Origin of the sequence: Microbacterium neungamense (genome assembly GCF_024971095.1) — a bacterium.
GTDB lineage: Bacteria > Actinomycetota > Actinomycetes > Actinomycetales > Microbacteriaceae > Microbacterium > Microbacterium neungamense.
Genome location: NZ_CP069717.1, coordinates 739783 through 852982, shown reverse-complemented (window position 1 = coordinate 852982; position 113200 = coordinate 739783). Strand labels below are relative to the sequence as shown.

Below are 113200 nucleotides of genomic sequence, written 5' to 3'. Positions count from 1 at the left end.
TCCGGGTAGCACATCTCCTCGACCGGCGCGGCGAAGCCGGGCACGTACTGGCGGATGCTGTCGCCCTCCGCCAGCCCCTCGACGACCTCCACCTGCCGACCGTCGTTGATGCCGAGCCGCACCGCGCGCTCCTCGGGTTCGGAGCCGTCGCCGGCGTCGACCCACACGGTGCCGGTGCCGGCGCCGCCCTTGACCGCGGTCACCGGGATCACCAGCGCGTCGTCCACCTTGCCGAGAGCGAGGTCGAGGGTCGCCGGGAGTCCGGCGAACACGGTCTGTTCGGCGGGTACGGCGCAGCGCACGCTGGCGGTGCCGTCCTCGGCGATCTGCACGCGGACGCCGGTACAGGCGAACGGGGCGGGCCCGCCGGCGATCGTGACGGTGGCTTCGCCGGGGGCGTGCACCAGCCGGTACAGCTGTTCCGGCTCGACCGTGGCGAGCACGTGATGCCGGGCGGGCGCGAGACGGTACAGGTCGGCGCCGATCGTGAGGGTCTGCCCCTTCACGACAGCGAGCTCGCTGACCTCTCCGGCCTCCGGGGCGACGATGTCGAGGGTCCGCTTCTTCGGATGCTCCTGGCTGACCGTGAACAGCACCTGGCCGGCGGCGACCGTCGCCCCCTCGCCGACGTGCACGGCGGTGACGGTGCCGTCGATCTCGCTGCGGACGGGGTAGGTCTCGTCGCGGGCGATGCTGCCCTGCAGGCTCAGCTCGTTGACGATCGACCCACGGGCGACCGGGATGACCGGATCGGTGACGGCGCCGGCCGGAGCGGGCGCGGCGGCCTCGACCGCGCCCGGGAAGAAGGCGATCTTCACCAGCGCGGCGGCGCAGGCTCCGAGGACGATGAGCAGGATGACCGGGAGCACGACCCGACGCCAGACCAGCATGGCTGCCTTTCCGGGCGGCACCCCCCTGGGCCTCCCGGGGTCAGCCTATCCGCACGCCCCGCTGCGGCATCCGGTGCGACACGCTGCGGTCACGCGGCGGGAGCGCCTCAGGCGCGGAGGGCCTCGTGCCGGACCACCAGCCAGCCGGCGGGGACGGACAGCCGATCCGCGTGCGGTGCGCAGAGGTCGTGCGCGTGGGGATGCCCGGCCGGGCCGAGCGGGCCGAGGGCCGCCATCTGGTCGCCGTAGTCGTAGGTCAAGGTGGCGACGGCCTCGCGCGCGCAGCCGACCTTCGAGCAGAGTCGTTCGTCCATCGCGCTCCAGCGTAGGCCCGCCCCCGCCGGCCGAGCGGATGCCGCGCGGCAGCGCCTAGACTTTCGGCATGCCCCGCCGTCGCCCCGCCCGACCCGCAGCGCCTCGCGGCGCGCGGCACGGCCGGCACGGCCGGCTCGGCCGCAGCGAGGTGGTGCGTCCGCCGCTGCCGCCGCTGGACGGGCGGATCGACCGGTTCGAGGTGACGGTCGGCGGTGCGGTGGAGTTCCTGCGCAGCACGTGGCCGGAGCTGCGCGACGTGCGCTTCGAGGTGGCCGCGATGCCGACGCACGACCGCGGCGACGGCATCCCCCGCTGGCGGGTCGAGCCGAACGAGCAGCGGATCTCGCTGTACCGCGTGCCCATCGAGCGGCTGCTGCCGAAGGGCCACGACGACGCGGCCCATCGGCGCGTCGCGATCGAGAGCGCCGTGTTCCATGCCGCGGCGGAGTACGTCGGGCGCGAGCCGTGGGAGCTGGGCCCGGACATCGACGGGTACTGAGCGGGACGGGCGTTTCGTCTCGGTCGCGCTGCGCGCGTCCTGCTCAACGACCGCGAAGGAACGCGACCGGGGGCTCAGGGGCGGACGGCGATCGGCTGCTGGCTGAGCGCGGGCGCCCAGACCGGCCAGCCCGCGATGTCAGGCGAATCCGCTCCGCCGGTCATGGTGACCGCCGCGTGCACCGGGGCCGACGGGACCAGCAGGTACCCGGCATCCGTCCGCAGCGGCACGCTCGTCGACCCGCCCGCGGGAACCGTCACCTCAGCATCCGACCCCCGGCCGGTGTCGCGCAGGGTCACGACGGCATCCTCCGCCCCGCCGTTGCGCAGCGTCAGCGCCGCGCTCTCCCCGTCGGGCACAGCGACCATCGTCTCCGCCGCGATCTCCGGGGCCGCCGGCATCCACGCGAAGTCCGCGGCGGTCCCCGCCCGCAGCGTCTGGCGCGCCGCGGCGACGACCGGAGCCGTCCCCTCCACCTCGATGTCGTACACGCCCGGGGCGAGGCCGGGCAGCGCGACCTCCGTCGGGATGCCGCGGTGCAGATCGACCTCGAACGCGTCGCCCTGTGCGGACGCGCCGCCGACCGGGCGCGCGCGCACGGTGGCGTGACCGTCCTGCTCCGGGGCGAGCATCCGCACCACGAGTCCGGTCGGGTCGTCGCCGGCGCCCTGAGCGGCCTGGACCCCGGTGATCACGACGTGGTTCTGCGGCCCGCTCATGCCGTCCTGCACGTCGATGCCGATCGGATCGAGGGTGCGGATCAGCGAGGACTGCAGCGAGGCGCGGATCGGCGAGCGCGACGTCACCGCGATCACGGGCTGCGGCTCGGCGGCCGCGACGGATGCCAGCGGCACGCCGATCTGCGTCGACGGCGGGACCACGACGTCGGAGGCGTTCGGGCGCTCGCCGTACACCCGGAGCTGCACCGTGGTGGCGACGTCGCCGGGGTTGGAGAGCACGATCACATCCGCGGCGCCGGTGGACACGTCCCCGCCGATCAGCCAGGTCCCGGTGGACGGCTCGCGGCAGGGCGCCGCGGCGAACCCGCGCATGTCGGGAGCGTCGACGCGCAGCGACTCCGCGGCCGCGATCCTCGGGGCGGTGCGGCCGGTCACGGCACCGGTGAGGGAGCTCGCGCCGTCCCCGCCCTCGAGGTCGGGCTGCTGCAGCGGCCGTTCGGCCGGCTCCGCCTCGGAGCGGTCGACGGTGAGCGCCGGGACGCCGGCGGAGAGCATGGCATCCGCTCGGGTGGTGTCGCGGCCGAGCGCGCGGAACGATCCGTTGCAGACCAGGATCGCGTCGCCCGGGACGGGCCGGACGGTCGTCGCGGGCGGCTCGTGCTCGATCACCGGCCAGGGCGCGGCCACGGCCGCCGACACGCCGAGCACGCAGGCGGCGGCGACCGCCGCCCCGGTGAGCACGCGGGCGCCGGTGGCCGCCACGCGGAAGGCCCTGCCTCTGGGTGTCGCGCTCATCGTCCGGCCTCGACTTCCTCGTTTTCGTCGGCGTCGCGGGCGCCGGACGGCGCGGACGGCCCGTCGCCGGTCGCGCCGCGGGCCGCGCCCGCCGCGCCGTCCGCGCTGGACGCCTCCTCGGCCGGCTGAGCCGTCACCGCATCCGCCGTCCCGGCCGCTCCCCCGGTCGTGCGTCGGCGCGGCAGCACCATCGGCTCGTCAGGAGCCCGACCGACGATGCGCGAGCGGGAGCGCGCCGCCCGCCGGGACGCCCGGGTCGGCACCGACAGCAGCAGCGCGGCGAAGACGATCACCAGCTGCACGGTCGCGATCGTGCGGGCCACGGCGGCCTGCCCGGCGGTCAGGCCCGGGCGCGGCGCGGCCTCGACGTCCAGGCGCCACAGCACGCCGCGGGCGGTCTCCCCGGCGGGGATGAACCCCGGCCGCTGGTCGATGGCGGTCACCGCCGAGCCGCGCAGGGCGCGCGCGCGGTCCTCCTCGCCCGGAGCCTGCGCGAGCAGCACGAAGCTGACGCCGTCCTCGGCGAGCGCCGCGGCGGCGTCGAAGTCACGCGCGGAGATGAGGTCGACGGCGTCCTCGGCGAGTCCGCGTTCGGGCGTGCGCGCCGCGGTGCTGCGCAGGGTGCTCTGCGCCCCGAGCGTCTCGCTCGATCCCCACACCAGCTCCGCCGACAGGGATCCGTCGTTCAGCGGGGTCAGCACGAGCGTCCCCAGGTCGCGGTCGCCGCGCGCCTGCGCGCTGACGAAGGCCGGCAGCGTGCTCTGCGGCCCCTCGCGGAGCACGGAGTGACCGGTGTGCACGGCGAGCAGCGCGGGAACCGCGCACACGGCGAGCGCGCCGGCCGCGGCGAGACCGGCCACCGCGCGCAGCGGGCCCAGGGTGAGCGCCGTGTCCAGCGCGACCAGTGCGGCGCCGACGATGCCGATCCAGGCCAGGCTCAGCCCGGTGCCGGGCCAGATCGGCACCCCCTCGCCGTTCGCGAACGACACCACGACCCCGACCGCGAAGAACGCCGTCGCGAGCCCGGTCACCGCCACGACGAGAAGCGTGATGCCCGCCCGCCAACGCGGGGAGACCGTCGAGATCAGCGCCAGCAGTCCGAGCGGGACGAGCAGCAGCGGGACCCACGCCGCGATCCCGGGGCCGGCGAACCACTCCCAGCCGCCGCGATCCGGCGAGGGGAAGCCCGTGGCCAGGACGGCGCGGCCTTCGGCATCCGCACCGAGAGACGTGCCGGAGCGCACGAACCCGGGGTCCGCGAGCAGCGACCACACGCCGCCCCGCTGGAACTGCGCGTACGCCAGCGGCGCGGACAGCGCGATCGCCGGCACGAGCACCCAGATCAGGCGCACCGCCCCGCGGAGGCGTCGCCCGCCCAGCGCGATCCCCACCGCCACGAGCCACAGCACCAGCAGAGCGGGGGCGAGCACGGGCGCGCAGGCGACGGTCGCGGCGGTGAGCAGGGATGCCGCACCCGCGGCGCCCCAGGACCGGTGCGCGACCACGGCGGTGTGGAACAGCCAGGGCAGCAGCAGGTGCAGGATCACCGCGGCCGGGCGGCCCTCCACGAGCGCGGTGAGGAACGTCGGCGCCAGCGCCCACAGCACCCCGCCGAGGATGCGCAGTCCCGCCCGGTCGGTGACCCGGGTGGCCGCGAACCATCCGCCGAGCACCGCCAGGGGCAGCGCGAGCAACCAGATCACGAGCAGGACGTACGACGGCCAGCCTGGCCACAGAGTGCCGGCCAGGGCGATGACGGCGGCGAACGGGTCGGCGGGGCCGACGATCCCGAGGCCGAGGCCGCGACGCCCCCAGGCGGCATCCGCCCACAGCGCACCGACGGTGTCGCGCAGCGGGAGCAGCGCTCCGCCGCCGAGCGCCTCCCAGGCCAGGAGGGGCGTGAAGCACGCGATGCTGACGACGAGAGCGGCCAGCACGGCCCACGCGCCGCCGCCGGAGAAGAAGTGCAGCTCGCTCACCGCGCCGCGCTCGCTGCCGTGGCCGTCGTCGAGGCGCAGCCGCAGGTGCTCCCGCGACACCCGCAGGGGCGCGATGCTCGCCCACGAGGCGCGCCGGAACGAGCGGATCGCGCGGCGGGCGCGGCCGACGGCGGCGAGCTGGACCATCGCGGCCAGCGCGGCCCCCCATTCTGGGGCGACCGCGGCGGGCCGTTTGCCGACGAGGTGCACGACCGAGCGCCACAGCGCCAGCGGGAGCAGGCTCAGCCAGTGCAGCGGCACCGCCGGCGCGGGGGCGTACGCGAGCCGGCGATGCAGCTGGGCGCGGCGCACCGCCCACGCCCGTGCGGACGCGCGACGGGGCGGCGCGGCCGGGCCGTCCGGCGCGACCGCGACCCGTGCTGCGGGCACGAGCACGACCCGCCCGCCGCCGAGCCGGGCCCGGACACCGAGGTCGAGGCCTTCGTCCGCGCCGCCGAGAGCGGGGTCGGGACGCAGTGCGTCGCGCGCCTCGGCGCGGATCAGCATGCCCCGGATGTCCGCCGCGAGGGCGTCCTCCGCGGCATCGTGCTGGCCCTGGTCGAGTTCGTCGGCCGCGAGCTCGGCCGCCCGTCCGAACCGGGTCATGCTCACGCCGAGGGAGACGATCTCACGGTCGTCGTCCTGCCGGACCAGCTTCGGGGCGGCGATGAGCGCCGACGGGGAGCGCTCCAGTGCGCCGGCGAGCTGCTGCAGCGCATCCGGGGCGGGCTCGGTGTCCTGCGCGAGCAGCCAGACCGCGCTGCCCTCGGCGACGCGCGCGGAGGCGAGGCGGACCGCTTCGGCGAAGGAGGTGCTGGCGCGCGCCTCGATCACGCCCTCGACCAGCCCGTCCAGTCCGTCGCGGCGCAGGGCCGCGGCGCTGCCGGTGACGACGACGGTCACCGCCGTGGGCGGGGTGCTCTGCCGTCGCAGGGCGTCGAGCGTTCGGGTGAGCTGCGCACGGGCGGGATCACCGGGACGCGCGACGAGGATGGCATGGACTCGGGCTGGCATGACGAGGCAAGCCTAGGCAGGTGCGGCACCCGCCGTCGTCAGGCCGTGCGGCGCGCCCGCCAAGCGGTCAGCCGGCGCGGCGCTTGAGCTTGCGGCGCTCGCGTTCGCTGAGCCCGCCCCAGATGCCGAAGCGCTCGTCGTTGTTCAGCGCGTACTCGAGGCATTCGCCGCGGACGTCGCAGGAGCTGCAGATGCGCTTGGCGTCGCGGGTCGACCCGCCCTTCTCCGGGAAGAAGGCCTCCGGATCGGTCTGGGCGCACAGCGCATCCGCCTGCCAGGCGAGGGCGTTGTCGTCCTCCGGCGTGCTGCGTCGAACGCCCGGGACTCCGAGATGGACCGGATCCACGAACCAGTTCTCGGGAACGTCTGAGCGGTAACCCGTCATCTCGATCTCCCTACCCTGTCTCTGCCCCCCGCGGGCCGTTCCCCCTAATTACACTCGTGTGATTCGCTCCGGTCAAGTCGCGGATCGTAAACCCTAAAGCGGCCATTGAAGGTTCATTGACGCGCTTCCGGCGTGTCACGCCTCGGGCGGCGGCGTGTTCGCAGCGGGGACGGATGCTGAGACGCGGGCTCACGGGCGCCGGGACGGGGGATCGCCGACGCCGGGGAGCCGGGCCCGCGGATGCCGGTCGGCCGGCGGCAGGAGGATCAGGCGCCGGGCTGGGCGACGAAGACCTCCCCGCGGCCACGCACGGTCAGCGCGCGCTCGTCGGCGGAGGCGAACACGGCGGTGCCCACCGGGACGGGCACCGGATGCGCGACGCTGTCGGCCGCGACCTCGATCGAGCCCGCCGTGGCGAGGACCATGGCCGGGCCGCCGATGCGGACCCGCTCCTCGCCGTCCACCTCGACGCGGCGCAGCGCGAAGTCGTGCACGGGCGCCGGGTACTCGGCGACCGCGCCGTGCGCGGCCGGGCGCAGCACCGGCACCGGCCCGGGGGCGGTGTCCAGGACGCGGAGCAGCTCGGGGACGTCGATGTGCTTGGAGGTCAGGCCGCCGCGCAGCACGTTGTCGCTGGCCGCCATGATCTCCACGCCCAGCCCGGACACGTAGGCGTGCAGCAGGCCGGCACGCAGGAACAGCCCCTCGCCGCGGCGCAGCACGACGAAGTTCATCAGCAGGGCCACCACCACGCCCGGGTCGCCCGGGTAGCGGCGGGCGATGCCGCGCGCCGCCTCGAGCTCGGCAGCGAACTCCTCCGAGTGCGCCGTGCCGAGACCGGCGATCAGCCCGTCGACGACCGCCTGCGCCTGGCCGGAGAGCAGCCAGCCGATCACGTCGCGCAGCACGTCGCCGCCGGCGGTGAGCCTGCGGCGAAGCTCCGCGACCGCGGGGAGGTCGCCGAAGGCGTCGAGCAGGCGGAGCGTCGCCGGCACCGGACGCAGTCCGCACAGTGCCTCGAACCGTTCGCTGAGTGCCACGATCAGCTCGGGCTTGTGGTTGTCGTCCTTGTAGTTGCGGGCCGGGTCGTCCAGGTCCAGGCCGGCCTCACGGGCGTAACCCTCCAGCGCCTGCTCCTCGGTGGGGTGCACCTGGATCGACAGCGGCGAGCCGGCGGCGAGGAGCTTCAGCAGGTACGGCAGGGAGCCGCCGGTGACGTCGTGCAGCGTGCCGCCGCCGGCGACGTCGGCCGGGTCGCCGAGATGATCCCCGAACCACACCTCCGCCTCGGGGGCGCCGGTCGGGGCGCGCCCTTCCAGCTCGGCCAGCAGCGTCGTCGAGCCCCAGGCGTAGTCGCGCGGGACGTTGGTCAGCGGAAGCAGCATGGTCCCAGCGTACGAGGCCGCGGCGCGTTCGGCGGGCGCCATGACGGGCGCGGTAGCCTGAACGCGATGGCGCTCTACACGAAGCATCCGGTGGCTCCCCGGCCGTCCGCGCCTCCGCGTGAGACGACCGGGCACCTGCTGGTGCGCGGGGTGAGCGTCCTGGCCCTGTTCGGCGTGTTCGCGCACACCGCCGTGTACAACCTGCTCGGGGTCGCCGGAGCGGCCGTCGTGCTCGGCGTGATGACGGCCGGGGTGGTCGCGCTCTGGGTGGTGGCCATCGTCCGCCGCATGCCGACCCGGCTGCCCTGGCGGCGGCTGCCGTGGGCGGCCCTCGGCTACGTCGCCTTCGCGCTGCTGTCGCTGCTGTGGTCGCGGTGGCCGGCGGCGACGGCGCTGACCTGGGTGCTGCTGGCGGCGGTGACCGTGAGCGCGCTGTTCATCGCGACCATGCTCACCTGGCAGGAGGTCGTCCGAGCGCTGGCGACCACGCTGAAGCTCATCCTCGGCCTCTCCCTCGCGATCGAGCTGTGGGTGGCGCTGGTGCTGCGGCATCCGCTGCTGCCGAACTTCGTCGAGAGGCCGGAGGGGCGCATCGACCCGCATCTGTACTGGGTGCGCGGGAACCTGTTCGACGGCGGGCAGATCCAGGGCGTGGTGGGCAACGCGCACACGCTCGCGATGATGTGCCTGTTCGCCCTGCTCGTGTTCGGCGTGCTGCTGGCCGACCGCTTCCGCGGCACCGCGAAGGGACGCCGACGCGTGCCGCTCATGGCGTGGATGCTGCTCGCCGCGGTGCTGATGGTGCGCGCGGATTCCGCGACGGTGTACGTCAGCGCCGTGGTCGCGGTCGCGGTGCTGGCCGCCGCGCTCGCCATGCGCGCCGCGACGGGCCCGGGGCAGCGGCGCACGGTGTACCTCGTGGTCGCGGCGGTCGGCGCCGCCGGCATCCTCGCCGCCTGGCTGCTGCGGGATCGGCTGCTCGCGATCCTCGGCAAGGGGTCGGATCTGACCGGACGCCTCGAGATCTGGCAGCGGGTGTGGCAGCGCGCGCAGGAGCGCCCGGTGGCCGGGCACGGGTTCTCCTCCCCGTGGGTTCCCTGGGATCCGGCGTTCGACGGGTGGATCGAGGACCACGGGCTGAGCGTCTTCCACGCCCACGACATGTGGCTGGACGTGTTCCTGCAGCTCGGTGCGATCGGGGTGGTGCTGATGGCGGTCGCCTGGCTCGCCCTGGCCTGGCGGGCGTGGTTCTTCGCCGTGGACCGCCCGCGCTGGGACCTCGACGACCAGCGCCCGTACGCCACCGTCTCGCTGCTGCCCACCCTGCTCGTGGCGGTGCTGCTCGTGGAGGGCATCGCGGAGTCCGCGCCGATCATGCTCTGGGGCTGGATGCTGCTGGTGCTGCTCTCGTTCAAGATCAAGACCGTGCCGCTGGTCGGCGTCGGTCTCAGCGAGCGGACCCCGCTCATCGGCGACGGGACGCTGCGCCCTCACGGGGCGCCGCCGCGGCGGGTGCCATGACGCGGATGCGGCAGCTGAGCGAGACGCTCGCCTCGGCCGAGCTGGCCCGGGCCTACACGCTCACCGCGCTGGCTGCCGCGTTCTCCTCGTTCGCGATCGAGCGGCTCACCTCGACCGTCACCCTGGCGACGATCATCGGCCTGCTCGCCGTGACCGGCGCCGCGATCCTGTTCGTGCGCCGCGAGGAGCTGACCCTGCTGCGGTTCGCGCCGTCCTCGCTGCTGGCGTTCCTCGCGCTCGCCCTGGTGAGCGGGCTGTGGAGCGGCAGCCGCAGCGAGACGCTTGCGGGATGGCTGACGCTGTGGGGCTACGCGATCATCGCGATCACGATCGGCCACGTCCGCGACACCCTGCAGACGGTGCGCGCGCTGGGCGACACCCTGCGCTGGCTGCTGGGCATCTCGCTGGGCGCCGAGGTGCTCGCCGGCATCCTCCTCGACATGCCGATCCCGCTGCTCGGCATCCAGGGCAACCTCGCCCTCGGCGGGCCGGTCCAGGGCCTGTTCGGCACCCGCAACATGCTCGGCTTCGTGGCCGTGATCGCGCTGGTGACGTTCGCGGTGGAGTGGCGCACCCGGTCCGTGCCGCGGACGGCCGGGGTCGCCTCGGTCTCCCTCGCGGCGCTGCTGGCCTTCCTGTCCTCCTCCCCGTCGGTGGTCGTGCTGGCCACGGCGATCGGCATCGCCAGCAGCGCCCTCGCCGTGGTGCGGCACGCGCCGCCGCAGCGCCGGCCGATGGTGCAGTGGGCGCTCGGCGCGCTCGTGCTGGCCGGACTCGTGCTCGCCTTCGCGCTGCGCCACCAGATCATCCGCTTCCTGGACGCCGGCTCGGACCTCTCCACCCGGGCCGACCTGTGGAACACCATCCTCGACTTCGTCGCCCAGCAGCCGGTGCTCGGCTGGGGCTGGGTGGGTCCGTGGCCGCGCGGCGAGTACCCGTACACGTACATCAACTTCCTGCTTGACGACGCCCACGGCACGGCGCTGAACGCCTACTTCGACGTCCTGCTGCAGCTGGGCTCCGCCGGCCTCGTGCTCCTCCTGGTGCTGGGCGGGGTGGCTGTGGTGCGCTCGTGGCTGGTCGCGAGCGCGCGCCGCTCCGTCGTCTACGCGTGGACGCCGCTGATCCTGGCGACCCTTGCGGTCGAGTCGATGTTCGAGAGCTTCACGCTCACCGGCGCGGGGTGGATGCTGTTCGTGCTGTGTGCGCTGCGGGCAGGACAGAGCAGGTCGTGGCGGGAGACCATCGACGCCGCGCACACCGGGACGATCACGGCCCTCAGGCACGAGGAGCCGTAGGCGTGGCCCCAGACTTCTGACGGCGCGGGCGGGTAGGCTTCTGCTTCGTGCCCCAGGACTCCACGTTCGATCCGACCACCGCCTCGATCGTCATCGTCACGTTCAACCGCTCGCATCTGCTGTCGGGGCTGCTGACCAGCATCCGTGAGATGGATCCCAAGCCGGGCCGCGTCGTGATCATCGACAACGCCTCCTCCGACGACACGGCCGAGGTCGTGGAGGGCTTCCGCGACGGGTTCGGCAGCGAGATCGTCTACCGGCGGCTGGAGACGAACACCGGCGGCTCCGGCGGGTTCAGCGAGGGCATGCGCACGGCGTACGAACTCGGCTCGGAGTGGATCTGGCTGATGGACGACGACGTCGAGGTGCTCCCCGACGGCCTGGCCAAGATGGGCAAGTGGTCGGCGCGTTTCAAGAGCATCCAGGGGCGCCGCTACGACTACGACGGCAGCGCGTTCTACTGGCAGTACCGGATCGCGGAGCGGATGGGCATCCCCATCCCGTTCGCGCCGAGCGAGTTCGACGCGTCCGGGTTCAAGGAGATGAACAGCGGATGCTTCGAGGGCATGTTCATCCACCGGTCGATCGTGCAGCGGATCGGCCTGCCGGATCCCCGCTTCTTCATCTACTGGGACGACCAGGTGTACGGGTGGCTCGCGTCGCGGATCACCACCGCCGTGATCGTGAACGAGTTCGTGCTGCGCCGCACGCGCGAGATCAAGCAGTGGGACATGGGCATCCGTCACATGAACGCCTCGAGCAACGCGTACCGCTACTACATCATGCGCAACCGGGCATACATCAAGCACTACTACCGGGTGCACGGGGTGTACAACCCGGTGCTGTTCGGTCTGGGCACGACGGCGACGTTCTTCAAGGAGATCATCCGCCTGTTCTTCGTCGAGCGCACGGTCCGCGGCACCAGCAACCTGTTCCGCGGGCTGCGCGACGGCGGCCGGATCGGCCGTGACCGCACGTGGCGGCCGATGCCGGCGCTGGAGGCGTGATGAGCGAGCAGCAGCAGCCTGTCTACGAGTGGGTCTTCCCGCCGGACCGCCGTCGCAGTCGGCGGCGGCTGTGGCTGATCGTGCTGCTGTCGCTGCTCGCGGTGGTGATCGCGGGCGCGCTGTTCTGGATGTTCCTGCCCAAGGGCGAGCCCGCGGCCGACCCGTCGCCCTCGCCGTCCTCGACCGCGACGCCGACGAGCAGCCCCTCGCCGACCGCGACCGCGGCGCCCACGCCGTCCGCCACGCCGGCCCCCGAGCCGGAGCCGACGGCCGTGCCGAGCCCGCCGCCTCCGGCGGACCCCGACATGGCGACGTTCCGCGAGCACGTGCGCCCGCGCCTGGATGACGCCCTCACCGGTCTGGACCTCGCTGCCGGCTCGAGCGGGCAGGAGACGGCCGCCATCGTCGACACCCTGCAGAACGATGCGCAGTGGCTGTTCGAGGCCGTCGCACCCGCCGCCCTCGGCGACAGCTGGCGGGAGGAGGTCGCCGCGTACTCCGCACGTCTGGAGGATGTGCGGGCGGCTGCGAACGAGGGCGGCGACGTGTCGGGAGCCGTCCGCGCCGCGCGCGACGCCGTCCACGGACTGCGGGAGATGGTGGGCCTGTAGCGCGGGCGCTGGTTCCAGCCGTCAGCGACCCGGGTACAGCCGACGCGCCACCAGTTCCTTCTGGGCGCCCAACGCCCGCGCCTTCGCGGGAAATGCCGGATCGCCGGTCGCATCCGCCGGCACCGGGGGCCTCCCCTCGGACGGATCCCACATCCGCCACCCTGTACCGAGATCCAGCAGAAGCCGATGCTTGATGTCGTAATAGCCGGGACGTGCGTTGAGCACCACCCCTCGAGCGCCGGCCGCTGCTGCGAGAAGATGTGCGTGGAAGCGCGACGTCAGCCACGTCTGCCCTGATCGAGCAGGAAATCCCTCATCCCAGGACCGCATGAACGGATAGAACGTCGCGCCGGCATCGACGTAATCCGCCGCGAATCGTGCGTCATCGGGAGGTATGGCCTCGACGAACCCGACAGTCGTCGCATCGGTGGAGCCTTCGACGAAGCCGCGAACGTCAGCGCGCAGCGCCTCTTCGCGATCGTGTGCGTACATATCGCCTTGCACGAGCGTCATGACTTCGGGCAGCGGAATCCCATCGTCCGTGTAGATCCTCCGCGGGTTGACGAAGGCCAGGAACGCATCGTCGGTGCCTGCTTCGACACCGAATTGCTGGGCGCCCTCGGCATCGCGCGACTCCACGACATCGAACTGTGCGAGCTGTTCGCGCATCCACTCGTGGGAGTCGAGACGGTGCGGAAGGAGACCCTGGCCAGTGGCGAAGATCGGCTTGCCGTAATGCCGCTTGACCGCCGTCAGTGCGGCGACGATCGCGAGGTTCTCCGGCCAGATGGTATTCAGGTAGCCGCCGCCGAGCAGATGCAGCGACGCCATCTCACGAAGGTCGCGAAGGCCGAAGTCCGTGCGGGGCGAGCCAAGGCCCGTGACCAGCCGCTCCATGCGCTCCGCCGCCAGCGCAACGTCGCCGGGCGGGTCGGTGTGCGCCGTCTGCCAGAGGGTGTTCGTCGTCTTCAGTCGCGGATGCGTGTCCCGGAACAGGTGTGCCGCGCGTCCGGGTTCGAGGCAGTCCAGCCAGACCTCTCGGTGCGGAAAGTGGGCACCCAGCCAGTCGAGCCACGAGCGGGCGATGAACTCATCCCCGAAGTTCGGGTGCCCCGCTGCGGAGACGAGGTAGATCGGCGCCTGGGATCGCGAATCCCCTCGGAGAATCGGCGCGAGCGTCCGTTGCACAATCCTGTGCAGGTCAGCAGGCATGAGACCGCCCTTTCTTCACTGCGGAGGGTCGGGCCCCTCCTCGCGTTGTACACCGCACCGGTCAGCGCGTGGCGTAGTCCGCGTTGTATCGGTCGAGTACCTCGGCGATCGGCGCGTCGAGCACGAGCGATCCCTTGTCGAGGTACAGGCCGCGCCGGCAGAAGCGACGCAGGTCGCGCTCGTTGTGACTGACGAAGAACAGGGTGCGCCCCTCGGCGAGGAGTTCGTCGATGCGGCGATAGCACTTCTCGCGGAACGCCTTGTCCCCCACCGCGAGCACCTCGTCCACGAGCAGGATCGGCTCCTCCAGCTGCGACACGACCGCGAAGGCCAGTCGCACCTTCATGCCGTTCGAGAGGTGCTTGTACGGGGTCTCCTCGAAGCCGGCGAGCTCGGCGAACGCGATGATGTCGTCGTAGCGCCGGTTCACCTCGGCCCGCGTCATGCCGTGCAGACCCGCGGTGAGCCGCACGTTCTCCCGCACGGTCAGGTCGCCGACGAAACCGCCGGTGAGCTCGATCAGCGGCGCGACGCCGCCGTGCACCGCCACGCTGCCCTCGTCGGGCAGGAGCACGCCCGCCACCAGCCGCAGAAGGGTCGACTTGCCCTGGCCGTTCCGGCCGACGACACCGATGGACTCGCCCGCCTGCACCGTGAAGGACACGTCGCGCAGCGCCCAGAACTCCCCCGGACGGGACCGCCGCTGCGCCCCGGCGAACAGGTCCTTGAAGCTGCGCCGCCCACGGCGGTTCCGCCGGAAGTGCACGCCGAGGTCCCGGACTTCGATCGCCGCCGTCATCACAGCTCCTTCAGCACCGGGCGTTCGAGGGATCGGAACACCCACAGACCGAGGACGAGGAACCCGAGGCTCATCACGACGCTGACGAGCACCGGCAGCGGCTGCCACTGGTCGGGGAAGAACGCCATCCGGTACAGCGTGAAGATCCCCGACAGCGGATTGAACGCCGCGATCGTGTGGAACGGCTCCGGCAGGTCGCGGACGCTGTAGATGACCGGTGAGGCATAGAACAGCGCGCGCAGGATGAGCGCCGTGGTCCGCTCGAGATCGGTGAACAGCACGCACAGCGGCGCCACCAGCAGCCCGAGGCCGATGAGCAGGATGGTCTGCAGCAGGATGGCGACCGGGAACCAGAGCACGCCCCAGCCGACCGGTGCCGGAAAGAGGATCGCGAAGAGGGCGAGCACCGGGATCGAGCAGAGGAACTCGACCCCCTTGCTCAGCACGATCCGGTTGATCCAGATCGAGCGCGGGATCGCGGTGGAGCGCACCAGCTTCGCATCCCTGCGGAACGCCCTGGTGAAGTCCGAGGTAGCGGTGTTGAACCACACCCACGGCAGCAGGGCCGTGATGAGGAACACGATGTACGGCTCCTCCCCCACACCGCGGTCGAACACCTGCGTGAAGACGAACCAGTAGATCGCGCTCATCACCAGGGGGTCGAGCACCGACCACAGGTATCCCAGGAAGCTGGTGGCGTAGCGGACGCGGAGGTCGCGCGCCGAGAGCAGCCACAGCGAATGCAGGTAGCGCCGCGGCGTGCCGGGCGCGCCCACCGTGGTCGTGCTCATATCCGGGATCAGTCGCCTTCGCCGAGGAACTCGTTCCGCCACATCGACAGCGCCGAACCGATCGCCATGTGCATGTCGAGGTACTGGTAGGTGCCGAGTCGGCCGCCGAAGTGGACGTCCTTCTCCCCCTTCGCCAGCTCGCGATACGCCAGCAGGCCCTCACGATCCGCGGGCGTGTTGACCGGGTAGTACGGCTCGTCGTCGCGGTCCGCGAAGCGCGAGAACTCGCGCATGATGACCGTCTTGTCCTGCGCGAAGATCTCCTTGCGCTCCGGGTGGAAGTGCTTGAACTCGTGGATGCGGGTGTAGGGGACGTCCAGGTCGGGGTAGTTCATGACGCTGGTGCCCTGGAAGTCGCTGACGTTCAGCACCTCCTGCTCGAAGTCGAGCGTGCGCCAGCTCAGCGCGCCCTCGGCGTAGTCGAAGTAGCGGTCCACCGGGCCGGTGTACACGATGGGGAGCTGACCGACCGTCGCCTTCTTGTTCAGCGGCTGCGACTCGTCGAAGAAGTCGACATCGAGCTTCACCTCGATGTTCGGGTGATCGGCCATCCGCTCGAGCCAGGCGGTGTACCCGTCGGTGGGCAGCCCTTCCCAGGTGTCGTTGAAGTAGCGGTTGTCGTAGGTGTAGCGGACCGGCAGGCGGCTGATGATGTCGCCGGAGAGCTTGTGCGGATCGGTCTGCCACTGCTTGGCGGTGTAGTCGCGGAAGAAGGCCTCGAACAGGGGGCGGCCGACGAGCGCGATGCCCTTCTCCTCGAAGTTCCGGGCCGTCTTGACGTCGAACTCGCCCGCCTGTTCCTTCACCAGAGCACGGGCCTGGTCGGGCGTGTAGGCGGCCTGGAAGAACTGGTTGATCGTCCCCAGGTTCACCGGCATCGGGTAGACGACGCCGTTGTGGGTCGTGTAGACGCGGTGCACGTAGTTCGTGAACGTGGTGAAGCGGTTCACGTACTCCCACACGGTCGGGGTCGACGTGTGGAACAGGTGCGCGCCGTAGCGGTGCACCTCGATGCCGGTCTCCGGCTCGGCCTCGCTGTACGCGTTCCCGCCGATGTGCGAGCGCCGCTCGATGACCGTGACCTTGCGGCCCGCTTCGGCGGCGCGTTCGGCGATGGTGAGGCCGAAGAAACCCGACCCGACGACGAGGAGATCCATGGAGGAGACTGCTTTCTGTCGAACGCAAGGAGGCCCGGCTGCGGTACCGCGCACGCAGGGCGTACGAGGTCAAGTCTATCCTCGCGCCCTCAGCCAACCCTGCACGCAGGCCCGGCGAACCTCACCGCTGCATCAAGTCATCCACAGCGCGCTCGATCGGTCCTCGCAGTAGACGCACGTACTCCAGGTTGAGATGGTCGGCGTCATAGTAGACGGGAAGGCCCCCGATGGCGGCATAGCATCGGTCGGCATCGCAGAAGCGGTCGGTGAGGTCGAGGAGCGCGACGGAAGCGTCCCCTTACGCTTCGGCAGCCTTCGCGACAGGATCCGGCGGTTGCGCCTCCGCGCGCGGCCGGGCACAGGCCAGTGGGTCATCGGAGTGGAGTGTGAGACAGTCGGCTTCCCGGACCTCGGCGTTGTAGGGCGGATCAGCCAGCGCAAGCACTCGGGTCCCACTCGTCGTCCAGGTATCCCAGTAACGGTGCAGGCCGTCGATGAACTGCTGGTCGTGCCCGCGGCCGGAGCCATCGTCTAGGAGCTGCTGGCGACTCGCCATCGCCGTGATCACGAGATCGGGGGCCTCCTCTGCGATCCGCTCCGCGACGTCCTTCGACCAGGTACGGCAGCGTTCCACGAGATCGGCGGCCCATTCCCCGCGGAATCCGCGGAATCCAACGTCGGCAGGCGGACAGCCGCCCAGGTAGCTGGTCGTGACCCGCCACCCTCGCTCTCGAGCGATATCGAACACCACGCCCTGCCACTGCTGAGCATGCGAATCACCGAGGAGCCAAACCGTGGTGGCATCCGGATCATCCCCGGAATAGTCGCAGATCCGGGTCGTTCGGGTGTCGCCGTAGGACAGGTCCTTCAGCATCTCGCTGCACGCCGGAGGTGTGTAGAAGTACTCGTTCTTGGCGGTCATCACCGTCGAGCCGAGGGAGGTGAGGGCGCCCGGGCAGTTCGCCGCCGGCTCCATCGCGGCGGGGCCGAGACACGCCATCGGCTTGACCTCTGCGGGGGCTGGTCCGCTGCCGTCCGGACGCTGTGGACGAGGAGGACGGCGGCGGCGGCGAGCAGGACAGCGGCCATACCCGCGGCCGTCAGCGAAAATGTCCGCCGCGTCGAGCCTGTCCACCATTTCCAACGCAGCGCCGGCACCTCCACCCACCGCCGGGTAGCCCAGGCCAGCAGCAACGCGAGAAACAGCAGGCCCGCCCTGCTGGCGAATGTGAGCTCCGTGGCGAGCAGGAACGGCGTGACGACGATGAGCGGCCAGTGCCAGAGGTAGAGCGAGTACGACACGTCGCCCAGCCACTGCACCGGTCCGCGCCGCGTCACGAAGTCGTGGAGCTGCCTCGCGTCGGTCGAGCCGCCCAGGATCACGGCGACTGTCCCCAGGACCGGTAGCAGCGCCGCGACCCCCGGGAAAGGCGTGACGCTGCCGAACGAGAGGGCGGCGGCGAAGATCGCCGTGAATCCGCCGAGGCCGAGAGCGTTCGCCACAACTGCGTTCATGCGCACCGTGACTGGCACCAGAGCGACCAGCGCGCCCGCCGCGAACTCCCACGCCCGGGTGAAGGTGACGAAATAGGCCTGCGCCGGCGCGGTCGCGGTGTAGAACACACTCGCGGAGAAGGACAGCACTCCCACGGCACCGACGGCGGCGACCAGAGACCGGCGGGACCTATAACTGCTCCTGCGACCGCCGAGAACGAACGCGGCCAGCAGCAGTACCGGCCAGATCAGGTAGAACTGCTCCTCGACCGACAACGACCAGTAGTGCTGCACGGCGCTGGCGGCGTCATTCAGGGCTGAGTAGTTCACAGACTGCGTCGCGAGGTACCAGTTCTCGACGTAGAGAGCGCTCGAGATCACCTCCCACGCGTTGCGACTCCAGCGTGGATAAGGCAAGGCGATCACGACGAGGGCGAGAGCCCCGAGCAGCACCACCAGGGCGGCCGGCAGCAGGCGCCGCACACGCCGAGCGTAGAACGGACCGAGGCGCAGCCTTCCGGTCTGCGCCAGTTCCGCCGTCAGATGGCTTGTGATGAGGAAGCCGGATATGACGAAGAACACGTCGACGCCGACGTACCCGCCGCCCAGGCGGGTCGGCCACAGGTGGTTGATCACCACCAGACCGATGGCGATGGCCCGCAGGGCCTGGATGTCGGTCCGGAACGGCCGGCGCGTCGCCCCCTGCTGCTGCGGCCGTGAGAGCGTCGTCGTGGTCACGGACGGAGGTATCCCTCCAGGCTCTTCGAAACAAGGTTCGGCGTGAATCCGACGGCCGTGACCCGCACGAGGTCGAGAATGCTGTTATGCGGGCGCGGCGCGACCGGACCCTCGGCAGTCGAGAAGTACTCCTGCGTGGAGACACCGGTGACACGCGCAGGATCGTGGCCGGTGATCCGGTAGACCTCCCGGGCGATCTCCGCCCAGGTCTGCGGCGGCCCGTCGCCGGTCACGTTGTAGACCCCGTACGGTGCTCCGGTCTCCAGCAGGTGCACGATCGCGCCGGCGATGTCCTCGGTGAAGGTCAGCCGGCCGACCTGATCGTCGACGACGTTCGGGTCCACGCCGCGCTCGGCCAGGGACGCCATGGTGCGGACGAAGTTCTTCCCGTCGCCGATCACCCACGAGGTGCGGATGATGTAGTGCCGGGGCGCCGTGGCCACCGCGACGTCCCCCGCCGCCTTCGACTGTCCGTACACGCCGAGCGGGCTGAGCGGGTCGTCCTCGGTGTACGCACCGTCCTTGGTGCCATCGAAGACGTAATCGCTGGAGACGTGGACGAGGGTGATGCCGTGTTCCGCGGCGATCCGGGCGAGGCGTGCCGGGGCATCCGCGTTGGCCCGCCACGCGTCCCGGCGGCCGTCCGGCGTCTCGGCGAGGTCGACGGCCGTGTAGGCGGCGGCGTTGACGATCGTGCCGTAGTCGCGCCAGCGACGGGCGCCGGGCAGGGACGGGTCGGTGAGGTCGAGGTCGGCACGAGCGGCGTACTCGATGTGCGGCTGGTCCCCGAGCCGCTGCCGCAGGGCGCGTCCCAGCTGCCCGTCGGCCCCGGTGACGAGGATCTTACGCGGCGCGATCGGCGCGACCTCCGCCAGCCGCGGGTGCGCCTTGTCCTTCGCGGACACCTCCACCTGGTCGAGCGGGATCGGCCACTCGATCGCCACCGTCTCGTCCGCGAGGTTGAGGAAGGCGTAGTCCGCATCCGGCGACCAGTGGTCGTTCACGAGATAGGTGTAGGCGGTGTCGGGCTCGAGCGTCTGATAGGAGTTGCCGACCCCGCGCGGGACGAAGATCGCCCGCGACGGGTCGAGCTCGGTCGTGAAGACGGTGCCGAAGGTCGGTCCCTCACGCAGATCCACCCACGCGCCGAAGATGCGCCCGGTCGCGACGGAGACCCACTTGTCCCACGGCTCGGCGTGGATGCCCCTCGTCGTGCCCACCGCGTCGTTGAACGAGATGTTGTTCTGCACCGGCCCGAAGTCGGGCAGGCCGAGCGCGGTCATCTTCTCGCGCTGCCAGTTCTCCTTGAACCATCCACGGTTGTCGCCGTGCACCGGGAGGTCGAAGACGACCAGCCCCGGAATCGGCGTGCGAGTCACCGACAGCTGCTTGCCGAACTCCAGCTCCGCCACCCGTCACTGCCCCTTCGACGCGTAGAACGCCTCGGTCGCGTCCTTGGACGGTGCCCACCACGCTTCGTTGTCGCGGTACCAGTCGATCGTGGCCGCGAGCCCCTCCTCGAAGTTCTGGTAGGCCGGCTTCCAGCCGAGTTCGGTGCGCAGCTTCGTCGAGTCGATCGCGTAGCGCAGGTCGTGCCCGGCGCGGTCGGTCACATGGTCGTACGCATCGGCCGGCTGTCCCATCAGCGTGAGGATCAGCTCGACGACCTCCTTGTTGTTCCGTTCGCCGTCGGCGCCGATCAGGTACGTCTCCCCGATGCGTCCCTTCTCGAGGATGGTGAGCACGGCGGACGAGTGGTCGTTGGCGTGGATCCAGTCCCGCACGTTCTGTCCGGCTCCGTAGAGCTTGGGCCGGATGCCGCGTAGCACGTTGGTGATCTGGCGCGGGATGAACTTCTCCACGTGCTGATACGGCCCGTAGTTGTTGGAGCAGTTCGAGATCGTGGCCCGCACGCCGAAGGAACGCACCCATGCGCGCACGAGCAGATCGCTGCCCGCCTTCGTCGAGGAGTAGGGCGACGACGGGTTGTAGGGCGTGTTCTCGGTGAACCGCTCAGGATCGTCGAGCTCGAGATCGCCGTACACCTCATCGGTCGAGATGTGATGGAAGCGGGTGTCGTGCTTCCGCGCTGCCTCCAGCAGCGTGTAGGTGCCGATGATGTTCGTGTCCAGGAACGGCCGCGGGCTGTGCAGCGAGTTGTCGTTGTGCGATTCGGCGGCGTAGTGCACCACCGCATCCGCCTCGCCGACCAGCTCGTCCACCAGCTCGGCGTCGGTGATGTCGCCGTGCACGAACCGCACCCGGTCCTCGGGCAGCCCGTCCAGGGAGGCGCGGTTGCCGGCGTAGGTCAGGGCGTCGAGCACGGTCACGTGGTCGTCCGTGTTCTCCACGACGTGGTGGACGAAGTTCGAGCCGATGAAGCCGGCCCCGCCGGTCACCAGGAGCTCAGCCATCAGCGTCCCCTTTCCAGGACCTCGAGGAGGTAGGTGCCGTATCCCGACTTCACGAGCTTCTCCGCCCGCTCGCGCAGTTCGTCGTCGGAGAGGAACCCCTGCCGCCAGGCGACCTCCTCGGGCACCCCGATGCGCAGACCGGTGCGTCGCTCCATCGTGCGCACATAGTCCCCGGCATCCGACATCTGATCGAAGGTGCCGGTGTCGAGCCAGGCGGTGCCTCGCGGCAGCACCTCCACGTGAAGCTTCTCCCGCTCCAGGTACGCGCGGTTGATGTCGGTGATCTCGTACTCGCCGCGTGCACTCGGCTGCAGTCCGCGCGCGATCTCCACGACGTCGTTGTCATAGAAGTAGAGGCCGGGAACGGCGTAGTTGCTCTTGGGGTTCGCGGGCTTCTCCTCCAGCGAGATCGCGCGGCCGTCCCCGTCGAACTCGACCACGCCGTAGGCGCTGGGCTCGGCCACCCAGTAGGCGAACACCGCCCCGCCGTCGACGTCTGCGTAGCGCTTCAGCTGCGTCCCGAGGCCCGGCCCGTAGAGGAGATTGTCGCCGAGGACGAGGGCGACCTTGTCCTCGCCGATGAAGTCCGCGCCGATCGTGAAGGCCTGGGCGAGGCCGTCCGGCGAGGGCTGCTGCGCGAAGCTGATGTCGACGCCGAACTGCGAGCCGTCGCCGAGCAGTCGCTCGAAATGCTGCGCGTCGTGAGGCGTCGTGATCACGAGGATGTCTCGGATGCCGGCGAGCATGAGCGTCGACAGCGGGTAGTACACCATCGGCTTGTCGTAGACCGGGATCAGCTGCTTCGAGACGCCAAGAGTGATGGGATGCAGCCGCGTGCCTGAGCCGCCGGCGAGGATGATGCCTTTCACCACACCATCGTGCCATAGCGACTCCGGCGTGTCCTCCAGGCATCACGGGAACCACCCGTCACAATGGCCACACTGGCATCATTGTGCCCATTAGGACACAATGGGCACGTGAGTCGAGCGCGCATGTCCCCCCTGATCGCCTGTTTTGTCGTGGTGATCACCGCCCTCTCAGCCGTCGTCGCGCCCCCCGCCGTTGCCGCGTCCACCGTCCCCGTGGCGACGGTCGGCGCCCCAGCGAAGGCACTCGTCACCGACGGGTTCGCCGCCGGCAACATCATCTCCGATGCGGTGTTCTTCAACAGCGGAAGCATGTCTGCGGGGGAGATCGACTCCTTCCTCCGCAGCAAGGTGCCGACCTGCCAGTCCGGTTACACGTGTCTGAAGGACTACCGCCAGAACACGCCGGACCGGCCGGCGGACCAGTACTGCAAGGGTTATTCCGGAGCGACCAACGAGTCCGCGGCCACCATCATCTACCGCGTCGCACAGTCCTGCGGGATCAACCCCCAGGTGTTCATCGTGATGCTGCAGAAAGAGCAGAGCCTGGTGACCCACACCTGGCCCAGTGACTGGCGTTACACCATGGCATTGGGCCAAGGCTGCCCGGACACGGCGCCCTGCGATCCTCAGTTCGCCGGCTTCTTCTACCAGATCTACGGCGCCGGACGTCAGATGAAGATCTACACCGAAGGCCGCTACTTCACCTGGTATGCGCCGGGCCGCACCTGGAACATCCTCTACAACCCGAACCGCGACTGCGGCGCCGCGCCCGTTTACGTGGAGAACTCCGCGACTGCGGCGCTCTACTACTACACGCCCTATCAGCCGAACGCCGCCGCGCTGCACGCCGGGTACGGCATCGGGGACTCCTGCTCGGCGTACGGCAACCGCAACTTCTACAACTACTTCAAAGATTGGTTCGGCAACCCGCGCGGCATCCCGGTCGACGGGGCCATCCGCGACGCGTGGCTCGCCAACGGCGGCGCAGCCGGCTGGATCGGCGCTGCGACGAACACCATGCGCAGCTGGAACGGGGGCTGGTCGCAGCGGTTCCAGAACGCGGACATCTTCGTCCGCGCGGGCCACCCCGCCCAGATCGTCGCCGGGGCGATGCGAGCTGAGTACAGGCTGGTGGGCGAGGTCGCAAGCGGACTGGGCTGGCCGACCACGAACCGCGTCGCGATCTCCGGAGGCGCTTACCAGGACTTCGCCGGCGGCCGGATCTACGAGCGCGGCGACGGGCGCGCGTTCGCGATCGCCGCCCCGATGTTCGCGAAGCACGAGACCGTCGGCAACATCTTCGGCGCCTACGGCTGGCCGACCAATCGCGCCGTCCCGGTGCCCGGGGGCGCGACCCAGACGTTCGACGGCGGCGCGTTCTTCGAGACGTCGTCCGGCGTCGCGGCGCTGGACCGGACCTGGACGTCGTGGCTGGCGGCGTCCGGTGGTACCGGGGGGCCTTTCGGGATCCCGGTGACCGGCCCGACGGATGCCGGAGGGCAGGTCCGGGTCGGTCTCTCCAAAGCGGTCGCGTTCCGCAGCGGGACCACGGTCCGCGTCGTCTCCGGACCGCACTTCGCCCCGTATGCCGCGCAGGGCTACGAGAAGGGCCAGCTGGGACGACCGACGGGAGCGGCGACGAACGTGACAGGAGGCTCGACGCAGCCATTCGAGGGCGGCGCCACCTACGCCTCGTCCGCCGGCGCCTTCGCCGTGAGCGAGTTCGCGGCGGCATTGAAGAACGCGGGCGGGATCGGCGCGGCGGGCTTCCCGCTGGAGAATGCGCGCAGCACCGCGACCGCATCATCGCAGCGCTTCCGCGAGCTCACCTTCACGCGCGGTGCCGCAGGTGACCTTGTGGTCCGGGGGCTATCAAGCGGCTGTACGACTCCCTCGAGGGTGCTTCGGCCTGGCTCGGCGCGGCGCGATCCGCCGAGCGCAAGGACCGTGACGGGTTCGTGCAGGACTTCGATGGCGGCCGCATCGTCTGCACGCCGGCGATCTTGACCGCGATGCCTAGCGCGATAACCAGCGTGTGGGATGCGCTGGGCGGCTCGGGCGGCCGGCTCGGTTGGCCCACTTCCGCGGCGACGCCGATCGGGACTGCCACGCAGCAGAGTTTCAGCGGCGGGCTCGTCGTGCGCGGCGCGAACGGTCGGGCCTACCCCATCGTCGGCATGACGCTCGCGGCGTTCCGCACAGCGGGCGGCGTGGCGGTGCTCGGAGCTCCCCTCGAAGCGGAGAAGGAGTCCGCTGACGGGTACTCGCAGCGGTTCGAGCGCGGCGTGGTCTTCGTGCCGCGCGATGGCGGCGCCTCCGCTGTCGCCGGGGCGACCTTCACCGAGTACACGCGCGTCGGTGGGATGAACGTGATGGGATTCGCCGTCGGCCCCGCCGTCCCTGTCGGGGCGGGCACCGTACAGCCGTTCCGGAGGGGATCCATCGCGGTTCTGGGCGGCAAGGCGCACACCGTCCGTGGGACGATGGCCGCCGTCTTCCAGAACGCGGGAGGGTACACGGGCCCGCTGGGGTACCCGCTCGAGTCGGAGCGCGCGCTCAAGGACGGTTTCGTGCAGGGCTTCCAGGGCGGAACCGCCTATGTGTCGCCTGCGGCCCTGGCCGTCACGCGCGGCGTCCTGCACCGCGAGTACATGGGCCGTGGCGGCCCCGCAGGCCCACTGGGCTGGCCGCTCGGCAACGAGACAAGCGGCGACGGCGTCTGGCAGCAGTCGTTCCAGAACGGCACGATCCTCCTGTACGCGGACGGCCGCGTGGTGGTCCGCTGACACGAGACGCTGTGCACCGTCCCGCTAGACTGGGTGACACTATGACGCAGACGCCCGACGCGGTGCTGGTGATCGTGCCGGCGTGGAATGAGGACCGGAACGTCGGGAACACCGTCCGCGAGATCCTCGCCGTCGATCCCCGCTATCACGTCGCGGTGATCGACGACGGATCGGTCGATGACACGGCCCGGGTGGCGCGCGAGGCAGGCGCCACAGTGCTGACGCTTCCGTTCAACCTCGGCGTCGGCGGCGCGATGCGCACCGGTTTCACGTACGCCCAGCGCAAGGGCTACCGGCGGGCGATCCAGGTCGACGCCGACGGGCAGCACAACCCTGCCGACATCGAGAAGGTACTAGGCGGACTTGAGCGCGCAGACATCTCGATCGGCGCGCGGTTCAGTGATGTGGGCGACTACAAGGTGCGCGGGCCGCGCCGGTGGGCCATGGTCGTTCTCGCCGCCATCGTCTCCCGTGTCGCCAAGACCCCGCTGACCGACGTCACCAGCGGCTTCCGAGCGGCCAATGAGAGGGCGATCTCCCAGTACGTCGCGTACTACCCGGCGGAGTATCTCGGCGACACCCTCGACTCCCTGGTCGTCGCCTGCCACGCAGGCCTGACCGTCACCCAGGTGCCGGTGGCGATGCGCCCGCGCGCCCACGGCACGCCCAGCCAGGGCCCGATCGGATCGACGATCTATCTCGCGCGGTCGATGCTCGCGCTCGCGCTCGCGCTGATGCGGCGACCGCGCCGCCCGCGCAGATCCGAGGAGGCCGCATGATCGCCATCACGGGCGTGGTCCTCGCCCTCGTCATGTTGAGCATCGTGTTCGCGATGCTGCTCACCCGAAGGCTGCGCGAGAAGTACGCGGCGCTCTGGATCGTCATCAGCCTCGCGATGCTGGTGATCGGCACCTTCCCACAACTCCTCCTGAACCTCACGTCCTTCTTCGGGGTCGTGCTGCCGGCGAACCTGCTGTTCGCCATGGCGATCCTGCTGCTGCTCGGTGTCACCCTTCATCTGTCCTGGGAGCAATCCCAGGCCGAGGACGAGATCCGACGGGCCGCCGAAGAAATCGCCATCCTCCGCGCCGACCATGAGGAGCTGGGGCTGCGGGTGAGACGCCTCGAGGAGCGGGATGTCCGGCAGGACGGCGCTGCCGGTTCGCATGACTGACGCCCCCGCGCCGGGATCCGCAGCTGGTCTGCGCAAGCTGCTTGCGGCGACGGCGGTTGCCGGCGGGCTCGGCTACCTGATTCAGTTCGCCGTCCCGCTCTTGGCGCCGGATGCATACCTCACGTTCGCAACGATGTGGTCGGCCACATACCTCGTGGTGGCGTGCCTCTCAGGTATCCAGCAGGAGCTGACAAGGGCGTCCCGTCCGCGGGCGGGCCGCCTGTCCTCGGGATTCCGAACCTGGGCGATCGCTACGGCGACCGCATCCATCGTCGTGTCCGCGACGGTGGCGGTGATCTTCACCGTCATCGGCGCCCGACTGTTCCCCGAGGACACCGGCGCGCTGATCGGAGTCGTCGTGCTCGCGTCGTTCGGATACACCCTGGTCGCCGCCGTGAGCGGCGCCCTCTACGGGGTGCAGAACTGGACCGCCGCAGGCGGCATGACCGTCATCGACGCGACACTGCGGGCTGTCTGCATCGGCGCAGCCCTGCTCGGAGGAGGCGGGGCCGTCGCTCTGGGTTGGGCGACCGCCGTCCCCTTCGTCCTGGCCGCTGCGGTGCTGTGGGCGGTAGCCGGGCGGCAGGTGCGCGAACATCTCCATCTCGATGTCGGGATGGCCAGGCTGATGCGCAACGTCGCGGCTACGCTGGTGGCCTCGCTCGCGACCGCGATCCTGATCAGCGGCCTGCCCGCGCTGCTGCGCGTGCTCGCAGGGGATGCCGGAGAAGCGCTCCTCGCCGCGATCATCCTCGTCATCACCCTCACCCGTGCGCCGCTGATCATTCCGCTGCTGGCTCTCCAGGGCTATCTGCTTGTCATGTTCCGCGACAGCGTCGACCGCGTGGGGCGGCGCATCATGCTCTGGTCCGCGGGCGTCATGGCCGCCGCCGGAGTGCTGGCGACGGCTGCTGCATGGCTCGGCCCTGGCGTGATGTCATGGTTGTTCCCGGAGTTCACCACGCTCAGCGGCCCCGTCCTCGCGGCGATCGTCTTCAGCGCAGGCCTCACCGGCGTGCTCTGCGTCACCGGCCCGGCCGTGCTGGCCGCCCATCGGCACCGCTGGTACGTCGCGGGCTGGGCGAGCAGTGCCGTCGTGACGATCGGGTTGCTCCTCGCGCCGATGGACCCGTTGTCGAGGATCGCCCTCGCGTTGTTGCTGGGGCCCCTCGGCGGCGTCGTGGTGCACGCGGTCGCGGTGCTCCGCGCACCGGATCCACGCACCGCGGGGGCCGGACGCTCCGCAGACTGACCTCGAGGGTGAGCCCGCGACTCAGTGGCGAACCGGCGAGAGGGCCCGTTCGAACACCTCCCGGGTGTCGCGAGCGGTCCGCTCCCAGGTGAACTCTGCGGCGCGGTCCCGCCCCGCCGCCGCCATGTGTGCCGCCAGCTGCGAGTCGGAGGAGATAGCGCGCAACCGGTCCGCGAGGGCGCGGTCGTCGGCGGGATCGAAGTAGAGCGCGGCGTCCCCGCCCACATAGCGGTGTACCTCGATATCGCTCAGCAGCACGGGTATCCCGGCTCCCATCGCCTCCAGCGTGGGCAGGGAGAACCCCTCGGCGAAGGAAGGAATGGCCAGCGCCGTCGCGATCGAATAGAGCCGCGCCACCTCTGCGTCATCCACCCAGCCGCGCAACTCGACGGCGTCCGACACCCCGAGATCCTGCACCAGGTCGGCGAGGGGATCCTCGCCCCGGCCGCCCGTGATGATGATGCGGGGGCGCTCGGCGACGGGCAGCAACGCGACGGCCCGGATGAGGGCGCCCCAGTTCTTGTGCGGGCGACGGTTGCCCATCGCAATGATGACGGGGCCTTCCGTCCCGGCGAGCGTCCGATCCACGCCCTGGGGCGGCTCCCCGGCGAGGGGGATCACGTCGATGTTCTCCGCTGGTGTCCCCAGGTACCTCGAGATCTCCCGCTGCGAGGTCGGGCTGATCGTGATGATCCGCGCGGCGTTCGCAGCGGCCTGCCGTTCCATCCACTTCACGGGGCCCGTGTACAGCGGAGTGGACATCAGCTCGGGGTGGCTCCAGTACAACATGTCGTGCATCGTCACGACCGTGGGCATCGCAGTCCTGCGCGGGCCGAGCGTCGCGGGGGCGTGCACGAGATCTGCGCCCTCGCGGCGCGCCGCCCGGGCGACCTGGGTCAGTTCGCCCCAGGCCCAGACGAAACGGTTCTCGCCGCTGATGCCGGACTCGATGACGCGACCCGGGAACCATCCCAGGTCGAGGCGCGCGCCCTCTCGTGAGGCGAACCCGATGTACTCCCAGTCGCCGGACAGGTCGCCGAGAGCACGGTAGAGCTCGCGCGTGTACGTCTCCATGCCACCTTTGGTACCGGTGTACGAGAGCAGGTCGACGAGAACGCGGGGCACCGGACCAGCTTACAAGCTCATGCTGCGGCGCTGCCGGTGCGGGAGGGGACCACGACCCGGCGTCGGATGCGGGACATGGCAGGATGCTCGATGAGGCGCCAGCTGAGCCAAGCAAACACGAAGGTCAGCAGGACTGCCGCCACGTTGTAGACGATGAGCCCGAGAGCGCCACCGCCGATGCCGAGGCCGCCGAGAGCCAGGAGCTGCTGCACGGGCCACGCGTAGATGTAGAACCCGTAGCTGACGTCGTTCACAGCGATCCAGCGCGGCTGCGGCACGACAGTCGCCAGCCACAACAGACCGTACGCCATGAACGGCGCGGAGGCCTGGCCTCCCCAGCCCGGAACCCCGAGGATGAGAGCGCCGGTGACGACGAACGCTCCGGCACCGATCCAGGGATTGACCCCCCAGCGCTCGATCACGAAGTGTACGCAGGCGCCGCCGAGGAAGAACGGGGCGAGCTTGAGGAAGAGCAGGAAATCGCCGTCCAGGCCGGCCACGTTGATCACCGACTCCAGCGCGTGTGCGGCCGTGGCTGCGACGAATGCGAGTACGGCGAGCACGGCGCTGCGGCGGAACCAGGCCAGTGCCCCGAGCAACCACACCATCACGTAGCAGAGGAACTCGTAGTACAGCGTCCACAAGGAGCCGTTCCAGACCGACCGATACGGCAAGTCGCTGAGCGTGCGTCCAATCGAGTACTCGTTCATGTAGAGCGTGATGTTGCTCCACACGAACTGCAGCGGCGTGACGGGGGTGGTCGCGTATCCCGCCAAGGAGCCGTACTGCATGAGCATCGCGACTGGTCCGAACACGGCGGCCGTGACCACAAGGCAGACCAGGAAAGCGGGGAAGATCCGGACGATCCGGTGGAGAAGGTACTCCCCCGCAGACGTGCGCAGCCGGGATCGCGTGATCAGGAAGCCGCTGATCACGAAGAAGCCGGCGACGGCCCAGCCGCCGAGGTTCTCCCCGCGGATGTGCGGTCCCTCGCCATTACCCGTGGTGTAGAAGGAATGCGCGACGAGCACGGTCCCCGCGAGAATCAGCCGGAAGAGATTCAGGCTGTTTGCCCGGTACGGGTACGGCGCTCCCTGGAGCACCGTCGGCGGCCTCATTTCAGCAGTTTCCGATCCGCCATCTCCTTCAGCGAGCGCTCATAGCCGTCATCCTCGATCGGCTCGGAGAGCACCCACTCGGCGAAACGCATCACGCCCTCCTCGAAGGTCGTCGCAGGGGTGAAGCCGAGCACCTCGCGGAGCGCCGTGGTGTCCGCGACGTTGTGCCGGATGTCGCCGAGGCGGTACTGACCGGAGATCGTCACCGGCACCTCTCGCCCGTACGCCCGCTGGAGCGCGTCGACGACCTCAAGAACGGTCGTGGCGACACCCGATCCCACGTTCAGGACGTGACCGGCCGCGGCAACCGTGGTCGCCGCGAGGAACGTCGCCTCGACGACGTCGTCGATGTAGACGAAATCGCGGCTCTCCAGTCCGTCTTCGAACACATTGATGCCCTTGCCCTGGCGGATGAGGGTGGAGAAGATCGACAGGATCCCGGTGTACGGGTTCTTCAGCGACTGACCCGGCCCGTAGACGTTCTGATAGCGAACCGACACTGCCTCCTTGCCGATCGCCGGCGCGACGGTCATGACCAGCGACTCCTGCATCTGCTTGGTGATTCCGTACACGCTGGACGGGTGCAGCTTGGCCGACTCGTCCGTCGGGACCATGGTGAGCGGTCCCTCCCCCGGCATATGCACCTCGAAGTCGCCGGCCGCCATGTCCGCGTCCTGACGGTGGCCCGGGTAGACGAGGCGCCCGTCCTCGGTCCGGTACGCACCCTCCCCGTAGATCGATCGCGAGGATGCGATGACGATGCGGCGGACTTCGTTCGGCTCGTTGGTCAGGATGTCCAGGAGTTTCCCCGTCCCACCCACGTTGGCCTCGACGTATCGGTCGATCTCGTACATCGACTGGCCAGTGCCTGTCTCGGCGGCCAGGTGCACGACGATCTGCGCGCCGTCGATCGCACGTCGCAGGTCGTCCTTGGAGGTCACCGTCCCCTCGATCACGGTGGCGATCCCGTCGAGCGACCGCAGCAAAGGGGAGGTCGTCGCGGGATCGTCGCCGTGCACCTGTGGGATCAGGGAGTCGAGCACGGTGACGGTGTATCCAGCCTCGGCGAATCGGGCGGCCAGCCGCGAGCCGATGAAGCCCGCTCCACCGGTGATCAGCACATGCTCAGTCATTCGAAGGTCTCCCAGATGTCGGCGGCACGGACGGTGCCGGAGCGGACTGCTCAGATGGCGAAGATGTGCGCAAGGGTCGATCTTACTCCTGCGGCGTTGCCGTGCCGGAGGACGCCCGGGAGCTCAGTGATCGCGTGCAGACGCGACATCACCCTGAGCCGCGCCGTGCGGGCTGTGTGCGTCCATCCCTTCGCCGCCGCCAGTGCATGCGCCTGGCGGTAGTACGTGCGCTCGTCGGAGAACCGGCGGCCGTCGAGCAAGGTCTTCTGTGAGGCGCTGGCGCGATGCCTGCGGTACGAGAAGGCGAGTTCGGGAGCGTAGACGAGTGTTCCGCCATCGAAGGCGATATCCATCAGCAGCGCGAGATCCTGGATGATCGGCAGCCCGTCCCGGAAATCGATGCGCTTGAGCGTCTCCGTGCGGAAGGTCAGGGATGGCCAGTACAGCCAGTCGCCGCGGATCAGACTGGTCGCCATGTCGGCACCACGGAGGACCGCGATGCCGTCGTCGGCGCGCGGAGCGAGCAGCTGCTGCTTGACACGGTCGACGAGAGGAAGCCCCGCGACACCGTGTTCGTCGATCACCACCACACCTGGTTGGACGACGTCGGCGTCCGGGACACGAGCGACGGCGTTGCCCACGACATCGAGGTAGTTGGGGTGCATGAGGTCGTCGCAGCCCAGGATCGTGATGAACGGGCTCGTCGCCCGGCGGATGGCTTCGCGGTAGTTCTCCGTGATGCCCAGGTTCTTCTCGTTCCGAACGTACTCGACCCTCGGGTCATCCAATGCCGCGAAGTACGCGGGCACGCTGGCATCCGGGTAGCAGTCGTCGATGACGACCATCCGCCAATCTGGCGACCGCTGTGCCCGCACCGAAGCGACGGTGTCGAACAGCAGTCCGGGGTCGCCCCAGTACGGAACGAAGATCTCGTGTGTCATTTCTCCAACCCGCATGTCGTGATCCGATATAGGCGCGCACCTGACTCCGAGGCGACGAGTTCGACGAACGGCGACTCCCTCAGGTCACTCACGCCGTCGAACCCGCCTTCGTTCTCCATCAGGTCAGGCCCATCGAAGTCCAGGATGTACCGCACGCCCGTCTCGCGAAGCGCCTCACACATCTCCGGCTCGTCGGCGTCGGTCGCGAACCGCTCGTTGATCAGTCGCGCCGGACTGGTCTCGTCCATCAGAAGGTGAGGCATCAGGACCTTTCGCCCGCTGATGCCATACGCGAAAGATGTACCGGTCCACGGATCACCGGCGATGACAGCATCCTCGGGAACGAGGTCGTCCACGTGCTCAAGGAGGCGATACTCACCGGCCGAGAGGATCGGGCCGCCCCCATCGTCTCCGTAGACGAAGTGCACGTCAGCGGATGCCTGGCGTAGAGCGCCGCTGTGCGACAGTGTCACGATCGCGATCGCCAGCACTAGCAGGCCAGCGCGGCGGACCACTGGTGCGGCCAGCGACGGCGCGGACATTCGTCGCGCTCGACGGGCAGCCCAGCGAACGAGCACGGCGACTCCGCCCGCCGCAAGGGGAACGGCGCCGAGCGCCCAGATGCTCGCAAGACGGGGAGCATTGTTGTACCACGGTCCGGTGAGCCACATGCGCAGCTCTTCGAACGGCGAGCCCGCAACGACGATATAGAGAAACGCCCCGACGAAGCCCATGCCGAGCGCGACCGATCGGCCATAGGCCGGCCGACGGCAACACCTCACGACCGCTACCAGAACGAGCCCTGCAAACAGGTAGGCAACCGGGTATCCGAACAGGGCGGCGGTCACGATCTCGCCCACGGCGGTCGGCAGGGTACCGGTAGGAGGCCAATAGATCTCCGATGCCGGCGGGCGAACGAATCGCAGCACGATCATCGCGGTCACCGCGAACGACACGCCGCCGAGGATGATCCACAGTCGCCACCGAAGCGTAGAAGTGCGACGCCACAGCCACCACCCGAGCATCACGACAGACGGAACGGTCAGCGCCAGGACGGCGAGGAGCGCGCCCGGATGCGCCACGGCGACGCCTGGCGTCAGAAGCACGGCCAGGAGGGCGATGTCGTGCCGTCGCGCAATTCGGCCAGGGCGGAGCAGCCGGATGAGGGCGGCGATCGACACGGGGGCGATCGCCAGGCCCAAGAACAGCGGGTAGAGGGGTCCGTAGTGAAGCGGCAGGTACGGGAACGCAGGAGTCGCTCCGGAGAGGGCGCCGGCAGCGACCGTCACCAACGCGCTCCCACCGAATAGGGTGCGCGCAAGCAGGATGACGGCCAGCGGCCACACAGCGGCCGCCGTCACGAGGATCAGAGCGTTACTCGCCATACCCACGCCGCAGCCACACAGTTGCGCGACGAGAGATCCCGCCGCATGCCACCCGGACGGATAGAAGAGCAGGTTCCCCGGGGCAGTCATCGTCCCGACCCAGAACGGGGACGCGCTGCCGGTGTCGAGCACGTACTGAATGGCATTGACATGGAAGAAGTTGTCGTAGCGCTGTGCTATCAGTTGAGGGTCACCCATGCCCCGCACGAGAACCCATCCGATCGGGACGGCCCCTGCGAGAAACCCGATCACGGCGGGCGCGATCGCGCGACGTCGCGCTCCGGAAGTTGGCCTCGATAAAGGGTTTCCTACCCAGCGCGCCCAGCACCATGCAGCGATCACAGCGATCGCGGTCAAAGCCAGCACCGGCAACGCGGTCCAACGCAGACCGATCCATCCGGCGACAATCGAGGCGACAACGATCAATGACACGGAGAGCGGCGCCGAGGCCGCTACCAGCCACCAGCCGCGGAGCCGCAATGCGACACCGAGAACCAGCCCGGGCACGAACAGCACACCGATCGCTGCCGCCACCGCGGGGATGAATGCGAGCCATTCGCTCATCGCATCCCCCCGGATTCAGACGCGAGCTTCGACATGAGCCACGGCGGGGTTGAACGTGATCCCGCGCAGCCACTTCCCGATCAACTTTGCCCGCAGATCGAACGGCACGCGCCCCCGGTGCAGACTCACGAACAGGCGGGCGCCGAACTCCAGGTAGTACAGTACGCCGCGGTGGTGGAGCTGCCACGAGCTCTCGTTGCGCACTCCGTAGGCGAACTTCCAGTAGTTCTGGCGGTTCACCATGGCGAAGTTCACGCCCTTGTTATCGCCCATGTCGTGGACGACGACGCTGTCGAGCACCTGCACGCCAGGGCAGCGCTTGGTGACCCGCAGGGTGTACTCCCGGTCGTCGAACCAGATGAAGTACTCGGCGTACGGCAGCCCGTACTCGGCGATCGCCCAGCGCGGGATCAGCACCGAGACGAACGAGCACGCGGTCACCATGACGTTCTGCTGCCCCTTGACCAGCAGCCGCGCCCAGTCCCAGGTGGGCACCGGGTTGTTCATCTCGCAGATGTTCCCATCGGTGAACTCCACGACGGAGCAGGCGAACGGCACATCGCCGCCGAGCTCGGCCACCGCCTCGGCGAAGCCGCGGACCAGGGCGGCGAGCGCGTCCGGCTTCGGGTAGCAGTCGTCGTCCATGATCCAGACGTGATCCGCGCCGGACGCGTAGCCGCGTCGCATGCCCTCGGCGAAGCCGCCGGCCCCGCCGAGGTTCTCGGTCATCGTCACGACCTCGAGCGGAACCGTCGTCTGCAGCGTCGACAGGTACTCGCCGGTGCCGTCGGTGGAAGCGTTGTCGATCACGAACAGCGTGGACACAGGATGGGTCTGCGCCTCGATGGAGGCGATCACGTTCTTCAGCTTCTCGAGCCGGTTGAACGTGACGACGACCGCTGCCACCGTCACCATCCGCGCACCTCCTCCGCGAACCACTCGGTCGCCGTCGTGTTGGCCAGCAATTTCTTCTCCGCCTTCCGTTCGCGGCGCCACAGCTGCTCGCGCGCCGCCTCGTCGTTCACCAGCCTCGACACCACGGACGCCAGACCGCGCGAGGCGCGATGGGCGAATCGTGGCACCAGCGCGATATCCGGGATGATGTCGCGCTGCGCGCCGACGTCCGTGGACACGACGGGGACCCCGTGAGTGATCGCCTCCAGGGTCGTCAGCGTCAGTCCCTCATTATGCGACGAGACGACGAGAACATGCGCCTCGTCCAGCGTCCGGGAGACGGGGACGGCAGACGTCCTCCGCTCGATCGCATCGGTCATACCCATGCCGGCGATCACGTCGTCCACCCAGCTCGCGAGCTCGCCGTCACCGTGCAGAATGAAACGGATCCCCGGATCCACGCGTCGCAGCCGCCGAGCCATCGCCACGAAAACCTCCGGCGCCTTCTGGCGAGCCATCCGGCCGACGAACGCGACGGTGAACGGTTCGCCGTCTTTGCGGGCCCGGAACCGGGCATCCTTCGGCTTGACCGTCAGGCCCCCGAGAGGCGCCATCACGACCTTGTCCTCGGGGATCCGCTGAGCGCGGGTCATCCATTTCGCAAGGCTCGGTGAGATCACGTGGTGCTTGGTGATGCTCTCCGTCACGAGGGCACCGCTGAGCGGATATCCCCCACCGCGGTACTCGACGATGTGCGTGGAGTCCACGACCGGAATGCCCGGCCGCGATCGGACGATCCACGCGAGCCGGTCGTACAGCCACTGGTTGTGGTGCACCACCACCCCGCGCACATCGAAGGTGCGCAGCAGCGCGCGCAGCAGCTGCTCGACGCCGAGGGACTGGGACAACACGGTGGGCTCGGAGAACGGGATCAGCATGGCCCCGTCGAGTTCCGAGCGGGTGATCCACGGATGCTGGGAGTCGCGGTTCGTCAGCACGATGGGCAGGAACCCGGCCTCCTTCACCAGCCGAACGGTCTCGAAGGCCCACCGCTCGGCGCCGCCGAGCTCGAACCAGTGCATTCCGATGATCACGGCCCTGGGCGCGCCCTCCGGAACAGGACCGGCCAGCTCCACACGAGCGGCCGGATGCACATGTTCCGCGGCGAACTGCCTGTCGTACTGCTGGCGCTCTACGGGCCGGTTCAGCCGGCGGGTGTGGCGTGCCAGCACGACGTCGCGCAGGTCGTCGTACAGCAGCGGCGTCTTCGCCTTGACGCGCCGGGCGATCCGGCCGACCAGGTCGGTGCGGGCCGGGCGGATGGGGTCGAACTCGAGCACCTCGTCCCGGGAGATGTGCAGGTGGCGCGAGGTGCGGCCGATCAGCTGCTCCGCCTCGTTCTCGGCCGGGCCTGCGGTGCGGTTCTCCACCGGGGCCAGGCTGCGCACCCGGAATGTGTGCAGCCGCTTCCGGTTCTCCCGCGACTCCCCGGTGAACGTGGAATCGTCCGTGGTGCGCGGCGTGTTCTCGACGCCGCCATCGTAGAGATGCACGTCGAGTGTGCGTTCCGGCGCCATCAGCGCGTGGAAGTTCAGCGCCCCCGCGAGCAACCGGCGTTCCCGTTCCGTCAGCGCATCCAGGACGGGGTCGTCGGTCTCGAACACCGCCGGCAGGCCATGCACATGCGTAAGAGTCACGTAATAGAACTTTCAGAGCAGACGGTCAGGCACAACGTCGCTGATTGTATCGCGGGCATTCTTCGGGATAGCTGGCAGGGCCTCTCGGGCCAATCGATCCTGAGCAGACGGTCAGCGGTGAGCTTCTAAGATGGCATGGTGCCCGGAACCCGCATGACAGACGACGGAAGCAAGCTCGCCGTCCCTGGTTCTCAGAGAGGACTCGCGGAGGTCTTCCGTCATCGCTACCTCCTCTCCCTCATCGTGCGGAAGGAGGTGCAGATTCGATACCGGGGTTCGATCTTCGGCTGGCTGTGGTCGTACGTCAAGCCGCTGATCCAGTTCGTGGTGTTCTACTTCGCCATCGGTGTCTTCCTCGGCATGAACCGGCAGCTGGAGTATTTCCCGATCTACCTGCTCGCGGGCATCACGATCGTCACGTTCTTCAATGAGGCCTTCTCGAACGGCACCCGCTCCCTCGTGGATAACGCAGCGCTCATCAAGAAGATCTACCTTCCGCGTGAGATGTTCCCGATCGCCAGCATGCTGATCGCTGCGGTCAACGCGCTCCCGCAGATCCTCGTGGTGATGGTGATCTCCCTTTTCTTCGGATGGTCACCGTCGGTGCTGTCCTTCGCGGCGATCCTCCTCGCCCTGGTCGTCGTCGCGATCCTCGCCAGCGGTCTGGGCCTCCTGTTCGGCTCGATCAACGTCACCTTCCGCGATGCGCAGAGTTTCGTGGAGATCATCGTGATGGTCGCGATCTGGGCCTCCCCGGTGATGTACGCGTGGACCGCAGTCGCCGATGTGATCCCGGACTGGCTCTTCACCCTGTATCGCCTGAACCCGGTGACGGTGGCCGTCGAGCTGTTCCACTACGGCATCTGGATGCCTCTCGGTCCGAACGGCGCCAGCCCGCTGCCCTCGCTCTGGACGTTCAGCGCCATCGCTCTGCTGATCTCGCTCGTCGTGCTTGCCTTCGGGCAGTTCGTGTTCCGTCGCCTGGAGGGCCGCTTTGCCCAGGATCTCTGATCAGCCCCGAATCGTCGTAGACGACGTGCGCAAGGAGTTCACCCTCCGGCACACGCACTCGATCAAGGAGACCGCTCTTGCGGCCATCCGTCGCAAGCCGCTCACGACGAAGTTCCGCGCACTCGACGGCGTCTCGTTCCGCGTCGGCGAGGGTGAGTCAGTGGCGCTGCTGGGCTTCAACGGCTCGGGCAAGTCGACCATGCTCAAACTCATCTCGGGTGTCCTGTCCCCCGATCGCGGCGGCGTCCTCACCCGGGGCCGTGTCGCCGGTCTCATCGAGGTCGGCGCCGGCTTCCACCCGGACCTCTCCGGCCGCGAGAACATCTACCTCAACGCCGCGATCCTGGGCATGTCCAAGAAGGAGACGGAGGAGCGTTTCGACTCCATCGTCGCGTTCAGCGAGATCGAGAAGTTCATCGACACCGAGGTGAAGCACTACTCGTCGGGCATGTTCCTGCGTCTGGCCTTCTCGGTCGCGATCCACACCGAAGTCGACGTCCTGCTGATCGACGAGATCCTCTCCGTCGGCGACGAGCCGTTCCAGCGCAAGTGCCTCGACCGGATCCGCGAGCTCCACCAGCAGGGCAAGACGCTCGTCATCGTGAGTCACGACCTCAACATGGTCTCCGATCTCTGCGAGCGCGGCATCCTGCTCAGTCAGGGGAAGCTGCAGTTCGACGGCCCGAGCAAACATGCCGTCGAACTGATGCGCGCCTGACCCGCGACGCACGCACCGGTCGCCCGCCGCCCGCTCAGAGGTCGGCGTGCAGGGCCCACAGCCGCTCGGCCGAGCTGGGCCAGGAGAACGCCTTGGCGCGGTCCGAGGCCAGCACCCGCAGGCGCCGCTCTCCGGCCCCCAGGGCGTCGATGAGGGCGTCGGGGAGCTCCCCGGCATCCGTCACCGCTCCCCCGTCCGCGATCACGTCGCGATGCACCCCGCTGTCGACGGCGACGACCGGCACGCCGAGCGCCATCGCCTCGATCACGCGCCACGGCCAGGCAGCGTTCGCGCTCGTGGCGACCAGCGCCGCGGCGCCGGCGAGAACCGCGGCGCGGTCCTCGGGCCCGAGCGATCCGCGGATGTGCGCGCGCTGCTCGGGCAGCCCGTTCGCGGCCGCGAGCTCGGCCAGGGCCGGCTCGCCGCCCTCGCCGGCGTCCAGCACCACGGCGTCGACGTCAGCGCGGGCCGCGGCGCGGAAGCCGTCGGCGAACGATTCCCCGACGCCGGTGAGCACGACGTACCGCTCCGGGATCTGCAGGGCCGCACGACGCTCGGAGGCGTCGGCGGGCACCGTGAAGCCGTCCGGCGCCGCTCCGGCGATCACCCGGATCCGGTCGCCGAGCGGTGCGAGGTCGGCGAGCCGCTCGGCGATCGCATGCGAGGGCACGACGAGGGCATCCGCATGCTTCACCGCGCGCTTCAGCATCGCGCGGTGCCAGACCACGGACGGCTTGCTGAGCAGCTCCGGGGTCTCCCACGCACACAGGTCCCACAGGGTCGCGGTGATCTGATCGTGGTCGTGCACCCTGTCGTGCCGCACCAGCGGCGCGGCCAGGGTCGGCGCGTGGATGAGGCCGCCGCCGAGTCCGGGGGCGATGCCCATCTGCCAGGAGGCGAGCAGCTCGCGGCGGCCGAGCGGCAGGCGGTGCACGTCGCGCACCCCCGGGATGCCCGGGATGCCGGCCTCCCTGCCCGCGGGGACGATCGCCGTGACGGCGCAGCCGCGTGGCGCGGTGGCCACGAGGCCGTGGGTGAGAGAGAGGGCCGCGGCCGCCTGATCGGGGTCGGCGACGTGCGCGAGCTGATCCAGGACGACGCGCAGCTGCACACTCATGGGACCAGCCTACGGGAGGGGCGCGTTTCGTCTCGGGCGCCCCTCCGGGCGTCCTCGCTCAACGACCGGGCGGGTCAGCCCTCGGGGGTCGGCTCCGGGGTCGGCGGATGCAGGGTCTGCTGCACCAGCTCGCGGATGTGACCGTAGTCGGGCTCGTGCTCGTCCACCCCGAACTCCGGGGTGAGTTCGATCCGCGTCACCGGCTGCTTCTTGGCCTTCGTCACCAGGTCGAAGAACTCGGGCAGCTTGTCCCGCGGCAGGTCGGTCTCGATGAGCGCGGTGCCCGCGGCGCTGATCTCGTTGAACCGGGTCAGCACGTTCTGCGGCGTGAACTGCTCGAGGATCGCCACCTGCAGCTCGCGCTGCCGCTTCATCCGGTCCCAGTCGCTGGTGGTGTACCGCGAGCGCGCGTACCACTGCGCGGTGTCGCCGTCCATGTGCTGCCTGCCGGGCTCGATCCAGCCGATCGCCCAGTCCTCCACCGGCTCGCCGGGGTACGACGGCCCGCCGCCCTTCGGCAGTCGCTCGGTGACCTCGATGTCCACTCCGCCGAGCGCATCGATCAGCTGTGCGAAGCCGTTCATGTCGAGGAAGACGTAGTACGGGATCTCGATGCCGAGAACGCCCTCCGCGGCGTCCTTCGTCGCCTCGATGCCGGGAGCGGATCCGTGCGCCGCGGCATCCGGATACAGCCCGGCGCCGCCGTCCTCGCGGCACACCTCGGCGGCGTTGCGGACGTGGTTCATCCAGCCGTTCCAGCCGCAGGTCTGCGAACTGTGCCCCTCGAACCCATCCGGGTACAGCTCATGCATCGGGCTGCCCTCGCTGAACGGCACGCCGGGCAGCTCGCGCGGGATGCCGGTGATGGTCACCGCCCCGGTATCGGCGTTCACCGAGACGACCGAGATGCTGTCGAACCGCATCGAATCACGTCCGTCGCCGCTGTCGGCACCCAACAGCAGGATGTTGTAGTAGCCGTCGCTCGGCGGCAGGCTGGGCCCGCTGTTGCCGAACAGCGACCCGAGCACGCCGCGGCTGGACGCGGCGACGGTGGACGCGTAGACCGCGCCGGACCCGGCGAGCGCGAACACCAGCAGCGCGACGATCGGGATCGCCCAGCGTGACGCCGTCGGCACCTTGACCAGCCGCACCAGCCGGATCGCGTCGACGGTGAGCACCAGCCACAGCACCGCGTAGCCGATCAGCAGGATCTGCACCGCGGTGAGCAGGATCCAGGAGAGCGGGCCGGTGGTGATCCACACCAGCGCCCGGGGCGCGAACAGCGCCAGGCCCGCCGCGACGAGCAGCAGCAGCCAGCCGGTCAGCGTCGCCCCGAGCCCGAAGCGGCCGAGCCGCCGGTTGCCTGCCAGCACCTGTGCGGAGCCGGGAACCAGCGCGTTCATGACGACCAGCCACCAGCCGCGCCGGCCCATGAACCTCGGGTCGGAGGCATCCGGATTCCGCAGCGGCCGCGTCTCGATCAGCGGCCGCCGTGCGGTGTGAGGCGCCGCGGTCAACGTCACAGGGAGCCCTTCAGCCGCGCGTTCTTCTCCTCCACCTGCGCCTCCAGGTCACGCGCATACTCCTCGACGCGGTCGGCGAGAGCGGCATCCGCGGTACCGAGGATGCGGGCGGCGAGGATGCCGGCGTTGCGTGCGCCGCCGATCGAGACGGTCGCGACGGGGATGCCGGCGGGCATCTGCACGATCGACAGCAGCGAGTCCATGCCGTCCAGGTAGGCCAGCGGCACAGGCACCCCGATGACGGGGAGTGCCGTGACCGAGGCGAGCATGCCGGGCAGGTGCGCGGCTCCCCCGGCCCCGGCGATGATCACGCGGATGCCGCGGGCGCGCGCCTCGCGTCCGTAGGCGACCAGCTTGCCGGGGGTGCGATGGGCGGACACCACCTCGACCTCGTGCGGGATGCCGAAGTCGGTCAGCGCCTGGGACGCGTCGCTCATGACGCGCCAGTCGGAGTCCGATCCCATCACCACGCCGACCAGGGGCGCGCTCGCGGAGTGCAGTGGCTCAGTCACCATGACAGGGTACGGGCCGCGCCTGTGAGATCGGCGCAACGGCGCGCTCCGCGCCGCACGCGGGGCGGACGCTGAGCCCGCCGACCGGACGCTGAGCCCGCCGACCGGACGCTGAGCCCGCCGACCGGACGCTGAGCCCGCCGACCGGACGCTGAGCCCGCCGACCGGACGCTGAGCCTGTCGAAGCGTCCGCGCCGGCCTCACCCGAAGAACGCCGCAGCGGCCCTGGCCGTGTAGACGACGTCGTCGAGGTCCTCCCCCGAGACGTTCACGTGTCCGACCTTGCGTCCGGGGCGCGGCGCCTTCCCGTAGGTGTGGATCTTCGCCTCCGGATGCTGCGCCATCGCCGCCGGGAAGCGGTCCTCCAGCGCGCCCTCGGCCGGCCCGCCGAGGATGTTGACCATCACCGACCATGGCGCCCGCCGCTCGGTGACGCCAAGGGGCAGGTCGGCGACCGCGCGCAGGTGCTGTTCGAACTGGCCGGTCACGGCGCCGTCCTGGCTCCAGTGCCCGCTGTTGTGCGGGCGCATCGCGAGCTCGTTGACGAGGATGCGCTCGTCGTCGGTCTCGAACAGCTCGACGGCGAGCATCCCGGTCACCCCGAGGCCCTCCGCGATGCGATGCCCGATCTCGGCGGCCACGCGCACGAGCCGGTCGGTGGCATCCGGTGCCGGAGCGATCACCTCGGCACACACGCCGTCCCGCTGCACGGTCTCCACCACCGGGTACGCCACGATCTGGCCGCTGGGGCGGCGGGCGACCTGCTGGGCGAGCTCGCGGACGAAGGGCACGAGCTCCTCGACCAGCAGGGCGCCGCCCTCGTCGAGCCCAGAGAACCAGTCGTCGACGTCGTTGCCGGATGCCACCACACGAACGCCCTTGCCGTCGTAGCCGCCGCGCGGGGTCTTCACGACAGCCCGGCCGCCGTGATCGTCGAGGAACGCCTGCAGCTCCGCGGCGTCGTGCACCGCGGCCCAGTCCGGCTGCGGGATCCGCAGCTCGGCGAGCCGGGCGCGCATGACGAGCTTGTCCTGCGCGAACTGCAGGGCGTCGGGACCCGGGTGCACCTTGACGCCGTCGTCCATGAGGGCGCGGAGCACCTCCTGGGGCACGTGCTCGTGGTCGAAGGTGATCACGTCCACGTCCTGGGCGAAGGCGCGCACGGTCTCCAGGTCGCGGTAGTCGCCGACCGCGGTGGCGGCCAGCCGGGCGGACATCCCGTCCGCCTCCGCGAGCACCCGCAGGTCGAGGCCGAGCTCCACCGCGGGAGCGATCATCATCCGGGCGAGCTGTCCTCCGCCGATCACGCCGACGCGTACGGTCATCGGTACCCCTTTCGTCGGGGACCATTCTCCCGTATCCGGCCGATGCGTTTCGTCCCGGGCGCCCGCCGCTGCCCGCGTTCGACGCCGGGAGCCTGCCCGCGGTCGCTCTCCGCGAGCGACGTACGCGCGCGCTGCCGCGGCCTTGTACGCCTCCCGCGGCCGAATCCCCCGCATCCGTCCGCGCGAAGCGCACATTCCCGCGCGAAGCGACGCCGCCCGGTGGCCGGTAGGGCGGGGCCCTGGGACGCGTTTCGTCTCGGTCGCCTCCGGCGTCATCGCTCGACGACCGGGGGACCGCGGAGCGTCGAGGGGTCAGCGGCCGAGCGAGGTGGACTGGGCGTCGCGGTGGGCGAGGATCTGGTTCACCTCGACCTGGTCGGCGAGCACCTCGTGCACCAGGCTCACGCTCGGCACATCGGCCAGTCGGAGCGGGGTATCCACGCCGTTGCTCAGCGTGATGGTGCCGGCTCCCCACATCCGCTGCAGCGGGCCACGGCGCACGGCGATCGCGTAACCGCGGGTGTGCGACAGCTCCCGCCGCCGGCGTGAACCGAGACCGTCGCGCACGATCACCCGCCGCGTGGTCACCGTATAGGTGCGGGACAGCCAGATCAGGAAGGGCAGCACCACCCCGAACAGCACGAGCGCCCCGGCGGCGCCGAGCAGCATCCAGTCCTCGAACGGCGCCGGGAGGTTGCCCAGCAGGTACCCGGTCGCACCGGAGACGGCGATCAGCAGCAGCGCGGACCAGGTCAGCCGGCGGGCATGCCCGCGGAACCGCGCGATCAGCAGCTCCTCGACAGGCGCGCCGTGCGGCGGCATCATCGGCCGGCCGCCGAGCGTCACAGGCTGGGTCACCCCTCCATTGTCCCCGCCCGCGCCGTGCGGACGGGAGGCGCGCCGGGCGTGTCAGCTCCCGCCGGGACCGCGGCCTGCGCCCGGCCCGCGGCGTCAGGCGGGACGCAGATGGACGATGTCGCCCGCGGCGATCGCGCGCTCCTGGCCGTCGCCGGTCACGACCAGACGGCCGTCGGCTTCCAGCCGGGTGGCCGTGCCGCGGAGCTCGGCGCCGCCGGGCAGGTGCACCACGACCTCCCGGCCCAGCGTGAGGCAGCGCGCGCTCACCATCGCCCGCAGTCCGGATGCCTCGGCGTCGTCCGCGGCGATCAGCGCCGACAGCAGGCCGTCCAGACCGCGCAGGTAGTCCGCCAGCAGCCGGTCCGGGTCCGCGTCGACGCCCTCGACGGCGAACGACGTCGCCGTGCCGACCGGCAGCTGCCCGGCGTCCATGGCGGTGTTGACACCGGAGCCGATGATCACCGCATCCGGCGTCGCCTCGGCGAGGATGCCGCAGATCTTCCGCTCGCCCACCAGCACGTCGTTCGGCCACTTCAGCCCGACCGCGGCGCCCGGAAGCTGCGCCGCGACGGCCTCGGTCATCGCAAGACCGGCGAGCAGGGGCAGCCAGCCGCGGGCGTCGGCGGATGCCGGCAGCACACGCAGCAGCACCGAGATCGCGAGCGCCGTGCCGGGCGGGGTCGTCCACGTCCGGTCCAGGCGGCCGCGGCCGTGGGTCTGGTTGTCGGTGACCAGCACCGACAGATGCGGCCAGGCCTCACGGTCGGCGGCGAGCGTGCGCAGGGCGGCGTTGGTCGACGAGCTCTCCGGGAGAACCTCGAGGCGCGAGGCGACGGCCGACGCGCCCGGGAAGGACAGCGTCACAGCTCCTCCTCCTTCTCCTCGTCATCATCGTCGTCGCGCTCCAGCGCGGCGGCCTCCATCTCGCGGGCGTGCCACTGGTCCCACAGGTCCATCAGCTGCTCGATCGCGGCGTGGAACTTCGCGGTCGCGACGCCGGGCGAGGTGTCGCCGAAGTAGTGCTGCACCCACATCCGCAGCCGCGAGATGGCCGCCTCGTCGGCGCGCACGCGGTCGACCTCGGCGACGATGTCGCCGGCGGCGTCCGCGGTCAGCCATTCGCAGTCCGACAGGTAACCCTTGGTGTCCACCGAGGCGCGCGGGTCGGCCGGCCGGGTGATCAGCAGCGGCTTGCCCGAGGCGAGGCGGTCGTAGACCATCGCGGAGATGTCGACCACGGCGACGTCGGCCGCCGCGAGCTGCCAGCCCAGCTCCGGACCGTCGTCGTAGACGTGCTGCGCGGACGGATCGGCGGCGTTGGCCGCCTCGATCGTGGAGAGGATGCGGCGGTGCGCCTCCCCGTACCCCGGGTCGACCACGCCGCTGCGCGGATGGGGGCGGTAGATCACGCGGTGGCGGCCGGTGGCCAGGAGCGCCGCGACGAGCGTCTCACCGTGCGTGGCGATGGAGCCGTAGTGCGCCGCAGGCCGATCCCCCTCCCAGGTCGGCGCATACAGCACCACGACGCGGTCGTCCGGCGTGTACGGCAGGGCGCCCGAGTAGTGATCCGCCTGCGGCCGGCCGATCTCGATCGTGCGCCGGTCGACGTCGTAGTCCCACAGCGTCCGGCTGAGCCGCTCGCGCGCCGCCTGCCCCGCCACCAGCGCGTAGTCGTACGCCTTGTACTGGTTCGTGGTCATGTACATCTTGTCGGACTCGCCGTGGTTGATGAACACGTGCCAGCGGCGCCCGTACCGGAACATCTGGAAGTTGCGGGTGTTCTGGTTCACGTACAGCACGATGCGGATGTCCTGCTTCGCGATGAACCGCTCCAGGTCGCGGACCGTCGGCACGAAGGCGACCGGCGGCGCGTCCTCCTGGATCAGCTTCTCCGCGCCGGTGGCGTTGCGGGACAGCAAGACCACGGGCCAGCGCTCGGCGAGGCCTGCCAGCGGCCGATACCACTGGCGCATCTGGTACATGTTGACCTCGCCGTCGGCGAAGTACACCGCGATCTTGTAGTGGCCGTGCGGATGCGGCTCGCCCGCCGCGAGCGTGCGGCGCACGCGCTGGACGGCGCTGCGGGATGCCAGGGCACGCCGGAGGAGTCGATAACCCTTCTTCGCATCGGAGACCGCACCCATCCCTCCAGGATACGGCCCGGGCATCCGCTCATTACCGCGCAGGCGGCACCGTCCGGGCGGCGCGATCCCGGGCACCGGCGCCGCTCCGCCACGCCCCCGGCCGCGCTCAGGCGGCGCGGTCCTCGCTCACCTGCAGCGCCTCCCACTCGCGCAGGAGCCGCTCGATCGCGGCGTGGAACCGCGCCGTCGCCGCTCCCGGCGCGGTGTCGCCGAAGTAGCGCCGCACCCAGCCGCGCAGCCGCACCACCGACCGCTCGTCCTCGCGGACGCGGTCGATCTCCGCGACGATGCGGGATGCCGCATCCGCCGTGAGCCATTCGCAGTCGGACAGGTAGCCGGTCTCGTCGATCTCCGCCTCCGGACTGACCGGGCGGGTGATCAGCAGCGGCTTCCCGGTCGCCAGCCGGTCGTAGATCATCGCGGAGATGTCGACCACGGCGACGTCGGCCGCCGCGAGCTGCCAGCCGATCTCCGGACCATCGTCGTGCACGTGATGGGCGGCCGGGTCGGCGGCGTTCGCGTCGCGCAGCATCCCGATGATCCTGCGGTTCGCCGCGGCGTACGCCTCGTCCACGATCCCGGTGCGCGGATGCGGCCGGTAGATCACCCGGTGCCGGCCGGTGGCCAGCAGCCGCTCCACGAGCTCGACGCCGTGGCTGCGCACCGAGCCGTAGCTCATCGAGGCGCGGTCGCCCTCCCAGGTCGGCGCGTACAGCACGACGAGCCGGTCGTCGGGCGGGTACGGGAGCTCGCCCGAGAAGTGGTCGGCCTGGGGACGGCCGATCTGGATCGTGCGCTCGTCGACGTCGTAGTCCCACAGTGCGGCCGCGAGCCGGTCCCGGGCAGCGGGGCCGGCGATGAGGGCGTAGTCGTACGCCTTGAACTGGTTGCTGGTCATGTACACCTTGTCGGACTCGCCGTGGTTGATGAACACGTGCCAGCGCCCGCCGTACCGGAACATCTGGAAGTTGCGGGTGTTCTGGTTCACGTACAGCACGATGCGGATGTCCTGCTCCTCCAGGAACGCCTCGAGGTCGCGGACCTGCGGCACGAACGCGACCGGCAGCGCGTCGTCCTGCAGCAGCGCGGCGGCGCCGGAGGCGGAGCGCGCCAGCACGACGACGGGCCATCGGTCCACGATCCCCTGCAGCGGCCGGTACCACTGCCGGATCTGGTACATGTTCACGGCCTTGTCGGCGAAGTACACCGCGATCCGGTAGTGCCCCTGCGGGTGCGGGGAGCGCTGCGCCAGCATCCGGCGCACCCGCTGCGCCCTCCGTCGGCCGGCGATCGCACGTCGCAGCATCCGATAGGCCTTCTTCGCATCCGTCGTGGAGACCATTCCCCCGACGCTAATCCGGCAACCTCCGAGGTCCCCGTGACATGATCGACGGATGCGGGAGAACGAGCAGGACGCGTCCTCGGCCGGCGTGTCGTTCGTGATGCCGGTGCTGAACGAGCGTGCCTATCTCGAGCACGCGGTGGTCTCTGTGCTGACCCAGCACGTGGACGGCCCGATCGAGCTCGTGCTCGCCCTCGGCCCCTCCAGCGACGGGACCACGGAGCTCGCCCGCGAGCTGGCGGCGCGCGACCCCCGCATCCGCCTCGTCGACAACCCCGAGGCGCACATCGCGGTCGGGCTGAACGCCGCGATCCGCGCCAGCCGGTACGGGACCATCGTGCGGGTGGACGCCCATTCCGAGCTGGCCCCGGGCTACGCGGCCCGCGCCCTGGCGACGCTCGCCCGCACCGGCTCGGCGAACGTCGGCGGGGTCATGCGCGCCGAGGGCCGCACCCCGTTCCAGAAGGCGGTGGCGCGGCTGTACAACTCCCCCGTCGGGCTCGGCGGCGGCGCGTACCACGGCGGCAGCCGCGAGGGCGAGGCGGAGTCGGCGTACCTCGGCGTGATGCGGCGCGACGTGCTGGAGGAGGTCGGCCTGTTCGACGAGTCCATCCGCCGCGGGGAGGACTGGGAGCTGAACCTGCGCATCCGTCAGGCCGGGCACCGGGTGTGGTTCGACCCGGAGCTGTCGGTCACCTACTGGCCGCGGGAGAGCTGGTCGCGCCTGGCGCGGCAGTTCCGCGCCACCGGCGCCTGGCGCGGCGAGCTGGTGCGCCGGTACGGGCGCCGCAACGGCCTGCGCTACTTCGCCCCGCCGGCGCTGATCGGGGCGATCGTGCTCGCTCTCGTCGTGGCCGCGCTGCAGCTGACCGGCGTGCTTCGCGGACTCGCCGCGCTCCTGGCATCCGTGGTGTACCTGCCGCTGCTGGCGTACGCCGGTCTCGTGATCGCCGTGGCGTTGGCCCCCGGCCGCCGAGGCATCCGCGAGCGGCTGTGGACGATGGCGGTGCTGCCGACCATGCACGTCGCGTGGGGACTCGGGTTCCTGGCCGGAGTGTTCCGCGGCGCCCGGGACACCGTGGACGCGTCGCGGCTCAAGGACTGGAACACCCCGCTCCCCTGACCACCCGCCCGTCGCGCCAGGGCACCGCCCGTCGCGCCACATTGTGTCGCGACGTGTCGGTCTCCGGCGCCGCAACCCGCCCGGAGCGACACAATGTGCCAGAAACGGCGGGCCCGGGGCAGGAGCCAGGGGCGGGTCAGGTGGCGAGCCAGCCCTGGTCGAGGATGCGGGACACGACGCGCTCGGCGGCGCGGCCGTCGTCGCGGCGGTTGAACTGCGCGCGCCAGGCCGCATACCGCTCGGCGTACGCCGCGGTCACCCCGTCGTCCGCGAGGGCGCGCAGCAGCTCCTCCTGGGTGCGCACCAGCGGCCCGGGGGCGCGCTCGGCGAGGTCGAAATAGAACCCGCGCAGCTCGCCGCGGTAGTGCTCCAGGTCGGGCACCAGGAAGTACATCGGCTTGCCGGTGACGCTGAAGTCGAACATCACCGAGGAGTAGTCCGTGATCAGCGTGTCGCCGGCGAGCAGCAGCTGCGCGGTGTCGGGATACCCGGTGACATCGATCACCCGCGCACCCTCGCGGTCGCGGCCCGGGCGCAGGGTCCGGGAGTGGCCGCGCACCAGCACGACGGCATCGGCCGCGCGCGCGAGCTCCTCGGGGTCGACGAAGTCGACCATCTCGGTGCGGTCGTCGCGCCAGGTGGGCGCGTACAGCAGCACCCGCTCGCCGGGACGGATGCCGAGGGCGGCACGGATGCCGGCGGCGTCGCCGTTCACGAGCACGTCGTTGCGGGGGTACCCCTCCACCCAGATCGGCCGGCCGAAGAAGGCGTACGCCCTGCGGAGGATGCGGGAGGCGTACAGGTTCTGCGCCAGCAACGCATCCCACCGCCGCGACTCCTTGACGACCGCCGCCATCCGGCGCGGGTGGAAACCGGGGCGGTGCAGGGCGAGCCGCTTCAGCGGCGTGCCGTGCCAGGTCTGCAGCACGTGCTGGCCGTCCTTGCGCACGTAGCGGCGCCGCAGCCAGTCGTTGACGACGAGCAGCCGGGCCTCGGCGCGGGCCCGCCACCACTCCGGGGTACCCTCGACCACGGCGATCCCGCCCTCGGGGACGGCGACGGACAGGTCGGCGACGCTCCAGTAGCGGCGGATGCCCGGGGCCCGGCGGGCCAGCTCCCGGTCGATCGCTCGCGGATTGCATCCGGCGTTCTGCCCGTAGAAGCTCTCGAAGAACACCGCGTTCTCCCCGCCGCCCGGCTGCGCGGCGTACCGCTCCTCCAGCACCGCCTGTCCCTCGGGCGTCTCGTACGCCGGATCCACCGGCGGGTCGATGCGCACGCGCGCGTCGTCGACGGCGATCCGCAGACCGGGCAGCAGGGTCGCCGCGACCTGAGCCCCGGTCAGGTCGGCGTCCTCGCCGTCCACGTGCAGCCGGTAGTCACCGGAGGGCAGCGGCAGGGCAGGCCCGCCCCAGCGGGACACCCGCAGCGGGACGGCCGCCGTCCAGGTCCTGCCACGCCCGGTGATCCGCGCCTCGGCGCGCGCCCGCGCACCCTCCAGCGTCACGGCGGCGGGACGGGGCCCGGTGCCTGTGATGACGAGCGTCTCGTCCTGCTCGTCGATCCGGGCGGTCGTCATCGTGCTCCCTTCGGCGCGGGAATCCCCCGCGCGCGGATCGCCTGGTACACCCGCTGCGTGTTCCGTCCGTCGCGGTGGGCGTGCATGTGTGCGCTGAGCGTAGCGGATCGCTCGGACCGCTCCGTGAACACCGCCGGATCGCCCAGAAGGGCGTCCAGCTGGGCGCACGCCCCGCCCCAGTCCACGGCGTGGTCGGCGCCCGCCACCGCGGTGTACGAGCCGTAGAAGCCGCGTTCGCGGGCGTACTCCTCGACGTCCGGGGCGAGGTAGACCACCGGCATCGCGAGCAGCCCCACATCGAAGGCGAGCGAGGAGTAGTCGGTGATCAGCACGTCGATGCGGGGCAGCGCGGGAGTGACGTCGGGCAGGACGTCGGCGCCCAGCATCCGGACCCGCCCGCTCGACCACGGCGGCGCGTACGCTCCCGCGCCGAGCGGATGCGAGCGGACGAACAGCACGGCGTCGTGACGCTCGAGCAGCCGGACGATCCGGATCCACTCGTCGGCGGCGGGCACGGCCGGGTCTGGGGCACCGTCGCGCCAGGTGGGCGCGTAGAGCACGGCGCGCTGGCCCGGCAGCAGCGGCCCGGTGCGCAGCAGCAGCGTGGTGGCGGCGTCGCGACGGGCGGGCGCGGTGCCGGCGGAGAGCACGTCGACGCGCGGCTCGCCGGTGACCAGCACGCGGTCATCGCCCAGCCCGAACGCGGACTCCAGGCGGCCGCGGGCCCGGTCGGAGGCGGCCGGCATCAGCCGGATGCGCTGCGCCGCGGAGCGGTAGGCGGCGCGGATCAGCCGGCGCAGCAGCGGGGCTCCGGGCACGCGCGGCACCTGCGCGGTCACCGGCGAATCGAGGCCGATCCGCTTGAGCGGGATGCCGTGCCACAGCTGCACCACGAACGCCCCCGAGGAGGCGTACCGGTTCACGTCGCCGAGTCCGTGCGTGACGACCACGACGCCGGCGCGGGCGGTGGTCCACCAGCCGCGAAGTCCCGCCTTCGGCACGGTGCGGATGCCGAGCGCCGCCGCATCCGCCTCCTCGCGCGACGAGGTGGTGAGCCACACGGCGCGGTGGCCGGTGGCGGATGCCACGCGCCACAGCGCCAGGGCGCCGTCGCCGATGCCGGCGCCGCATCCGAACACCCACGTGTCGCCGCGGGGCACGACCAGCGTGCCCAGGCGTCCGAGGGCGTACAGCGGGAGACGGAGGAGCTTCGCCACGTTTCCGCTGCCGAAGGAGAAGGGCGCCACCCGCCGAGCCTATCGCGGTGCGACGTCCTCCCCCGATGCCGATGCCGGTGCCGGTGCCGATGCCGGTGCCGATGCCGGGGCCCGTGCCGGACCGGGCCGGCACCGGCCGGGATCAGAGCTCGAGCTCTCCGAGCGTGACCTCGATCTCCTGCGACTGCCCCTCCCGCACGATCGTGAGGGTGACGGTGCTGCCCGCGGCGGCCGCGCGGACCTGCGCGGTCAGATCGCTGGCGCCGGTGATCGGCACGCCGTCGAGCCCGGTGACGATGTCGCCCTGCTGCAGGCCGGCCTCGCTCGCGGCACCGCGGGGCGTGAGCTCCTCGATGTACGCGCCGGCGACGGTGGCGTCCTCGACCGCCGCGGCGTCGCGGACCGTCGCGCCGAGCAGGCCGTGCGTGGCCTCCCCGTTCTCCATCAGCTCGTTCGCGATGCGCTCGGCGATGTCGGACGGGATCGCGAAGCCGAGGCCGATCGATCCAGCCTCGCCGGACGAGGTGCCGCCCGCCGTGGCGATCGCCACGTTGATCCCGATCAAGCGACCCTGGCTGTCCACGAGCGCGCCGCCGGAGTTGCCGGGGTTGATCGCGGCATCCGTCTGGATGACCGCGATGGAGATGGACTGCGTCGCCTGCTGCGCGCCGAGGCCGGGGATGTCGAACTGGAACGGCCCGCCCTCGCCCGGCTGCTCCTCCTCGGGCTGCTGCTGGTCCTGCCCGGTGTCCGGCGCCGCCGCGGAGGCGATCTGGATGCTGCGGTTGAGGGCGCTGACGATGCCGGTGGTGACCGAGTTGGACAGGCCCAGCGGGGCGCCCACGGCCACGGCGGTGTCGCCGACGTTGAGCTCGGACGAGTCGGCGAACTCGATCGGGGTGAGGTCCTCGGCGTCCTGCAGCCGGATCACGGCGAGGTCGTACACCGGGTCGGTGCCGACGATCTCCGCGGTGTAGATGCGGCCGTCGGAGGTGGTGACCCGGATCGCGGGGTCGGAGGCGGCGCCGCCCAGGGTGACCACGTGCGTGTTGGTGAGCACGTAGCCGTCCTCGTCGAGGATGACGCCCGAGCCGCTGCCGGATTCCTGCGCGCCGGCGACCTCGATGGTGACCACCGACGGCAGCACCTCGGTGGCGATCGCGGTGGTCTCGTTCACGGAGCCGGGGTTGTTCACGGTGATGGTCTCGGGTCCGGATGCCGGGGCGGTGGCCGGCTTGGCGAACACGGCCTGCCCGATCGCGCTGCCCCCGAACCCGGCGGCCCCGCCGACGAGGGCGGCGGCCAGCAGGAGCCCGGCGACCTTCGCGGCCCCGCCGGGCTTCCGCGCGGCCGGAGCGGCGGAGCCGTCCGCGGGCGCGGCCGGCCCGGTCTGCGCCGGTGCGCCGAAGGCGGCGCCCGGGGCGGCGTGGCCGGCGGCGGGCGAGCCGGTCCGGATCGGCGAGGTGGAGGCGAACGCGTCCGGCAGGCGGTGTCCCTCGGGGATGCGGCTGCCGGGGGCGGAGTCGCTGCCGCCGGGGGTGGGCTCGGGGGTGCTCTTGTCGTTCATCTGTGCTCCTTCACAACGCCCCTTCAGCGTGACGCGTCACCCTGTGCGTTTGATATGGCCGGGTTGGACGTCTCCTATGGTCTTAGCCTGTTCTGCATGGATGTCACTCCCGGCGCCTGGCGGCGCACTGCGGCAGGAGCGGGCCTTCTCTCACCCTCGGGCGAGGTGGCTCCCACCATCTTCGCAGAGATGTCCGCGGCGGCCGTGCGCACCGGCGCCATCAACCTCGGTCAGGGCTTCCCCGACGAGGACGGGCCCGCGGAGGTGCTCGAGGCTGCACGCGAGGCGATCGCGGCGGGCGTCAACCAGTACCCGCCGGGGCGCGGCATCCCGGATCTGCTGCTGGCCATCTCCGAGCACCAGCGGCGCTTCTACGGGCTCGAGGTCGACCCCGAGCGGGAGGTGCTCGTCACCGCCGGCGCCACCGAGGCCCTCACCGCCACCCTGCTCGCGCTGATCGACTCCCCCAAGGACGAGGTCGTGGTCTTCGAGCCGTACTACGACTCCTACGCCGCCGCGGCGGCCCTGGCCGGCGCGCGCCTGCGGACCGTGCCGCTGCGGCGCCCCGGGTTCCAGCCGGACCTGGATGAGCTCGCCGAGGTCGTCAACGACCGCACTCGGATCATCCTCGTGAACGATCCGCACAACCCCACCGGCGCCGTGTTCGCGCCCGACGTGCTCGCAGAGGTGGTGCGCCTGGCCGAGCGGCACGACGCGGTGATCGTCACCGACGAGGTGTACGAGCACCTGTCCTTCCACGCCCCGCACACCCCGATCGCGACGCTGCCGGGGGCCGCCGAGCGCACGCTGACGATCTCCTCGGCGGGGAAGACGTTCTCGACCACGGGGTGGAAGATCGGCTGGGTGCACGGGCCGGCGGCGCTCATCACCGCGGTGCTCACGGTCAAGCAGTTCCTCACCTACGTCAACGGCGCGCCGTTCCAGCCGGCCGTCGCCGTCGGCCTGCGCCTGCCGGACGCGTACTTCGCGGATGCCGCCGCCGCGCTGCTCCGCAAGCACGAACTGCTGGACGGGGCCCTGCGCGCGGCCGGCTTCGAAGTGCATCCGCCGCAGGGCGGGTACTTCACGGTCGCGGATGCCACGGCGCTGGGCGGGGCGGACGCCGCCGCCTTCTGCCGGGCGCTGCCGGAGCGCGCCGGGGTCGTCGCCATCCCGCTCACGGCGTTCGTCGCCCCCGAGCGGCGCGGGGACTACGCCGGTCTGGTCCGCTTCGCCGCCTGCAAGCGCGTCGAGGTGCTCGAGGAGGCCGCGCGCCGCCTCGCCGCCCTCTGACCCCGCCCCCGCCCTGACCCCGCCCCGCCCCCGCCCTGACCCCGCCCCCGACCCCCGCCCCGAGCTCGACATCGGCCCGGACCTCGATCCCGAGCTCGGCCGTTTGGGGCGGATCTTCGCGTTCGGGGCGGAGCTCCCCCGCCCCGAACGCGAGAATCCGCCCCAAACCCGAAGAAGCCGGGGCCGGGGGGCGTCAGGCGGGGACGACCCGGTAGCGGCGCAGACGCAGAGCGGGGTTCGTGTCGCGCACGCGGGCGATGACGGCGGGGGCGAGGGCCGCGACGGCGACCCCCTCGCCGGAGCCGACTCCGGCGAGCACGACGCCCTGCGGGTCGATCACCTGCGACAGGCCGACGCCGATCGGGCCGGGATGGTCGGCGGAGACGACATAGGCGGTGTTCTCGATGGCTCGGGCGGTGAGCAGCGTCTGCCAGTGGTGCTCCTTGAGCGGACCGCGTACCCATTCCGCCGGCACGACCAGCACGTCCGCGCCCCGGTCGATCAGGGTGCGCGCCACCTCCGGGAAGCGCAGGTCGTAGCAGGTCATGAGTCCGACGGTGAGCCCGCCGGCCTGGAACACGGCGTCGGCGTCCAGCGCGCCCGGCTCGATCCAGTCCGATTCCGTCTGCCCGAACGCGTCGTACAGGTGCTGCTTGCGGTACACGGCACGGATGCCGCCGGCATCCGCCGCGATCACCGTGTTGCCCACCCGGCTCCCCTCCCCCGCCTCGACGAGCCCGGCCACCACGGTCACGCCGTGCTGCGCGGCGAGCCGGCGCAGCACGGTCGCGAACGGCCCGTCCAGCGTCTCGGCGTTCGCCGCGAGGGTGTCGTCCATCGGGTCGACGAAGTAGCTGGAGTACTCCGGGAAGACCACGAGCGTGGCGCCGCGGGCGGCGGCGTCCGCCGTCAGGGCGGCGACGCGCTCGCGGTTGGCGGCACGGTCGGCATCCGGGGCGAACTGGCAGACGGCGACGGTCAGGTGCGAGTCGGACATGCCCCCATCCTGCCTCGATTCGCCCTCCCCTCGCAGAGCGTGTTAGGGTAGAAGACGTGCCGCGGGGTGGAGCAGTTCGGTAGCTCGCCGGGCTCATAACCCGGAGGTCGCAGGTTCAAATCCTGTCCCCGCAACGAAAGAAGAAGGCCCGGTCCCTCAGGATCGGGCCTTCTTCGCATCTCCGGCACGTGCGGATCGAGGGAGAGGAGCGACGGATGCCCTTCTTCACGATCGGCCACTCCGATCATCCGCTCGACGAGTTCGTGCGGCTGCTGACGGATGCCGGGGCCTCCGCGGTCTGCGACGTGCGGAAGATGCCCGGCTCGCGCCGCAACCCGCAGTTCGGCGAGGACGTCCTCGCCGAGGCCCTGCCGGCCTCCGGCATCCGCTTCCTGCGCCTCCCGGAGCTCGGCGGCCTCCGCTCGCGTGCCGCCGGCGTCCCGCCGGATGTGAACGGGCTGTGGCGCAACCGCAGCTTCCACAACTACGCCGATCACGCGCTGTCGGACGCCTTCCGCGCCGGCCTTCAGGCCCTGCGCGGGCTGCGGGAGGAGAACCCCGCGGTCATGTGCGCGGAGGCGGTGTGGTGGCGCTGCCACCGGCGGATCGTGGCCGACCACCTGCTCGGCGCCGGCGAAGAGGTCGTGCACATCATGCCGGACGGCAGGCTCGACGCCGCACGGCTCACGCCCGGAGCAGCGGTCGGAGCCGGCGGCGTCGTGACCTATCCGGCCGCCTGACCCGAGGAGCCCGCGGCCGCCGCGTCGCCGCTCGTCGCGGCCGCGTCGCCGGAGGCGTGCTCGAGCTCGCAGTCCGGACCGGGGAACACCAGCGATTCGTGCCCGTCGTCGAAGCGGATCAGGTACGGCGGACCACCGTCCTCCCCGCGCGCCTCGAGCACCTCGCCGTGCCGGTCGGTTCGTCCCACCCGCGCCCCATGGATGACCACGCGGGAGCCAGCTGTGATCTGCATGTCAGCCACCTCTTTCGACGGAATCGATACGATCACCGATTCCCATTCTCCGCGAGCGCGTGGCCGAATTCCAGGGGCGCACACGCCGCAGGCCACACGCCGTCGCCGCGCACGCCCTCTGCGCGCAGACGACGTCGCCGCCGGATGCACGTGCGGCGGCATCCGGCGGCGACGAGGTGTCAGGACGGGCTCACTCCCCCGCCGTGGCCTCCTCGAGCTCGAGGAGCTTGCGCACGGCCTCGGTGAGCTTCTTGTCCTCCGCGGCGAACGTCTCCAGGTCGCCGGCGCGGAGCGCGGCGTCGCGGGCCGCGAGCGCGTCGCGCGCCGCCTGCAGCGTCTCCTGCCGGACCTCCGACGGCTCAGTGGGCGGCGGCTCCTCGCCGCCCGTGCCGGGATCGGTCGGCTCGATCTCCTCGTCGCCGCCGGCCGCGCCCGCGTCTCCACCGAACAGCGCGTCCAGCGCCTGGCTCAGCGTGTCCTCGAAGGCGACCTCGTCGCCGAAGGCGACCAGGATCTTGCGGAGGTTGGGCAGCTGCGTGCCCTCGGACGACTGCACGTACACCGGCTGCACGTACAGCAGGCCGCCGCCGACCGGCAGGGTGAGCAGGTTGCCGTAGCGCACCTCCGACTTGCCGAGGGTGAGCACGTTCAGCTGGTCGGCGATCGCGGTGTTCGAGTCGAAGGTGTTCTGCACCTGACCGGGACCCGGCACCGTGGTGGCGGTGTCGATCTCCAGCAGTCGCAGCTTGCCGTAGCTCTCCGCCTTCTTGCCGGGCTCGGATCCGGCATCCGAGTCGACCGCGAGGTAGCCCATCAGCACCTCCCGGCTCTCATTGCCCTGCGAGGCCGGGATGAAGCTGGAGAACATCGAGAAGCGCGGCTCCTCCTGATCCGGCATCTTCATGGTCAGGTAGTACGGCGGCTGCAGCTGGTTCTTGTCGCGCGGGTCGTTCGGCGTCTGCCAGCGGTTCACCTCCTGCGCGAAGGCGCCGGCGTCATCGATGTGGTAGATGCCGAGGATGTCCCGCTGCACCTTGAACAGGTCGGTCGGGTATCGGACGTGGCTCATCAGCTCGCCCGACATCTCGCTGATCGGCTTCACCGTGTTCGGGAAGATCTTCTGCCACGCCTGCAGCAGCGGGTCCTCCTCGTCCCACGCGTACAGGGTGACGGAGCCGTCGTACGCGTCGACGGTGGCCTTCACTGAGTTGCGGATGTAGTTGATGTCGTCCCGCGCGAGGGTGGGGGCGGGCATCGTGGAGTCCGCGATGGCATCGGCGAGGCTGACGCTCGTCGAATACGGGTAGGTCGAGCTGGTCGTGAAGCCGTCCACGATCCAGACGATCCGGCCGTCCACGACGCTCGGGTACGGGTCGCTGTCCAGCGTCAGGTACGGGGCGACCTTCTGCACGCGGGTCTTCGGGTCGCGGTCGTAGAGGATCTGCGACTCGGAGTTCACGAGGTTCGAGAACAGGATCTGCTCGGACTGGAACTTCAGCGCATACAGCAGCTTCGTGAACGTGTTCCCGATGCGCGGACCACCGTCGCCCTTGAAGGTCGTCTTGGTGTCGTTCGCGCCCTGCTCGCCGCGCGGGTAGTCGATCTCGACCGGCTCCCGCCCCTCCGGGGCGCCGACGATCGAGTACTCCGGGGACGACTCGCCGAAGTACACCCGCGGCTCGAACTTCTCGCTCTCGGTGAGGAAGCCGGAGGACGGGATGCCCCGCTCGAGGAACACCGGCTCGCCGTCGCTGGTGCGCTGGTTGCCGGCCATCGCGACCAGGCCGTAGCCGTGCGTGTACACCGCGACGCGGTTGTTCCAGCTGTCGCCGCCGCCGAGCTTGGTCATGTCGAGGTCGCGCACGGCGACCACGGTGTCCTGCATCTGCCCGTCGATCTCGTAGCGGTCCACGTCCAGCGGCTGGTTGAACTGGTAGTAGGAGCGGTACTGCTCGAGCTGCCGCACGGTCGGGCCGATGACGCCCGGGTCCATGATGCGGACGGATGCCGTGGTGGCGGCGTCCTCGCGCAGCTGGCCGGCCTCGGTGTCGGTCTCGGCCGTGAACGGGGTCACGGTCATGTCGGCGACGCCGAACGCCTCCTTGGTGCTCTGGATGTTCCGGTCGTAGTACTCGGCCTGGTAGGCGTTCTTGTTCGGCTCCACCTGGAAGGTCTTCACGACCCAGGGGTAGCCGACGCCGATCACCAGGGAGGCGACGATGAGCAGCGCGGTGGCCGCGAGCGGGAAGCGCCAACGGCCGATCACCGCCGTGACGAAGAACAGCACCGCGACGACGGCGGCGAGGATCGACAGGATCGCCAGACCCGGGATGGTGGCGTTCGCGCCGGTGTACGCGGCACCGGTGATCCGGTCCTCCGGGGAGACCAGGGTCAGGTAGCGGTCCAGCCACAGGCTCGCCGCCTGCACCAGCAGATAGAGGCCGGCGAGGACGGCCAGCTGGATGCGGGCGGGCTTGGAGATGCGCAGCTCGCGCTGCCCGATCCGCACCGAGCCGTACAGGTACGACACCAGTGCGGTGATCACCAGGCACAGCAGCAGCACCGCGCTGACGTACGCGAGCAGCGCCGAGTAGAACGGCATCGCGAACAGGTAGAAGCCGGTGTCCACGCCGAACTGCGGGTCGAGGGTGTCGGTGGTGACGCCGTTCGCCCACAGCCACGCGGTCTGCCAGTTGCCCGCGGCGGCGAAGCCGGCGAAGACGCCGAAGAAGATCGGCATGCCCCACATCGCGAGGCGCCGCAGCGGCTCCACCACCTCCTGGTAGCGGTCCAGCTGCGAGCTCAGCCTCACGTACACCGGGCGCAGCCGGTAGGCGAGCTGGATGCACACGAAGATCGGCGCCGCCATGCCCAGGAACCCGATCGCGAACATCGTCGCCGTTGCGATCCACTGGGTGGTCAGCACGGACGCGAAGGTCAGCTGGTCGAACCAGAGGAACTCGGTGTACAGCGAGGCGAAGACGAAGAAGGCCGCGATGAGCGCGGCGATGATGGCCACCGAGATCGCGAGGATGCGGCGGGAGGCACGGGGCGTGGCCGGGTTCGGCGCTGAGGTCGTGGTCACCCGTCCATCCTAGGCAGGCCAGGCTATGGTTCGGCCCGGAGTCGCGGCGGATGCCCGGGGCGGACGCTTCGACGGGCTCAGCGGGCGGAGGCGCAGGTGGGGAGGTCGGCGGTGTCGCCGCCCTCCGCGATGACCTCGAGGATCTCCAGCGACTCGTCGAGGGTGGCGGTGCGGAACACCTGCAGGCCGTCCGGCACATGCCCGACCACCTCGTCGCAGTTGTCCGCCGGGGCGAGGAAGTACTCGGCGCCGGCATCCCTCGCGCCGTACAGCTTCTGCCGGATGCCGCCGATCGGGCCCACCGCCCCCTCGGCGTCGATCGTGCCGGTGCCGGCGATCCGCTCCCCGCCGGTGAGCTCCCCGGGAGTCAGCAGATCCACGATGCCGAGCGCGAACATCATCCCGGCGCTGGGGCCGCCGACGTTGTCGAGCTGGATGGTCACATCCAGCGGGAACGAGTAGTCCGTGGTCAGCGAGACGCCGATCAGCCACACGGTCTCGCCGGCGGCATCCTTCTCCCGCTTCGGGGTCACGGTGACGGTCCGCTCCTCCCCCTGCGCGTCCGCCACACGGAGCTCGACGGGGTCGCCCTGGCCCTGCTGGATGGCGTCGCGCAGGCCGGTGGCCGACTGTACGGGCGTGCCGTTCGCCGCGAGGATGACGTCCCCGGCGGCCAGCAGACCCTGCGCCGCGGCATCCTCCAGCACCTCGACGACCTCGACGCGCGCGCCGACGTCGTAGCCGAGCTCCGTGAGCGCCGCCGCGGTGGCCTCGTGCTGCGAGTCGACCATGAGCACGGCGTTGCGCTCGTCGCGCTCCTCGGTGCTCACACCCTCGGGGAACACGGTCTCGATCGGCACGACCGCGCGGGTCGGGTCGGTCCACGCCATCGCCAGCTCGAACCAGCTCGGTGTGCGCTGGCGGTTGCCGACCACCTGCACCGTGGTGAGGTCCAGCGCTCCCTCGGCCGGGTACGTCTCGGCACCCTCGATCTCGATCAGCGGCACCTCCGTGCCGTCGGCGCTCTTCGCCGAGCCGAGGGTGTCGTAGACCGGTCCGGGCCGCTGGATCACGTACTGGGTGGGCACGAAGGTGAGACCGACGAGGGCCGCGAGCGCCACGCACAGGCTCCACACCCCCACGCCGACGCGCGGACCACGGCGCTGGGACAAGGTCGACCTCCGGGACGTTCGCGAGCGGCGTACAGGGATCCGCGCCCCTCGGGTACGGGCGCGGCGAGCTGTGACTAGCGTAGATCGCACAGGCTACGCGCGTGCTGAGAGGGCGATCGAGATGGCAGACCAGGACCCGTCGGACTTCGAGGAGTTCCTCCGCCGCATGATGGCCGGGGGCGACGTCGATCCCGAGGCGATGCGCGAGGCGCTCTCCGGCATGGGCGGCATGCCGCTGGACCCCGCCATGATGGCCGGCTTCATGTCGCAGATGCAGGCGGCGTTCCAGGGCGACCCGTGGCAGAACGCGGAGCGGCAGGCGCTGCACATCGCGAACCGCGACGGGCTGGGCATCACCGACGGCGCCCGCTCGTCGATCGCGGATGCCTTCGGGCTGGCGAACCTGTGGCTGAGCGAGGCGACCACGATCTCCGAGCTCGCCTCCGCGCCGCGGGCGATGACCCGCGGCGAGTGGGTGACGCAGACCCTGCCGGTGTGGAAGGAGATCGCCGGACCGGTGTCGACGAGCATCGCCGACGCCCTCACCTCGGCGCTGGACACGCAGGTCCCCGAGGAGATGCGCGGCCTCGTCCAGGGCGCCGGCCAGCTGATGCGGACCCTGGGCGGGTCGCTGTTCGCCGCGCAGTTCGGGCAGGTGCTCGGCAACCTCTCCCGCGAGGTGGTCTCCGGCGGCGACGTCGGCATCCCGGTGCTACCGGCCGGCACGGCGGCCGTCGTGCCGCAGAACATCGCCGCGTTCGGCGAGGGCCTGGAGATCCCCGAGGATCAGATCGCGCTCTACCTGGCCGTCCGCGAACTCGCCTACGCCCGCCTGTACCGGCACGCGAAGTGGCTGCACCTGCACGTGATGACGCAGCTCACCGAGTTCGCACGCGGCGTCACCGTCGACGTGCAGGCACTCGAGGACGTCGCCAGCCGGCTCGACCCGTCCGACCCCGAGGAGCTGCGGGCGGCGATCGAAGGCGGGGCGCTGCTGCCTGCGCAGACCGAGGCGCAGCGCGAGGCGCTCACCCGGCTGGAGAACCTCGTCGCGATGATCGACGGCTGGGTGGACGTGGTCACCACCGACGCGACCTCGCGGCTCCCGGACGGGGCGCGGCTGGCGGAGGCGGCGCGGCGCCGTCGCGCCGTCGGCGGTCCGGCGGAGGACGCGCTGGGCGCGTTGGTGGGTCTGAAGCTGCGTCCGCGCCGGCTGCGGGAGGCGTCGGCGATGTGGCGCAAGGTGACGGATGCCGTGGGCGTCGCCGCCCGCGACGCCCTGTGGGACTACCCCGACCTGATGCCGGAGGCGTCCGACATCGACGACCCGACCGCGCTCATCGCGCGGCTCCAGGCGACGGCCCGCGGAGAGGCCCCGGCGGCCGACGAGTTCGACGAGGCGCTGGCGCGACTGCTGGAGGGCGACGGCTTCGACACCGACGGCTCCGCCGCGAGCGACCGCGAGCCCGGCACCGCGCCCGAGGACGGTCCCGACGGTGGACCGGACGGGGACGACCGCCGCCCACCGGAGGGCGACCAGCCGGTCTGACCGGATCGTCCTCCACAGGCGGCATCCGTCCGGCATCTGTCCACCGATCGCCCGCGCGCGCCCCGCGCACGGTGACGGGCGCGCACAATCGGGTCATGAGCCCGCTCACTCCGCGCACCGTCATGCGCCTCGATCCGCGGTATCCACTGCTGTGGCGCGACGAGGCCACCGTCCAGTTCGGCCTCGAGGACGTCGCCCGGGTACACGTGGAGCACGCCTGGGTCGAGCCCCTGCTCGTGCGCCTGCGTGCCGGCATCCGCCGCTCGTCCTTCGACGTCGTCGCGCACGGCGTGGGCGCGCCCCGGGAGGCGGCGCGCCGGCTGCTCGACGAGCTCGCCCCGGTGCTGGTGGCGGACCGGCCGCGGCCGCCGGCGGTGTGGATCGAGGACCTCGACATCCTCGACCGGCGCGTGCCGCACCGGCTGCGCGAGGCCCTGCAGGACGAGGGCGTGCCGATCGGGGCGCGCGGCGACGCCGGCGCGGTGGCGGTCGTGGTGGTTGAGGGCGCGGCATCTGCGCAGCAGCTGGCACCGTACCTGCGCGACGACCTCGCGCATCTCCCCGTGGCGTTCGAGGCCGACGCGCTCACCGTCGGCCCGCTCGTCCTGCCCGGCACGACGGCGTGCCTCGCCTGCCGGGACGCGTGGGAGCGGGAGCGCGACCCGGCCTGGCCGCTGCTGCACGCGCAGCTGGTCGCCCGGCGACCCGGTCCGATCCCGGCGGCCCGGGTCGCCGAGGCCGCCGTCCTGGCGGCGGAGCTGTTGCGCGGCGAGACGGCCCCGGGCGCGGAGAACACCCTGGGCGCGGAGACACCCGTGGTCGCGGAGACGCCGCCGGCGGGCGGCATCCGTCCCGGCGTCGACGTGCCGTCGCGGATGGTGCGGGTCAGCCCCGGCGGACGCCGGACATGGCGCGCGGTGGCACCTCACGAAGAATGCCCGTGCCGCGGCCGGTGGTCCCGATCTCCGCGAGGAAGCGCGACGGCGCCCGCTCCCCTCTGCCGGCGGACCGCGCCCACGACAGCGACAGCGTACGCGCGGCCCGCGTGATGCCCACGTACGCGAGGCGGCGCTCCTCGTCGATCTGCTCGAAGGTCGTGGCGTAGGAGATCGGCAGCGCGCCCTCAGCCCAGCCGATCACGTGCACGTGCGGCCACTCCAGGCCCTTCGCCGCGTGCAGGGTCGACAGCGTCACGGTGCGCAGGGTCGGCTCGTGCTGGTCCTTCGCGCGCGCCATCAGCGCGTCCGCGAAGGAGCGCAGCGTGGTGCCCTCCGGCGCCTCCTCCGCGAGCCGCAGGATCGCGCGTCGCGCCTCCCAGCCGTCGCGCTGCGCCCCGCCCGCCGCGGGGGGCTCGTCGGTGAGCCCGAGGCCGCGCAGCACGTCGCGCACCGCGGGCAGGAAGCCGAGATCGGTGGGCGCGACCGCGGCGCCGCGCAGCGCCAGCACGGCCTGGCGCACCTCGGGCATGTCGAAGAACCGGGTGCCGCCGAGCACGGTCGTCGCGACGCCCTGCGCGGCGAGCGCCTGCTGCAGCACGGCCGACTGGGCGTGCGCCCGGTAGAGCACCGCGATGTCCGAGGGGGAGGTGCCGCCGGCGATGCGCGCGGCGACGGCCGCGGCCACGCCCTCCGCCTCCTCCGTCTCCGTGTCGAACACGGTCAGCGTCGGGGGCTCGGCCGAGAAGTCCTCCCGCGCCGGCACCAGGTCGAGCGCGCCCGGACGGCCGCGCATCAGCGCGTTCGCCGCGGCGAGGATCGGCGCGCGGGAGCGGTAGTTCGTCTCCAGGCGCACCACGGTGGCATCCGGGAAGCGCCGCTCGAACTCGAGCAGGAAGCGCTGCTGCGCGCCGGCGAAGGAGTAGATGGTCTGGCTGGCGTCGCCCACGACGCAGAGGTCGCGGCGGTCGCCGAGCCACAGCTCGAGCAGCCGGTTCTGCAGCGGCGACACGTCCTGGTACTCGTCCACCGTGAAGTGCCGGTACTGCTCGTGCACGGCGCGGGCCACGCGCGGCTCCGCCTCCAGCATGCCGGCGCAGGCGAGCAGCACGTCCTCGAAGTCGAGCTGACGGCGCTCGTCCTTGAGCGCCTCGTAGGCGCGCTGCAGGTCCACGAGCTGCTCCGGGCGGATGCCGCTGATCGGGCGGTTCTGCTCGGCGTACCGGTCGATGGAGAGCATCGACACCTTGCGCCATTCGATCTCGGCCGCCACGTCGCGCAGGGTCGCGGTGCTCAGGCGCAGCCGCAGCCCGTCCGCGGCCTGGCCGAGCAGGCGCACCTTGTTGTCGACGATCGCGGGGGCGGTGTCGCCGGCGATCGTGGGCCAGAAGAAGTTCAGCTGCGCCAGAGCCGCGGAGTGGAACGTCCGCGCGGCGACGCCCTCGACGCCGAGCGCACGCAGCCGGCCGCGCAGCTCGCCGGCGGCTTTGGCGGTGAAGGTCACCGCCATCACGCGCGAGGGCGAGTAGGCGCCGGTGTCGACGCCGTGCGCGATGCGGTGGGTGATCACCCGCGTCTTCCCGGTGCCGGCACCGGCGAGCACGGCGACCGGGCCGCGCAGCACGGAGGCGGCCTCGCGCTGCCGTTCGTCGAGGGCGTCCAGTGCGCTCACGACGACACGCTCCGCTCGCTCGGCGCGGGCGCGTCCGGTGCACCGCCCTGGGGCCGGCCGCGCCCGCTCGCCGCCCCGCCGCGCTCCTCGTACCAGTCCTGGATGAGGGCGCGGGCGATCGATGCCTCGCCGGGCAGCCCGACCGGGCCCTCTCCGGCGAGCGCGGACCCGATCTCCGCGCGGCTGAGCCAGCGCACCTCGAGGATCTCCTCGCCGTCCGCCCGCACGTCCTCGTCGGCGGCGACCGCCCGGAAGCCGATCATCAGGGAGCGCGGGTACGGCCAGGCCTGCGAGGAGAGGTAGCGGATGCCGGCGATGCGGACCCCGGCCTCCTCGGCCAGCTCGCGGTGGATGGTCGCCTCCAGCGACTCCCCCGCCTCCGCGAAACCGGCGAAGCACGAATGCATCCGCCCGCCCCACCGGGTGTTCGCGCCGAGCAGGAGGCGTTCGCCGTCCGGGCTCTCCACGGCGACGATGACGGCCGGGTCGGTGCGGGGGAAGTGCTCCGCACCGCATCCGGGGCAGCGGCGGGACCACCCCCCCTGCCGCAGCTCGGCCGCGGTGCCGCAGCGCGGGCAGAACCGCGCGTCCCGCAGCCAGCCGGCGAGGGCGACCGCCCCCAGCAGCAGCTGCTGGTCGTGGGTGCCGAGCCGTGGCGCGACCTCACGCACACCGAGCCACATCTCCTCCGGGGCGGCGTCCAGGCTGTCCTCGATCGGCGGCACGGCGGCGAGCAGCAGAGGCGCGCCGTCGCGGTCGCGCCCCAGCAGCGCCCACTCCGCCGCCTCGGCGTCGACGATCTCCGCCGCCGGACTGCGCAGCAGCGCGTCGTCGTGCACGCGCAGCCTCCCCTCCCGGACGACGATCGTCCGGGAGCGGGCGTCGCCGCGCAGGCGCTCCAGCACGCCGGGCTCGTCGCGCAGCTCGGCGGCGCGGTCGAGCGTCATCGGCGCATCGGTCATGCGGGTCCCCTCACAGCTCGCTCTCGCCGGTGTGCCCGCAACGGGCGTGGCGTGGGCCTCGCGGCCGAGCCGCACATCTACCCTTGTGGGCATGGCACGCTCTCCCTTCACTCTAGTGGCGGCGGTCACGGCCGCACTGCCCGGGGCGGATGTCACCGGGGCCCGTGCGCTCACCGCGGGCGGGGACGGGCGCTTCGACTCCGCGGTGGCGACGCTCGCCGACGGTCGTGAGCTGGTGATCCGGGTCGCGGAGGACGACGAGGCCGCGCTCGAGCTGGCCGAGGAGGCCATTGCGCTGCGGGCCCTCACCTCGGGAGTTCGGGAGATGCTGCCGTTCGCGGTGCCCGAGTACGTCGGCGAGACGCGCGTCGGCGAGGCCCGCGCCCTCGTCACGGATCTGCTTCCCGGATTCCAGATCGACGCCCCGCACGTGCCGGCCGGCCGGGGTGCGGCGCCGTCGATCGGCGCGGCGACCGCGGCGGTGCACGCGCTCCCGGCATCCGTGGTGCGCGGGGCGGGACTGACCGTGCGCGACGCCGCCGACGTGCGCCGTGAGGTCGAGCAGCTGGTCGATCGCGCCGCCGCGACCGGCCGGGTGCCCGCCCGTCTCACTGCGCGCTGGCGGGATGCGGCCGGTGGCGATGCGCTCTGGCGTTTCGAGTCGACGGTGACTCTCGGGGGCGCGCAGGCGGGCTCGTTCCTGTTCCAGGACGACACCGAGCACGGTCCTCAGGTGACCGGGGTGCTGGGCTGGCGGGGGCTGTCCGTCGGCGATCCCGCTGTCGACCTGTCCTGGCTGTCGGCCGCTCCGGACGCCGCCGAGGACGTGCACGCCGCCTACCTCCGGGCCTCGGCGAGAGCGGTGGACGAAGCGCTCCGGGTGCGCGCACGTCTGCACGCCGAGCTGGAGTTCGCGCGCTGGCTCCTCCACGGGGAGTCGCTGCACCGTCCGGACATCGTCGACGACGCGGCCGCCCTGCTCGAGTCGCTCGCGGAGGGCCTGCGCGCCGACGACCTGGCCGTGATCGCCGCGAAGGGCGCGGGCGTGGACTCGGCGTTGGAGGCGGTCGGCCGCGTGCCCGAGACCGTGGCCGTGGCCGTCGACACGTCGATGCAGACCGACGCGTACCGTCCCGAAGAGCTCTGGAGCGCCGACGACCCGAGCGCGGACACCGGCGCGGTGGGTGCCGCGGACGCTGCGGGCGCCGGGTCGGCGGCGGACGGCGGCCCGGCGGACGGCGGCTCGGCAGCGGATGCCGAGCGGGGCACGCCGACGCAGGATCTCACCGAGGTGACCGGTGTGCGCGGCTCCTCGGGCGGTGGAGCGACGGGAGCGGCGCCCTCCGATGGCGCGGTGACGGGGTCTGCGGGATCCGGGGATGCCGGGCCGGAGGGGCTGGACGACGAGGCTCAGCGGGCCGCGCGCGCCGCCCTCCAGCGCTGGACCAGCTCCGCCTCCGACCAGACCCGGTCGTCGCGGATGACGAGGTCGTCGGACACGTAGAACAGCGCCACGTCGATGTCCTCGAGCGGGACGCCGAAGCGACGGTGGTACGCCAGCCGGTAGAGCGCGAGCTGCAGCATCCGCTCCTCCCGCTCGGCCGCGGTGCGCGGCGCCTTCCCGGTCTTCCAGTCGACGATCTCGATCCGTCCGCCACGGTCCTCGCGGCGGTAGACGGCGTCGAGCTTGCAGATGATGATGTGGCCGGCAGGCGTTTCGTCTCGCACGCCTCCGGCGCCCTCGCTCAACGACCAGGAACCGCCGCCGGCAGGCGTTTCGTCTCGCACGCCTCCGGCGCCCTCGCTCAACGACCAGGAACCGCCGCCGGCAGGCGTTTCGTCTCGCACGCCTCCGGCGCCCTCGCTCAACGACCAGGAACCGCCGCCGGCGGGCGGTGCGGCGGGGTCGCTCGATGAGCGGGGGGCGTCGAGGGCGAAGTCGATCTCGAGCTCGACGGCGATCGGACGGAGCGGGCCCCATTCGCTGCGCTCGAAGATCTCCTGCAGCCGGGCGAGGTCGGCGGTGTCCGCCGCGGCGCCGGCATCCGTCTCCTCGTCCAGCTCCCACAGCGCCTCGTCGGGGCGCGTGCCGACGCCGACGAGCTCGGAACGCCGCTCCACCCAGGCGTGGAACAGCGTGCCCAGGCGCGTCTGCCGGTACGGACGCTCCGGCATCGGGCGGACGATGGACGACAGGGTGCCCTGGAAATCGGTGACGTAGTCCTTGAACCGCGATGCCGGCACGCGCGTCGGCGGCGCGGCATCCGTGCCGCGCCGGCGTGCCGCGCGCTCGGCGAGGAGCCGCTCGAGCTCGGGGCTCGGGGCCGGCGGCTGCGGTGACGCCATGGCGGCGCGCACCTCGGCCGCGGCGCGTTCCACGGCGGCGCGGCGTGCGCCGAGCGGGTCCATCGGCCAGGTGAGGGTGTGCCCCGGACCGTCGTACGGGTTCTCTTCGGCGTCCACCGGCGCGATCGCGTCGAGCCCGAGCACATCGAGCGCCTCGACGAGGTACGGGCTCGGCTGACGCGGGCTCTTCTGCCCCGCCCAGTGCGAGCCGCTCAGCAGCAGGTCGGTGCGGGCGCGGGTGACGGCGACGTACGCGAGCCGCCGCTCCTCCTGCTGCTGATAGGCGCGGTAGGCGTCCTTGAACCGCTTGAGCGCACCGCCGTGCGGGTTCGCCTTCGTCGCGCCGCCGGAGAGCGACGCCTGCGCCAGCTTGTGCCGCTTCACCGGGTCGGTCTCGCCCTCCATCGCCGATTCGGGGTCCCATTCGAATCGGGGCAGCGCGTCGCGGTCGCCACGGAGCGCGAACGGCAGCACGCCGAAACCGAACCACCCCGAGGTGTCGGACACGCGAGTGGGGAGCTCATCGACAACCAGCCGCACGACCGCGACGGCATCCCACTCGAGGCCCTTGGATCCGTGGATGGTGAGCAGCTGCACCACCCCGGGCTCGGGCGGCTCCGGCCGCGGCACGAGTTCGTCCGTGCTCTCCGCCTTGTCCAGCCAGGCGAGGAGGCTGCCGATCGTGCCGCGCTCGTCGGCGGCGAGGAAGGCCTTCACCTCGTCGGCGAACGCGCGCAGCTGGGTCGCCGCGACCCGGGCGGTGCCCCGGGTCTCGTTGGCGGCGAGCTCGACGTCCAGCCGCAGTTCCCCTTCGATCATCCGGATCAGCTCGGGGATCGGCTGCGACGCGGCACGCCGCAGGCGTTCCAGCATCTCGCCTGCGGCCCGGATCCGCGCCCTGCCCTCAGGGCTGATCCGCTCCAGCAGCCGGTAGTCGTCGCGGACCGCGCGGACCACGTCCACGGCGTCCACGATCGACACCGCCTCGTCGGCCCCGCGGGAGGAGCGCAGCCGCATCCGGATCTCCTCCGGCAGGGGCATCAGCGCGCTGTCGCGCTCGGCGATGGTGCGCCCGAGGTCGTACAGGGCCGCCATGTCGGCGACGCCCACCCCGAACCGCGGACCGGTGAGCAGCCGGATCAGCGCGGACCCGGCGGTCGGATCGTGCACGACCCGGAGCGTGGAGACGACGTCGACGACCTCGGGAGTGGAGAGCAGGCCGCCGAGGCCGAGGATGCGGTGCGGGATGCCGCGGGCGGCGAGCGCCTCCGCGAAGGTCTGCATGTGCTTCTTGGAGCGGAACAGGATCGCGCCGGTGTGCGGACGTGCGGCGCCGGAGCGGTCATGCTCGGCACGGCGCTCGGCGAACCAGTCCGCGACCTCGGCGGCCTCGTCGTCGACGGTGAGCGGGAACCGCACCTGCACCGTCCCGTCGCCGGCCCCCGGACGCGGATCCAGCGGCGGCACGTCCAGTCCCGGTCGCTGCAGCGGTTCGAGCACGCGGTTGGCGACGTCGAGGATGCGGCGGTCGTTGCGCCAGCTCGTCATCAGGCTGTACGTCTGCGCGGTCCCGTCGCCGGAGAACGCGCCGGCGAACGCGTACAGGTTGTCGGCGCTGGCTCCCCGCCAGCCGTAGATCGACTGATGCGGGTCTCCGACCGCCATCACCGCGGCGTCGCGGAACAGGGCGGCGAGGAACCGGGTCTGGATCACGGACGTGTCCTGGTACTCGTCCAGCAACACCACGCGATGCTGCTGGCGCAGCTCGTCGCGCACATCGGGCGCGGACTCCACGATGTCGTAGGCGCCGGCGACCTGGTCGGCGAAGTCGAGCACGCCGCGGCGCTGCTTCTCGGCGATGTACTCACGCACCAGCCGGGTCAGCGTCGGCACGCTGAGCAGGTTCGTGACCGCCTTGTCCACATCGGGGTTGCCGCGGTACGGATCGAACGCCGCCGCCTGCTCGCGGGCGATCCGCTCGGCGAGCGCGAGGTCGGCGCGGTGGTCCAGCGCATCACCGGCCAGCCGCTGCACGGCGTCGATGACGGTGCCCAGCGCGTAGTCGATCTGCTCCAGCTCGGGCAGGTCGGAGCGCATCACGACTTCGCGCGCCAGCATCCAGGAGGCGGCCTGACTGAGCATGGCGACGTCCGGGTCGCGGCCGATGCGCGCGGCGTGCTCCCGCACGATGCCGTCGGCGAAGGCGTTGTACGTCGACACGCGGGGCCGGATCATCAGCTCCTCGGCGGCGCGCGGTGCCGCCGGGTCCCAGCCGGTGCCGTACCGGTCGGCGAGGGCGTCGAGCACCTGGGCGCGGACGATCTCGCGCTGCCGACCGGGCGCGGCGACGTCGATCCGCTCCAGCGCCCCGGAGGCGACGAGCGCCGGCAGGTGCGGCAGCAGGCCGCGGCGGCGGAACTCGTCGATCACGGCCAGCCGGGCCGCGATGCGCTCGGCGAGCTCACCGGCCGCCTTCCGGGTGAACGTGAGCCCGAGGATCTCGTCGCGGCGCACGTGCCCGTTGGCGACGAGCCACACCACCCGGCCGGACATGGTCTCGGTCTTGCCGCTGCCGGCGCCCGCGACGACGAGCGCCGGCCCCGGCGGGGCTTCGATCACGCGCTGCTGCGCCGGTGTGGGCGGCGGCTGACCGAGGGCGGCGGCGATGTCGGTGGCGGACAGAGTTGCGGCCCCGGCCGCCCGTGCCTCCGCCGTGTCGGCCGTCGCGGCCTCCTCCTCGGTCCTCGTCGCCTCCGTCTCCGTCATCGCGGCGCCGGTGGGGGCGGTCATGCGCTCACCGCCGGGACGGTGTGGATACGGCACGGGTTGATCCGCCGCTGGATGTCGGCGCAGTGCGCCTCGACCTGGGCGGTGAAGCTGCTCGCCGCCATCCCCCGCGCCGCCGCCGCGACCCGGCGCAGGAACGCGGCCCGGGCCTCGTCGTCGAGCGTGTGCTGGTGTGCGATCCGGTAGTCGCTGCCGGAGAGCGTCTTCGAGACGATGACCAGGCGCGCCCCGCCCAGGGTCGCCGGATCGGCGCCGTCGACCAGCCCCTGCTGCACCGCGATCTGGTACGCGGCGAGCTGGGCGTGCTCGAGCACGCGGGCATCCGACTCGGGGTCGTTCTTGCCGGTCTTCAGATCCACGACGACCGTCCGCTCCGCGCCGGGCGGTCCGGACATCGGCTGCCAGCCGCGCGCCCGGGCGGCGGGATGCTCCCCCGCGCCGGCCGGGTACGCCTCGACCCGGTCGATGAAACCGCTGACGATCGCGTGCGGGGCATCCGCCGCCTCCTCCACCGGCAGCACGCGCGGCGTCCCCCCGTCCTCGTCGTCGAGTGCCACCGCGAAGCGGAACTCGGACTCGCTGCCGATGACGCGGCCGCCGTCGCGGGAGACCGTCGTCAGGTACGCGTGCAGGCGCTGGACCAGCTGGTCGGCGCGGCGCTGCTCCTTCCGCCCGATCCACGCCGTCTCGAAGTCCAGCTCGGGCCAGTGCTCGGCGACGACCTCCCGCATCCGCTCCAGGTCGCCGTCGGGCACCCGTTCCATCGCCTCGTGGATGATCGTGCCGATCCCCGCGGACGGCGGCAGGACGGTGTCCCCGCCCATCGCCGCGATCACCCAGTTCAGTCCGCACTCCTCGTAGGACTCCATCTTCGACGGCGACACCCGCGCCCCCTCCGCGGTGAGATCCCGCAGCGGGGCATCCGTCGACGGCGGGAGGACGCCGTACCACTCTGCCGGGTCGGCGCCGGGCACCTCCTCCCGCGCGAGCACCGCCAGCTGTGCCGCGGCCTCCGCGCGCGCCGCCTCCGACGCGGACTCGGTGAGCGTGCGCCGGTGCCGTCCGACGAGGCCGCGCAGGGTGAGCGGATGCTCAGCCGACGGATGCGCGTCGACCGGCGCAGGGCTCGGCAGGAAGGCGAAGAACGGGCTGGGTGTGAGATCGTCGTCGTCCACAGCGGTCACGAGCAGCCGCCGTCGCGCGCGCGAGATCGCCCGCACGAACAGGCGCAGCTCGTCGTGGAGAACCCCGCGGCGGCGGTCGAGCACGCTCGGCTCGGGGGCGGGCGCGCCGCTGCGCATCGCCGTGAGGGCGTCGGCGAGGCGCCAGGTCTGCAGCAGTCCCCCGCGCAGTCGGAGGTTGGGCCACACACCGTCCTGCACGCCGGCGACGACGACGGCGTCGAACTCGGTGGACAGCGCGCCGGCGGGGGTCATCAGCGCGACGCGGCCGGGGCGGTCGGGCGTGGAGAGCGTGTCCTCGGGCACCTCGCTGTCGAGGATGTCGTGCACGAACGCGCTGGGCGGCTGGTTCGGTTCGCGCTCGACGAAGCGCTTCGCCGCGTCGAACAGGGCGACCAGGGCGTCCAGGGCGCGCGCGCTCTCCGCGCCGGTGGGCTGCAGTGCGGCTTCACGCCAGGCCACGTGCAGACGCCGGCCGTCCACCGCGCGCGCGGCGTCCCACACCCGCCAGAGCAGGTCGTGGATGGTCTCTCCGTCGGCGGCGCCGACGGCGACCGCCGCGAGCGTCTCCGCGAAGCGGGCCGCGGTGCGCGCCTCGGGCGCGTCGATCAGCGCGAAGTGCAGCGGCTGCGCCATGGCCTGCCGCAGCAGCTCGCGGGACGGGGTCGCCCCGCCCTGTTCCAGTTCGAGGTGCCGCAACCGGGCGCGCAGCCGGCGCAGGCCGATCGCATCCATGCCGCCGAAGGGCGTGCGCAGCGCCTCCTCCAGCGCCTCCGCGGTGCGCTCCTCGACCGGCGTCAGCGCGAGCCGCACGATCCCGACGATGTCCCGCACGATGCCCTCGCTGCCCAGCGGGCGCTGCACGCCGGAGGCCTTCGTCGGGATCTCGCGGGCGGCCAGCTCGGTCTCCAGCTGCGCCACCTGCCGGGTGTCGTGGGCGATCACCGCCATCCGCTCCCACGGGATGCCGTCGCTGAGGTGCCAGTCCCGCATCACCCCGGCGATGCGGTCCAGCTCCTGGTACGGGGAGGGTGCCAGGAAGGCGGTGACGGCCGCCTCGGACTCCTCGGCGGCCGGCGTCCCCGGCGGGCGGCGGTGCTCCACGCGGCCTGCGGTCCCGATCGCCTGGGTCACGGTGCGGACGAGCGCCGTGAGGGCCGGCAGCTGCCGATGCGGCCGGTCGAGCACGTGCACCTCGGACAGCAGCGCGGCGAGCTCGGCGAACCGCTCCGGGCTCGCCCCGCGGAAGACGCCGGAGGAGATGTCCGGGTCGCCGAAGGCGTGCACCGCGATGCCGCGGGAGCGCAGCGCGGTGACCACGGCGATGCCGCCGCGGGTGAGTTCCTGGGCGTCGTCGATGAGGACGACACGCAGCGCCGCGAGCGGCCCGAGCTCTGCCGGGTCGGCTCGGCGCAAGATCGCCGACGCCTCGCTGAGCAGGTCGGCGGTGTCGCGGTGCGCGAAGCGCAGGCCGTCGAGCACGCCCCGGTACTGCACCAGGAAGTCGGCGGCGGCCGCCCATGCCTCGACGCCGTGCGCGCGCAGCTCCTCGGACTGCACGCCGTGCTCGGTGCACTCCGCCAGGAAGGCCCGCAGCTCGGACCGGAATCCCTTCGAAGCGCGGACCGAGGGACTGAGCGCCTCCGGCCAGCGGATGCCGCCGTCCTCGGCGTCCCCCTCGAGCAGGTCGGCGATGATCCGGTCCTGGTCGGCGCCGGTGAGCAGCGCGGGCGGCTCCTGCCCGGCGCGAACCATAGCACCGCGGACGACCTGGAACGCGAACGACCCGAGAGAGCGGGCCAGCGGGCCGGGTGTGGCCTGGGCGATGCGCACCCCGATCCGGTCGCGGAGCGCGGTGGCGGCGGGGCGGCTGGGCGTCAGCACGAGCAGCTCCTCCGGCCGCATCCCGCCGGCGAGGAGGTGCACGACGCGGTCGATCAGCGTGCGGGTCTTGCCGGTGCCCGGGGCGCCGATGACGACGCCGGAGGCCGAGGCGGGCGCCTCGATCACGGCGCGCTGGGCGGCATCCTGGGTCATGTCCTCCACGCTAGCGGCGGCGCCCGACATCGGCCCGCGCACGCTGTGCGCCCACGGCGAAACCGCGCCCACGCCCCGCCGTCGGGTCTGCACCGCGGGGTAGAGTTGCCGTGTCCCAGACCTGGAGGAGACCGCGTGGAAATCCGCATCGGCATCGTGAACACCGGCCGTGAGCTGAGCTTCGACACCGCGAGCAGCGCCGAGGATGTGCGCTCGCAGATCACCTCCGCCCTCGAGCAGGGCGCGACGCACCTGACGCTCGCCGATGTGAAGGGCAACACGTACGTGGTGCCGACCGTCAACCTCGCGTACGTCGAGATCGGCACCGAGGAGTCCCGCCGCGTCGGGTTCGTCGCCTGACATGTACATCCTGCTGGCGCTGATCGCGGCCTGTGCGCTCGGGGTCGCGATGCACTTCGCCCTGCCGCACCGCGAGCTGCGCGGCGTGGCGGTCACCCCGGCCGTCGCCACCGCGGCCGCGGCTGCGATCTACACGGGGATGCAGTGGGCCGGCGTCGCCGAGGCGGACGTCCGGCTGTGGGTCGCCAGCCTCGGCGGCGCGCTGCTGCTCGCGCTGGTCGCCACGCTCGCCCTCACGGCGCAGCGCCGGCGCACGGACGCCGAGGCGAAGCGCGCGCTCGGCATCTGAGCACCGCGTTCCCGGCATCCGGACGCGGCGGCGGGACGCATCCGCAGCATCCGGATGCTAGGAGGCGAGGCCCATCGCGTCCATGCGGCGGGCGTGGGCGGACATCAGCTGGGTGTACACCGGCTCGACGCGCTCCTCGTCCGCGGGGGCGAGCCGCTCCGGACGCAGCGCGCTCCTGCACACCAGCAGCGTGTCGCCCACCAGGCGGCGTCCCCACAGCGACAGCAGCGAGCGCCACTCCGGGTCGCTCTCGATCGTCTCCTGGATGATCGCGACGATCTCGTGCCGGGCGTCGTCCTCGCGCAGGATGGCGGCCACCCGCTCCCCCGTCTCGCCGTAGCTCGAGGCGAGCGCGAGGTAGAAGTCGTCCAGCATCCCCGCGGTGAGGTAGACGGCGAGAAGCGTCTCCCGCGGGCGGGCTCCGATCGTCTTGCGGCGGAACGCGTCCAGGTTCTCCCGGAACGGGAGCATCAGCTGGGTCGGGTCGTCCCCGCGCTCGGCGATCAGCTCGACCATCTCGCGGTGCTTGTCCAGCGCGGCCCCGGCGGCCCGGGACAGCGCCTCCTTCTCGGCGAGATCCGGGGTGGCCCGGATCAGGCGGGTCAGCGTCTCGAAGTAGCCGAGCTGCAGGTAGGCGGCCTGCCCGAGGAAGCGGTTCAGCTCGGGGGCGAGCTCGGCGAAATCGACCCGGGTGGCGCCGCTCGTCTCACCCCGGCTGCGCAGGGAGAGGGGGCGTCGCTGCGGTGCACGCTTCCAGAACCATCGGGCCACCCGCCCAGATTACTCGTGCCGCACCGCTCCGGTGCACCCGGGCTCCTCGGGTAGGCTGGTCACGCCCTGCCATCGGAGCAGGGCCCCGCGCCTGTGACACAGAGACGGCGTGGATCCGTTACGAGGCGGCGCCGGATTCGCGCGGCCGCCGGACAGGCAAGACGAACAGTGACCTCTTTCTCCGATCTCGGAATCGACCAGGACATCGTCGACGCACTCGCCGCCAAGGGCATCGTCGACGCGTTCCCCATCCAGGAGCAGACCATCCCGCTCGGGCTCCCGGGCCAGGACATCATCGGCCAGGCGAAGACCGGCACGGGCAAGACCTTCGGCTTCGGCATCCCCGTGGTGCAGCGTCTCGGCCTCGAACCCGAGCCGGGTGTGAAGGCCCTCATCGTGGTGCCCACCCGCGAGCTCGCCGTGCAGGTGTACGAGGACATCGACCTGCTCACCAGCAACCGCTCCACGAGCGTCGTCGCGATCTACGGCGGCAAGGCCTACGAGGGGCAGATCGAGCAGCTCAAGGCCGGCGCGCAGATCGTCGTCGGCACGCCGGGACGCCTGATCGACCTGGCCGGGCAGCGCCTGCTCGACCTGTCCAACGCGACGGAGGTCGTGCTGGACGAGGCCGACAAGATGCTCGACCTCGGCTTCCTCGCCGACATCGAGAAGATCTTCCAGAAGGTGCCGGAGAAGCGGCACACGCAGCTGTTCTCGGCCACGATGCCCGGCCCGATCGTTGCGCTCGCGCGCCGGTTCATGTCTAACCCGATCCACATCCGCGCGAACGACCCCGACGAGGGCCTCACACAGGCGAACATCAAGCACATCGTGTACCGCGCTCACGCCCTGGACAAGGACGAGATCATCGCCCGCATCCTGCAGGCGGAGGGCCGCGGCAAGACCGTCATCTTCACCCGCACCAAGCGCGCCGCGCAGAAGCTGCACGACGAGCTCGCCGACCGCGGGTTCAACGTCAGCGCCGTGCACGGCGACATGGGCCAGGATCAGCGCGAGCGCTCGATGGCGGCGTTCAAGGCCGGCAAGAAGGACGTGCTGATCGCGACCGACGTGGCCGCCCGCGGCATCGACGTGGACGACGTCACGCACGTGATCAACCACACCATCCCGGACGAGGAGAAGACGTACCTGCACCGCGCCGGCCGCACCGGCCGCGCCGGCAAGACCGGCATCGCGGTCACGTTCGTGGACTGGGAGGACCTGCACAAGTGGGCCCTCATCAACCGGGCGCTCGAGTTCGGCCAGCCCGAGCCGACCGAGACCTACTCGTCCAGCCCGCACCTGTACACGGATCTGAACATCCCCGAGGGGACGAAGGGCCGGATCGTCACCGCGCCCAAGGCGGAGAAGCCCGCGGGCGAGCGTCGTCAGCGTCAGCCGCAGAAGGCCGAGGACGCCGTCGCCGAGGGAACGGCCGAGGGCGGCACGCGTCGTCGGCGCCGCCGTCGCCGCGGCTCCGACCGCGTGGGTTCGACGTTCGCCGAGGGCGCGGAGGGTGCCGAGAAGCCGGCATCGGCTGCCGCATCGGATGCCGCGCCCGCGGCCGACCGCGACGCCGAAGGCGCCGGCACGCACGACGGCACCGGGCGCGAGCACCACGACGGCAAGCCGGCCCCGGCGCGCCGTCGCCGCCGTCGTCGTGGCGGCGGGACCCCCGTCGCCGGCGCCTGAGGCCGGCGGCCGCCTGAGCCGGAAGCGCCTGAGCCGGAAGCCGCCTGAGCCGGAGGCCGGCAGCGGCATCCGATCCGCGGCGGCGCTCAGCCGAAGTGCGGCGGCGTGCCGGTGGCGCGCTCGATGATGCGCGCCACCATGTCGTCCGCGGTGGTGTTCTCCCCCGGACGGTTCGGCTTGCCCGTGCCGTGGTAGTCGCTGGAGCCGGTGACGATCAGGTCGTGGTCGGCGGCGATGCGCCGCAGGATCCGCTTGCCGTCCTCGGTGTTCTCGCGGTGGTCGATCTCGAAGCCCGCAAGACCCGCGGCGATCAGCCGCTCGATGACTTCCAGCGGCAGCATCCGGTCCCGTCCCGCGGTGACCGGATGCGCGATGATCGCCACCCCGCCGGCATCCGTGATCAGGCGCACGGCGGCGAGCGGGTCGGGCGCGTAGTGCGGCTCGTAGTAGCCCTCGCGCGGATGCAGGATGCCGTCGAAGGCCTCGGTGCGATCGCGGACGATGCCGCGGGTGACCAGCGCGTCGGCGATGTGCGGCCGCCCGACCGTGGCGTCCCCCGTCGTGTGCGCCAGCACGTCCTCCCAGCTCAGGTCGTAGTCGCGCGAGATGTTGCGCACCATGCGCTCGGCCCGCCCGATCCGGTCGCCGCGGATCCGTTCGGTCTCGGCGCGCAGGGCGGGGTCCTCGGGGTCGAAGAGGTAGCCCAGCACGTGCACGCTGCGCCATTCGTGCTTGGCGGAGAGCTCCATGCCGGGCAGGAAGGTCATCCCGAGCTCCGCGGCGACGGCGCCCGCCTCGGCCCACCCGGTGGTGCGGTCGTGGTCGGTCAGCGCGAGGGTGCGGATGCCGTGCGCGTGCGCCTGCCGGACGACCCGGCCGGGCGACTCCGTGCCGTCGGAGTGGTTGGAGTGCAGGTGCAGGTCGCTCGGACCCGCGAACCGCTGTGGCTCCCCCGTCGTCATCCTTCGAGAGTACCGATCCGGAGGGACCCCGGCGGTCAGGGCGGTCACAGCCCGCTCCCCTACGCTCGGAGGCGATGCTTCGACTCCTCGGGATCCTGATCACCGTGCTGTACGCGATCGCGGCGGCGGTCGTGGTGTGGCCGCAGTTCTTCCGGCTGGAGCACACCTTCCCGATCGCCCAGGTCGTCGCCGCCCGCGGCCTCATGCTCGGCGGATTCCTGGCGGTGGCCGTGATCGCGCTGCTGCTCCTGCTGGCCCGTCCGCTGCGCGGCTTCGCGGCATCCGTCCTCATCGTCTCGCTGCTGGCCGCGGGCGCGACGGGCGCGATCGGGGCGATGCGCGGCTTCTCCACCGGAACGCTGCCTGCCAAGACGGAGTCCAGCGTGCGGGTGATGACCTGGAACACCGCGGGTGAGGCGGTGCCGGCGGAGACGATCGCCGCGGCGGTGCTCGAGCAGCAGGCCGACATCGTCGCGCTGCCGGAGACCGCGGAGGCGGTGGGCGAGCGCATCGCGATCATGCTGCGCGAGCAGGGGCATCCGATGTGGGTGCACCACGTGAACTCGCGGCCGGACGTTCAGAACGGACCGCAGGCGTGGCAGACGACGATCCTGATCTCGCCCGAGCTGGGCGATTACTCCGTGATCCAGTCCTCGCAGGACGGCACCAGCAGCACCGGGGCGCTGCCGAGCGCGGTCGCCATGCCGGTCGACGGCACCGGCCCGACCGTGGTGGCCGTGCACGCCGTGGCGCCGCGCGAGGAGGACATGGCGCAGTGGCGCGCGGATCTCTCCTGGATCGCCGACCAGTGCCCCGAGGGCGACTTCATCCTGGCCGGCGACTTCAACGCCACGCTCGACCACATGGCCTCGCTCGGCGTGGACGGCGGCGACATGGGCTACTGCCGGGACGTCGCCAGCCGCACCGGGACCGGCATGGCCGGCACCTGGCCGACGGACATCCCGGCGCTCGCCGGCGCTCCGATCGACCACATCATGGCCAGCCAGAACTGGACGCCGACCGGCTCCGCGGTGCTCGGCGACGACGCCGGAAGCGACCACCGGGCCGTGGTGGCGCAGCTCGAGCCGGCAGGCTGAGGTTCCGGCATCCGCGCGTCTGCGGCGTCAGAGGTCGGTGAGAAGATGGACGCATGAGCAGCGCAGCCGACGAGAGCACGACCGCGACCGAGACCGCGGAGGCCGAGAACTCCAACCGCAAGCAGCCGTTCCCCCGCGGCTTCCTGGACACCATCTCGACGGGATGGGCGGAGCGTCCCGAGTCGCTGCCGCCCGCTCGCGCACAGGCGTCCTACGCGGCGGCCCGTCGCGCCGCGGTGTCAGCGGCCTTCCCGGGCAGCCGCCTCGTCGTGCCGGCCGGGTCGCTGAAACAGCGCAGCAACGACACCGACTACCCGTTCCGCGCGCACTCCGCCTTCCTGCACCTGACGGGATGGGGCGAGGATGCCGAGCCGGACTCGGTGCTCGTGTTCGAGCCGACGTCCGACGGCCACGACGTCACCCTGTACTTCCGGGAGCGCGCGGACCGCACCACCTCGGAGTTCTACTCGGACGCGACGATCGGCGAGTTCTGGATCGGCCCGCGCCCTTCCCTCGCGGTGGTCGCCGCCGACCTCGGCCTCGCGACCGCGCACATCGACGACTTCCAGGCCGGTGACGACGATCTGGTCGTGGACCAGGACGCCGAGCTGACGCGCTTCGTCTCGGAGCTGCGGCTCGTGAAGGACGAGTACGAGATCGCCGAGCTGCGACGTGCCGTGGAGATCACCCGGAGCGGATTCGACGATGTGATCCGCGCGCTGCCGCGGGCCGTGGAGCACCCGCGCGGCGAGCGCGTGATCGAGGGGGCCTTCCATCAGCGGGCCCGCAGCGACGGCAACTGGGAGGGCTACGACACCATCGCGGCCTCCGGTCCGCACGCCTGCTACCTGCACTGGACGCGCAACGACGGCGCCGTCGTGCCGGGCGATCTCATCCTCGTCGACGCCGGCGTCGAGGTCGACAGCATGTACACCGCTGACATCACCCGCACGCTGCCGGTGAACGGACGCTTCTCCGAGGTGCAGCGGCGGGTGTACGAGACGGTGCTCGAGGCGGCGGATGCCGCGTTCGCCGCGGCCCATCCGGGTGTGAAGTTCCGCGCCGTGCACGAGGCGGCGATGGAGGTCATCGCACGCCGCACCGCAGAATGGGGGCTGCTGCCGGTGTCCGCCGAGGAGGCTCTCGACGCGGATGCCGGTGGTCAGCACCGCCGGTACATGGTGCACGGCACGAGCCACCACCTCGGACTGGACGTCCACGACTGCGCGCAGGCGCGACGCGAGATGTACTACGACGGCGTGCTCGAGCCGGGGATGGTGTTCACGATCGAGCCCGGACTGTACTTCCAGATCGACGATCTGACCGTGCCGGAGGAGCTCCGCGGCATCGGCGTGCGGATCGAGGACGACATCCTGATGACCGCCGACGGGCCGGTGAACCTGTCCGCCGGGATCCCGCGCACCGCCGACGAGGTCGAGGCGTGGATGGCCCGGGCTGCCGGTCGTTGAGCGAGGACGCGCGCAGCGCGACCGAGACGAAACGCAGTGAGGAATCCGAGCCTCCGCAGCCGCCCGCATCCCCGACCGGGAACCCCGCAGCTCACGATGCCGGCACCATGCACGAAGGCCAGCTGAACGTCGACGCGGAACTCGTCGCCTCGCTGGTCGCCGCTCAGTTCCCCCGCTATGCCGGCGCGCCCGTCCGACGCGTCCACTCCGGTGGGACCGTCAACGCGATCTTCCGCATCGGGAGCGACGTCGCCGCCCGCCTTCCCCTGCTGCCCGCGGACGCCGCAGAGCTCGAGGCCGAAGCGTCGGCTCTGAACGAGTTCGCCGAGACATGCCCGTTCCCAGCGCCGCGCGCCCTCGGCATCGGAGCACCGGATGCCGCGTACCCGTCCGCCTGGACGCTGCAGGAGTGGCTGCCCGGCACGGTGGCCGACCCCTTCCGGTGGTCGTCCTCCTACGCATTGGCGGACGACGTCGTGAGCCTGATCCGGCGCCTGCGCAGCGCGCCGGTGGCGGGGCGCTCCTTCGACGGGCGGGGACGCGGCGGGAATCTGAGGGATCACGACGAGTGGATGGCGCACTGCCTTGCCCAGAGCGCCGGAATCGTGGACACCGCTGCGGTCGAGGCTCTGTGGTCGGTGCTCCGCGATCTCGCGGCCGACGGTGAGGACCGCATGAGCCACCGGGACCTGATCCCCGCGAACCTCCTCGTGGCGGACGGACGTCTGGTGGGAGTCCTCGACGGCGGGGCCTTCGGCCCGGCCGACCCGTCCCTGGACCTGGTCGCCGCATGGCATCTGTTCGACGAGCCGGTCCGCTCGCATGTGCGCGCCGCTGTCGGCGCGGGCGAGGCCGAGTGGCTGCGCGGAGCCGCATGGGCGCTGCAGCAGGCGATGGGCCTCGTCTGGTACTACCCCGAGACGAACCCGCCGATGGCGGAGCTCGGCCACTCGACCGTCACACGCCTTCTGGCCGACACCGAACTCCCCCGACGCTGAGCGCGCCGCCCCTCCTCCGCCGTCGTCGAGCGAGGCGCCCTCCCCCCCCGGTCGCTGAGCGCGGTCCCCGTCCCGGTCGTTGAGCGAGGACGCGCGCAGCGCGACCGAGACGAAACGCCCCACCGCTCCCGGGTCGCCCTCCCCCGGTCGTTGAGCGAGCACCGGCGCAGCCGGAGCGAGACGAAACGCCCCACCCGTCGATTCGTTACCATTCCGTTACCACCCTCAGTTCGCAGAAGTGCCGAATACTCGTTCGAATGTCCGTGGCCGGTGTGATCATGAAGTATGGCATTCTTCACCGAGGTCGACGCGGAGGTCGCGGTGCTGCGCGGCCTGCTCGGTGAGGACACGGATGCCGCGAGCCTGCCCGGCCGGGTTCTGCGCCTGTCCGACACCGACCTCGCCGTTCTGGTTCAGGCGGCGGGAGCCTTGCGGCGGTGTGCGGAGCGGGTGGAGATCGTCGGGGCCGGCGTGGTCGCGTCCCGCTCCACCCGGGATGCCGGGCATTCGGGTCTGGCCCAGTCCCGAGGCCACCGCTCCGCGGCGTCGTTCCTGCAGGAGATCACCGGCGGCACCCGCAGCGATGCGCACCGCCAGATCCGGCAGGGCACCTCCCTTCTCGAGGAAGCCGCCGCCGGCGGATCCCCCGCCGACGACACAAACGCGGGACATCCCGGCGACGACGGACACGACCATGGCGGCCCGGAGGACCATGGCTGCCCGGCGGGGGACGCGGAGCAGCACGGTGAGGGCGCGGGTTCGGGCGGGACGCCGGATCCCGGTACACACCGCGGGCCCGGCCAGGGCGAGACCCCCGCGATCACGCCGCCCTGGCACGCCCCGCTCGGCGCCGCCCTGCTCTCCGGCGACCTCTCCGCCGCTCAGCACGACGCCATCCTGCGCGGCCTCGGCGAACCACCCACCGCCACGGCGACCGGCCCTACCCTCGACCACCCCGACGACGCGGCCGCTGCGGTGGCGGATGCGGAGGCGCGGGAGGCGTGGCGTGCGGCGGCGGAGCAGCTGATCGCCGAAGCGGCCCGGCGCACCGTGGAGGAACTCGCCTCGACCGCCCGGACGATCCGGGACCGGCTGGACCCGGAAGGAGCCGAGCGGCGCTTCCAGGAGCGATACCAGCGGCGCTCGTTCCGCACCTGGCGCGACCGGGACGGCATCGCCCACGCCTCCTGGGTGTTCGACGACGAAGGCGCCGCATTCCTGGAGGCCATCCTCGCCGCCGCCCTCCGCCCCCGCCTGGGCCCCCGGTTCGTCGACGAGACCGAGAAGACCCGCGCCGAGGACCTCGTCCGCGACCCCCGTTCCAACGACCAACTCGCCTACGACCTGCTCCTGGATATCCTCCGCACCGGCATCCTCGCCGACCCCAAGACCGTCTTCGGCACCCGCCAGCCCGGAATCCGCCTGGTCACCGTCCTCACCCCCGACGGCACCCTCGCCCCCACCGGGCACACCGAAGACGGACTGCACCCCCTGCCTGCCACAGTCATCTCCCGCCGCATCTGCGACACCGGCGTGATCCCGGTCACCGTCGACTCCTGCGGGAACCCGCTGGACCTGGGCCGAGAACGGCGCCTGTTCACCCCCGCCCAGCGCCTCACCCTCGCCCTCCGCGACGGCGGCTGCCGCTGGCACGGCTGTGACCGCCCCGCCTCCCACTGCGAAGCCCACCACTGCGACGAATGGCACGCCGACCAGGGCCGCACCGACATCGACCGCGGCATCCTGCTCTGCCGGTTCCACCACATGCAACTCCACCACAACGGCTGGCGCATCACCCGCACCGGCAAAGACGACTTCCACCTCCACCCACCCGGCCCAGGCGAACCCATTCCCCTCCCACCCCGCCTCTCCCTTCGCTACGCCTGGGGCGACATCGACCCACCCCCACCCCGCTTCCACCCTGCCGCCGCCTGACCACCACCACCCGCGACCGGCCCGGACCGAGGGCCGGCGACCGGCCGGCAGCCGTCGCGAACTCAGCGGAGCGTCTCTGCGACGATCTCGACCTTGAACCCGGCCTGATCCTCGAGCCATCCGGCGTAGTGCTCCGGGCCGCCCGCATGCGGGTAACGATCGCGGTACAGCGCCCGCCAGCCGTGCCGTTCCGCCGCTTCCATCAGCTCATCGACATCACTGGGCGTGCCGCCACGAAAGGCGACGTGGTTCATTCCCGGCATCCGTCGATCGTGCTCAGCGCCCGTCAGGTTCGGTGGCTGCGTGAGCGTCACGTACATCTCTCCCGCGGACCACGACTTCCCGCCGGGCCATTCCTGCGTGACCCGGAATCCGAGTTCGCTGCGCCGCACAGGCCGCCAGCACCAGCACGGCGAACGAACGGCCGAAGACGCTGTCGTCCCCGGCGGAACCGAGACCTTCGCGCAGCATCGCCGCGGCCCGGTCGCCGAACTCGTCGAGGGTCAGATCGTGAACTCCGGCGGCGACGTCCTCGAGCATCACGGCGAGCGCACGTTCGCGGACGGCGGCGTCCGCAGACGCGAGCTCCCGCCACGGCCCCGCCACGGTCAGCCCGCGAACTCCGCCACGATGGGGGCCAGCGACGCGCCCACCTCCGCCGGTGGACGCTTCCGGCCCTTCACCTCGAACGAGTGCCCGCCACCCTCGACCCATGCGATGCGCGCATCCTGGCAGGCGGCCACCGCCTCCTCGAGCTGGGACAGCGGCTGGACGAACGGGTCGTTCGTGCCCTCCACGAACAGCTGCGGCACTGCGATGGCGGGCAGATGCTCCACCCGCAGCTTCTCCGGCTGGCCCGGCGGATGCAGCGGGTACCCGAGATACACCAGGCCGGCGACGGGCATCCCCTCGGCGACCGCCATCGACGCCATCCGGCCGCCGTACGACTTGCCGCACGCCCAGATGCGCACGTCGGGATCCTGCTCCGCGGCCATCGCCACGGCGGCGCGCCACGTCGCGATCGCGTGCGCGGCCGGGCCCGGCATCCGTCTGCCCGCCTCGACGTAGGGGAAGTTGAAGCGCAGCGTCGCGAATCCGGCATCCGTCAGCGCCGACGCGAAGCCGATGAGGAACGGATGGTCCATTCCCGCCCCGGCGCCGTGCGCGATCACCACGGTGCCCCGAGACGCGCCGTCGGGCGCGGCCCACGCCGTCGACACCGCCACGACGCCGCTGGGCAGCGACACGTCCATCAGCCCCTCCTTCCGAACGGCAGCCGGACCACCTCGCCCTTCGACGCTCGCACGGTCGCGACGATCACGACGACCAGATGCACCACGCACACGGCGATGTAGAGCAGGATCGGGATGCCCTGCGGGAGGAACCCGGCCGACCCGGCACTCAGGAACAGCCGCGGCAGCGTGATCGCCAGGTGCACCACCAGCAGCGCGGTCGAGACCAGGAGGAACAGCCGTCCCCATCGGCGCGCCGCGTCCGCGTTCGCCTTCGCAAGCGGACCCTGACGCGACAGCGAGCCGTACGCGGCGACCATGGCCCCGCCGGATGCCAGCGATCCCAGGAACGGCACCGGCAGCAGCACGAGGAGCCCGAGCGCCCAGGCGGACGCTCCGGTCGCCGGACGCGCGGTCATCGACCGGATGCCGGCGGCTCGCCCTCCGCGGAGCCGTCCGCGTCGCCGCGGTCCGGGGCGGGCGCGTCCTGCGGCAGCGGCGGCGCGGGCGGAGGAGGCGGCGCGACCGGAGGAGCCGCGGGCGCGGAAGCCGGAGCAGGCGCGGACGCCGGAGCAGCAGGCGCGGACGCCGGGGCAGCAGGCGGAGCGGATGCGGGCGCCGGAGCAGCAGGCGGAGCGGATGCGGACGCCGGCGGCTCGGCCGGCGGGTTCGCGCCGGCGACGTCCTCGGGAGCCGGCACGACGTGCGGCGGGTGTGCGGAGCCGGGAGCGGCGGCGCCGGCATCCGGACCGGGCTGAGACGCACCCGGCGCGGACGCACCACCCGCGGACGCACCGCCCGGCGCGATGCGCTCCCCGTACTTCGGCGGCTCGCTGAGATCGACCGCGGGCCGCGTCGGCGCGGGTCGCTGGGCGCCGAGCGCCTGACGCGCCTTGGCGAGCGAGGACGGCTGCACGCACACCTCGTAGTGATCGGCGACCATCTGCGTGATGCTCGCGAAATCGCGACGGCGCCGCACGATCGCGTAGGTGATCAGGCTCATCAGCATCCCGAGCGCGACGCCGATGAACACGAAGCCGAGGAACAGCGAGACGGGCGCGTCGGGCGTGCCGAAGAGCATGAACGCCGACAGGAACAGTCCGATCAGAACGCCGTTGATGGCGCCCGACCGGGCGGCCGCGGCATAGCCCAGCCGGCCGGTCACCCGCTCGACCGTGCGCACCCCCTGCCCGACGATGACGATGTCGCGCGCGGGCACCTCGGCGGCGATCAGCTTCGACACCGTCTTCTGCGCGCTCTCGTAGTCGCGCATCGACGCCACCATCTCGCCGATCTCATTGCCGCTCGGGGGCCGGTTCAGCATGCTCATCGCCCCATTGTCCCATGCGGCCCTCCGCCGCGCCGGGATGCCCCAGCGCCCGCGGACTACGCTGGGAGAATGAGCACACAACGGGTCTTCGTGGCGCGCCTGGCCGGGTGCGCGGTCTTCGATCCCGTGGGCGACCGGCTCGGCAAGGTCCGGGACGTCGTGATCGTGTACCGAAGTAAGGCCTCCCCCCGTGTGATCGGGCTGGTGGTCGAGATCCCCGGCCGCCGTCAGGTCTTCCTCTCCATCGGCCGCGTGACCTCCATCCGCTCCGGACAGGTCATCACCACCGGCCTCATCAACGTGCGCCGCTTCCAGCCTCGCCCGGGCGAGGTGCGCGTGCTCGCCGAGTTCCTCGGCCGGCGGATGAGCTTCGCCGACGGCAGCGGCACCGCCGTGGTCGAGGACGTCGCGATCGAGCAGGACCGCCACGGCGAGTGGGCGATCAGCCAGCTGTTCCTCCGCAAGCCCAAGACCAGCGCATCCCCGTTCGCGAAAGGCCCCACCACCTTCGCCGCGTGGAACGAGGTCACCGAGCTGCGCCGCCCTGGCGAGGCGCAGTCCGCCGAGCAGCTCATCGCGAGCTACTCCGAGATGCACGCCGCCGACCTCGCGACCAGCCTGCTCGATCTGCCCCAGCAGCGCATGATCGAGGTCGCCGAGGAGCTGCCCGACGAGCGCCTCGCGGATGCCCTCGAGGAGATGCCCGAGGACGAGCAGGTGCACATCCTCGATCGCCTCGGCGACGAGCGCGCCGCCGACATCCTCGACGAGATGGAGCCGGACGACGCGGCCGACCTGCTCGCGCAGCTGCCGCCGAAGCGCCTGGAGCAGCTGCTCAAGCTGATGGACCCCGAGGAGGCCGAGGAGGTGCGCAAACTCCTCCGGTACGGCCCGGACACCGCCGGCGGTCTGATGACCCCGGAGCCGATCATCCTCTCCGCGGATGCCACGGTGGCCGAGGCCCTCGCCCTGATCCGCCGCCACGAGCTGCATCCGGCCCTCGCCGCCGCCGTGTTCGTCACGCTGCCGCCGTTCGAGACCCCGACCGGCCGGCTCCTCGGCGTGGTGCACTTCCAGCGGATGCTGCGCTACCCGCCGCACGAGAGGCTGGGCGCAATCCTGGACGACGGCCTCGAGCCGGTGTCGGTGACCGCCTCCGCCGCCGAGGTGGCGCGCATGCTCGCCAGCTATGACCTGGTCTCGCTGCCCGTGGTGGATGCCGCGCACCGGCTGGTCGGCGCGATCAGCGTCGACGACGTGCTGGACTACCTGCTGCCGGACGACTGGCGCACCCACGACGTCGAGGAGGCGAGCTGATGGCACGGACCCCGCGTCTGGACACCCCCCTCGGCCGCACCGCCACGGGTCGCCCGCCCTCCTCGCAGGACCGGTTCGGCCGGTTCACCGAGTGGGTGGCGCGCGCGATGGGCACGCCGGCGTTCCTGCTGCTGCTCAGCCTGTTCTGCGCCGCCTGGATCGCCTGGAACACCCTCGCCCCGAAGCACCTCCGCTTCGACGACGCCGCACTCGGGTTCACCGCGCTCACCCTGATGCTCTCCCTGCAGGCGTCGTACGCCGCCCCGCTGATCCTGCTCGCGCAGAACCGGCAGGACGACCGCGACCGCGTGCAGATCGAGCAGGACCGGCAGCGCGCCGAGCGCAACCTCGCCGACACCGAGTACCTGGCCCGCGAGATCGTCGCCCTGCGCCTGGCCCTCGAGGAGCGCACCAACCAGACGGTCACCCGCGATGTGCTGCGGCAGGAGCTGAAGACGATGCTCGCCGAGCTCGAGGCGGAGAAGAAGCCGTGACCTCCGCCGAGCGCGTGCGCCAGGCCGTCGCCGCGGTCGCCGACCCGGAGCTGCGCCGCCCGATCGGCGAGCTGGACATGGTCCGCGACGTGGTCGTCGACGGCGGCACCGCGCACGTGTCGATCGTGCTCACGATCGTCGGATGCCCGGCGGCGCAGCGGATCGAGCAGGACGTGCGGGATGCCGCGGCATCCGTCCCCGGCATCGACGCGGTCGACGTCGCCGTCGGGGTGATGACGCCCGAGGAGCGCCGCGCCCTCACCGAGAAGCTCCGCGCGGGACGCCCCGCGCGGCAGATGCCATTCGGGCCGGACGCGCTCACCCGGGTCATCCTCGTCTCCAGCGGCAAGGGCGGGGTCGGCAAGTCGACGGTCACCGCGAACCTTGCCGTCGCCCTCGCCGCCCGCGGGCTGCGCGTGGGGCTGGTGGATGCCGACGTGCACGGGTTCTCCATCCCGGGGCTGCTCGGCATCCCGGCCGGCACCCAGCCCACCCGGATCGACGACCTCATGCTGCCGCCGGTCGCTCACGGCGTGAAGGCGGTGTCGATCGGGATGTTCCTGCGCGACGGCGAGGCGGTCGTCGCCTGGCGCGGCCCGATGCTGCACCGCACCGTGCAGCAGTTCCTCACCGACGTCTTCTTCGGCGACCTGGACGTGCTGCTCATCGACATGCCGCCGGGCACCGGCGACGTGGCGATCTCGATCGGCCAGCTGCTCCCCCATGCCGAGGTGCTCGTCGTCACAACGCCGCAGCCGGCGGCCGCGGAGGTGGCGATCCGCAGCGGGCTGGTGGCGCGGCAGACCGGGCAGCGGGTGATCGGCGTGGTGGAGAACATGGCCGCGTTCACCCTTGCGGACGGCAGCGTGCTCGACCTGTTCGGCGCGGGCGGCGGCGCCGATGTCGCGGCCGCGCTGTCCCGCGACGGCGAGGCGGTGCCGCTCCTGGCATCCGTGCCGCTCAGCCCCGCGCTGCGGCACGGCGGGGATGCCGGGATGCCGGTCGTGCTCGGCGCGCCGGAGGACCCGGCGGCGCAGGCGATCGCGACGCTCGCGGAGCGGATCGCGCAGGGCGGTCGGTCGCTCGCGGGCCGGCCGCTGCCGATGCGCGTGCGCTAGGTGGCTTCCGCGTCGAACGGCGGCGGCGTGGTGCGCGAGAACGTGGTGCGGACCTGCCGCGAGACCGGCGACGGGGCCACGGCGGCGGACGTGTCGAGCCCGTCCACCGGGCCGGAGGCGACGGGCGTGCTGAACGAGGGCTCCTCGAAGAGGGCGTCGCGGATGATGCGCCGCGGGTCGTACTGACGCGGGTCGAGCTTGCGCCAGTCGACGTCGTCGATGTCCGGGCCCAGCTCCTCCTTCATCTTCGCCTTCGTGTCGCGCACGTACTCGCCCGCGCGGCGGACGAAACGGGCGAAGCTCTCCGCGGCCTTGGGCAGGCGCTCGGGGCCGATGATGATCACCGCGATCAGGCCGATCAGCAGCAGCTTGTCGAACGTGAGCCCCAGTTCCATGTCTCAAGGCTACTCGCCGCGCCTGCCCCGATGATGCACCGTCCCGGCCTAATCTGAGAGGCATGAGCGAGCACGACGCGAACGCCCGATTCGTCCGTGAGACCACCGTCGAACCCGCCCCGATCGGGCGGGCCCGTGCGCACGCGCTCGAGCTCGGCGCGGCGCCGATCAGCGCCCCGGTGGGTGCGCAGTGCGCGGTGCTCGCCGCGGCATCCGGCGCCCGCTCGATCGTGGAGATCGGCACCGGCGCCGGCGTCTCCGGTCTGTGGCTGCTGCGCGGCGCCCCGCAGGCGGTGCTGACCACCATCGACAACGAGCCGGAGCACCTCGCCGCCGCCCGGCAGGCCTTCACGGACGCGCGCATCCCCCCGGCGCGCGTGCGGTTCATCACCGGCCGCGCCGCCGACGTGCTTCCCCGCATGAACGAGGGCGCCTACGACATCGTGCTGGTCGACGCCGACCCGGAGAACGTCATCGAGTACGTCGAACACGGGCTGCGCCTGGTCCGCACCGGCGGACTGGTGCTGGTCCCCCGCGTGCTCGCCGGCGGCCGCGCCGCCGACCCCGTGCAGCGGGACGCCGTCACCACCGCGTACCGGTCGCTGATCCAGGAGACCCAGGAGTCGCAGGCCGTGCTGGCCGCGCTGTCCACGGCCGGCGAAGGGCTGCTGCAGCTCACCCGCGTCGCAGCGTGAGGCACGCCGGCTGAACCGGTGCGGGCACCGCCGGCGGCCCCGGAAACGCCGAAAGGGCGGTGGAATCCTCCACCGCCCTTCTGCCAGTCCGTTGGAATCAGGCGTTCACGACGGCGCCGAGCACGTCGTGAAGCTCCTTCGCCTCGGCGTCGTTCACGGACACGACCAGACGGCCGCCGCCCTCGAGCGGAACCCGCACGATGATGAGTCGCCCCTCCTTCACGGCCTCCATCGGTCCGTCGCCGGTCCTCGGCTTCATCGCTGCCATCGTGGCTCCCTTTCCTCGGTGGTATGGCTCAAGTTTATCGGTAGGGTTCCGCGCCGGGCGGTCGCCGCCGCGCGGGGAATCACGGGACCTGCCAGAACGTCTGCGCCAGCCCGTACATGTTCAGGATCCACACCCACTGCCCGGCCAGGCACGCGAGGAGCACGCCGATGCGATACCCGAGCGGCCGCGGCACCGCGACGGCGCCCCAGAGCGGGGTGAGCGGCATCAGCAGCCGGAACGTGCTCGACTGCGGGAAGAACACCGCGAGCAGGTAGAGCAGATAGCTCGCGCTCCACAGCCGCACGTCCACGCCCAGCCGGCGCACCGCCCGCCCGCGCAGCAGCAGGAGCGCCGTGCCGGCGACGAGCAGCACCAGCACCACCCAGCCCCACCAGCCCGGCATCCCCCACTGCGAGAACCAGAAGTCCGCGGCCTGCACGAAGCCCTCGAACGGCACGAACTGCGTCACCGGCTCGGCGATCCAGTTCCGCCGCCAGGACAGCTCGGTCTGCAGGTAGGCGCCCGGCTCGCCCGTGACGATGCCGGCGATCACCTGCCAGGAGAAGCCCACCATGGTCGCGAGCGCGCCCATGGCGACGATGTGCACGGCATCCCGCCCGGGCAGCGGCTCGGCGCGGCGGCGGCGCCACCTCGCGATGCCGTGCAGCCCGAGGAACAGGGCGAAGGCGAGGATGCCGGGCCGGGTGAAGCCCATCACCGGGACGAGCGCGTACAGCCACCCGTACCGGTGCCGGGAGACGAGATCGAGCGCGATGAGCAGCAGCAGCACGAACAGCGCCTCGGCGTAGCCGACCTGGAACAGCGCCGCCAGCGGCCCCATCGCGAAGAACGTCACGGCCCACATCGCCGCGCTCTCTCCGATGCGGTCCCGCAGCAGGCCGTGCAGCGCCAGGCAGGCGAGGAACCCGCTCACGAGCGACACCGTCAGCGCCCCGGCGCCCCAGACCCCGAATCCCACCAGCTTGGCCAGGTACGCGTACACCGGCATGAACGCCCACGCGTTCTCCGCCACGTCGCCGGATGCCGTGCGCGGCAGCTCCCGGGGATAGCCGTTCTCCGCGACCCACCAGTACCACTGCGCGTCCCAGCCGAGCACGAAGTCCGCCAGGCCGGCATCCGCCCCGAACCGCGACAGCGAGGTGGAGATCCCGGCCGCCGCGAGCAGGAAGCCCGTGGTGATGACGCGGGCGAGCAGGTAGACGATCGCGATCCGGGCGACGACCGGCAGCCGGGCCCAGGAGCGGATGCCGCGGCTCACGCCCCGGTGAGCCACGCCCGCAGTCCGCGCTCCACGTCCTCGATCTGAGCCAGCGGCACCCGCTCCTCGTCGTGGTGTGCGAGGTGGGGATCGCCGGGCCCGTAGTTCACGGCCGGGACGCCGAGCGCCGAGAACCGGGCCACGTCGGTCCAGCCGTACTTCGGCCGGGCCTCGGCGCCGACGGCGGTGAGGAACTGCTGAGCGATCGGGGCGTCGAGGCCCGGACGGGCGCCGTCGGCGGCATCCGTGATCTCCACCTCGAACCCGGCGAGCACCGAGCGCACGTGCGCCTCGGCCTCGGCGATCGACTTGTTCGGCGCGAAGCGGTAGTTGACCTCGATCTCGCACAGGTCCGGGATGACGTTGCCGGCGACGCCTCCGGTGATCCGGACGGCGTTCAGCCCCTCCCAGTAGCCGAGCCCGTCCACGGTGATCTCCCGCGCCCGGTACTCCGCGAGCCGCGCCAGGATCGGCGCGGCGCCGTGGATGGCGTTCTCGCCGATCCAGGAGCGGGCGCTGTGCGCGCGGACGCCGCGGGTGCGCACGAGCGCGCGCAGCGTGCCGTTGCATCCGCCCTCGACCTGGCCGTTGGAGGGCTCGCCGAGAATGGCGAAGTCGGCGGTGAACAGATCGGGCCGGTCGGCGGCGAGCAGCCCCAACCCGTTCTTGGACGCCTCGACCTCTTCGTTGTCGTACCAGATCCAGGTGATGTCGACCACGGGCGCTGTCAGCTCGACGGCGAGCTTGAGCTGCACCGCGACGCCGGCCTTCATGTCGACGGTGCCGCGGCCCCAGAGGAAGTCCTCGCCGTCGATGGAGAGGGCGCGGGTGGGCACGTTGCCGTTGATCGGCACGGTGTCGATGTGTCCCGCGATGACGACCCGCTGCGGCCGGCCCAGGTCGGTGCGAGCGACGACCGTGTTGCCGTGCCGGATCACCTCGAGGTGGGCGCAGCCGCGCACCACCGCCTCGAGCTCGTCGGCCAGGCGCCCCTCGGCGCCGGACACGCTCGGGATGTCGCAGATGGCGCGGGTGAGGTCGACGGAGGATGCGGTCGGATCGAGCAGCATGGCTCCCAGCCTATCGGCCCGGCATGCGGTGCCCAGGGCGGTAGTTTGGAGGGATGAGCACTGAGCGCACCGTGTGGGGTATCGGACTGTCGACGACTGCCGGGGACGGCACCGTGCTGGACGCCTGGTTCCCCGAGATCGGCCTCGGCGAGCCGGATGCCGCGGACGCGGCCTCCGCGGCGGAGACCTGGCAGGCGCTGGCGGAGCCGGACGAGCGCCGCAACGTCACGGTGGAGCTCGTGCAGCTGTCGGTGGACCTGGACGCGCCCGTCGCCTCCACCCCGGACGCCTACCTGCGCCTGCACGCCCTGTCGCGCTTGCTGGTCAAGCCGAACGAGCTGAACCTGGACGGCATCTTCGGCCACCTGCCGACCGTGGCGTGGACGAACGCCGGCCCGATGCTGCCCGCGGATGCCACGCGCCTGCGTCCGGTGCTGCAGCGCCACGGCATCCAGGTGCAGGGCCTGGACAAGTTCCCGCGGCTGACCGACTACGTCCAGCCCGAGGGCGTGCGCATCGCGGATGCCTCGCGCGTGCGGCTCGGCGCGCACCTCTCCCCCGGGACCACCGTGATGCACGAGGGCTTCGTGAACTTCAACGCCGGCACCCTCGGCGCCTCGATGGTGGAGGGACGGATCTCCCAGGGCGTCGTGGTCGGCGACGGCAGCGACATCGGCGGTGGGGCGTCCATCATGGGCACCCTCTCCGGCGGCGGCACCGTACGGGTGTCGATCGGTGAGCGGACGCTTCTCGGCGCGAACGCCGGCATCGGCATCTCCCTCGGCGACGACTGCGTCGTCGAGGCCGGGCTGTACGTGACCGCGGGCACGAAGGTGGTGCTCGCCGACGGTCCGGACACCGCCGACGGCGGACGTCCGACGGTGAAGGCCGCCGAGCTGTCCGGCCGGGACGGCATCCTGTTCCGCCGCAACTCGCTGACCGGCGCCGTCGAGGCGACCCAGCGCACCGGCGTGGGCGTCACGCTGAACGAGGCCCTGCACGCCTGACCCGGGTCGCACCCTTCGCCCCTCCCTCCTTTCACTCCCCGCGTTCGGGGCGCTTTCACTCCCCTCGTTCGGGGCGGATTCTCGCGTTCGGGGCGGTTGTCATCCGCCCCGAACGCAAAAATGCGCCCCGAACGCGGCAGGAGGGGATGCACAGGGGGACGTGCTACTGTCAAGGGTCGCTCCCCGTCACGGCGGAGCGCCTGCGTCGTCGACACGCTCCCGCGCCGCCTTCCGGCCGCGAACTTCTCGAACGGCGAACCGATGCGCGAACCCGCGCCGTCGCCCACCTTTCCCGCACGCCCCTCGCGCGTGCCCATCTGGAGCCACCTATGACTTCCTTCCTCGACCTCAGCGTGCCCGCGTCCCTGGCATCCGTCCTCGCCGCCGACGGTAAGACCGAGGCCTTCGCCATCCAGCGCGACACGTTGCCGGACTCCCTCGCCGGCCGCGACCTGCTCGGCCGCGGCCGCACCGGCAGCGGCAAGACCATCGCGTTCGCCTTGCCCCTGGTCGCGCGTCTCGCGGATGCCGGCGGCGCCCGCCGTCCCGGCCGCCCGCGCGGCCTCGTGCTCGCGCCGACGCGTGAGCTCGCCACCCAGATCGCCGCCACCGTCTCGCCGCTCGCCGCCGCCGTCGGCCTGCGCGTGACGACCGTGTTCGGCGGGGTGAGCCAGCGCCCGCAGGAGCAGGCGCTGCGCGCCGGCGTCGACATCGTGGTGGCCTGCCCCGGCCGCCTCGAAGACCTCATGAAGCAGAAGGTCGTGTCACTCGACGCGGTCGAGATCACGGTGCTCGACGAGGCCGACCACATGGCCGACCTCGGCTTCCTGCCCGGCGTCACCCGCATCCTCGCCGCGACGCCGGCCGGTGGACAGCGCCTGCTGTTCAGCGCCACGCTGGACCGCGGCATCGACTCCCTCGCGAAGCGCTTCCTGCGCAACCCGGTCAGCCACGAGGTCGACGAGGCCAGCGTGCCGGTCGGCGAGATGACCCACCGGGTGCTGCTCACCGCCGACGCCGAGAGCAAGAAGACCCTGGTGCAGGACCTCGCATCCGGCACCGGCCGCCGCATCCTGTTCACCCGCACCAAGCACCAGGCGAAGAAGCTCGCGAAGCAGCTCACCGCCTCGGGCATCCCGGCGGTGGACCTGCACGGCAACCTGTCGCAGAACGCGCGTGAGCGCAACCTCGCCGCCTTCGGCGCGGCACCGGATGCCGGTGGCGTGCGCGTGCTGGTCGCGACCGACGTCGCGGCGCGCGGCGTGCACGTGGACGACGTCGAGCTCGTCGTGCACGTCGACCCGCCGGTGGAGCACAAGGCGTACCTGCACCGCTCCGGCCGCACCGCCCGGGCGGGCGCGCGGGCACGGTCGTCACCGTGGTGATGCCCGAGCAGCGCCGCGACGTGAAGGACCTGCTCCGCAAGGCGCAGATCACCGCTCCCCTCGAGCCGGTGACGGCGGATGCCGTGGACGAGGTCGTCGGTACGCGGGCCGCCCTCGTGAAGCCGTCGCCTGCCACTCCGGCGGGCAACCGTCCGGCCCCGTCCTCCACGCAGAACGCGGCGTCGTCCTCCGGTCGCGGTCGCGGTCGCGGACGGGGCCGCGGCGGTCAGGCATCCGCCACGTCCGGGCGCACCGCCGGGCGCGCGGGACAGTCCGGGCAGCCGGCGGGGCGGGCGTCCGCGTCCGGCGGTCGTCACGGCGTCCGCGGCGAGCACGGCTCCGCGGCATCCGGTGCGGGTCGCGCGCACGGCCAGGCGCACGCGCAGGCGCCGTCGGGGCACCAGCGCGGCGCCCGCGATCACGACGCGGCGCGCCCGGCCAGGCACGAGAGCCGGCCGCAGGGCTCGCGGCGCGCCAGCCGCCCGCAGGGCCGCTGACCGGCATCCGTTACTCAGGTCGCAGAAAACGCCGCTCTGAACACGCCGAAACGGCACTTTCTGCGACCCGAGTAACCCCAGGCACCCCGATAGCGGCACTTTCCGCGACCCGAAGGCGCGCGGCGGCGACGGCGCGCCCCGAAAGGACCGCACCGCCGGCATCCGTTACTCAGGTCACAGAAAACGCCGCTCTGCACGCCCCGAAACGGCACTTTCCGCGACCCGAAGGCGCGCGGCGGCGACGGCGCATCCGCCGACGGACGTCAGCGGCTGGGGTAGGGACGCTCGGCCGAGCCGACGTACAGCTGCTGCGGACGGCCGATCCTGGTCTGCGGGTCGAGCTGCAACTCCCGCCACTGCGCGAGCCAGCCCGGCAGCCGTCCGATGGCGAACAGCACGGTGAACATGCGCGTCGGGAAGCCCATCGCCTTGTAGATCACGCCGGTGTAGAAGTCGACGTTCGGGTAGAGGCGGCGCTCCTTGAAGTAGTCGTCCGCGAGGGCGATCTCCTCGAGCTCCTTGGCGAGGTCGAGGAGCGGGTCGGTGACGCCGAGCTCGGCGAGCACCTCGTCGGCGGCTTCCTTGACGAGCTTGGCGCGCGGGTCGTAGTTCTTGTAGACCCGGTGGCCGAAGCCCATCAGCTTGACGCCCTCCTCCTTGTTCTTCACGCGCTCGACGAAGCGCTGCACGCTCTGCCCCGACTCGCGGATCTGCCCGAGCATGGTCAGCACCGCCTCGTTCGCGCCGCCGTGCAGCGGGCCGGAGAGGGCCTGGATGCCCGCCGAGATCGACGCGAACTGGTTCGCACCGGTGGACCCGACCAGGCGCACCGTGGAGGTGGAGGCGTTCTGCTCGTGGTCCTCGTGCAGGATCAGCAGCAGCTCGAGCGCCTTCGACATCACCGGGTTGACCTCGTACGGCTCGCTGAGCACGCCGAAGTTGAGCTTCAGGAAGTTGTCCACGAAGCTCAGCGAGTTGTCCGGGTAGAGGAAGGCCTGCCCGACGCTCTTCTTGTGCGCGTAGGCCGCGATCACCGGGAGCTTCGCGAGCATCCGGATCTGGTTCAGCTCGACGTGCTCGGGGTTGTGCGGGTCGGTCTGCCCGTCGTAGTACGTCGACAGCGCCGCCACGGCCGAGGACAGCACGGCCATCGGATGCGCCGTGTGCGGCAGTGCGGAGAAGAAGTGCTTGAGGTCCTCGTGCAGCAGCGTGTGCCGACGGACCTTCTCGTCGAACTCGGCGAGCTCGTCTGGGGTCGGCAGCTCGCCGTAGATGAGCAGCCACGCCACCTCGAGGTAGCTGCAGTTCCTCGCGATCTGCTCGATCGGGTAGCCGCGGTAGCGCAGGATGCCCTGATCGCCGTCGATGAAGGTGATCGCCGACTTCGTGGAGGCCGTGTTCACGAACCCGTAGTCGAGGCCGGTGTAGCCGGTCTGACGCGTCAGGGTCGAGAAGTCGATGCTGTCGTGCCCGCTCGTCGCGCGCAGCACCGGGAACTCCGCCGTCCTGTCGCCGACCGTGAGAGTCGCCTTCTCGGGCTGATCTGCGCTCACGCGAACCTCCTGCTTTCACGTCGTGGACGAAGTGCGGCGCGCTGCGCCGGGGCGGATGTCGACTGCATCGCTCGTACAGCCTAGCCGCGACCGTGGCCTACTGTGACATCCGCCAAGAGATGGCGCGGTCACATGAGAGAATCTACAATCCGGTCAGTCGGCGCGCTGCTTCCTCCACCGCGGGCAGCGGCGCGGTGAGCGCGAGCCGCACGTGGTCGCCGGAGTGCGCACCGTAGAAGTGGCCCGGCCCGGCGAGGATGCCGGCATCCGCGAGCCGCCCCATCGACTCCCACGCGTCGCGGTCCTCGGTGGCCCACAGGTACAGCCCCGCCTCCGAACCGTCGATCCGGAAGCCCGCCGCCTCCAGCGCGGGCTTGAGCACGTCGCGGCGACGGCGGTACAGCGCCTTCTGCGCGGCGACGTGTTCGTCGTCGCCGAGCGCGACGGTCATCGCGTGCTGCACGGGCCCCGGCGGCATCAGGCCGAGATGCTTGCGTGCGCGCAGCAGGTCGGCGACGATCGCGGAGCATCCGGCCAGGAACGCGGCCCGGTACCCGGCGAGGTTCGACTGCTTGCTCAGCGAGTACACGCTGAGCAGGCCCTGGCGCGTGCCGCCGGTGACGCGCGGGTCGAGCACCGACGGCACCGGCTCGGTCGCCCACGGCCCTTCCCAGCCGAGCTCGGCGTAGCACTCGTCGCTGGCGAGCACCGCACCCAGCTCGCGGGCGCGGGCGACGGCGGATGCCAGCTCCGGCACGGTCCAGGTGCGTCCGTCGGGGTTGCCCGGCGTGTTGATCCAGATGAGCTTCGCGCCCTCGGGCCACTCGGCCGGGTCGTCGGATGCCACGGCCGTGGCGCCCGCGACGGTCGCGCCCACCTCGTAGGTCGGGTAGGCGACGCGTGGATGCACGACGATGTCGCCCGGTCCGAGGCCGAGGAGGGTGGGCAGCAGCGCGACGAGCTCCTTCGAGCCGATGGTCGGCAGCACGTTCGCGGGTGTCAGGCCGGGCACGCCGCGGCGTCGCGCGTACCAGTCGACGATCGCCTGCCGCAGCGCAGCGGTGCCGACCGTCTGCGGGTAGGAGTGCGCGTCGGTGGCTTCGGCGAGCGCACGACGGATGACCTCCGGCGTCGGGTCCACCGGAGAGCCGATGGAGAGGTCGATCAGCCCGGCCGGATGCTGCGCGGCGCGCTCACGGTACGGAGCGACGGCGTCCCAGGGGTAGTCGGCGAGCTCGCGGACCCCCACCTACTCCCCCTGCGGGGGCAGGGCGGCGATGATCGGGTGGTCGTGGTGGATGACGCCGACCTTCGCAGCGCCACCGGGAGACCCGATCTCCTCGAAGAACTCCACGTTCGCCTTGTAGTAGTCCTGCCACTCCTCGGGCAGGTCGTCCTCGTAGTAGATCGCCTCCACCGGGCAGACCGGCTCGCAGGCGCCGCAGTCCACGCACTCGTCGGGGTGGATGTACAGCGAGCGCTCCCCCTCGTAGATGCAGTCGACGGGGCACTCGTCGATGCAGGCACGATCCTTCACATCGACGCAGGGAAGGGCGATCACATACGTCACGGTCCCAGTCTACGACCCGTGCGGGGACGGCGGTTCCCGCCCGGCCGGCGGGGAGGATGCCGGGGGCCGCCGGTGCACGGATGCCGGGGGTTCGTGCGGCGCCGGCGCCGGGCGCTGCGTATGAGCCGTCGGCGCGGAAGCCCGCAGGCGCGAGAGATCGGGCCAGGCCACGACGAGCACGACGATGCCGGCGACGAGGTAGGTCCAGATGTTGCCGAGCGGGGTGTTCGGGACGACGACGGATCCGCCCGGGCCGCGCTGCGAGATCACGAGGATGAGCGCCATCATGCCGAAGCCGGCCGCGAGTGCGGCCCACCGGTCGCCGGTGAGCGCCCGCAGCGCGATCAGCAGCGAGGCGCAGGCGATCGCGCCGAGGATCAGGCCCACCGGGATCGCCCCCCACAGGAAGCTGTGCGCGATGGTCGCGGCGATGCCGTAGACGCCGCCGATCAGCGCGGCCGCCAGCCAGGACAGACCACGGGAGATCACAGAGCGCACCCCGTCAGCCTACCGGCCGGCTCGCATCGCCCCGCCGGCTCGCATCGCCCCGCCGGCTCACGTCGCCCCGCCGGTTCACGTCGCCCAGCCGAGCAGGCGCAGGAGCGCCGCCACCGCGGCCGCCGCGATCACGACGACGAGGAAGGACTGGCGCATCCAGAGCAGCCCGGCCGCGACGAGTACCGCCGGGACCCGCGCGTCGACGACGATCGCCTGCCCGTCGCCGAGGCTCTGCACGGCGACCAGGGCCGCGAGCAGTGCGACCGTGAGGAGATCCGAGATGCGCGCGGGCCTCGGCGCCTCCATCACCGTGGCCGGGGCCAGGTAGCCGGCGGCCTTCAGCGCCATGCAGATGCACGCGGCGAGCAGCACGGCGCTCCAGACGCTCATGCGACCGCCTCCCGTCCGAACCAGTCGAACCAGCCGACGACGATCGCCACGAGCGCCGCGACCAGCACGGGAAGGCCGGGCATCAGCGCCGGGGTGAGGCTCGCCGCGACCACCGCCGCCGCGACGCCGACGACGACCGCCTGACGCCGGCGCAGCCGCGGCCAGAGCAGCGCCAGGAAGGCGGCGGCCGCCGCGGCATCCAGCCCCCACTGCCGCGGGTCCCCGAGGATGTCGCCGAGCAGCGCGCCGACGAGCGTCGTGGCGTTCCAGCCGAGGAAGATCCCGATCCCGGTGACCCAGAAGCCGAGCCGGGCGAGACGCGGATCGTCCTGTGAGATGGCGACCGCGGTGGATTCGTCGATGGTGAAGTGCGTGGCCGCGGCGCGACGGCGGAAGCCGGATCCGATCACCGGCGACATCCGCATCCCGTATGCGAGGTTGCGCACGCCGAGCAGCCCGGCGGACGCGATCGCGGCGGGCAGCGCAGCGACGCCGCCGGCGGCGAAGACGCCGACGAACGCGAACTGCGAGCCGCCGGTGAACATGAGCAGGCTGAGCACGCAGGTCTGCCAGACGTCGAGTCCGGATGCCACGGCGAGCGCGCCGAAGGAGATGCCGTACGCGCTCGTGGCGATCGCGACCCCGAGGCCCTCCCGCCAGACCTCGCGCCGGGGATCGGTCGTGTCGACCGTTCGCTTCACTGAAGGCATGACTATGAAACCGAGAACTTTTCGAGCTGATGCAACATCCCGCGATTCCGCGTGTTTCCGCGCCTTCGGGTCGCCATGATCGCGCCTGCTTGTCAGCGTAGCCCTGGAGTGGGGGAGCGCCGATGCCCCCGGATGGGTGCTCGGCCCCACGATTCCGGGCGGTTTCGCAAGGGCGCGATCCGCGTTGTGAGCCATGTCACCCATCATAACGTTGCATTAGATGCAATAATGATGGGGTGAGTGATGATGCGGAGGTGCTGCTGCTTCGGCAGCCGGGCGTCGTGCCGTTGCATGAGGACGCGGCCGTGTTCAGCGGAATGCTCGATGGGTTTTCCCGCCAGCAGACGAGCCGTGGCCTGGCGACGCAGACTATTCAGATGCGCCGCTGGCAGGTGGAGCGGTTCCAGCGGTTCGCGGACTCATACCCGTGGGAGTGGCTGCCGGGTGACGTCGAGGACTTTACGACGAGCCTGTTCAGCGGCCCACGCCCGTTGGCGCGGTCGACAGTGCGGATCTATCACCTGACGTTGCGCGCGTTCTGCGACTTCATCACCGACCAGCGCTACGGCTGGGTCGCGGAGTGCCGGTCTCGGTTCGGGTCGGTGCCGACACAGGTATGCTTCGAGTGGAACACGGTCGCGCACACCGTCGATTTCGAGGGCACGCCGGGCCGTCGCCCGCTGGACTATGACGAGCTGGAGGCACTGTTCGCCGTCGCGGACGCCCGAGTGGAGACGCTGCGACAGCAGGGCCGCAAGGGCGCGCTGGCCGCGCTGCGGGACGCGCAGTTGCTGAAGACGATCTACGCGTGGGGGCTACGCCGCCGCGAGGCGCTGGGTCTGGATGTGGTCGATCTGCGCACGAACGCGAAGACACCGCAATGGGGCCGGTTCGGGCTGCTACACGTGCGGCACGGGAAGTCCTCGAAAGGCTCGATCCCCAAGCGTCGCTCGGTACTGTCGCTACCGGAGTTCGACTGGGCCATCGACGGGCTGCGCGTCTACGTCGAGCAGGTTCGGGAGAAGTTCAACCCCGGCAACCATCCGGGACTATGGCCGACCGAGCGCGGCACGCGCGTCGGTGACCGCTACCTCGACCGCCGGTTCGCACAGCTGCGCGACGAGGCCGGGCTGCCCGGCGCGTTGACCCTGCACAGCCTGCGCCACTCCTACGTGACGCATCTGATCGAGCTCGGTTACGCGGAGCAGTTCGTGCAGACCCAAGTCGGTCACGCCTACGCCTCGACGACGGCGATCTACACCTCGGTGACCGATGACTACCGCAATCGTGTCCTGGCTGCGGCGATCGACAAGTTCTACTTCCCGGAAGGAAGCACCTGATGACAACGAAGACGATCACCTGGCGGCTGCGAACGCTGATGGCCGAGCGCGGCATGTTCAAGACCACCGACCTCCTCGAACCGTTGAAAGCCGAAGGCGTCGCGCTCTCCCGCGAGCAGGTCTTCCGGCTGGTGACGCAGGCCCCGCAACGTCTCAACGTCGAGGTCCTTGCCGCGCTCTGCACGATCCTGGACTGCACGCCCAGCGACCTGCTCGTCCTCGATCAAGCTGCCGTGCGGTCGGTGGAGGCGACGGGCACGAGCGGGAGGATCGAGGACATCGGTGACCTGCGCCCCGTCCCCGCGCGCATCCAGCGACCGAAGCCGTGACGATCCCACGCGGCACCCCGCAGCCGGACGGGGCTTTCGGGCTGCGCGTCGCGGCGGCGCAGGCCAACAAAGGCGTGACCGCGCTGGAACAGGCCATAGTCGACGCGGCAGAGCGGATCATCGCACCGTCGCGACGGAACGGAGTGCTCCGCCTGCTGTCGAGCGAAGAGTTCGATCCCGCTGACGTGCACGCTGAGACCACCGTCATCGTCCAGGTTTTTCTTGCGAATCTCGCACGCGAAGGCGTGACGGGTGTCCGGCTCCCGCTCTGCCCGACGTGTCGCACCCGGAAGGTCGTCAAGAAGCGCAACGAGCAAGGACAGCGCGAGTGCTTCCGCTGCGCGCAGAGCCGATCGCGTGGCGAGTGCCCCCAGTGCTTGCGGATGAAGAAGCTCACCGCCACCAACGCCGATGGGCAGCGCGTCTGCCAGCCCTGCGGAACGGACGGCATGCCCCTGTGCGTCAGGATGGGGTGAGACACCAGCACTGCTGACCTTCGCACTGCACGGGGCGAGAACGGACCAATACTGAGATGACGATGACGGTTGCTGACGTCGGCACCGATGATGGGGCTATGGCTCCTCGTGCTGACCGGCCCAAGAGGCGGACGTTCACCGCCGAGTTCAAAGCGGCGATCCTGGCCGAGTACGACGCCGCGGACCGCTCTGGGCGTGGGGAGATCCTGCGCCGGGAGGGCCTGTACACCTCCCACATCATCGAGTGGCGCAAGGCCGCGGCCGCCGGCTCGCTGTCCGGGCTGGGCAGCAAGCCGCGGGACCGGCGCGAGCGGGAGCTGCAGGCGCTACGGGCCCGGGCGGAGAAGGCCGAGGCCGAGCTGGCCAAGACCAGGGCGGCGCTGGACCTGATGGGAAAAGCACACGCGCTCTTGGAGACGCTCTCCGAGAGCGCGGACAAGCCGCCGCGGTCGCCGCGGTGATCAACCCGGCCGTCGACGGGCTGGCCGAGCACGTCGGCACCGCGGCTGCGTGCGCGCTGCTGGGTCGCTCCCGCGCCAGTCACTACCGGGCCAAGAACCCGCCACCGCCACGTCCACGGACACCGCGGCCGGCACCGGCGAACAAGCTGTCCGCCGCCGAGCGGGCCCACGTGCTGGCCGTGTTGACCAGCCAGCGGTTCGCGGACAAGTCGGTCGCCCAGGTCTGGGCCACGCTGCTGGACGAGGGCACCTACCTGTGCTCGATGTCCACGATGCACCGGATCCTGCGCGAGCACGACATGGCCGGGGAACGGCGCCGGCAGGCGAGCCACCCGCCCCGGACCCGGCCCGAGCTCGTCGCGACGGCGCCGGGGCAGGTGTGGAGTTGGGACATCACAAAGCTCAAGGGGCCGGAGCGGGGCGTGTACTACGACCTGTACGTCGTGCTCGACATCTTCTCCAGGTTCGTCGTGGGCTGGACCATCGCGGCCCGCGAGGACGCCGAGATCGCCAAGAACCTGCTCGAGCACGCCATGGGCATCCATGGCGTGCCGGAGGCGATCCACGCCGACCGCGGGACCTCGATGACCTCCAAACCGGTCGCTCAGCTGCTCGTCGACCTCGGGGTGGCCAGGTCGCACTCCCGCCCGCACGTGTCGAACGACAACCCTTACAGCGAGGCGGCGTTCAAGACGCTGAAGTACGCCCCGGTCTTCCCCGAGCGCTTCGGGTCCCTGGCCGACGCCGGCGCGTTCGCCGAGCAGTTCTTCGCCTACTACAACCACGAGCACCGCCACTGCGGGATCGGGCTGCACACCCCCGCCAGCGTCCACTTCGGCACCGCCGGGCAGGTCCGCGCCCAGCGCCAGACCACCCTGGACGCGGCCTACGCCGCCCGTCCCGAGCGCTTCGGCCACCGCCGACCCCAGGCGCCCACGCTGCCCGAGGCCGCCTGGATCAACCAGCCCTCACAGGAGGCCCTCATACAGACCGCCTGACGGAATCTGTCTCACCCGCCTTGACACTTTCCGTGCCGACGTTCGCGTGCGAGAACTGCGGGAAGATCGTTACCACTGTCGGGCGCATCGACGGGAGAAGAGTCTGCCTGAACTGCTATCCCCGGCGACTGCGGCGTTGCGTCTCGTGCGGGCAACAAAAGAAGATCGCCGCGACCATCCTGCACGGCCCGCACTGCTTCGCCTGCCACAACCGCATCTTGCGCAACGCCGCCCCTTGCCCCGGGTGCGGCGAGAAACGCATCCTCGCGTTCCTCAGTGACGACGACCGCCCATGCTGCGCGGGATGCGCGGGGCAGCCCGCCCGCTACGCCTGCCGCCGCTGCGGGAGCGAAGAACACAACTACGGTCGCCTCTGCGGGAAGTGCGTTCTCAGCGACCGCTGCAACGACATCCTCGCCGGCCCGGACGGGGCCTTCCTTCCTCCGATGCGGGCACTGCGCGACTACCTGCTCGTCCAGCCTCGCCCAGCACAGGTCATCAAGTGGTTGCGCATGGGGCCGAGCACCGACGTTCTCCGCGACATCGCCTCTGGGCGGGTGCCGGTCGAGTCGATCCTCGACGCCCCGCGGCCGGGCAAGCCGTTGATCTACCTGCGCACGCTCCTCCTCGACGCCGGTGCCCTACCGCGCGACGCGGCGGCCACGCGGCAGCTGATGGCCTGGGCCACGCAGACCATCGGCGGAGCCGCCACCGATCACCACCAGATGCTGCGCACCTACACCCGATGGGTGCTGCTACGCCGAGCCAGCCGAGATGCCGAAGGCGACATCGCTATCGGCGCAGCTCGGCACGTCAAAGCATCGCTGCGGGGCCTCGTCACCTTCCTCACCTGGGCTGAGGAACAACAGACCCCCCTGCGCGCTCTCACTCAGGCACAGATCGAGGAGTTCATCACCCTCCACACCGCACGACGATGGCTCCCACAGTTCCTCACCTGGGCCGCCGAACGCGACATCACACCCGACCTCGACATCTCCACGCTTCCGCGCCGAGAACCCGCGATCAGCACGTCCGAGGCACACCTTGAAAACGTCATCCGCACCCTCGCCACGGATCGCGGTATCGCGCTCGATGCGCGCCTTGCGGCGCTGCTGATCGCGGTCTACGGACTGCCCGCAACCAAGACGCTCGCGCTGCATCGCCGCCAGCTCCGCGACGAGAACGACGGCCTCGACCTCCGCATCGGAGACCGTCCGCTCACGTTGCCCGCGCCGATCACCCTGCTCGCCCGGGAGCAACTCGACCTCCGACCCGACGCAGACGATGACGCATGGCTGTTCCCTGGCCGTCTCCCTGGGCAGCCTCTCGACCCGCAATACCTTTCACTACGCCTGCGCCCTGTCGGCACCAGCATCTCCGCGCTACAGAACGCCGCCCGGTTCCGGCTCGCCGGAGCCGTCCCCGCCAAAGTCCTCGCAGACATACTCGATTTCAGCGTCGCCACCTTCGAGAACTACGCCCGCCTCTCAGGTAGCACCCGCGGCGACTACCCGGCGCTGCGAGAAAACAGCAGTCGATAGGCCACCACCGCTGAACTGACAGTTCCCTCCCCGCGCGACAGCGGCAGTGAACCTGCGGCGGTTCACATGAACGGTCAACTGTACATATGCTCTGGCGTGGCCAGCCACTGCGCTCTCGATGGGGCTGCTCTTCAAGCTCAGGCCGACGTCAGGCTTCCCCGCCCGCTCCCTCGACGGGCTCACTTACTTAGGCCGTGTTGCTAAATGCTGGTTCGGGGCCTTTGGGTGATTCTTGAGGCGTGTCGCGAGATGTCATCACGGACGAGGTCTGGGAGCTGATCCGGGACGTGTTCCCGCCGGTGAGGACACGGGGCCGTCCTCCGGTGGATCGGCGCACGGTGGTCGAGGCGACCGCGTGGCGGTTCCGCACGGGATCGGCGTGGCGAGACCTGCCCGACCGGTTCGGGAGCTGGAACACGATCTACAAGAACTTCCGCCGGTGGGCGAGCGACGGCGTCTGGGAGGACCTGCTCACCCACGTGCAGAAGCGGGCGTCGCTTCAGGGTGAGATCGACTGGGTCGTGTCGGTGGATTCCTCGATCGCGCGTGTCCATCAGCATGGCGCGACCTTGCCCCGGGTCACAGGGGGATCCGTCGAACTACAAGAAGTCCGGGCCAGAGCCTCCTGACCACGCGATCGGCCGGTCACGGGGTGGTTTGACGACGAAGATCCATCTCGTCTGCGACGGGAAGGCCCGGGCGCTGGCGTTCGTCCTCACCGGCGGGCAGGTCGCAGACACGAGCATGTTCACCTGCGTACTCGACGAGATCCACATCCCCGGCCGAGGGCCCGCGCGCACGAGACCGGACCGGGTGCTCGCGGACAAGGGCTACCCGTCGAAGAAGAACCGGGCCTGGCTGCGCGAGCGCGGCGTCAAGGCCACGATCCCCGAACGCGACGACCAGATCGCGCACCGCCGCAAGCGGCCGGGCCGTCCGATCGACTTCGGCGATGAGCAACGGGAGCGCTACAAGGGCCGCAACGTCGTCGAGCGGTGCTTCAACTTCGTGAAGCAGTGGCGCGGACTCGCTTCCCGCTACGACAAGACCGCCCGGTCATACGCGGCAGGGCTCTGCCTCTCCGCCGCCTTGCAATGGATTTAGCAACACGGCCTAGTGATACCCTAATCAGAGAGTTCTTCTGCTGTCGCCCGATGGCAGAATCGACTTCAACTCGTGGAAGGTAGCATTGTCAATGCATCTGACGAAGGCCACCAGCAGGACTGTGCTCTCCTTCTTCGCGATCGCTGCAGCATTCACCTTAGCGACCGCTACCCCTGCGACCGCATCCGGGTTCGATACGTCGGCTAACCCGACCGCCGAAACTGATGAGGGCGTCATATTCTCGGTTCTCGGTGACGTCGGAGACGGTGTCGGCTCGATTGTTTCAGACGAAGAGCTCGCTCAGCTCGGGATCGAGGTGACCCCCGGTACAGCCTCAAGCGCGCCGACAGTTCAGGCTGAGCCCGCGCCCACCGCGCGAGCAGCCGCGACCAACAACGTACTCTTCCGGTGGAATGACTTCGGTGGTCGGCAAGTTGTGCTGCGGTCCCAGCCGTACGACAAGATCCTCAACAAGCACAACCTGACATACCGCACACCACGCGTAGTCACCCAGAAAGCTACAACACGAACCCCCGACGGCGGCACATCATGGCGCTACCGACTGGCCGCCAACGAGGTCAAGTGCGACTTCTGGGGGAACAACTGCAAGGTCGTTCGTACGGTCTGGGTGCGCACCATCGTGGATTTCCGTTCATATCAGGGTGACAAGTACGGAGTGGTGACCGCCTACTGCGAGGGCATCGACGGCAAATGCCCCGATTTCGTGAAGAACGCGCTGAACCAATGACCAGGACAGACCGAGACCCCGCTGACGCCGCGCTCTGGCGCGACGCCATCCGGGAAGCTTCCACCTTGGAGAACCTCCGCCCGCACGATGGTCTCATCCGGCAGATCCTGCTCGGCCCGGACACGCTCGAGTTCACCCTCATCGGCGGTGAGGTATTCACCACTCCGGCCTCAGCAGATCGGAACGTGATCGCGTCCGCAGCTTCCAAGGCACTAGGTCGCAAGATCACCGCCAACCAGGCCGCGGAGTGGGAGCCCCCGGAGCAGACAGCGAACTACTGGTGGGCAGAGACTCTATACAACTTCGGGCTCCTCGCCCCCGAAGGAGCCGTCATGAATCCCACAGTCGTGTTCACCCGGATCTGGCGTGAAGGAACGATCGCGAAGATCGAGGCCTACGACGCACGTCGGACGGCTGTTGCAGAGTTCGATCTCCGTGCAGATCACCCGCCGGCGGACACAGTCACCGACGTGCTCGAGGCTCTCCGCGTATAGACCTGAGAATACCTCCACCGGAACCGCCTGCGGCCATCTGACGCGCGACCGCCGCATGTCACAACCCTGCATGTTGGCGAGCCGCCAGAGCGCGTCAGTCGCTCGGAAGCCTCGGGATAGTTCTCACCCGGATAATGCACTTACACCGGTATCATGAACACCTGGCGGACCGCCGTCAAGTCGAACGAAGGTGAGGGACGGATGGCAGACCTTCGCGCACGCATCGCCCGGTCGCTGCGCCGCGAGCGCGAGGCGCACGGGATCTCCGTGTCCGAGCTCGCCCGGCGCGCCGGCGTCTCCAAAGCGACGGTGTCGCAGCTGAGAGCGGATCGGGCAATCCCAGCGTGGAGACGCTGTGGGCCCTCGGCGACGCGCTCGGCGTGCCGTTCGCGACGCTCGTGGAGGAGCAGTCGAGTCCGTCACGGCTGATCCGGGCGGACGAGCACGCCGGCATCCCGTCGGCCGCCGCCCCGTACGTGGCGACCCTGCTGTCGGCCTGCCCTCCCGGAGCGCGGCGGGACATCTACATCATCCAGGCGGAGCCCGGCGAGGCGCGGCGATCGCTCCCCCACCATCGCGGCACCACCGAGCACGTGGTGCTCCTCAGCGGCTCGGCGCGGCTGGGTCCCGCCGAGGCCCCCGAGGTCCTGCATCCGGGCGACTACATGTCCTATCCGGGCGACGCCGCGCACGTGTTCGAGGCGCTGGAGCCCGGGACGAGCGCGGTGCTGCTGTCCGAGCTGCGCTGAGACACCGGATGCCGGGAAGGCCCGGCCCGCTGGCGAGAGCGAGTGTGCCTTCCCGGCATCCGTGGGCCTTCCCGGCATCCGGACCGGGCGTCGCACGGCATCCGGGCGCCTTCCCGGCACCCGACGCGGCGCGCCTCACGGCGCCGCCGCGTGCTCAGTACCAGTTCGTGGCCTGCGAGTGGCCCCACGCCGCGCACGGGCTGCCGTACACGGCGTCGATGTAGCCGAGGCCCCAGGCGATCTGGGTGGCGGCGTTCGTCTGCCAATCCGCGCCGGCCGAGGCCATCTTGCTGCCGGGGAGGGCCTGCGGGATGCCGGTCGCGCCGCTGGAGTCGTTGTAGGCCTGGTAGTTCCAGCCGGACTCCTTGTTCCACAGCGACTCGAGGCAGGAGAACTCGCCCTCCCCCCAGCCGTACTGCGAGGCGGCCATCTCGCGCGCGGTGGCCTTGGCGCCCTCGACGGTGTTCGCGGACGCGAGCGCCGCCGCCTCCGCCGCGGCGCGCTCCGCCTCGATCCGGGCCGCCTCCTCGGCCGCGATGCGCTGCGCCTCGGCCTCGCGCGCCTGGGTGAGCGCGTTCTGGAGGGTCTCGGTGTCCGCGAGGACCTCGTCGGTCTCCTTCGCGGCGCTCGCGGTCAGGGCGGTGAGCCGGTCGGCGGTGAGGTCGTCCGACTGCAGCGCCTTGACGTCGCCGGTGAGCTCGGCGAGGTCGACCGGCGCGGCCGGCACGTCGAGGCCGGATGCCACGACGACGTTGTTGAGAGCCTGCGCGTTGGTGAGGACGATGCCGGCGTCCTGGGCGACGGCCGCGCCCTTGCGCAGCTGCGCCTCAGAGGGCGCGGAGGTGAGGGCGGCGATGGCGGACGGCGCCTGCACCAGGCCGGCGGTCAGGGCGATGCCGACAGCCGCGGCGGCGCCGATCCCGGCGAGACGGCGATGGGTGCGGCGGGAGCGATCGGCACTGGAGGGGATGTCGAGGTTCGGAGTGGTGTCGAGGTTCGAAGTGGCGTCGGCGGATGCCGCGGCGGCGCGCCGGGACGCACGGGTGTTCTGGGTTTCGGGCATGGAGGATTCGACTTCCGGGTCGTCGTCGGCCCGGTCCTGCCGTGCGGAACGACGTGCAGGGCGATCCATCGGGGACCGCTCGCCCGGGCGCAGCCTCCAGCCTTCACGACGGATCTGGACGGATCAGGCGCATCGCCTGGGCATCCCGTCAACGTTCCCCGTGAATGCCTGCAACGCCGCGCCCCGCCGCGCCCCGCCCCGCCGCGCCCCGCCGCTCCGCGCCGCTCCTCCGCCGCTCCCCCGTCCGGCGCTCACCCCCCGCCGCTCCTCCATCGCCGGGGGAACCGGAACGTCGACGCGCGAGCCCGGGGGTCAGGCGTTGGCGTCCTGGCGCTTCTGGCGGGCGGCCTCCCGGGCGCGCAGCGTCTGGTCCAGGATCACCTTGCGGATGCGCACCTTCTCCGGCGTCACCTCGACGCATTCGTCGTCGCGCGCGAACTCGAGGCACTCCTCCAACGACAGCTGCCGCGGCGGGGTGAGCTTCTCGAGCTCGTCGGCCGTGGAGGAGCGCATGTTGGTGAGCTTCTTCTCCTTGGTGATGTTCACGTCCATGTCGTCGGCGCGGGTGTTCTCGCCGACGACCATGCCCTCGTACACCTCTTCGGTGGGCTGCACGAAGAAGCTCATCCGCTCCTGCAGCGCCATCATCGCGAACGGGGTGGCGACGCCGGCCCGGTCTGCCACGATGGACCCGGATGCCCGCGCCACGATCTGCCCGGCCCAGTCGTCGTAGCCGTGCGCGATCGCGTTCGCGATGCCGGTGCCGCGGGTGGCCGACATGAACTCGGTGCGGAAGCCGATCAGGCCGCGCGACGGCACGATGAACTCCATGCGAACCCAGCCGGTGCCGTGGTTGGTCATGCTCTCCATGCGACCCTTGCGCGCGGCGAGCAGCTGGGTGATCGCGCCGAGGTACTCCTCCGGGGCGTCGATCGTGAGGTGCTCGTACGGCTCCTTCACCTTGCCGTCCTCGCCCTTGCGGGTGACGACCTGCGGCTTGCCGACGGTGAGCTCGAAGCCCTCACGGCGCATGTTCTCGACCAGGATGGCCAGGGCGAGCTCGCCGCGGCCCTGCACCTCCCAGGCATCCGGACGGCCGATGTCGACCACCTTGAGCGACACGTTGCCGATCAGCTCGCGGTCCAGGCGGTCCTTGACCATGCGGGCGGTGAGCTTGTGCCCCTTCACCTTGCCGGCCAGCGGCGAGGTGTTCGTGCCGATGGTCATCGAGATCGCCGGGTCGTCGACCGTGATGGCGGGCAGCGGCCGGATGTCCTCGGGGTCGGCGATGGTCTCGCCGATCGTGATGTCCGGGAAACCGGCGATCGCGACGATGTCGCCGGGGCCGGCGGATTCGGCGGGATACCGCTCCAGCGCCCTGGTCATCAGCAGCTCGGTGATGCGGGCGGTGCTCGTGGACCCGTCGTGGCGGACCCACGCGACGGTCTGCCCCTTCTTCAGGGTGCCGTTGAAGATGCGCAGCAGCGCGAGGCGGCCGAGGAACGGCGAGGAGTCGAGGTTGGTGACCCACGCCTGCAGCGGCGCCTCGTCGTCGTACGACGGCGCCGGCACGTGCTTCAGGATCGCCTCGAACAGCGGCTCGAGGTCGTCGTTGTCGGGCAGCTCGCCGTTCGCGGGGCGATTGGCGGATGCCGCGCCGGCGCGGCCGGACGCGTAGACGACCGGGACGTCCAGAAGGGCGTCGACGTCGAGGTCGGGCACGTCGTCGACGAGGTCGGACGCGAGCCCGAGCAGCAGGTCGTGCGCCTCCTCCTCGACCTCGGCGATCCGGGCATCCGGACGGTCGGTCTTGTTGACGAGCAGGATCACCGGCAGCTTGGCCTCGAGCGCCTTGCGCAGCACGAACCGGGTCTGCGGCAGCGGGCCTTCGCTCGCGTCGACGAGGAGCACGACGCCGTCCACCATGGACAGCGCGCGCTCGACCTCGCCGCCGAAGTCGGCGTGACCGGGGGTGTCCACCACGTTGATGGTCACCGGGACGTCGGTGTGCGGGCCGTTGTAGGTGATCGCCGTGTTCTTGGCGAGGATCGTGATGCCCTTCTCGCGCTCGAGGTCGTTCGAGTCCATCGCGCGCTCTTCGACGTGCGCGTGCTCGCCGAAGGAGCCGGTCTGCCGCAGCATCGCGTCGACGAGCGTCGTCTTGCCGTGGTCGACGTGCGCGACGATCGCGACGTTTCGGAGGTCGGGGCGGAGGGCGTGCGCCATGCAGATGTGTCCTAAGAAGGTGTGGGATGCGCCGGGATGCCGACGTTCCAGGATAACGTACGTCCCCCGCGCGCTCCCTCCCCCGGGTTTGGGGCGGATTTTCGCGTTCGGGGCGGGTCTCCCCCGCCCCGAACGCGAGATCCCGCCCCAAACCCCCGAGGGGGAAACGGGTTAGCATCGGGGCTGTGCAGCAGCTTCCGTCGCGATCCCGGCTGTGGTGGGAGATCGCGATCGTGCTGGCGCTCGGGCTCGGGCAGTCGGCGGTGTACGCCGTGGTGCAGCTCGCCTACCGGCTCACGGATGCCACGCCGCTGGCCGAACAGACCGCGACGCTGAACCCCTCGCGCAGCGACCGCGAGGTGTTCGACCTCGTCTACCAGCTGCTCTCGATCGGGTTCTCGATCGTGCCCGTGCTGTTGGTCTGCTTCCTGCTCTGGCGGCCCGCCCGCCCGCGGCTGGGGGCGCTCGGCCTGGACGGCGACCGCGCCGGCCGGGACCTCGGCGCCGGACTCCTGCTGGTGATCGCGATCGGCGTCCCCGGACTCGGCGTGTACCTGGCCGGCCGCGCGCTGGGCCTGTTCGTCGCGATCGACCCGTCCGGGCTGGACGCGCACTGGTGGACCGTGCCGGTGCTGCTGCTGTCCGCGGCGCGCGCCTCGATCATCGAGGAGGTCGTCCTGCTGGGCTACCTGTTCTCCCGGCTGCGCACCCTGGGCTGGGGACCGTGGCCGATCGTCCTGGCCACGGCCGTGCTGCGGGCGACGTACCACCTGTACCAGGGGCCGGGGGCGTTCGCGGGGAACCTGGCGATGGGGCTGCTGTTCGGCTGGCTGTTCGCGCGCACCGGCCGGCTGCTGCCGTTCCTGGTGGCGCATTTCGTCATCGACGCGGTCGCGTTCGTCGGCTACCCGTGGGCGGCAGACACCTGGCCCGAGCTGTTCGGGCTGCCCGGCTGACGCGTTCGGAGAGCGGCGGTACTCGGCGGCCGGCCGTACCGCCGTCGCGGATCAGTCGAACAGCTCGCTGAGCCAGCTCTCGCGCTTGCGCTTGTGCGGGCGGTGGCCGCGGTCGTCGTAGCGGCGGTCGTCGTAGCGCGGCTCGTCGTAGCGGCGCTGGTCGTATCGCGGCTCGTCGTAGCGCGGCGGCTCATAGCCCGACGGCGCGGCCGGGCCCGGCTCCGGCCGGTACGCCGCCGGCTGCGGCGCTGAGACGGAGCGGTCGATGATCTTGTCGAGCTCACCGCGGTCGAGCCACACGCCACGGCACTGCGGGCAGTAGTCGATCTCGATGCCGCTGCGTTCGCTCATCACCAGCGTGGATCCATCTGCGGGGCAAAGCATGCGATCAGCCAAGCATCCGCACCTGTGAACCGGCTCCGCGACGCTCGCCGGCTTCGCGACACTCACCTCCCCGGCGACTCACCGCGTCAGCAGCACCGCGACCACCGCCCACGCCACGATGACGGCGAGCGCGACCAGCGCGGGCACGTCCCAGCCGCGCCGGATCGGCGCATCCGCGTCCGTCGTCCCCCCGGCCGTCGTCCCCGCGGCATCCGCAGGCGTCGTCCCCGCGGCATCCGCAGGCGTCGTCCCCGCGGCATCCGCAGGCGTCGTCCCTGCGGCATCCGCCTTCATCCGACGCAGCATGGCCACCGCGTCCTCCGCCGCTCCCGTGGTGTCCTCCGGCCGGCGCCCCGGGCCCAGCCGCTGCGGCCGGCTGCGCACCGGACCGCCGAAGCAGGTGAGGGTGGAGCCGTCGTCGAGCTCGATCTCGACCTGCCAGCGCATGCCGATCCGGCACACCCTCGACCAGGGGACGAAGGTACGCCGCAGCAGGTTCTGCACCAGCACCCCGTCCGCGCCCGGACGGATGCCCGATGCCACGCCGGCCACATGCAGTCCCCACAGCACGAGCAGCAGCCACGGGACGAGCAGCAGCGCCGTGCCCACCCCGGCGCGGACCACCGCGTCAGCCAGCAGCAGGGCCGCGAGCACCGCGCCGATCACCAGCAGCGCCACCCCGCCCCGATTGCGGAACGGGGCGGCGGTGCCGGGGGCGGGCCGGTCGATCACCGATCGTCCTCCGGTCACAGCGCCGGGCGTCCCAGGGGCAGCGTCGCCCCCGGGATGGCGTCGAGCAGGCGACGCGTGTACTCCTCCTGCGGGTCCGCGAAGATCGCGTCCACGGTGCCCTGCTCGACGATGCGGCCCTTCTCCATGACGCAGACGAGGTCTGCGGCGACGCGCACGACGGCGAGGTCGTGCGTGATGAAGAGGTAGGTCAGGCCGAGCTCGCGCTGCAGGTCGGACAGCAGACGCAGGATCTGGTCCTGCACCAGCACGT

103 protein-coding genes, 1 tRNA gene and 2 pseudogenes (2 of these 106 running past the window's edge) are annotated in these 113200 nt (G+C 71.4%); 43 read left to right on the top strand and 63 right to left on the bottom strand.

The window, feature by feature from the left end; genetic code table 11:
- Positions 1 to 890 carry the 5' portion of an efflux RND transporter periplasmic adaptor subunit gene (locus JSY13_RS04005; protein ID WP_259607749.1) on the bottom strand. The gene continues 43 nt to the left of window position 1, outside the view, so only the first 890 of its 933 coding nucleotides appear in the window; the start codon lies at positions 888 to 890; its stop codon lies beyond the left edge, outside the window.
- A 107-nt stretch (positions 891 to 997) separates the two neighbouring features.
- Positions 998 to 1204 (bottom strand): DUF3499 domain-containing protein, encoded by a 207-nt coding sequence (locus tag JSY13_RS04000; RefSeq protein WP_259607748.1) that lies wholly within the window; start codon positions 1202 to 1204, stop codon positions 998 to 1000.
- Positions 1205 to 1272: 68 nt separating this feature from the next.
- Here JSY13_RS04000 and JSY13_RS03995 point away from each other — a divergent pair, with 68 nt between their 5' ends.
- Positions 1273 to 1704: a hypothetical protein gene (locus tag JSY13_RS03995; RefSeq protein WP_432806436.1), complete on the top strand. Its 432-nt coding sequence runs from the start codon at positions 1273 to 1275 to the stop codon at positions 1702 to 1704.
- Between the two features lie 74 nt (positions 1705 to 1778).
- On the opposite strand, the gene JSY13_RS03990 is transcribed toward JSY13_RS03995, so the two are convergent.
- From JSY13_RS03990 to manA, 4 genes are all read right to left on the bottom strand, one after another.
- Positions 1779 to 3179, bottom strand: a complete 1401-nt coding sequence (locus tag JSY13_RS03990) for a DUF5719 family protein (RefSeq protein ID WP_259607747.1) — start codon at positions 3177 to 3179, stop codon at positions 1779 to 1781.
- On the bottom strand, positions 3176 to 6172 hold the full coding sequence (locus JSY13_RS03985; protein ID WP_259607746.1) for a glycosyltransferase: 2997 nt from the start codon (positions 6170 to 6172) through the stop codon (positions 3176 to 3178). The genes JSY13_RS03990 and JSY13_RS03985 overlap by 4 nt, the downstream gene beginning before the upstream one ends.
- Positions 6173 to 6239: 67 nt before the next feature.
- Positions 6240 to 6557, bottom strand: a complete 318-nt coding sequence (locus JSY13_RS03980; protein ID WP_259607745.1) for a WhiB family transcriptional regulator — start codon at positions 6555 to 6557, stop codon at positions 6240 to 6242.
- Between the two features lie 266 nt (positions 6558 to 6823).
- Positions 6824 to 7942: a mannose-6-phosphate isomerase, class I gene (gene manA, locus JSY13_RS03975; RefSeq protein WP_259607744.1), complete on the bottom strand. Its 1119-nt coding sequence runs from the start codon at positions 7940 to 7942 to the stop codon at positions 6824 to 6826.
- 66 nt (positions 7943 to 8008) lie between these two features.
- Between manA and JSY13_RS03970 the strand changes: the two genes are divergently transcribed.
- Genes JSY13_RS03970 through JSY13_RS03955 form a run of 4 tightly spaced genes read left to right on the top strand, consistent with a single transcriptional unit; the run spans position 8009 to position 12379 of the window.
- Positions 8009 to 9463 carry an O-antigen ligase family protein gene (locus JSY13_RS03970; RefSeq protein WP_259607743.1) on the top strand — a complete coding sequence of 485 codons (1455 nt, stop codon included), beginning with the start codon at positions 8009 to 8011 and terminating at the stop codon, positions 9461 to 9463.
- Positions 9460 to 10761 (top strand): O-antigen ligase family protein, encoded by a 1302-nt coding sequence (locus JSY13_RS03965; RefSeq protein ID WP_259607742.1) that lies wholly within the window; start codon positions 9460 to 9462, stop codon positions 10759 to 10761. Before JSY13_RS03970 ends, JSY13_RS03965 begins: the two co-directional genes overlap by 4 nt.
- Positions 10762 to 10808: 47 nt before the next feature.
- Entirely contained in the window at positions 10809 to 11768 is a 960-nt protein-coding gene (locus JSY13_RS03960; RefSeq protein ID WP_259607741.1) for a glycosyltransferase family 2 protein, read from the top strand.
- Positions 11768 to 12379, top strand: a complete 612-nt coding sequence (locus JSY13_RS03955) for a hypothetical protein (protein WP_259607740.1) — start codon at positions 11768 to 11770, stop codon at positions 12377 to 12379. Before JSY13_RS03960 ends, JSY13_RS03955 begins: the two co-directional genes overlap by 1 nt.
- 21 nt (positions 12380 to 12400) lie before the next feature.
- On the opposite strand, the gene JSY13_RS03950 is transcribed toward JSY13_RS03955, so the two are convergent.
- The 9 genes and pseudogenes from JSY13_RS03950 to rfbA form a co-directional block, all read right to left on the bottom strand.
- On the bottom strand, positions 12401 to 13591 hold the full coding sequence (locus JSY13_RS03950) for a polysaccharide pyruvyl transferase family protein (RefSeq protein ID WP_259607739.1): 1191 nt from the start codon (positions 13589 to 13591) through the stop codon (positions 12401 to 12403).
- A gap of 61 nt (positions 13592 to 13652) precedes the next feature.
- A complete protein-coding gene (locus JSY13_RS03945; RefSeq protein ID WP_259607738.1) occupies positions 13653 to 14390 on the bottom strand; it encodes an ABC transporter ATP-binding protein in 738 nt (245 codons plus the stop codon).
- Positions 14390 to 15181 carry an ABC transporter permease gene (locus tag JSY13_RS03940; protein WP_259607737.1) on the bottom strand — a complete coding sequence of 264 codons (792 nt, stop codon included), beginning with the start codon at positions 15179 to 15181 and terminating at the stop codon, positions 14390 to 14392. The genes JSY13_RS03945 and JSY13_RS03940 overlap by 1 nt, the downstream gene beginning before the upstream one ends.
- A gap of 8 nt (positions 15182 to 15189) precedes the next feature.
- Positions 15190 to 16338, bottom strand: a complete 1149-nt coding sequence (gene glf / locus JSY13_RS03935) for a UDP-galactopyranose mutase (RefSeq protein WP_259607736.1) — start codon at positions 16336 to 16338, stop codon at positions 15190 to 15192.
- A gap of 121 nt (positions 16339 to 16459) precedes the next feature.
- A pseudogene (locus JSY13_RS03930) lies at positions 16460 to 17212 on the bottom strand (SGNH hydrolase domain-containing protein).
- 47 nt (positions 17213 to 17259) lie between these two features.
- Positions 17260 to 18570, bottom strand: coding sequence for an acyltransferase family protein (locus tag JSY13_RS03925; RefSeq protein WP_259607735.1), 1311 nt, complete (start codon positions 18568 to 18570; stop codon positions 17260 to 17262).
- Positions 18567 to 19982 (bottom strand): sugar nucleotide-binding protein, encoded by a 1416-nt coding sequence (locus tag JSY13_RS03920; protein ID WP_259607734.1) that lies wholly within the window; start codon positions 19980 to 19982, stop codon positions 18567 to 18569. The genes JSY13_RS03925 and JSY13_RS03920 overlap by 4 nt, the downstream gene beginning before the upstream one ends.
- A gap of 3 nt (positions 19983 to 19985) precedes the next feature.
- Positions 19986 to 20984 (bottom strand): dTDP-glucose 4,6-dehydratase, encoded by a 999-nt coding sequence (gene rfbB, locus JSY13_RS03915; RefSeq protein ID WP_259607733.1) that lies wholly within the window; start codon positions 20982 to 20984, stop codon positions 19986 to 19988.
- Entirely contained in the window at positions 20984 to 21853 is an 870-nt protein-coding gene (gene rfbA / locus JSY13_RS03910; protein ID WP_259607732.1) for a glucose-1-phosphate thymidylyltransferase RfbA, read from the bottom strand. The genes rfbB and rfbA overlap by 1 nt, the downstream gene beginning before the upstream one ends.
- 63 nt (positions 21854 to 21916) lie before the next feature.
- Here rfbA and JSY13_RS03905 point away from each other — a divergent pair, with 63 nt between their 5' ends.
- Genes JSY13_RS03905 through JSY13_RS03885 form a run of 5 tightly spaced genes read left to right on the top strand, consistent with a single transcriptional unit; the run spans position 21917 to position 27065 of the window.
- Positions 21917 to 23860 carry an LGFP repeat-containing protein gene (locus tag JSY13_RS03905; protein WP_259607731.1) on the top strand — a complete coding sequence of 648 codons (1944 nt, stop codon included), beginning with the start codon at positions 21917 to 21919 and terminating at the stop codon, positions 23858 to 23860.
- On the top strand, positions 23812 to 24639 hold the full coding sequence (locus JSY13_RS03900; RefSeq protein ID WP_259607730.1) for an LGFP repeat-containing protein: 828 nt from the start codon (positions 23812 to 23814) through the stop codon (positions 24637 to 24639). Before JSY13_RS03905 ends, JSY13_RS03900 begins: the two co-directional genes overlap by 49 nt.
- Before the next feature lie 41 nt (positions 24640 to 24680).
- Positions 24681 to 25418 carry a glycosyltransferase family 2 protein gene (locus tag JSY13_RS03895; RefSeq protein WP_259607729.1) on the top strand — a complete coding sequence of 246 codons (738 nt, stop codon included), beginning with the start codon at positions 24681 to 24683 and terminating at the stop codon, positions 25416 to 25418.
- A complete protein-coding gene (locus JSY13_RS03890; protein ID WP_259607728.1) occupies positions 25415 to 25813 on the top strand; it encodes a DUF2304 domain-containing protein in 399 nt (132 codons plus the stop codon). Before JSY13_RS03895 ends, JSY13_RS03890 begins: the two co-directional genes overlap by 4 nt.
- Positions 25776 to 27065 (top strand): hypothetical protein, encoded by a 1290-nt coding sequence (locus JSY13_RS03885; RefSeq protein WP_259607727.1) that lies wholly within the window; start codon positions 25776 to 25778, stop codon positions 27063 to 27065. Before JSY13_RS03890 ends, JSY13_RS03885 begins: the two co-directional genes overlap by 38 nt.
- A 21-nt stretch (positions 27066 to 27086) precedes the next feature.
- Here the strand turns inward: JSY13_RS03885 and JSY13_RS03880 are convergent, their stop codons facing one another.
- Genes JSY13_RS03880 through JSY13_RS03850 form a run of 7 tightly spaced genes read right to left on the bottom strand, consistent with a single transcriptional unit; the run spans position 27087 to position 35922 of the window.
- Complete coding sequence (locus tag JSY13_RS03880) at positions 27087 to 28190, bottom strand: glycosyltransferase family 4 protein (RefSeq protein ID WP_259607726.1); 1104 nt, start codon at positions 28188 to 28190, stop codon at positions 27087 to 27089.
- Between the two features lie 17 nt (positions 28191 to 28207).
- Positions 28208 to 29308: an acyltransferase family protein gene (locus JSY13_RS03875; RefSeq protein WP_259607725.1), complete on the bottom strand. Its 1101-nt coding sequence runs from the start codon at positions 29306 to 29308 to the stop codon at positions 28208 to 28210.
- Positions 29305 to 30441 (bottom strand): NAD-dependent epimerase/dehydratase family protein, encoded by a 1137-nt coding sequence (locus tag JSY13_RS03870; RefSeq protein ID WP_259607724.1) that lies wholly within the window; start codon positions 30439 to 30441, stop codon positions 29305 to 29307. Before JSY13_RS03870 ends, JSY13_RS03875 begins: the two co-directional genes overlap by 4 nt.
- Before the next feature lie 50 nt (positions 30442 to 30491).
- Entirely contained in the window at positions 30492 to 31382 is an 891-nt protein-coding gene (locus JSY13_RS03865) for a glycosyltransferase family 2 protein (RefSeq protein WP_259607723.1), read from the bottom strand.
- Complete coding sequence (locus tag JSY13_RS03860) at positions 31379 to 33331, bottom strand: DUF6541 family protein (RefSeq protein ID WP_259607722.1); 1953 nt, start codon at positions 33329 to 33331, stop codon at positions 31379 to 31381. Before JSY13_RS03860 ends, JSY13_RS03865 begins: the two co-directional genes overlap by 4 nt.
- 15 nt (positions 33332 to 33346) lie before the next feature.
- Positions 33347 to 34246 carry a glycosyltransferase family 2 protein gene (locus JSY13_RS03855; protein WP_259607721.1) on the bottom strand — a complete coding sequence of 300 codons (900 nt, stop codon included), beginning with the start codon at positions 34244 to 34246 and terminating at the stop codon, positions 33347 to 33349.
- Positions 34240 to 35922, bottom strand: coding sequence for a glycosyltransferase (locus tag JSY13_RS03850; protein ID WP_259607720.1), 1683 nt, complete (start codon positions 35920 to 35922; stop codon positions 34240 to 34242). The genes JSY13_RS03855 and JSY13_RS03850 overlap by 7 nt, the downstream gene beginning before the upstream one ends.
- 153 nt (positions 35923 to 36075) lie before the next feature.
- Here JSY13_RS03850 and JSY13_RS03845 point away from each other — a divergent pair, with 153 nt between their 5' ends.
- Together JSY13_RS03845 and JSY13_RS03840 are read left to right on the top strand one after the other, a co-directional pair.
- Complete coding sequence (locus JSY13_RS03845) at positions 36076 to 36933, top strand: ABC transporter permease (protein WP_259607719.1); 858 nt, start codon at positions 36076 to 36078, stop codon at positions 36931 to 36933.
- Positions 36917 to 37651: an ABC transporter ATP-binding protein gene (locus JSY13_RS03840; RefSeq protein ID WP_259607718.1), complete on the top strand. Its 735-nt coding sequence runs from the start codon at positions 36917 to 36919 to the stop codon at positions 37649 to 37651. Before JSY13_RS03845 ends, JSY13_RS03840 begins: the two co-directional genes overlap by 17 nt.
- A gap of 34 nt (positions 37652 to 37685) precedes the next feature.
- Here JSY13_RS03840 and JSY13_RS03835 read toward each other — a convergent pair whose 3' ends face one another.
- The 8 genes from JSY13_RS03835 to JSY13_RS03800 all read right to left on the bottom strand — a co-directional run bounded on the left by JSY13_RS03835 (position 37686) and on the right by JSY13_RS03800 (position 46472).
- Complete coding sequence (locus JSY13_RS03835) at positions 37686 to 38768, bottom strand: glycosyltransferase (protein WP_259607717.1); 1083 nt, start codon at positions 38766 to 38768, stop codon at positions 37686 to 37688.
- A gap of 74 nt (positions 38769 to 38842) precedes the next feature.
- Positions 38843 to 40291, bottom strand: a complete 1449-nt coding sequence (locus tag JSY13_RS03830) for an LCP family protein (RefSeq protein WP_259607716.1) — start codon at positions 40289 to 40291, stop codon at positions 38843 to 38845.
- Positions 40288 to 40755 carry a 5-(carboxyamino)imidazole ribonucleotide mutase gene (gene purE, locus JSY13_RS03825; protein ID WP_259608120.1) on the bottom strand — a complete coding sequence of 156 codons (468 nt, stop codon included), beginning with the start codon at positions 40753 to 40755 and terminating at the stop codon, positions 40288 to 40290. Before purE ends, JSY13_RS03830 begins: the two co-directional genes overlap by 4 nt.
- Positions 40756 to 41003: 248 nt before the next feature.
- A complete protein-coding gene (locus JSY13_RS03820) occupies positions 41004 to 42128 on the bottom strand; it encodes a 5-(carboxyamino)imidazole ribonucleotide synthase (RefSeq protein WP_259607715.1) in 1125 nt (374 codons plus the stop codon).
- 312 nt (positions 42129 to 42440) lie between these two features.
- Complete coding sequence (locus JSY13_RS03815; protein ID WP_259608119.1) at positions 42441 to 42950, bottom strand: PH domain-containing protein; 510 nt, start codon at positions 42948 to 42950, stop codon at positions 42441 to 42443.
- Between the two features lie 129 nt (positions 42951 to 43079).
- Positions 43080 to 43850 (bottom strand): biotin--[acetyl-CoA-carboxylase] ligase, encoded by a 771-nt coding sequence (locus JSY13_RS03810; RefSeq protein ID WP_259607714.1) that lies wholly within the window; start codon positions 43848 to 43850, stop codon positions 43080 to 43082.
- A complete protein-coding gene (locus tag JSY13_RS03805; protein WP_259607713.1) occupies positions 43847 to 45130 on the bottom strand; it encodes a CDP-glycerol glycerophosphotransferase family protein in 1284 nt (427 codons plus the stop codon). The genes JSY13_RS03810 and JSY13_RS03805 overlap by 4 nt, the downstream gene beginning before the upstream one ends.
- Positions 45131 to 45236: 106 nt before the next feature.
- Positions 45237 to 46472 carry a CDP-glycerol glycerophosphotransferase family protein gene (locus JSY13_RS03800; protein ID WP_259607712.1) on the bottom strand — a complete coding sequence of 412 codons (1236 nt, stop codon included), beginning with the start codon at positions 46470 to 46472 and terminating at the stop codon, positions 45237 to 45239.
- Positions 46473 to 46524: 52 nt separating this feature from the next.
- Between JSY13_RS03800 and JSY13_RS03795 the strand changes: the two genes are divergently transcribed.
- Positions 46525 to 47595 carry a glycosyltransferase family 2 protein gene (locus tag JSY13_RS03795; RefSeq protein WP_259607711.1) on the top strand — a complete coding sequence of 357 codons (1071 nt, stop codon included), beginning with the start codon at positions 46525 to 46527 and terminating at the stop codon, positions 47593 to 47595.
- 136 nt (positions 47596 to 47731) lie between these two features.
- Here the strand turns inward: JSY13_RS03795 and JSY13_RS03790 are convergent, their stop codons facing one another.
- From JSY13_RS03790 to JSY13_RS03780, 3 genes are all read right to left on the bottom strand, one after another.
- Positions 47732 to 49174, bottom strand: coding sequence for a CDP-glycerol glycerophosphotransferase family protein (locus tag JSY13_RS03790; RefSeq protein WP_259607710.1), 1443 nt, complete (start codon positions 49172 to 49174; stop codon positions 47732 to 47734).
- Positions 49171 to 50421, bottom strand: a complete 1251-nt coding sequence (locus JSY13_RS03785; RefSeq protein ID WP_259607709.1) for a CDP-glycerol glycerophosphotransferase family protein — start codon at positions 50419 to 50421, stop codon at positions 49171 to 49173. Before JSY13_RS03785 ends, JSY13_RS03790 begins: the two co-directional genes overlap by 4 nt.
- A 112-nt stretch (positions 50422 to 50533) precedes the next feature.
- Positions 50534 to 51958, bottom strand: a complete 1425-nt coding sequence (locus tag JSY13_RS03780) for a S1C family serine protease (RefSeq protein ID WP_259607708.1) — start codon at positions 51956 to 51958, stop codon at positions 50534 to 50536.
- A gap of 96 nt (positions 51959 to 52054) precedes the next feature.
- Here JSY13_RS03780 and JSY13_RS03775 point away from each other — a divergent pair, with 96 nt between their 5' ends.
- Positions 52055 to 53251, top strand: coding sequence for an aminotransferase class I/II-fold pyridoxal phosphate-dependent enzyme (locus JSY13_RS03775; protein ID WP_259607707.1), 1197 nt, complete (start codon positions 52055 to 52057; stop codon positions 53249 to 53251).
- Between the two features lie 193 nt (positions 53252 to 53444).
- Here the strand turns inward: JSY13_RS03775 and JSY13_RS03770 are convergent, their stop codons facing one another.
- A complete protein-coding gene (locus JSY13_RS03770; RefSeq protein ID WP_259607706.1) occupies positions 53445 to 54248 on the bottom strand; it encodes a carbon-nitrogen hydrolase family protein in 804 nt (267 codons plus the stop codon).
- 60 nt (positions 54249 to 54308) lie between these two features.
- On the opposite strand from JSY13_RS03770, the gene JSY13_RS03765 reads away from it, so the two are divergent.
- Positions 54309 to 54382: transfer RNA gene (locus tag JSY13_RS03765), tRNA-Met, on the top strand.
- Positions 54383 to 54463: 81 nt separating this feature from the next.
- Positions 54464 to 54988: a DUF488 domain-containing protein gene (locus tag JSY13_RS03760; protein ID WP_259607705.1), complete on the top strand. Its 525-nt coding sequence runs from the start codon at positions 54464 to 54466 to the stop codon at positions 54986 to 54988.
- Here the strand turns inward: JSY13_RS03760 and JSY13_RS03755 are convergent.
- The 3 genes from JSY13_RS03755 to JSY13_RS03745 form a co-directional block, all read right to left on the bottom strand.
- Complete coding sequence (locus tag JSY13_RS03755) at positions 54973 to 55221, bottom strand: DUF1918 domain-containing protein (RefSeq protein ID WP_259607704.1); 249 nt, start codon at positions 55219 to 55221, stop codon at positions 54973 to 54975. The two genes, JSY13_RS03760 and JSY13_RS03755, sit on opposite strands and share 16 nt — an antisense overlap.
- A 190-nt stretch (positions 55222 to 55411) precedes the next feature.
- Entirely contained in the window at positions 55412 to 58306 is a 2895-nt protein-coding gene (locus JSY13_RS03750) for a UPF0182 family membrane protein (RefSeq protein WP_259607703.1), read from the bottom strand.
- Between the two features lie 77 nt (positions 58307 to 58383).
- The gene (locus JSY13_RS03745; protein ID WP_349773871.1) at positions 58384 to 59427 is read right to left on the bottom strand and encodes a YlbL family protein; all 1044 of its coding nucleotides are present in this window, start codon (positions 59425 to 59427) and stop codon (positions 58384 to 58386) included.
- 172 nt (positions 59428 to 59599) lie between these two features.
- Between JSY13_RS03745 and JSY13_RS03740 the strand changes: the two genes are divergently transcribed.
- Complete coding sequence (locus JSY13_RS03740; RefSeq protein ID WP_259607701.1) at positions 59600 to 61027, top strand: zinc-dependent metalloprotease; 1428 nt, start codon at positions 59600 to 59602, stop codon at positions 61025 to 61027.
- Positions 61028 to 61912: 885 nt separating this feature from the next.
- Here JSY13_RS03740 and JSY13_RS03735 read toward each other — a convergent pair.
- Together JSY13_RS03735 and nudC are read right to left on the bottom strand one after the other, a co-directional pair.
- Positions 61913 to 63634: an ATP-dependent helicase gene (locus JSY13_RS03735; RefSeq protein ID WP_259607700.1), complete on the bottom strand. Its 1722-nt coding sequence runs from the start codon at positions 63632 to 63634 to the stop codon at positions 61913 to 61915.
- Positions 63631 to 64596, bottom strand: coding sequence for an NAD(+) diphosphatase (gene nudC, locus JSY13_RS03730; protein ID WP_259607699.1), 966 nt, complete (start codon positions 64594 to 64596; stop codon positions 63631 to 63633). The genes JSY13_RS03735 and nudC overlap by 4 nt, the downstream gene beginning before the upstream one ends.
- A 91-nt stretch (positions 64597 to 64687) precedes the next feature.
- Between nudC and JSY13_RS03725 the strand changes: the two genes are divergently transcribed.
- On the top strand, positions 64688 to 66100 hold the full coding sequence (locus tag JSY13_RS03725) for a phosphotransferase (RefSeq protein ID WP_259607698.1): 1413 nt from the start codon (positions 64688 to 64690) through the stop codon (positions 66098 to 66100).
- On the opposite strand, the gene JSY13_RS03720 is transcribed toward JSY13_RS03725, so the two are convergent.
- A complete protein-coding gene (locus JSY13_RS03720; protein ID WP_259607697.1) occupies positions 66007 to 69732 on the bottom strand; it encodes an ATP-dependent helicase in 3726 nt (1241 codons plus the stop codon). The two genes, JSY13_RS03725 and JSY13_RS03720, sit on opposite strands and share 94 nt — an antisense overlap.
- Positions 69729 to 72947 (bottom strand): ATP-dependent helicase, encoded by a 3219-nt coding sequence (locus tag JSY13_RS03715; RefSeq protein ID WP_259607696.1) that lies wholly within the window; start codon positions 72945 to 72947, stop codon positions 69729 to 69731. The genes JSY13_RS03720 and JSY13_RS03715 overlap by 4 nt, the downstream gene beginning before the upstream one ends.
- A 135-nt stretch (positions 72948 to 73082) precedes the next feature.
- Here JSY13_RS03715 and JSY13_RS03710 point away from each other — a divergent pair, with 135 nt between their 5' ends.
- Together JSY13_RS03710 and JSY13_RS03705 are read left to right on the top strand one after the other, a co-directional pair.
- Positions 73083 to 73307 (top strand): DUF3107 domain-containing protein, encoded by a 225-nt coding sequence (locus JSY13_RS03710; RefSeq protein ID WP_259607695.1) that lies wholly within the window; start codon positions 73083 to 73085, stop codon positions 73305 to 73307.
- A gap of 1 nt (position 73308) precedes the next feature.
- A complete protein-coding gene (locus tag JSY13_RS03705; RefSeq protein WP_259607694.1) occupies positions 73309 to 73596 on the top strand; it encodes a hypothetical protein in 288 nt (95 codons plus the stop codon).
- Between the two features lie 57 nt (positions 73597 to 73653).
- On the opposite strand, the gene JSY13_RS03700 is transcribed toward JSY13_RS03705, so the two are convergent.
- A complete protein-coding gene (locus JSY13_RS03700) occupies positions 73654 to 74367 on the bottom strand; it encodes a ferritin-like domain-containing protein (protein ID WP_259607692.1) in 714 nt (237 codons plus the stop codon).
- Positions 74368 to 74535: 168 nt separating this feature from the next.
- On the opposite strand from JSY13_RS03700, the gene JSY13_RS03695 reads away from it, so the two are divergent.
- The gene (locus tag JSY13_RS03695; protein ID WP_259607691.1) at positions 74536 to 76059 is read left to right on the top strand and encodes a DEAD/DEAH box helicase; all 1524 of its coding nucleotides are present in this window, start codon (positions 74536 to 74538) and stop codon (positions 76057 to 76059) included.
- Between the two features lie 86 nt (positions 76060 to 76145).
- On the opposite strand, the gene JSY13_RS03690 is transcribed toward JSY13_RS03695, so the two are convergent.
- Complete coding sequence (locus JSY13_RS03690; RefSeq protein WP_259607690.1) at positions 76146 to 77021, bottom strand: PHP domain-containing protein; 876 nt, start codon at positions 77019 to 77021, stop codon at positions 76146 to 76148.
- Between the two features lie 74 nt (positions 77022 to 77095).
- On the opposite strand from JSY13_RS03690, the gene JSY13_RS03685 reads away from it, so the two are divergent.
- The 4 genes from JSY13_RS03685 to JSY13_RS03670 all read left to right on the top strand — a co-directional run bounded on the left by JSY13_RS03685 (position 77096) and on the right by JSY13_RS03670 (position 82520).
- On the top strand, positions 77096 to 78118 hold the full coding sequence (locus tag JSY13_RS03685; protein WP_259607689.1) for an endonuclease/exonuclease/phosphatase family protein: 1023 nt from the start codon (positions 77096 to 77098) through the stop codon (positions 78116 to 78118).
- A gap of 53 nt (positions 78119 to 78171) precedes the next feature.
- The gene (locus JSY13_RS03680) at positions 78172 to 79587 is read left to right on the top strand and encodes an aminopeptidase P family protein (protein ID WP_259607688.1); all 1416 of its coding nucleotides are present in this window, start codon (positions 78172 to 78174) and stop codon (positions 79585 to 79587) included.
- Between the two features lie 107 nt (positions 79588 to 79694).
- Positions 79695 to 80585, top strand: a complete 891-nt coding sequence (locus JSY13_RS03675; protein ID WP_259607687.1) for a phosphotransferase — start codon at positions 79695 to 79697, stop codon at positions 80583 to 80585.
- A gap of 285 nt (positions 80586 to 80870) precedes the next feature.
- Positions 80871 to 82520: a DUF222 domain-containing protein gene (locus tag JSY13_RS03670; protein WP_259607686.1), complete on the top strand. Its 1650-nt coding sequence runs from the start codon at positions 80871 to 80873 to the stop codon at positions 82518 to 82520.
- Between the two features lie 62 nt (positions 82521 to 82582).
- On the opposite strand, the gene JSY13_RS03665 is transcribed toward JSY13_RS03670, so the two are convergent.
- The 5 genes from JSY13_RS03665 to JSY13_RS03645 all read right to left on the bottom strand — a co-directional run bounded on the left by JSY13_RS03665 (position 82583) and on the right by JSY13_RS03645 (position 85082).
- Positions 82583 to 82840 (bottom strand): VOC family protein, encoded by a 258-nt coding sequence (locus JSY13_RS03665; RefSeq protein ID WP_336297705.1) that lies wholly within the window; start codon positions 82838 to 82840, stop codon positions 82583 to 82585.
- On the bottom strand, positions 82797 to 83060 hold the full coding sequence (locus JSY13_RS03660; protein WP_259608261.1) for a hypothetical protein: 264 nt from the start codon (positions 83058 to 83060) through the stop codon (positions 82797 to 82799). The genes JSY13_RS03665 and JSY13_RS03660 overlap by 44 nt, the downstream gene beginning before the upstream one ends.
- 68 nt (positions 83061 to 83128) lie before the next feature.
- Positions 83129 to 83773, bottom strand: a complete 645-nt coding sequence (locus JSY13_RS03655; RefSeq protein ID WP_259607685.1) for an alpha/beta hydrolase family protein — start codon at positions 83771 to 83773, stop codon at positions 83129 to 83131.
- Positions 83773 to 84171 (bottom strand): magnetosome magnetite crystal formation protein family, encoded by a 399-nt coding sequence (locus tag JSY13_RS03650; protein ID WP_259607684.1) that lies wholly within the window; start codon positions 84169 to 84171, stop codon positions 83773 to 83775. The genes JSY13_RS03655 and JSY13_RS03650 overlap by 1 nt, the downstream gene beginning before the upstream one ends.
- Complete coding sequence (locus JSY13_RS03645; protein WP_259607683.1) at positions 84168 to 85082, bottom strand: YflT domain-containing protein; 915 nt, start codon at positions 85080 to 85082, stop codon at positions 84168 to 84170. Before JSY13_RS03645 ends, JSY13_RS03650 begins: the two co-directional genes overlap by 4 nt.
- A 69-nt stretch (positions 85083 to 85151) precedes the next feature.
- Between JSY13_RS03645 and JSY13_RS03640 the strand changes: the two genes are divergently transcribed.
- From JSY13_RS03640 to JSY13_RS03630, 3 genes are read left to right on the top strand one after another with little or no spacing between them, the layout of a single operon-like run.
- Positions 85152 to 86399, top strand: a complete 1248-nt coding sequence (locus tag JSY13_RS03640; RefSeq protein WP_259607682.1) for a magnesium transporter — start codon at positions 85152 to 85154, stop codon at positions 86397 to 86399.
- Positions 86399 to 86893, top strand: coding sequence for a DUF1003 domain-containing protein (locus JSY13_RS03635; protein ID WP_259607681.1), 495 nt, complete (start codon positions 86399 to 86401; stop codon positions 86891 to 86893). Before JSY13_RS03640 ends, JSY13_RS03635 begins: the two co-directional genes overlap by 1 nt.
- The gene (locus tag JSY13_RS03630) at positions 86890 to 88011 is read left to right on the top strand and encodes an Mrp/NBP35 family ATP-binding protein (protein WP_259607680.1); all 1122 of its coding nucleotides are present in this window, start codon (positions 86890 to 86892) and stop codon (positions 88009 to 88011) included. The genes JSY13_RS03635 and JSY13_RS03630 overlap by 4 nt, the downstream gene beginning before the upstream one ends.
- On the opposite strand, the gene JSY13_RS03625 is transcribed toward JSY13_RS03630, so the two are convergent.
- Positions 88008 to 88406 carry a twin-arginine translocase TatA/TatE family subunit gene (locus JSY13_RS03625; protein WP_259607679.1) on the bottom strand — a complete coding sequence of 133 codons (399 nt, stop codon included), beginning with the start codon at positions 88404 to 88406 and terminating at the stop codon, positions 88008 to 88010. The genes JSY13_RS03630 and JSY13_RS03625 overlap by 4 nt on opposite strands.
- 62 nt (positions 88407 to 88468) lie before the next feature.
- Here JSY13_RS03625 and JSY13_RS03620 point away from each other — a divergent pair, with 62 nt between their 5' ends.
- Positions 88469 to 89101, top strand: coding sequence for an O-methyltransferase (locus JSY13_RS03620; protein WP_259607678.1), 633 nt, complete (start codon positions 88469 to 88471; stop codon positions 89099 to 89101).
- A 97-nt stretch (positions 89102 to 89198) separates the two neighbouring features.
- Here JSY13_RS03620 and JSY13_RS03615 read toward each other — a convergent pair whose 3' ends face one another.
- From JSY13_RS03615 to dapE, 3 genes are all read right to left on the bottom strand, one after another.
- Complete coding sequence (locus tag JSY13_RS03615) at positions 89199 to 89369, bottom strand: DUF3117 domain-containing protein (RefSeq protein WP_259607677.1); 171 nt, start codon at positions 89367 to 89369, stop codon at positions 89199 to 89201.
- Between the two features lie 79 nt (positions 89370 to 89448).
- On the bottom strand, positions 89449 to 90663 hold the full coding sequence (locus JSY13_RS03610; RefSeq protein ID WP_259607676.1) for a hypothetical protein: 1215 nt from the start codon (positions 90661 to 90663) through the stop codon (positions 89449 to 89451).
- Positions 90645 to 91718, bottom strand: a complete 1074-nt coding sequence (dapE, locus tag JSY13_RS03605; RefSeq protein ID WP_259607675.1) for a succinyl-diaminopimelate desuccinylase — start codon at positions 91716 to 91718, stop codon at positions 90645 to 90647. The genes JSY13_RS03610 and dapE overlap by 19 nt, the downstream gene beginning before the upstream one ends.
- Before the next feature lie 53 nt (positions 91719 to 91771).
- Between dapE and dapD the strand changes: the two genes are divergently transcribed.
- The 3 genes from dapD (at position 91772) to JSY13_RS12650 (ending at position 94607) form a co-directional block, all read left to right on the top strand.
- Entirely contained in the window at positions 91772 to 92725 is a 954-nt protein-coding gene (gene dapD, locus JSY13_RS03600) for a 2,3,4,5-tetrahydropyridine-2,6-dicarboxylate N-succinyltransferase (protein WP_259607674.1), read from the top strand.
- A 329-nt stretch (positions 92726 to 93054) separates the two neighbouring features.
- A complete protein-coding gene (locus JSY13_RS03595; protein WP_432806435.1) occupies positions 93055 to 94110 on the top strand; it encodes a DEAD/DEAH box helicase in 1056 nt (351 codons plus the stop codon).
- Complete coding sequence (locus JSY13_RS12650) at positions 94104 to 94607, top strand: hypothetical protein (protein WP_432806434.1); 504 nt, start codon at positions 94104 to 94106, stop codon at positions 94605 to 94607. The genes JSY13_RS03595 and JSY13_RS12650 overlap by 7 nt, the downstream gene beginning before the upstream one ends.
- A gap of 263 nt (positions 94608 to 94870) precedes the next feature.
- On the opposite strand, the gene JSY13_RS03590 is transcribed toward JSY13_RS12650, so the two are convergent.
- From JSY13_RS03590 to JSY13_RS03565, 6 genes are all read right to left on the bottom strand, one after another.
- Positions 94871 to 96160, bottom strand: a complete 1290-nt coding sequence (locus tag JSY13_RS03590) for a citrate synthase (protein ID WP_259607673.1) — start codon at positions 96158 to 96160, stop codon at positions 94871 to 94873.
- 142 nt (positions 96161 to 96302) lie between these two features.
- On the bottom strand, positions 96303 to 97409 hold the full coding sequence (gene dapC, locus JSY13_RS03585) for a succinyldiaminopimelate transaminase (RefSeq protein ID WP_259607672.1): 1107 nt from the start codon (positions 97407 to 97409) through the stop codon (positions 96303 to 96305).
- On the bottom strand, positions 97410 to 97730 hold the full coding sequence (fdxA, locus tag JSY13_RS03580) for a ferredoxin (protein ID WP_259607671.1): 321 nt from the start codon (positions 97728 to 97730) through the stop codon (positions 97410 to 97412).
- Positions 97731 to 97739: 9 nt separating this feature from the next.
- Positions 97740 to 98228: a histidinol dehydrogenase gene (locus JSY13_RS03575; RefSeq protein ID WP_259607670.1), complete on the bottom strand. Its 489-nt coding sequence runs from the start codon at positions 98226 to 98228 to the stop codon at positions 97740 to 97742.
- Between the two features lie 75 nt (positions 98229 to 98303).
- Positions 98304 to 98618, bottom strand: a complete 315-nt coding sequence (locus tag JSY13_RS03570; RefSeq protein WP_259607669.1) for an AzlD domain-containing protein — start codon at positions 98616 to 98618, stop codon at positions 98304 to 98306.
- Positions 98615 to 99328, bottom strand: a complete 714-nt coding sequence (locus JSY13_RS03565; RefSeq protein WP_432806433.1) for an AzlC family ABC transporter permease — start codon at positions 99326 to 99328, stop codon at positions 98615 to 98617. Before JSY13_RS03565 ends, JSY13_RS03570 begins: the two co-directional genes overlap by 4 nt.
- A 236-nt stretch (positions 99329 to 99564) precedes the next feature.
- Here JSY13_RS03565 and JSY13_RS03560 point away from each other — a divergent pair, with 236 nt between their 5' ends.
- The 10 genes and pseudogenes from JSY13_RS03560 (at position 99565) to JSY13_RS03515 (ending at position 107568) form a co-directional block, all read left to right on the top strand.
- On the top strand, positions 99565 to 100668 hold the full coding sequence (locus JSY13_RS03560) for a tyrosine-type recombinase/integrase (protein ID WP_259607666.1): 1104 nt from the start codon (positions 99565 to 99567) through the stop codon (positions 100666 to 100668).
- Positions 100668 to 100997, top strand: coding sequence for a helix-turn-helix domain-containing protein (locus JSY13_RS03555; protein WP_259607665.1), 330 nt, complete (start codon positions 100668 to 100670; stop codon positions 100995 to 100997). Before JSY13_RS03560 ends, JSY13_RS03555 begins: the two co-directional genes overlap by 1 nt.
- Positions 100994 to 101473 carry a hypothetical protein gene (locus tag JSY13_RS03550; protein ID WP_259607664.1) on the top strand — a complete coding sequence of 160 codons (480 nt, stop codon included), beginning with the start codon at positions 100994 to 100996 and terminating at the stop codon, positions 101471 to 101473. The genes JSY13_RS03555 and JSY13_RS03550 overlap by 4 nt, the downstream gene beginning before the upstream one ends.
- 62 nt (positions 101474 to 101535) lie before the next feature.
- Positions 101536 to 102932 (top strand): IS3 family transposase gene (locus JSY13_RS03545; RefSeq protein ID WP_432806446.1). Its coding sequence is split into 2 segments (ribosomal slippage): positions 101536 to 101872 and positions 101872 to 102932, totalling 1398 coding nucleotides; the frame shifts between segments, so codons are not numbered across the junction.
- A gap of 32 nt (positions 102933 to 102964) precedes the next feature.
- Complete coding sequence (locus tag JSY13_RS03540; protein ID WP_259607663.1) at positions 102965 to 104473, top strand: hypothetical protein; 1509 nt, start codon at positions 102965 to 102967, stop codon at positions 104471 to 104473.
- Positions 104474 to 104712: 239 nt separating this feature from the next.
- Positions 104713 to 105577 (top strand): annotated as a pseudogene (locus JSY13_RS12645) (IS5 family transposase).
- Positions 105578 to 105668: 91 nt separating this feature from the next.
- Entirely contained in the window at positions 105669 to 106325 is a 657-nt protein-coding gene (locus JSY13_RS03525) for a hypothetical protein (RefSeq protein ID WP_259607662.1), read from the top strand.
- Positions 106322 to 106819: a hypothetical protein gene (locus JSY13_RS03520; protein WP_259607661.1), complete on the top strand. Its 498-nt coding sequence runs from the start codon at positions 106322 to 106324 to the stop codon at positions 106817 to 106819. The genes JSY13_RS03525 and JSY13_RS03520 overlap by 4 nt, the downstream gene beginning before the upstream one ends.
- Positions 106820 to 106972: 153 nt before the next feature.
- Positions 106973 to 107248 carry a helix-turn-helix domain-containing protein gene (locus JSY13_RS12530; protein WP_336297704.1) on the top strand — a complete coding sequence of 92 codons (276 nt, stop codon included), beginning with the start codon at positions 106973 to 106975 and terminating at the stop codon, positions 107246 to 107248.
- Positions 107164 to 107568: a cupin domain-containing protein gene (locus JSY13_RS03515; RefSeq protein ID WP_336297703.1), complete on the top strand. Its 405-nt coding sequence runs from the start codon at positions 107164 to 107166 to the stop codon at positions 107566 to 107568. The genes JSY13_RS12530 and JSY13_RS03515 overlap by 85 nt, the downstream gene beginning before the upstream one ends.
- Positions 107569 to 107722: 154 nt before the next feature.
- On the opposite strand, the gene JSY13_RS03510 is transcribed toward JSY13_RS03515, so the two are convergent.
- Positions 107723 to 108631, bottom strand: coding sequence for an aggregation-promoting factor C-terminal-like domain-containing protein (locus tag JSY13_RS03510; protein ID WP_259607660.1), 909 nt, complete (start codon positions 108629 to 108631; stop codon positions 107723 to 107725).
- A gap of 312 nt (positions 108632 to 108943) precedes the next feature.
- On the bottom strand, positions 108944 to 110857 hold the full coding sequence (gene typA, locus JSY13_RS03505; RefSeq protein ID WP_259607659.1) for a translational GTPase TypA: 1914 nt from the start codon (positions 110855 to 110857) through the stop codon (positions 108944 to 108946).
- 176 nt (positions 110858 to 111033) lie between these two features.
- On the opposite strand from typA, the gene JSY13_RS03500 reads away from it, so the two are divergent.
- Complete coding sequence (locus JSY13_RS03500) at positions 111034 to 111813, top strand: CPBP family intramembrane glutamic endopeptidase (protein ID WP_259608117.1); 780 nt, start codon at positions 111034 to 111036, stop codon at positions 111811 to 111813.
- 51 nt (positions 111814 to 111864) lie between these two features.
- Here JSY13_RS03500 and JSY13_RS03495 read toward each other — a convergent pair whose 3' ends face one another.
- The 3 genes from JSY13_RS03495 to JSY13_RS03485 form a co-directional block, all read right to left on the bottom strand.
- Positions 111865 to 112197: a TFIIB-type zinc ribbon-containing protein gene (locus JSY13_RS03495; protein ID WP_259607658.1), complete on the bottom strand. Its 333-nt coding sequence runs from the start codon at positions 112195 to 112197 to the stop codon at positions 111865 to 111867.
- A 78-nt stretch (positions 112198 to 112275) separates the two neighbouring features.
- The gene (locus JSY13_RS03490; protein ID WP_259607657.1) at positions 112276 to 112929 is read right to left on the bottom strand and encodes a PH domain-containing protein; all 654 of its coding nucleotides are present in this window, start codon (positions 112927 to 112929) and stop codon (positions 112276 to 112278) included.
- Between the two features lie 14 nt (positions 112930 to 112943).
- Positions 112944 to 113200: the end of an ABC transporter ATP-binding protein gene (locus JSY13_RS03485; protein ID WP_259607656.1), read on the bottom strand. Its footprint extends 1393 nt past the window's final position; the window shows 257 of its 1650 coding nt (coding positions 1394-1650); its start codon lies beyond the right edge, outside the window; it ends in the stop codon at positions 112944 to 112946.

What these genes read in the sequence shown, in the direction of transcription:
- JSY13_RS04000 (WP_259607748.1), bottom strand. Translation starts at nt 1,204, where the DNA reads ATGGACGAACGACTCTGCTCGAAGGTCGGCTGCGCGCGCGAGGCCGTC.
- JSY13_RS03995 (WP_432806436.1), top strand. Translation starts at nt 1,273, where the DNA reads ATGCCCCGCCGTCGCCCCGCCCGACCCGCAGCGCCTCGCGGCGCGCGG.
- JSY13_RS03990 (WP_259607747.1), bottom strand. Translation starts at nt 3,179, where the DNA reads ATGAGCGCGACACCCAGAGGCAGGGCCTTCCGCGTGGCGGCCACCGGC.
- JSY13_RS03985 (WP_259607746.1), bottom strand. Translation starts at nt 6,172, where the DNA reads ATGCCAGCCCGAGTCCATGCCATCCTCGTCGCGCGTCCCGGTGATCCC.
- JSY13_RS03980 (WP_259607745.1), bottom strand. Translation starts at nt 6,557, where the DNA reads ATGACGGGTTACCGCTCAGACGTTCCCGAGAACTGGTTCGTGGATCCG.
- manA (WP_259607744.1), bottom strand. Translation starts at nt 7,942, where the DNA reads ATGCTGCTTCCGCTGACCAACGTCCCGCGCGACTACGCCTGGGGCTCG.
- JSY13_RS03970 (WP_259607743.1), top strand. Translation starts at nt 8,009, where the DNA reads ATGGCGCTCTACACGAAGCATCCGGTGGCTCCCCGGCCGTCCGCGCCT.
- JSY13_RS03965 (WP_259607742.1), top strand. Translation starts at nt 9,460, where the DNA reads ATGACGCGGATGCGGCAGCTGAGCGAGACGCTCGCCTCGGCCGAGCTG.
- JSY13_RS03955 (WP_259607740.1), top strand. Translation starts at nt 11,768, where the DNA reads ATGAGCGAGCAGCAGCAGCCTGTCTACGAGTGGGTCTTCCCGCCGGAC.
- JSY13_RS03950 (WP_259607739.1), bottom strand. Translation starts at nt 13,591, where the DNA reads ATGCCTGCTGACCTGCACAGGATTGTGCAACGGACGCTCGCGCCGATT.
- JSY13_RS03945 (WP_259607738.1), bottom strand. Translation starts at nt 14,390, where the DNA reads ATGACGGCGGCGATCGAAGTCCGGGACCTCGGCGTGCACTTCCGGCGG.
- JSY13_RS03940 (WP_259607737.1), bottom strand. Translation starts at nt 15,181, where the DNA reads ATGAGCACGACCACGGTGGGCGCGCCCGGCACGCCGCGGCGCTACCTG.
- glf (WP_259607736.1), bottom strand. Translation starts at nt 16,338, where the DNA reads ATGGATCTCCTCGTCGTCGGGTCGGGTTTCTTCGGCCTCACCATCGCC.
- rfbB (WP_259607733.1), bottom strand. Translation starts at nt 20,984, where the DNA reads ATGGCTGAGCTCCTGGTGACCGGCGGGGCCGGCTTCATCGGCTCGAAC.
- JSY13_RS03905 (WP_259607731.1), top strand. Translation starts at nt 21,917, where the DNA reads ATGGCCACACTGGCATCATTGTGCCCATTAGGACACAATGGGCACGTG.
- JSY13_RS03895 (WP_259607729.1), top strand. Translation starts at nt 24,681, where the DNA reads ATGACGCAGACGCCCGACGCGGTGCTGGTGATCGTGCCGGCGTGGAAT.
- JSY13_RS03890 (WP_259607728.1), top strand. Translation starts at nt 25,415, where the DNA reads ATGATCGCCATCACGGGCGTGGTCCTCGCCCTCGTCATGTTGAGCATC.
- JSY13_RS03885 (WP_259607727.1), top strand. Translation starts at nt 25,776, where the DNA reads ATGTCCGGCAGGACGGCGCTGCCGGTTCGCATGACTGACGCCCCCGCG.
- JSY13_RS03875 (WP_259607725.1), bottom strand. Translation starts at nt 29,308, where the DNA reads ATGAGGCCGCCGACGGTGCTCCAGGGAGCGCCGTACCCGTACCGGGCA.
- JSY13_RS03870 (WP_259607724.1), bottom strand. Translation starts at nt 30,441, where the DNA reads ATGACTGAGCATGTGCTGATCACCGGTGGAGCGGGCTTCATCGGCTCG.
- JSY13_RS03865 (WP_259607723.1), bottom strand. Translation starts at nt 31,382, where the DNA reads ATGACACACGAGATCTTCGTTCCGTACTGGGGCGACCCCGGACTGCTG.
- JSY13_RS03860 (WP_259607722.1), bottom strand. Translation starts at nt 33,331, where the DNA reads ATGAGCGAATGGCTCGCATTCATCCCCGCGGTGGCGGCAGCGATCGGT.
- JSY13_RS03855 (WP_259607721.1), bottom strand. Translation starts at nt 34,246, where the DNA reads ATGGTGACGGTGGCAGCGGTCGTCGTCACGTTCAACCGGCTCGAGAAG.
- JSY13_RS03845 (WP_259607719.1), top strand. Translation starts at nt 36,076, where the DNA reads ATGACAGACGACGGAAGCAAGCTCGCCGTCCCTGGTTCTCAGAGAGGA.
- JSY13_RS03835 (WP_259607717.1), bottom strand. Translation starts at nt 38,768, where the DNA reads ATGAGTGTGCAGCTGCGCGTCGTCCTGGATCAGCTCGCGCACGTCGCC.
- purE (WP_259608120.1), bottom strand. Translation starts at nt 40,755, where the DNA reads ATGGGATCGGACTCCGACTGGCGCGTCATGAGCGACGCGTCCCAGGCG.
- JSY13_RS03820 (WP_259607715.1), bottom strand. Translation starts at nt 42,128, where the DNA reads ATGACCGTACGCGTCGGCGTGATCGGCGGAGGACAGCTCGCCCGGATG.
- JSY13_RS03815 (WP_259608119.1), bottom strand. Translation starts at nt 42,950, where the DNA reads ATGCCGCCGCACGGCGCGCCTGTCGAGGAGCTGCTGATCGCGCGGTTC.
- JSY13_RS03805 (WP_259607713.1), bottom strand. Translation starts at nt 45,130, where the DNA reads ATGGGTGCGGTCTCCGATGCGAAGAAGGGTTATCGACTCCTCCGGCGT.
- JSY13_RS03800 (WP_259607712.1), bottom strand. Translation starts at nt 46,472, where the DNA reads ATGGTCTCCACGACGGATGCGAAGAAGGCCTATCGGATGCTGCGACGT.
- JSY13_RS03795 (WP_259607711.1), top strand. Translation starts at nt 46,525, where the DNA reads ATGCGGGAGAACGAGCAGGACGCGTCCTCGGCCGGCGTGTCGTTCGTG.
- JSY13_RS03790 (WP_259607710.1), bottom strand. Translation starts at nt 49,174, where the DNA reads ATGACGACCGCCCGGATCGACGAGCAGGACGAGACGCTCGTCATCACA.
- JSY13_RS03780 (WP_259607708.1), bottom strand. Translation starts at nt 51,958, where the DNA reads ATGAACGACAAGAGCACCCCCGAGCCCACCCCCGGCGGCAGCGACTCC.
- JSY13_RS03775 (WP_259607707.1), top strand. Translation starts at nt 52,055, where the DNA reads ATGGATGTCACTCCCGGCGCCTGGCGGCGCACTGCGGCAGGAGCGGGC.
- JSY13_RS03770 (WP_259607706.1), bottom strand. Translation starts at nt 54,248, where the DNA reads ATGTCCGACTCGCACCTGACCGTCGCCGTCTGCCAGTTCGCCCCGGAT.
- JSY13_RS03760 (WP_259607705.1), top strand. Translation starts at nt 54,464, where the DNA reads ATGCCCTTCTTCACGATCGGCCACTCCGATCATCCGCTCGACGAGTTC.
- JSY13_RS03755 (WP_259607704.1), bottom strand. Translation starts at nt 55,221, where the DNA reads ATGCAGATCACAGCTGGCTCCCGCGTGGTCATCCATGGGGCGCGGGTG.
- JSY13_RS03740 (WP_259607701.1), top strand. Translation starts at nt 59,600, where the DNA reads ATGGCAGACCAGGACCCGTCGGACTTCGAGGAGTTCCTCCGCCGCATG.
- nudC (WP_259607699.1), bottom strand. Translation starts at nt 64,596, where the DNA reads ATGACCGATGCGCCGATGACGCTCGACCGCGCCGCCGAGCTGCGCGAC.
- JSY13_RS03725 (WP_259607698.1), top strand. Translation starts at nt 64,688, where the DNA reads ATGGCACGCTCTCCCTTCACTCTAGTGGCGGCGGTCACGGCCGCACTG.
- JSY13_RS03720 (WP_259607697.1), bottom strand. Translation starts at nt 69,732, where the DNA reads ATGACCGCCCCCACCGGCGCCGCGATGACGGAGACGGAGGCGACGAGG.
- JSY13_RS03715 (WP_259607696.1), bottom strand. Translation starts at nt 72,947, where the DNA reads ATGACCCAGGATGCCGCCCAGCGCGCCGTGATCGAGGCGCCCGCCTCG.
- JSY13_RS03705 (WP_259607694.1), top strand. Translation starts at nt 73,309, where the DNA reads ATGTACATCCTGCTGGCGCTGATCGCGGCCTGTGCGCTCGGGGTCGCG.
- JSY13_RS03690 (WP_259607690.1), bottom strand. Translation starts at nt 77,021, where the DNA reads ATGACGACGGGGGAGCCACAGCGGTTCGCGGGTCCGAGCGACCTGCAC.
- JSY13_RS03685 (WP_259607689.1), top strand. Translation starts at nt 77,096, where the DNA reads ATGCTTCGACTCCTCGGGATCCTGATCACCGTGCTGTACGCGATCGCG.
- JSY13_RS03680 (WP_259607688.1), top strand. Translation starts at nt 78,172, where the DNA reads ATGAGCAGCGCAGCCGACGAGAGCACGACCGCGACCGAGACCGCGGAG.
- JSY13_RS03675 (WP_259607687.1), top strand. Translation starts at nt 79,695, where the DNA reads ATGCACGAAGGCCAGCTGAACGTCGACGCGGAACTCGTCGCCTCGCTG.
- JSY13_RS03670 (WP_259607686.1), top strand. Translation starts at nt 80,871, where the DNA reads ATGGCATTCTTCACCGAGGTCGACGCGGAGGTCGCGGTGCTGCGCGGC.
- JSY13_RS03665 (WP_336297705.1), bottom strand. Translation starts at nt 82,840, where the DNA reads ATGTACGTGACGCTCACGCAGCCACCGAACCTGACGGGCGCTGAGCAC.
- JSY13_RS03660 (WP_259608261.1), bottom strand. Translation starts at nt 83,060, where the DNA reads ATGCTCGAGGACGTCGCCGCCGGAGTTCACGATCTGACCCTCGACGAG.
- JSY13_RS03655 (WP_259607685.1), bottom strand. Translation starts at nt 83,773, where the DNA reads ATGGACGTGTCGCTGCCCAGCGGCGTCGTGGCGGTGTCGACGGCGTGG.
- JSY13_RS03650 (WP_259607684.1), bottom strand. Translation starts at nt 84,171, where the DNA reads ATGACCGCGCGTCCGGCGACCGGAGCGTCCGCCTGGGCGCTCGGGCTC.
- JSY13_RS03645 (WP_259607683.1), bottom strand. Translation starts at nt 85,082, where the DNA reads ATGAGCATGCTGAACCGGCCCCCGAGCGGCAATGAGATCGGCGAGATG.
- JSY13_RS03640 (WP_259607682.1), top strand. Translation starts at nt 85,152, where the DNA reads ATGAGCACACAACGGGTCTTCGTGGCGCGCCTGGCCGGGTGCGCGGTC.
- JSY13_RS03635 (WP_259607681.1), top strand. Translation starts at nt 86,399, where the DNA reads ATGGCACGGACCCCGCGTCTGGACACCCCCCTCGGCCGCACCGCCACG.
- JSY13_RS03625 (WP_259607679.1), bottom strand. Translation starts at nt 88,406, where the DNA reads ATGGAACTGGGGCTCACGTTCGACAAGCTGCTGCTGATCGGCCTGATC.
- JSY13_RS03620 (WP_259607678.1), top strand. Translation starts at nt 88,469, where the DNA reads ATGAGCGAGCACGACGCGAACGCCCGATTCGTCCGTGAGACCACCGTC.
- JSY13_RS03615 (WP_259607677.1), bottom strand. Translation starts at nt 89,369, where the DNA reads ATGGCAGCGATGAAGCCGAGGACCGGCGACGGACCGATGGAGGCCGTG.
- dapE (WP_259607675.1), bottom strand. Translation starts at nt 91,718, where the DNA reads ATGCTGCTCGATCCGACCGCATCCTCCGTCGACCTCACCCGCGCCATC.
- dapD (WP_259607674.1), top strand. Translation starts at nt 91,772, where the DNA reads ATGAGCACTGAGCGCACCGTGTGGGGTATCGGACTGTCGACGACTGCC.
- JSY13_RS03595 (WP_432806435.1), top strand. Translation starts at nt 93,055, where the DNA reads ATGACTTCCTTCCTCGACCTCAGCGTGCCCGCGTCCCTGGCATCCGTC.
- JSY13_RS03570 (WP_259607669.1), bottom strand. Translation starts at nt 98,618, where the DNA reads ATGAGCGTCTGGAGCGCCGTGCTGCTCGCCGCGTGCATCTGCATGGCG.
- JSY13_RS03565 (WP_432806433.1), bottom strand. Translation starts at nt 99,328, where the DNA reads ATGCCTTCAGTGAAGCGAACGGTCGACACGACCGATCCCCGGCGCGAG.
- JSY13_RS03555 (WP_259607665.1), top strand. Translation starts at nt 100,668, where the DNA reads ATGACAACGAAGACGATCACCTGGCGGCTGCGAACGCTGATGGCCGAG.
- JSY13_RS03525 (WP_259607662.1), top strand. Translation starts at nt 105,669, where the DNA reads ATGCATCTGACGAAGGCCACCAGCAGGACTGTGCTCTCCTTCTTCGCG.
- JSY13_RS03520 (WP_259607661.1), top strand. Translation starts at nt 106,322, where the DNA reads ATGACCAGGACAGACCGAGACCCCGCTGACGCCGCGCTCTGGCGCGAC.
- JSY13_RS12530 (WP_336297704.1), top strand. Translation starts at nt 106,973, where the DNA reads ATGAACACCTGGCGGACCGCCGTCAAGTCGAACGAAGGTGAGGGACGG.
- JSY13_RS03510 (WP_259607660.1), bottom strand. Translation starts at nt 108,631, where the DNA reads ATGCCCGAAACCCAGAACACCCGTGCGTCCCGGCGCGCCGCCGCGGCA.
- typA (WP_259607659.1), bottom strand. Translation starts at nt 110,857, where the DNA reads ATGGCGCACGCCCTCCGCCCCGACCTCCGAAACGTCGCGATCGTCGCG.
- JSY13_RS03495 (WP_259607658.1), bottom strand. Translation starts at nt 112,197, where the DNA reads ATGCTTTGCCCCGCAGATGGATCCACGCTGGTGATGAGCGAACGCAGC.